The following is a 115,343-nucleotide window of genomic DNA, read 5'->3' as shown; positions in this document are numbered from 1 at the left end:
AAGCAAAGAAGATAGAAAAGGGAAAACGAAAGGTACTGCATCTGAGTTTATCAGTCATGCAGTTCGCTCCATTCTTTATGCTGGTAAAGGCGTACTGCTGGATACAGATTCTGGTGATGTCACTCTCCGAGCTGCTCAGATTACAAGCAGCAGTGGGACTAAAGTTCGTGCGCACAATGGCGGCGTCCACATGCTAATGACAAAAGAACTGGAGGAATCCCATTTACAGACAGTACGCAAAGGCACTTGGACGATAAAAACGCGTACAGAAGATATAGTGCATGAAAATAATGTACAAAATGCGATTATCGGTGGGTTGGAGGTAGAGGCTCTAACAGGTATCAATATTGAGTACACGGGTAAACAAGGGGCAAGTTTAAAACAGCAATTGGAAGAATACGCCAAGATGCCAGAGATGTCCTGGATGGCGGATCTTTATAATAAATGTTGGATTGAAAAACCGAAAGGGCCTATATCCGGTGTTGTTCCTGGCAATGCTGTGGATGTTACTGGCTCCGTGGAACAATGTGATGGCGCAACAATCAACTGGGATGCGGTTGAAGAGATACATGAAGAAATACGCGAATCCAACTCCACCCTCAGTCCTGCTGCGATGGCGATTATTGCTATTTGCGTTGCTGTGGCTATGGGGCCTATGGGAGCAGGTTTGCTTGGGTCGGGAGGTGGAGCTATCGGGGTTTCTACAGCTGCTGGTGTAACATCGGTCACTGCGACAGGTGCAATTTTGCAGGCTGGTGCTCTTACACTCGCTACCCAAGCAACGCAGAGTTTAGCAGCGGGCAACAATTTGCGTGAAACGCTTAATGCAATGGATAGCGATGAAAGCCTTAAATCATTAGCGATTTCTATGGCAACAGCAGGAGCCCTTTCAGCGGTAGATGGCTTGAATTTATTTGACGTGCCATCAACAGCAAGTCCAGTTACACAATTTGCCAGCCAGGCGGGACAAGCTATTGTTAATTCAACCGTTTCTGCTGGTATCGCAGTAACTATCAATGGTGGCAACTCTGATGATTACCTTGATGCATTTAACAGTGCATTATTGGTAAATGCAGTGAACACAATTGGTAATAACATCAGCAACAAAATTGCAAATGCAGCTGATTTTAGTACAGCAACTAAATATATAGCCCATGCCGCTATGGGATGTTTGACTGGTTCATTGACTAATGAAATCCAGGATGCTGATGTTGAGAATGGTTGTGCGTCCGGAGCAGGTGGTGCAGTTATTGGTCAGGCAACAGCGGATTTGATTGAAGCCAGGATTCGTAATTGGGCCGAAAATACCAGGAACGGTGGCTTCGTTAGTTACCAAAGCGTGGAAACAGAAGCGAATTTTCTTTTGGCGCATGGAGTAGATCTGTCGAAACTTAGTGCAGCTTTCGCTGCATTTGCTTTGGGTGGCGATGTAAATACTGCAGCCGGTTCAGCGGAAGCGGTTGCTGCGGCCAATATTTATAAAGCGACTTACCTTTTGGATTTGTACCGAGAGCTCAATGGAGAGGACGTCTTGCCGTTTAATGCCACTCGGGCTGAAAGATTTAAAAGTAAATATAAGTCTGATATCAGGGAGGTGTTGACGCAGAAAGGTATAGCTTCGGATGTCATCGACACTCTAATTGCAAAGCTTGAGCAAAACGACGTTCTAGATTCACTCAGTGCTTACGATGAAAATCTGTTATCGGACGGTAGCCAATATGACGTGGCGGCAAAATACAGATCAAATGCGACTTTTTACGAGGAGGGCACGCTGCCCACAGTGCATGTGACAGGTACACGTCCCGGTGAGAGTTACGCATTGGAGTTTTTGGCGGCAACAAATAAAGCTGTTAGTTCATTCAGTCCCCTAGAACTACAGGCTGCGGAGATCGCGTATACGGTGATCACGGGTGGACCAATAAAAGCTGCCATTACAGTGGGTATAAACTACGGCTACGATAAGCTTATGCCGGCAGAATTACTGGAGCTGAAGGATCAACTAACACACAACGTCAGTCTTTCCGGTGTTGCATTTTTGGGCCACAGCTCATTCGGTGAAACTAAAGACGCCTACAGTAGTGGAGAATGGGCAGTTGACGAAACAGATGGGTTGGCATGGATAGTTGAAAATGTTACGGGTATTTCTCCGGGTAAGAGAGGTACTAACACGCCCACTTACATCTCCGCTGATCAACATGACAGCAATAGCAGCGCCGGTGTTACAGGCGGTAAAGTTGTTTATTTAGATGACTTTCAGCGTCGTTCAAATTTTGATGAACATATGGTGAAGGTAGATAAAGTTAATGGGAAATATGTTATCGAAGATGGCAGTCTCTCTGGTGGTCATAAAGATCAAGAGTTTATGACTGCATTGGAGAATCCTAGGAGCTACACAGATGAACAGTTGGATAACCCTAAATTTGTTCGTACCCCTGGCGATGAAATGGGTGAGATAGTTGGCGATCCTATACCTATTAAGGATGTTAATGGGAATGTTGTGGGAACCAAATATGCGTACAAGATTCCTGCAATTAATAGTGATGGTACAATTAAATATGATGAACTTGGCAATGTAATGTATAAGAAGGAAAGCTCTCCGCATACAAAGAGCGTGTATGATTCCAGCAAAATCAGTGATGCAGACTACCTGGCCGCAACCAAAAGAGCTGCACAACATGCATGGGATAATGATTTGTCGGCGTATAGAAATGACCTGGTTGGTAAAAGGAAAGTGGCTTACTTGGACGTGCAATCAGGCCTAAAGTTTGAAATGTTTTTTAATACAGACCTCAATACGAAGCAGCCATATATTGGAACAGTCTATCTTATTTCTCCTTGATATGGAGTTGTTGAAAATGCTAATTACATTGACAAAAGAAATCCTCGAGGATCAGGTATATCTTAGTGAGGAGGCTCCTCATACGGTTGTTGTTTACTGTTTGCACGCTATGTGGGCTTCTTACATAAATGAAAAAAAAAGTGTTCAGGAGTTGATGGATCAATTAAACATATTTTTTAATATTAATTCTCATCAACCTAAAATTGATATTGATATTGGGTATAAATATAACATTGCAGCATACTGGGATGATGAAGAGGATGATGATGGTATACCTTTAAACGCGATAAAAAAATTTCTTATAAGGTCGCGCTGTGTTGCATATATAGATGCAGATGAAGGTGGCCACGGAAAGGATACAAGCCCTTATTTATTCCCTGCGGTTGCCTACTCAACAGAGGAAATTAAGGCATGGATGTATTGGTCGCTTTGTCGATGGCATCGGCGTTATCCTGATTATCCGCTGATACCAGAAATGTTCTTGAGTGCTTATTTTGATATAGACCTAGCTGCTGATCTTATAAGGAAAAAACTAAACTGTGAGATTCCTTGGGAATTTGGCCCAGCAAGAATAAACGAGCCCAATTTTGATCTCTGGCATGAGAAAACTCGAGATCAAAATGCAAATGCCTGGCTTGCGAAATGGCTGGATTAAATAAGTTTCTGAGACTGGCTTACCATGCGCGTTTTATCGTTAGTGGATGGCTGGTTTTGGCTCTCATGTTGGGGTGCAGTTCAATATATGGTCCATATAGGAAAAATAGTGGCTATGTCGTGTTGCCGATTGCTCCGCAGCATTACCGAATCGAATATTTTTCCAAGAGCAGAAAAGCTATTGATGATAATTGGCGATTAGTTGCTAAACAGTTATGTGACGGTCAATTTGAGGTTCTTTATTCATCACTTGATGTTGTTAATCATGATGTGGAAGTTCCGGTCATGGGGAATAACGTAAACCTTGCGCGGCAAGAGTTTATTCAACAAGGTGAAGTGATTTGTGAGTTTCAAGCGTCTGCTGTCGTAACGATTACACAGAGCAAGTGGGCTGAATATAATCGGGAAGCTAAGGCTGTGAGGCCAGTTAGTGATACCTTTTTAAGGCACAAATTGAAAATGCATGTTTCCCATCTTGCATCACTGCCGAGCAACAACGCCCAGCAAACATTAATTGGCTTATGGGGAAAGCCATCTATTCAGATGGACGATAATGCAACACGTATTTCGGTATGGGCTCGGGGGCAGGGTTGGTTCCCCAATCAAATACTGCTTGATGAACAAGGTGGATGCTTAACATCAATTACTATTTTTCCGGGTGTTAGTGCCTACCTTCTGGATAGCCTTAAACGATCCAGTACCTCTTTGTCGGAAATTAAATCAATGGTTGTAAGTGGAGCATTGCCAGCTTATTTTTATCAGCTGGATAATGGAAAGGGAGAATGTAGTATTAATCATCATATATAAATAACCTCGATTCCACCAATATGACGCCAAAGGAAAAATTATTTTTATGAAAAACCTACTGGTTATTTTTAGCTTACTTATTTTCCCCATATCAAGCATCGCAGGCACATTCACAAATGGTGTTCCTGTTGCGGTGCGAAAATCTGATTGGAGTAAGAATCTGATTTTCATAAGAATGGCTGAGCCGGTGAGCAATCCTGCTAATTGCGGGTCAGATGCGGGTTTAGTGGTATATGATAGTAACCCTTCGGCTCAGGCTGCGCTGTCTTTCGCATTAACGGCGCTAACGACAGGTATGAAATTTCAATGCTATATTGAAGATGAGTGCAGCAAAATTACTGGTAATGCTATGACCTATCCTGTTTGTAGTATGTATCCTGAAATTGTGAAATAAATTTACAGGAATTAAGTTCAGCGTATAAGCTGGCCAAGCGTTAGATATCTATAGCTGTTATTTAAAGGATGAAAAATGAAGGTTTTATTTTTGTTATTGGTTTTGGCTGTATCTCCTGCTTTCGCAGGAAAGCAAACTGGCAAGGTTGACATGGTTATCGTTCGCGCTAGTGATGGCTTGATATATTTTACCCTGTCCGGAGGAAGCAAAACCGATTCGCCTACGTGTGCTACGGCGGGATATTGGATGATAAGAGATGAGAATTCAAATGTAGGTAAGCAACAATATTCGATGATTTTAACGGCTCATGCATCAGGTAAAACAGTAACCGTGTCCGGCGCTAACACCTGCTCCCGTTGGAGGGATGGGGAAGATGTGGACTATATACAGTTGCGTCAATAGACAATAAAAAGAATGTTGACCAACAACAAATATCAGCTGCTTAGAAAAGTATGTCTATCAAAAGCTTCGCGAAATTTTAATGCGCGGGGAAAGTCGGTTGTGCGTTGCGAGCATTGTCAGTTGGCAAGTTTTGCATGCCTGTGCACTTGGCGTCCGTCCGTAGCGTCTCGCTGTGATTTTGTGCTATTGATGCATCGCGATGAAGTGTTTAAGCCCACCAATACCGGCCGTTTGATTGCAGATATTTTTCCAAATAATACCTACGCATTTGCCTGGAGTCGCACGGAGCCGGATGCCGAGTTACTGCAATTGCTTAATGATCCGGCGCGTCAGTGCTTTGTTATTTATCCCTCAGCTGAAAATGAGTCGCGGGAGATTTATTCGACGATTCCGGTGAGCGACAGATTGCCGACATTCATTTTATTGGATGGTACCTGGAAGCAGAGCAGCAGGATGTTTCATTTAAGCCGTTGGTTGGATAAGGTGCCGGTGCTGCGTTTGCCGGAGACCTTGTTGCGCAGTTACGCGGTGAGGAAATCCCATCAGGATCATTATCTGTCGACCTTTGAGGCTGCAGCTTTGTGCTTGCAAGTAGCTGATGAGCCGCAACAAAGTGAAATTATGCTGGATTATTTCGCGTTATTTAATCTGCACTATCTGGCGACGCGGGGCTGTTGTGCGCCGGTGATTGGAGAGTTGCATCAGCGGCTGGCGAATCTAAAACAGGCGGATAATATTGCCGGATAACATCCCTGTTCTCCGCAATGCATATTTTTTATCAATGCAATTTCAAGCGTGGTCTCAACCAGCGGTTGATCCGGCTGGCCAGCATCACCAGTCCGGTTTTTATCAACCCATGAATCGCGACCTGGTGCATCCGATACAGTGATACATAAACAAACCGCGCCAGATGCCCTTCAATAAACAAACTGCCACTGCTCAAATTGCCCATCAGATTGCCGACGGTAGAATAATTGGATAACGAAATCAGGGAGCCGTGATCTTTGTAAACGTAACCTTGCAAAGGTTTATTATTGAGTAAAGCCACCAGATTTTTATAGCAGGTACTGGCCATTTGATGTGCAGCTTGCGCGCGCGGTGGGACGCGTTTGCCGTCGGGTTGGATAAACTCTGCACAATCACCGATAGCAAAAATGTTTGGGTCCCGCGTGGTTTGCAGAAATTCGTTTACATGGAGTTGATTAATTCGGTTGGTTTCCAACCCGCCAATATCTTTCATAAAGTCAGGCACTTTGATGCCGGCTGCCCATACAAACAAATCTGCCTCGATGGATTCTCCTTCTTTGGTTTCCAGACTGTGGCCGGTGGCGGCGGTGATGGTGGTATTGAGCTTCACATCGACACCAATGGTGATAAGTTCCTTATGGGCGGCGGTAGAAATCCGTTCGGGCAGTGCGGGCAAAATTCTTGCCCCGGCTTCAACCAACGTGACTTTTAATTGTTCATTGGACACAGCGCTAAAACCGTAGTTGTGAAATTCCGCTACCGCGTGATGGAGCTCTGCCGATAATTCGACACCGGTAGCTCCGCCACCGACGATAGCGATGCGCACGTTATCGTGGTTTTCCGGTAAGCGCTGGATGCGTAAAAATGCATTGAGTAATTTATTGCGAAAACGGTGTGCCTGCGTCGGGCTATCGAGAAAAATGCAGTGCTCCTTGACGCCCGGCGTATTGAAGTCGTTGGATATCGAACCCAGCGCAACCACCAGATAATCGTAATTGATACGTGTGGAAGGCAAAAACTCGACACCATCTTCATCGCGCATGGGTGCAAGGATCACCTGGCGCGCTTCTCGATCAATGCCGGTCATGTTGCCAACGCGAAAGTGAAAATAATTGGCGATGGCATGACCGCGATAGCTGACCGCATCGACACCTTCATCCATGGTACCTACTGCCAGTTCATGCAGCAAAGGTTTCCATAAATGGGTGGTACTGCGATCGATTAATACGATTTCCGCCTGTTTCTTTTTGCCAAATTTTTTTCCAAGCTTTGTCGCGAGTTCCAGGCCGCCGGCGCCACCACCGACGACGACAATTTTGGGTATTCGGTTTTCCTGCGCCGAGTGTTGTGCTATCTCACCTTTTGAAGAATCGTTGCTTGCAGAGCCAATGTTATCCACGTCGCCTAACCTCTTGATGCCGATAATGAAAACGGTAAAACCCCAAGCAAACTATCTTCACGTTATTAATTATTTTTAAGCATAGCGCGCTGCCGGGCGCTTGAAAAAATGTTTGTTACCAGTCCAGAGTGACCCAGCTCTCTCTGGCTGCGCTGGCGAAGATGGCGTCAATGATTTTCATGTTTGCCAGTGCATCACTCAGGGGTGTTGGAACAGGTCGTTGATTGAAAACACTTTCAGCAAAAGCATCCGCCATGTTGCGATAGTGATCGCAGGGTGCTATTTCAAGTTCTTCGTGTTGTTGGTCGCGCTTGAGGATGACTTTTGTGGCGGTATCAGCAATCGGGCTAAACGGAACGGGAATAAACACGCTGCCCTCTTCGCCGCTGGCTTCCATAAATTGCAGCCCTTCAATTTTAGTCGATGCGGTAAAGGTTGCTGTGCCATCCGCAAACTCCATCATGCCGGAGACAAAACAATCCACCTCATAACCCGGGTAGGGCATGATGTGTCCGAATACCCGCAAAGGCTCGCTCTCAAACAGGTAGCGCGACAGGGAAATGCAATAGCACCCGATGTCCATTAACGCACCGCCGCCCATGGCCGCACTGTTGCGAATATTTTCCGGTTCACGGTTATTGTAGGAAAAGTGGGAATGGATGCTGCGGACCTGACCGATGCTGCCATTGGTCACCAGCTCATGGGCCTTGTCCCATTGGGGATGAAAGCGGTACATAAACGCTTCCATGACTTTTAAATGCGGATAGCGTTTTGCGGCATCCAGCAGGGGTTGTACATCGGCTGCATTCAGGCCCAGCGGCTTTTCACACAACACATGTTTGCCGGCCTCCAGCGCCTTGATTGACCAGGGCACATGCAAATGGTTGGGTAACGGGTTGTAGATGGCATCCACCTCGGGATCGGCCAGCAGCGCTTCGTAGCTACTGTGGGCGCGGGCGATGCCCAGTTCATCCGCAACCTGCTGTGCAACGGTCGCATCGCGAGAGCAGATGGCAACGACGTCACCGTGAAGGGAGGATTGGATGGCAGGAATGACTTTAGTGCGTCCGATTTTGGCCGTGCTCAGCACGCCCCAACGTAATTTTTGCATGTGATCTCACTGATAAAAGCGGGTGGGCCAAATAACAGCCAGTAAAAGCGGTTTCCGAATCAAATATATTGAATATGAATATACCGTTCGGTGAGACCTGCAAGGTAATTCAGCTGCTGCTGGATGTAAAGTGCGGCTATTAAGGGGTGAAGGCTTTAAGCATAGCCGGCGTGACGCCGGTCCAGCGCTTGAAGGCGCGCCTCAGGTTATTGGCATCGTGGAAGTGGAGGTAACTGGCTACTTGCTCGTTGCTCCAGCCTTGGCGGTTGATCAGGTACAGCGCAAGGCATTTACGCATAAGGTCATATTGTGCCTGGAAATGACTGTGATGTTTACTCAGTTTGCGCTTGAGCGTTGCGCTACTCATGGCAAAATCTGCCGCCACCTGGTCGAGGTGGGTGGGGCGTTGAATGTTGTGTAGCAGATGCTGATAAACACGCTCCAGGAATCCGCCGTCCAGACCGATATTGGCCAGCTGCATATCGGCTTCCCGCTGAGCGACGATGGCGGCACTGGGTGACGCATTGGCCCAAGGTATATGAAGGTATTCCCGGGCGATCACCATGGCATCCATATGGCTGTCGAACGTTATATCTTCACCCAGATGTACCTGGTACTGCTCAATGTGACGCGGCTGATGATGAGAAAAATAAAATCGCCAGGGGAGGCTGCGATCACTTAACCAACGGCTCAGGGAGGCGAGCGCCGTTGTCACCATCTCGCTTAAAAACGACCACTCACTGTCCGCGCCGCAGGTGTCTTGCCAATAGAGGTAGAGAAAATCTGCATCATAATGCAAGCGCGGTGCAATGAGTGGTGTAAGCAGTAAGCGGTAGCGAACCAACAATTCCAGCGCCTGTTGCAGATTTCTCGCGTTCAAAAGTGCTGCACTGGCAGCACCGCAATTTCCCGGAAAGAGGCGATGCCCCAGCAAAAAACTGATGTCATCGCCCGCAAGCAAACGGCGCGCGTTGGTGATTAGTTGATAGTATTGTGCGGGGGCAATATGAAGATTACCCGCCAGAATATCTTCATAAAAGAAGCCGGTGCCACGCAATAATTTATGGCTGTCGATGCCCCGACTAAGGGCCATATCGATCAGCGTCGCGGGTTGTTGATGCGCGAGGATGCAAGGCGTATCTCGTTCGTACCAGGGCTTCATATTGCAGTCCTCATGCGGCGAGAAAGATATCGCGTTCCTGTTTTTCCTTGGCATGTAGCAGTGCCTGATTCGCGCGCGCGAGTAAATGTTCTGCTGAGTCATCCAATGCCAGCGCGACGCCGATACTGACGGAGTGGAAAACACTCTCGCCTTGACGACTGGTCTTGAAGGCAAAATGACGTACCGCATTAGCCAGTTCCTGCGCGATCATCTGTGCCATGGTTTCCCCGGTATTGGGTAGCACAATCGCAAATCGATCACCGGCATAACGACATAACAAATCGCAGCGGCGCAGATTTAACAGGATCAACTCAGCCAGCTCCTGCAATAACCGATCACCTTCATCATTGCCGTAACGGCGGTTGATATGTGCAAAGTTATCGATATCCAAAAGCAGTAACGATAAAGGTTGCTGTCGTTGGTGATGATGGGCTAATTCCATGCGCAATTGCCGGCGCAAATATTCTGCGCTGCCCAAATGGGTTACCGGGTCCTGAATGCGGTGTTCGCGAAACAAACGCTCACGCTTGCGCAAGTGTTCATTAATCTGCAATTGCTCTTTATGCCAATGATAAATGCCGTAGGTCAACAGTAATAAGCCCACAGGCATCAAGCCGGATTCTACCCATTGATCAAAGTTGACACTGTCGGGAATCTGGATAACTTCATCCAGTGCATCCTGAAAGCTGGCGAGAAAGATACCCGCTAAACCCAGGACAAAAAAATTGGTTACCCGGCCTGCGGGGCGGCTGTGCAGAATCAGCAGTAACCACACCAATGATAATAGGGACACGCCGCCTTCACCGAGGATGTCGAGCCAATTGATCTCGCGCCACGCTTTAATGTCACCGGTACTTAAACAGGCAAGTAATAAGAGGTTGGCTGCAACAAGAATGAGCAGGATTTTCCATTTATGTAATGCAAGCATGATGCTGTTCCAAATAACAGGATGGCTTTGTATGTGTGGCATTGTTGCGCAGCTTTAACAGGGCGGTGTGACAAATTAATGACAATGGGTTGAAAAGAATATACAGGCCGAAAAAAGCATTAAATTGTCCTGGCAGGCATATAAGCTCAATACACTTTCTTAAATTCATCAACCATCGTTTGGTTTTAGCATAGAGCCGACAGGCTTTCCGGGCGAGCAGTACCCAATTGGCTGTTAACATCCTGCGACAAAACGCATTCAAAAAGCCGTAATCAAATTTTGCAAGAGGCATATCAGCTCAATATGTATCAATCTCGCTGTTCCTGGTGCGTTGTTTGCGGATCGGCGTAATCAAGCGTCATCCAAATGTCATATCTCCTCCCTAGCGTGGCGCCATCCGTTCCAAGGGCCTTTTTCAGACGCACACAATTTTTTAGAGATGGGGAGCAGGTTTATGCAAACACAGAAAAAATATTCATTCAGGCCAGCCGTGTTAGCGTTGGCTGTTGCAAGTATGGGAATGGTTGGCGTAGCACATGCTGATGGCCGCATTGAAGGGCGCTTAACGGCATCGGCGAAAGATGTTGCCTTGCAGGGCGGGCAGGTTCGTGTTGAAGAGTTAAATCTCGAAACATTAAGTCAGCGAGATGGACGCTTTATCTTTGCTGGCATACAACCGGGTACCTACACCCTGGTGGTAAATTATATCGGTGCCAAGAGTATTCGCCGCACGCTGGTGGTAGAAGACAACAAAACGACGATTGCAGATTTTGCTATCGCGCCGGCTAACCTGGATATTGAAAATATTATTGTCATCGGTCAGGCGGCCGGTATTAACAAGGCGCTCAACCGTCAACGCACGGCGGACAATATTATTACCGCTGTATCGGCGGATGCGATTGGACAATTTCCGGATACCAACGTCTCTGAGGCTTTGCAGCGGTTGCCGGGTTTATCGATTGAGCGCGATCAGGGTGAAGGCCGTTACGTGCGTGTAAGAGGGCTTGGGCCAGACTTTAACGCAGTGACCATCAACGGGGTCAATGTTCCTTCGCCGGACAGTGATCGCCGCGCTGTTGCGCTGGATGTCATTCCCTCCGATTTATTGGAAAACCTGATCGTTACCAAAACCCTGACGCCGGACATGGATGCCAATTCTCTGGGCGGTAGTATTGAAGTACAAAGTTTGTCGGCCTTTGATCGTGAGGGTTTGTTTTACCAAATTATCGCTGAAGGCAGCTACGACGATAACACCGAAGAAACCAGCCCGAAGTTGGCGTTGACGGCGAGTAATTTATTCAGCGTCGGTGACGGTATCGACAACCTCGGCATAGCGGCGGGCATCAGTTCGTTTAAGCGCGACTTCGGTTCTGACAATGTGGAGACTGGTGGCGAATGGGAATTTGAAGACGGCGAGGGGCTGTTAAAAGAGATGGCGCAGCGCGATTACCGCATCACCCGTGAGCGCTCCGGTGCAACATTAAATATCGATTTTCATCCGACTGAAAATACATCGTTATATTGGCGCAACCTTTACAGCGAATACACAGACTCAGAAGTTCGCTTGGCCAATGTGGTGGCGTTTACCGATGAGGACGGTGAAGATGCAGAGCTGGCGGAAGGTGAAACAGGTTTTGCGGCAGTAGAACGGGAATTAAAGGATCGCGAAGAAACCCAAAAGATTTTCTCCACCAATGTCGGCGGTTCAACCCGTCTTGATAGCTGGGTCATCGATTATCGCGTGGCATACAGCAAGTCCGGTGAGGATGAGCCGCGTCATGTCGGCGCAGCCTTGTTTACCGGCGATTTTGCGGATATCAGTTACATCGGTAAACGCAAGATGGATCTGTCAGCGCCGGAGGATTTCTTCCAGCCATCTAATTACGATCTGAGTGAAATCGAACTCGCCAGCAGCGAGACCAACGATACCAATCAATCCGCTAATCTCGATTTTACGCGGGAATTTTCTCTGGGAAGTAACCCGGCGCAAATAAAGTTTGGTACCAAATACAACAAGCGTGAAAAAGACAGTGACAGCGAAGTCTGGATATTGGAAGACTTTGATGTTTCCCTGGATGCATTTGCCGGTGAACCGGTGGATTATCAATTAGGCAATTTCGGTCCGTCGATCAATCCTGGTGCGGTAAAGAACTTCATTGCAGATATCAGCGTGGATGAAGAAGTTCGTGATATTGAAGAGTCGAGTATCGGTGATTTTGATATCACTGAGGAGACCAGTGCTGCTTATGTGATGGGCCGCGTTGATATCAATAACTGGCGCGTGTTGACGGGCGTGCGTTATGAGTCAATTGATTTTGACGCGATGGGCTTTCGTCTGGCCGATGATGAGTTGGGAGCAACCCAATTCAATAATTCACAAGACCATTGGTTGCCCGCCCTGCATATTCGCTATAGCCTCGGCGAGCAAACGCGCATTCGCGCGGCTTGGACCAACTCTGTGGTACGACCCAATTTTGGCCAGTTATCACCTGGTTTTTATCTTGATGGTGATGAGGCAGAATTTGGTAATCCTGAATTGGAGCCATTGGAATCGAGTAATATCGATATCGGTATTGAGCATTACACCGGTGTGGCGAGCTTGCTGTCCGCCTTTGTGTTCTATAAGGATATTGAGAACTTTGTTTATCAGACTGACCTGGCTGGCACAGCTGCTTATGCTGATTACGAAGAGGCGGTGACTTTCGTTAATGGCGACACCGCGGAAATTTACGGTATCGAACTTTCTGCATCCAAAAAATTTGATCAATTACCGTCCCCCTGGAATGGTTTATTGATCGGCGCAAACGCCACTTTTGCAGAATCCGAAGCAGATATCACCAATTATGATGGCGATGCTGAGGTGATGGTAAGCCGCACCTTACCGCTACCCAGCCAGTCGGATACTTCAGCAAACTTCATGGTAGGTTATGAATCCGAATCGCTCAGCATGCGCTTGTCAGCCAACTACAAATCAAGTTATTTACTCGAAGTGCTTGAGCCGTTGGAAGAAGACTATGATGTGTATGTCGATGCGCAGACCCAGCTGGATTTTTCGTTGCGCTATTATGTAACTGACTCGCTCAAATTGCATTTTGAAGCCTTGAACTTGACCGATGAGTCCTACTATACCTATGTCAACAACAGAGGATTCAACAGCCAATACGAAACCTATGGTCCGACATATAAAGTGGGTATTACCTTCACGCATTTCTGATAAGTCTCGGCGCCATAAGCTGTGGCGCTCCGTTCCAGAGCATATTCGCCGCTAATGGGCTGATATGCTTTGGCTCAAGAACACACTATTGATTGCGTGAATACAACAAGAGAAAGTGCTATGCAAAATTCATCTTATCTACCCAGTAAAATGAAATTTCTTATCGTAAAATTTATCTGCACCTTGTATTTGAGCCTATCCGGGATAACTGCCGTGGGTGCAATTGCCGCAACGCCGGAACCTCACGCGCTGTCTGTTCGCTATCCGGAAGCTTACGTGCGTTTTATTCCAGCCGCAGAAAAGCAAAAGCCTCATTGGCTGGTGGTCAGTCCAGAGCAGGGAATTTTATTGCTGGACGAAAACCTGCAGCCACGTACCACCCTGAATGTAAAAGCTGAATTGCTGGATTCGCGCGCGAACGCCGCTTCGTCTGATATGGTATTTGCCACAATCGTCGAGCCGGGTCATGTGCCCACATTATTTTCAGTCGATGTTGCCAGCGCGAAAATCAGTGAATTGATGCGCCTGCTCGTGCCGGGATTTCAGGTTGAAAACCTGTGTTTGCAACGCGACGTTTCCGACAATCTGTATGTGTATTTGTTGGATGAACGCGGTATAGCCGAACATTGGCTGATACTGGATCGCCACGGCAAAGCGCTGGCGCGTCATATGCGCAACCTTCCGATTCCACCTAACAGTAAAGCCTGTAGCGTGGACGATGCATCAGCTTCACTTTATATTGCAGAAGAAGGCATTGGTATTTGGCATTATGGTGCTTCCGCTGAGTCAGCTCCTGGCCGGCATATTATTGATTTGCGCGCGCCATTTGGCGGTTTGCCTGGTGGTACAGAATCGGTAGTCACCCTGCCGGGGGGATTGGCAACCGTATCGCTTGAGGATAAAACGCTGCGTTCTTATCTGTTTGACGGCAAAAAAATCACGCATGGAAAAACGATGGAGTTGTCAGCGCTTGAAGAACCTGAACGTATTTCCGGCTGGTACAATTCCGCAACCGCTAATGCAGAAATCTGGGTCTACGATGATGCGGATGGCAAACACTATTCACTGAGTTTGCCTTGGACTGCACAGCAGAAAAAATCACCTGCTTCATCTATCGTCACCGTGAAGGCTGAAGTCCAAACTGCGCCGATGTCACGCTTTGGCGATGCAGCGGATGATCCGGCAATCTGGATTCACAGTAAGAAACCGCAACGCAGTCTGGTGCTGGGAACCAATAAAAAGCAGGGCTTGATGGTTTACGATCTGGAAGGTCGCGAGGTGCAATCCATCCCCTCAGGCAATGTCAATAACGTTGATGTTCGCTATGGTTTGCGCCTGGGCAAAAAATTAGTTGATGTGGCGATTGCCAGTTTGCGTGACGATAACAGCTTGGCGATATACGCCATTGATCGCCGCAATGGCAAGGTTACTGAAGCGGGCAAGATTCCAACGACGATGGAAGACATTTACGGTTTTTGTATGTATCAGCAAGCCACGGATGATAAAAAATCCTTCGGCGATATCTATGCCATCGCCAATGATAAAAGCGGTGAGTTTCAACAATTCCTGATAACCGCTAGCGGCGAAGCTATCGAAGGTAAACTGGTCAGAACTTTTCACGTTGAATCCCAGCCGGAAGGTTGCGTTGCCAATGATCGCACACGGGAGTTATTTGTGGGCGAAGAAGATGTGGCCGTGTGGACAATCGGCGCGGACCCGGATGACGGCACACAATGGCGTGAAGTGATTCGTGCGGGTGATGTGGTAGTGGATGATATCGAAGGGGTAGCTATTTACCACGGTCAGCAGCAGGATTATCTGGTGATTTCAAGCCAGGGTAATGACTCCTACGTTGTGCTGGATGCGGTGGCACCTTATAAGGTGCGTGGCAATTTCCGCATTGACCTTAACGCCGAAAAAAATATTGATGGCGTGTCGGAAACGGATGGTCTGGAAGTCACACACCACAATCTGGGTAAACGGTTTAGCGAAGGCCTGTTGGTCGTGCAGGATGGCCACAAGGTGATGCCCGAAACACCGCAGAATTTTAAATATGTTTCCTGGAAACATATTCGCGAAGCGTTAAATCTTGAACCCTAAACACGCGACACGACTTGACCAATATGTAAGCTGATGAGATCTGACGATGAGTGAAAAACCTGAAGTGCCACCTGCGATAGATATTGATGATATCCCGGTAAATACGTCCGGCAATCTTTCACTTGAAAACGTCGTCGCATCCCGGCGACGTTTGTTGAAAGGCAGCTTGGGGTTGGCACTCGGTAGTTTTTTATCGCCGGCATTATCAGGATGCGCGGCGCCGCCGCGTCACACAGCGGAATTATCTCTGGCGGGCGCGATAGGTTTTACCTCCGTACCAGTGCAGCAGGCCGTCGATTTTGATCAGGTGATAGTGCCGCCGGGTTATACCGCGCGACCCTTTTTTTCCTGGGGTGATGCAGTGGAAAACGGTGCGTCACCCTGGCGAAAAGATGCCAGCAATAATTGGCAGGAGCAAATGCTGCAAGCGGGTCAGAATCACGATGGTATGGCCTATTTCCCCTTTGATGACGCCATCAACGATCACGGGTTGCTTGTGATCAATCATGAATACACCAACCCGACCTTACATCCGCAGGGACCGACAATGACGGTGGATGATGCGGGTGTTATTCGTCGACCGGTTGACGAAGTGAAAAAGGAACAGGCAGCGCACGGTATCAGTGTGATAGAAATCCGGCGCGATACCGAAGGACAGTGGCAGCGTGTAAAAAGCTCGCGTTTTAATCGCCGTCTTACCGCTAATTCGCCGATGCACTTAACCGGCCCGATGGCGGGTACTGATTACCTGAAAACCGCCGCCGACTCGACCGGCACCCGCGTGCTAGGCACCATTAATAATTGTTCCATGGGCGTTACACCTTGGGGAACCTATCTGACTTGCGAAGAAAACTGGAGCAATTATTTCGTCAATCGCGATGCGCAGGATCACGCACAGCGCGCGACGCATCATCGTTATGGCATCGCGCAGGGCAACAACAGTTATAAATATCAATGGTCTTCGGTAGATCCCCGCTTTGATGCGACACCGCAAGAAAATCTGGATCACGGAGGTTATGTGAATGAGCCGCACCGTTTTGGTTGGGTGGTGGAGATTGATCCTTTTGATCCGCAATCCACACCAAAAAAACGTACCGCCATGGGTCGCTTTGCGCGCGAATGTGCCACGCTGTCAGTGGCGGAAGATGGCCGCATGGCCATTTATTCCGGCGACGATACACGCGGTGAATATCTGTATAAATTTGTTCCCGACGCGCGTTTTGATCCGAAAAATCCTGACCGCGACTGTCTGGATAAAGGCACCTTGTATGTGGCGGTTTTTCACAGTGACGGTCGCGGTGAATGGCGCGCGCTGGTGCAAGGGCAGGGCGGCTTGACGCCGCGCAATGGCTTTTTTACCCAGGCCGATGTACTGGTCAATACACGCGGCGCGGCGGACATTCTCGGCGCAACGCCGATGGATCGACCGGAATGGGTGGCGGTTCATCCGCAGACGCGCGAAGCCTATGTCACGCTTACCAACAATGTTGAGCGCGGTGTAAAGTCGGATCAGCCTATTGATGCAGCCAACCCGCGCCGGGAAAATCACCACGGTCAGATTGTGCGCTGGCGCGAAACGGATAATGACCCGGGCGCGACCACTTTTTCCTGGGATATCTTTTTGCTGGCGGGGCGGCGTGCGGAATCTGGTGTACCAAAACATGAGCAAGGCAACATCAACGGCGATATTTTTTCATCGCCCGACGGGCTTTGGTTTGACCATCACGGTCGCTTATGGATAGAAACAGATTACGATGACGAGGAACAACCCTATCAGGATATGGGCACCAACCAACTGCTGTGTGCCGACCCGGTGACACGCGAAGTCAGGCGTTTTCTGGTGGGGCCGCGCGGCTGCGAAATTACCGGTCTCACCGCAACGCCGGACGGTAAAAGTCTGTGGCTCAACGTTCAGCATCCGGGCATCAGTTATCCTGCCAGTGATGGCAAAACCCGCCCGCGTTCGACGACGGTTTTGGTTACCAGGGACGATGGTGGAATTATTGGAAGTTAATACCGTTTATTTGGTGGCGAGTTCTTCAAGCTCATACTGCTCATTGATCGCCTGAATAGCCTGGCCGGCAACGGTTGTTAGTGGTGCGGCGATATCCAGGGGGATAACATCGGCTTCGGCTGAGGGATCTTCCAGCGTGGCCAATTGGCTGTCCAGCAAAGCCGGTGCCATAAAGTGGCCGGTGCGGCGGTTCAGTCGATCCTGAATCGTCGGCTTGTCTCCCCGCAGGAAGATAAAGATGGTCTTCAATCCGGCATCGCGCAATTGATTGCGATGAGCTTTTTTCAGCCCTGAAAAAGCCAGCAGGCAGTGTTGCTGTTTGCGAGCCCTTTCTTGCAGATGCTGGCAAATGGCAGCCACCCAGGGCGCGCGCATCTCGTCGGTCAGGGGTTGCCCGCTGGCCATGCGCGCCCGCGACGACTCGCTATGGAAGTCATCGCCATCCAGGTAGCAATAGCCATAGTAATCGGCGAGCGTGCGGGCCAGTGATGATTTACCACTGCCGGAAACGCCCATTACCACGATCAGGTAAGTAGTGGCATGAGTATTGGAAGGAGCTAAGCGTTGAATCATTGCGCTATTTTGGGGTGCAGACCTCTAGAATTCGCCAGAGTAGCACGCCCCCAAATGATAGCGCAATCATTTAGTCTGTGTTATCGTTCCGGCACTCGTGAATCGGGATGAGATGCGGCAATGAGATCGACTAAAAATACAACGCATAAGAAAGTAACTTTGGTGGATGTGGCGGCGGTAGCCGGTGTGAGCGCGATCACCGTATCCCGTGTTATCAATCAGCCGGACAAGGTATCCGACCTGCTGCGGCGCCAGGTTCAGGCCGCTATCGACAGCCTGGGTTATATTCCCAATCAATTCGCCAGTTCCCTGGCATCAGCCAAGTCCCGCGTGATCGGGGTGGCTATCCCTTCCTTATCCAACATCGTATTTAATGACGTTTTGCGCGGTATTTATGAGGTTGCTGGCAAAGCCGGTTATAAGGTGCTGTTGGTCGATACGCATTACTCCCCCCTCGAAGAAGAGAAGATGGTCCGCACCCTGCTGAGTCAGGCACCGGAGGCGATGATCATTACCGGCGGCGACCAGACGCGTGCCTGCCAGCAGCTTTTGCAAAAAGCAGGCATCCCCATCGTACAGATGATGGAGCTGCTCGATCAGCCGTTGGACATGAATGTGGGCTTTTCCCATTGGCAAGCCGGCTACGATGTGGTGTCCAAGTTACTGGAAGCGGGCCACACCCGCATCGGCTTTATGGGCGCGCGCATGGACCCACGGGTGCAACAGCGGATGCTGGGCTATAAAGCGGCGATGGATGCAGCCGGTATTGATTGGAAGAATTTTATTGTCACCACACCGGAGCCTTCATCGATTGCACTGGGTGGTGAGTTGTTCCGCAGCCTGATGGCATCAAGCCAGGGCGTGATTGATTCTATCTTCTGTTGTAACGATGACCTGGCGTTGGGCGCGCTCTTTGAAAGCCAGCGCATGAACATCCGCATTCCCGAACAATTATCCCTGTGCGGCTTTAACGACATTGAAGCTTCACAGTTTGTAAATCCTTCGCTGACCAGTGTGCACGTACCGCGTTATGAGATGGGGGTGAAGTCCACGGAGATGGTGATTCGTGCGCTCACCGGCAAGCCCATTGAAGAAAAACAGGTCAACATTGGTTACGAGGTGCGTTTGCGTAAGTCCACGCGCAATGCCAAATAATGACGGGTTTAAACCGTCTTCTTAAAAAAGATAAGAATTTACAACAATAATATTGCGCGAGGAGAAAGACCCGTGACTCATCACGATCGTATGGCCAAGTTAAGTCTCAAGGAAAAAGTTGGATACGCTGTCGGTGATTTTGGTTTTAATTTGTATTGGGCCAGTATCGCTTCATTTCTTGCCGTATTTTATACCGATGTGTTTGGTATTCCTGCCGCCGCTGCCGGCACGATGTTCCTGGTCACCAAAGTTGTCGATGCCATCACTGATCCGATTATGGGCGCCGTGGCAGATCGAACCAAAACCCGCTGGGGAAAATTTCGGCCTTATTTATTATTTGCCGGCGTCCCTATGGCTGGCGCGGCGGTGATCACCTTCAGCACGCCGGATCTCAATGAGAGCGGCAAGATAATTTATGCCTACATCACCTATTCCTTCATGATGGTGATGTACACCATCCTCAGCACGCCTTATTCATCGCTGTCCGGTGTCTTGACCGCGCGCAGCCAGGACCGCACTACATTGATCAGCTTTCGTTTTATTGCTGCCTTTGTCGGTACAGCTTTGGTCAATAAATTTACCCTGCCGTTGGTTGAGTGGCTGGGGCAAGGAAATGAAACCCTGGGCTGGCAATTGACCATGCTGTTGTACGGCATTATCGCGGCCATTGTCTTTGCAATTACGTTTTTTTCTACCACTGAGCGCATTGCGCCACCCGCCGGGCAAAATACCAATCCACTCAACGACATCAAGGACCTGTTAAACAATCGCCCCTGGGTCATTCTGATTGTGCTGGCGATGATCATCATGATGACGATCACCCTGCGCGGTGGTTCAGGTTATTACTATTTTGCTTACTATGTTGAACGGCCGGATTTAATTTCTAATTATCTTTTTGTGCAGGGTATTGCCTTGGGTGTTGGCGCCGCGTTGACACCGCTGATGACGAAGTTTGTCGACAAAACCAAACTGCTGATGTTGCTGATGGGCATTGTTGGTGTGTTGTCGATTGGATTTTATTTTGTGCCCAGGGATGCTATCGGATTGATGTTTACACTGAATATACTGATCAGCCTCGCGTTGGGGCCAAAGTCACCCCTGGCGTGGTCCATGTATGCTGACAGTGCGGATTACACCGAATGGAAAACCGGTCGGCGTGCCACGGGAATGACATTCTCCGCTGCCACCTTCGCACAAAAACTCGGTGGTGCCTTGGGCTCTGCTTTTATGCTGTGGATGTTGGCTGCCATTGGCTACGTTGCACGGGAAGCGCAAACCGATGCATCTCAACAAGGCATTGCATTATTGCAAACCGTTATTCCCGGTGTGATTGCTTTTATTGCAGCGTTCGTTGTGAGTTTCTACCCGCTGACCACTGAAAAACTGGAGCAGATCCAGACAGACCTTAAAGCGCGTGAAGCGGAGCAGCCGACAGCGGCCAATTAATTTCTGCTCTGCTTTCTTTGATATTCATTAACGCCGCTGCTCATGCGGCGTTTTTTTATGTTCAGGATGAACGCTGATTCGCAGGATGTGCAGCGACATTATTATCGGAGTTTATTTATGTTGTCTCCCAGCGCCAACGGCGAACGCTATGAATTAACCAGCCCTACAGCCATGCCCCGCGCCGCCGGTTTTTTATGGAACCAGCGCATGATGATCCAGGTAACCTGTCGCGGTTATGCGGTTGCACAATTTATGCAACCGGAGCCGGCTAAATACGCCTATGCGCCCAACCTTGAAGCCAAGACATTTATGCAGCCGGAGCAGCCTTATTATGCGCACCATCCGGGCCGCTTTTTTTATATTAAAGACGAAGAGAGCGGCGAGATTTTTTCTGCACCCTACGAGCCGGTGCGCGCGGCGCCGGAGCAATTTACATTTTCCGTCGGCAAGAGTGACATTGCCTGGTGTATTGAATGCAACGGCATTCGCGTCGAGATGACATTGCATTTGCCGACGCAGGATGTGGTGGAGTTGTGGTATCTGCGTGTGACCAATATTTCCGGCCGCCCACGTCGATTAAGTGTGTATTCCTATTTTCCTGTGGGCTATATGTCCTGGATGAATCAGTCTGCCGAATACCGTGCTGACCTGGGCGGCATGGTGGCAACCTGTGTGACACCTTATCAAAAGGTGGCGGACTACTTTAAAAACAAAAACTTCAAAGACAAAACATTTTTCCTGCACGAGGTTGCACCTGTCGCCTGGGAGGCCAGGCAGGAAGCTTTTGAGGGCGAAGGTGGCTTACACAATCCCTCGGCCTTGCAGCAGGAAATTCTCAGTGGTGGTGACGCGCGTTATGAAACACCAGCGGCGGTGTTGCAGTATCGTTTGGCGTTAAACCCGAATGACTCACAAGCGTATCGTTTTATCTTTGGTCCTGCATTTGATGATGCAGAGATCGCCACTTTGCGAAAAAAATATCTCAGCGCAAAAGCCTTTACTGCAACGCAGCGTGAATATGCCGATTACCTGCAAGCGGGGCAGGGTTGCCTGCAGATTCAAACACCGGATGCGGAGCTGGATAATTTTGTAAACCACTGGTTGCCGCGCCAGGTGTTTTATCACGGCGATGTAAATCGTCTTACTACGGACCCACAAACACGCAATTATCTGCAAGACAATATGGGCATGAGTTTTATCAAGCCCGCTGTCACACGCGCAGCATTTTTGCACGCGCTCAGCCAACAGGAAGCCAATGGTGCCATGCCCGATGGCATTCTGCTGGTGGAGGGCGCGGAATTGAAATACATCAATCAAATTCCGCACACCGACCATTGCGTGTGGCTGCCGGTTTGCTTGCAGGCCTATCTCGACGAGACGAACGATTACGCCATCCTTGATGAATTGGTTAAAGATGCTGAAGGCGAAAAAACGCTGAGCGTTTTTGAGCGTATCAGCAATGCCATGCGCTGGTTGTTAAGCGCGCGGGATGAGCGTGGCTTAAGTTTTATCGCCCAGGGTGATTGGTGTGATCCCATGAACATGGTGGGTTACAAGGGCAAGGGTGTTTCCGGCTGGCTTTCTGTCGCAACGGCTTATGCGTTGAATTTGTGGGCCGACATTTGTGCGGCGCATCAACAGGCTGTGCTCGCGCAGGAATTTCGTGCGGCGGCGCAATCTGTGAATGCCTCAGTGAATCAATATTTGTGGGATGGCGAATGGTTTGGTCGCGGCATTACTGACGATGGCGTTGTCTTCGGGGTCAGTAAAGATCCGGAGGGCCGCATCTTCCTGAATCCGCAAAGCTGGGCCATCCTGGGGGGTGCCGCCAGCGCAGAGCAGCGGCCCAAAATGTTACGCGCGGTAGAGGAACAACTGGAGACACCTTACGGCGTGATGATGCTGGCCCCGGCTTATACGGCAATGCGCGATGATGTCGGCCGGGTTACGCAAAAGCATCCGGGCTCAGCCGAGAATGGCTCGGTCTACAATCATGCGGCGGTGTTCTATATCTACAGTCTCTACACCATCGCCGAGCAGGATCGCGCCTATCGTCTGTTGCGGCAGATGATTCCGGGGCCGGACGAACAGGACTATCTGCAACGCGGTCAATTACCGGTTTTCATTCCCAATTATTATCGCGGTGCTTACCACCAGTTCCCGCGCACGGCAGGCCGTTCCAGCCAACTGTTTAACACCGGTACGGTTTCCTGGGTTTATCGTTCCCTTGTTGAAGGTTTATTTGGACTGAAAGGTGATCGTGAAGGGCTGCGTGTTGTACCGCAGCTGCCGTCGCATTGGTCGCAAGCCAAGGTGGTGCGTGAGTTTCGCGGCGCGCGTTTTGATGTAGAGATGCGTAGACAGAAGGGGATTACCAACGTGCAGGTAACCCTGGATGGTCAACGGCTCAATCAGCCATGTATCACCAATATTGAGTCGGGCAAGGTATATCAGGTTTTGGTGGAAATTCCGGCGTAAATATACCCCACTGCTTGCCAGCGTCAGCCTGGCAAGCAGCGTGGATTAACATCTTGGTAATCAGGAAGATTTTTTTTCGGCGGTCTTGGCGGAGGCTTTGGTTTTGCCGGAGCGGCTGGCTTGTTGTGCTTTAACGAGGCTGAGGTATTTAACCCAGGCTTGTTCAACCGGTGTCTTGGGTGCTCCCTGATTGGCGATGACCTTTAACAGATGAAGGTCTTCCGCTGTCGGGTCTGACACATTGTCATCGACGAGAGCAGAGATCAACATCCCATGTTTGCGAATCAAGCGTGCCTGAATACCGGACAATCCACCCGCCTCAAAACCATCGGGGAAGTTGAGCGGGTCCTGAAAAGCTTGTTTCAGATAATGCTCGCGCGGCAGCATAAAGACATCTCCATCAATAAGTATGTGCACGTTTATACGCTGGATACCGACAGCAGAACTGGCTCCGGCCGAAAATTTATGGCGAAGATAATCTGTTTTTATTTCACTGTATAGATGTTCATGAAACCTGATGTGGGTTGCCTGAAGAAATCCTGCATGGGTAAACGTCAGGCACAAAAAAACCGGCAACTGCCGGTTTTTTTGTTTTGCTAATGTCGCGCTAGCGTCGTTAGCCTTTTGACTGGATCATCGCTGGTTCTGCTATTAAGCAGCGGCAGACATCGCTTTGATCTTGCTGTTCAAACGGCTCTTGTGACGAGCGGCTTTATTCTTGTGAATAAGGCCTTTGTCAGCGATGCGGTCAATGACCGGAATAGCTGCTTCATAAGCTGCCTTGGCTGCTTCCAGATTGCCTGAGGCAATGGCGTTCACCACTTTCTTCAGGTAGGTACGCCCCATAGAGCGCAGGCTGGCGTTATGCTTGCGAGCTTTTTCGTTTTGACGCGCGCGTTTTTTCGCTTGGGCTGTATTGGCCACCGTGGTGCTCCTATAAAATCTGATCTAAATCGGGTCTGGAATCAAGGACGCGACATTATGCCGTTTTAGAACGGCTTGTCAACACTTGATCAGGCAGATGTGGGGTTGTTCTTTCAATCGTTTGCGAGGAGGTTATGGGGGCTGGCGCCTCATTGGACAACTTTACACTTTCTGGCGTGGTGAGGGCTTTGTGCTGTTTCTATACTGGCTGAATGAGTCTTGACGGAACGGCCAGAAAGCAAGGCTTCACAGCTCTGAAAACACCCCTGACAGCGCATATTTCCTGCCTGTTGACGATAACAATAACCCGGATGGTGGTGCCTGCAATGCGTACACAATTAATCTCGATGATCAAAACGCAAACATCCCTGAGTACAAAAGCGCTGGGATGGGTATTGTTATGGCTGTTGTCCGCCTGCAGCGGATCAAGTTCCGGCCCCGACCTGGGTGGTCCCATTCTTGAGGGCAGTAGCGCCAGCTCATCCTCCCAGACCAGCAGTGCGTCCAGCAGTATGGAAGCTTCGCTGGTGCCTTTCGTACTTCCCTTTGATGACGACAGCGCTGGCATTACTAACCTCGCTGCCATGAACCACAAGCCGGCGGGCAAATTCGGTTCCCTGGGCGTCAGCGCAGCAGGGCACTTTGTGGTGAACGGGGAGCGTGTACGGTTTATCGGTGTGAATATTACCGCCGGCTCGGCATTTCCTTCCCATGCGGATGCTGAAAAGATCGCCCGGCGTCTGGCCAGGTTCGGTGTCAATCTGGTGCGCTTCCATCATATGGATAACAACTTCGGCGCAGAGAGCCTGATCAATTATGCGGCGGGCACCAGCCGTACGTTCAATACAACTAACCTGGACAAGCTGGATTATTTCATCGCCCAGCTCAAGGCCCAGGGTATCTATACCAACCTCAATCTGCTGAACTCCCGGGAATTCAAACCGGCAGATGGCCTGCCGGCAGCCTTGGGCGAGTTAACCTGGAAGCAATCCCATGTGCTTGGCTTTGTGGACGACACCTTCCGCCAGTTGGAAAAGGAATACGCACAATTATTACTGAGCCATCGCAACCCCTATACCGAATTGACCTACGCCGAAGATCCGGCCATCGCCTTTGTGGAGATCAACAACGAGAACGGTTTCTTTCAGCAGTATTTCGATGGCTCAGTCGACACCTGGCCGAGCGTATTTCGTGCTGCATTGGATGCCCGTTGGAATACCTGGCTGCAGACAAAGTACGCAACCACAGCAGCAGCCGAATCTGCCTGGGGTGCAATCGATGAACCCTTGGGTGAAGAAGCGCTGGCAAATCCTGACTTCGCCGGTGGTATCACCGCCTGGAGTCTGGAAGAGCACAGCGGTGCCGAAGCAGCGATCCAAAGCGGTACGTTTGATGGTCGGGCCGGCATCGCCATTCAGGTAACCAGCGCAGGTGCGGCCGCGTGGAATGTGCAATTAAATCAGGGGCAATTGACCCTGGAGGCAGGTCAGATTTACACCTTGGGCTTTTGGGCCAGATCGCCCGACGTCATAACGCTCAATATCGGTGTGCAGCAAAATTATGATCCCTGGGGGAGTGTGTTAAGCCGCAGCTATGCACTGAATGAAAGTTGGCAATACTTTGAAACCACCTTTGTTGCCAGCGCCGACGACACCAACGCGCGGATTAATTTCAATGGCTTCGGTAATCAGGTGGCACAGGTGCAACTGGCCAATGTCAGCTTCAAACCCGGTGGAGCACTCGGCCTGCTGGCCGATGATGAAAGCATCGAAGAGGGGACCGTAAAAAGTAATTATCGCGCGCAGGGCTACACCGCCGGGCGCGAGCGGGATTGGGCTGCGTTTTTGCGGGACCTGGAGACGAGCTATTGGAGTGACATGAATAACTATGTCAAACATACCCTCAACTATCAGGGATTGACGGCGGGAACGGCGATCATGAACAGTCCGCCCAGCGCACAGAAACAGTTTGATTTCGCCGATGCTCATGCCTATTGGCAGCACCCGATCTTCCCCGGTGCCGAATGGGATGCAAGCCATTGGACGGTTATTAATGAATCCATGGTCAACGCGCTTAATAACACCCTGAGCGGTTTGGCCAAGCAGCGTATCCACGGTATCCCTTTTACTATTTCTGAGTACCAGCATGCTTCACCCAACACCTACAGCAGCGAGGGGCCGTTACTGGCGGCAGCCTATGGGGCCTTACAGGACTGGGACGGCATTATGTTTTTCGCTTACGATGCCGGCCCTGGTGGTAACTGGGACGCGGGGTATTTCAGTGATTTCTTCAGTATGAACGCCCACCCCACCAAGATGGCCAATCTGCTGGTAGCCGCCAGCATCTTCCGGCGCGGCGATGTGGCTGCGGCTCACAACGCCCTGGTGATGAACTTTGATCCGCAGACTGAGCTGGATATTCTTGCCACCAAGGGCGGTGCCTGGAATATTGCCAGCGGTGCCCATCTGGGTGTTCCCAATGATGTGCCTTTGATGCACCGATTTGCATTGGATGTTTCCCCAACACCTGCGGGCACCGCCGTTCCGCCCCTCGCCACGAGTGGTCCGGTGTATGTGTCCGACACTGAGGAGCTGCGTTGGGACATGAGTGCAGCAAACAAGGGTGTGGTGACTATCGACACCGCGCGTACCAAAGCAGTGGTGGGATTTATCAATGGCCGCGACTTTACGCTGGGCAATGTTGGCATCCGTGTCGGCCACACCCTGCAGGATTGGGCTACGGTGTCACTGGCCTTACAAGACGGGAGCTTTGACCAGCCGGAAGTCGGTGCGGCTCTGTTGGTGGTCACGACGGGTCTCGTGGAAAACACCAATATGCAATGGACCGACGACAGCCGAAACTCTCTGGCGACACATTGGGGCACATCGCCCACACTTATTGAAGTGATTCCGGCGGTCATCGACTTGCCTTTTGCGACCACCGCTACGCGTGCCTGGATATTGGATGAAACCGGGCAACGCCGCAGCGAACTACCGGTTGAGGACAACGCCGGTAATGCGCGTATGGTGTTGCAGCAATCGGCAGCCAGCTTGTGGTATGAAGTGGCGGTTGATCCGCTTGATGAGTGATAAAACTTAAGGATGCCCTGTGGTCAAAAATCTCAAATCCAATTGGATTATGGTGTTATTCGCGTTGCCGTTTGCCGGCGTCAGCCTGGGATTTCTTTTCCTGAGTATCTTGCCTTCGTTGAGCGAATGGCAATCGATGAAATCCTGGCCACAAACGGACGCGTATTTACTCCACGCTTCACTGGATGAACACCGTGGTGACGACTCCACCACCTACGAAGCCCAGGCGCGCTATCGCTATGAATTTAACGGTAACGCTTATGAAGGTGAACGCGTAGCGATCATGGGCGGAGCCGATAATATCGGTGATTTCCAGCAAAACCTCAGCCGTGAATTAATCCGTGCCCAGCGTGCGCAACGGCCGGTAACGGCCTGGGTCAACCCCGACGACCCTGCCGATGCCGTACTGAATCGCGAGATGCGCTGGGAGTTGTTTGGCTTCAAGATGATCTTCGTCGTGGTTTTCGGGATCGTCGGTATAGGGTTGCTGTGTTGGACGTTGCTGTCCAAATCGAGTGTTATGGATCATCCGGAGAGCGCCACCAAACCCTGGCTGGCCCGGCGTGAGTGGGCGCAGGCGCGCATTGCTTGTAGCGCGCGTGGCGGTTTGTGGTTCGCCTGGATTTTTGCTGTCTTGTGGAATGCCATCTCGTCATTTCTCTGGTTCGTGATTCCTGCGGAAGTAGCCAAAGGCAACTACATGATTCTGATTGCCGCCCTGTTCCCCTTGGTGGGGCTTGGGCTGCTTTGGTGGGCGGTTTCCGCCACCCTGGAGTGGCGTCGCTTTGGCCAGCTTTACCTTGACCTCGATCCTTATCCCGGTGCCATCGGCGGCCAGCTAGGCGGCACGCTGGAGTTGTCATTGCCTTACGACAGAACCCACGCATTCCCACTTTCCCTGAGTTGTATTCACAGCTACATGTCCGGCAGCGGCAAGGACCGTTCGCGCAAGGAATCTATTAAATGGCAGGCTCAAGGCTATGCCTATGCCGAATCCTCAGCCAAGGGTACCCGATTGAATTTCTGTTTTGATGTACCGGAAGGGTTGCCATCCAGTGAGGTACCAGCGGACAGCTACTATTTATGGCGCCTGGTCGTAAAAGCCGACTTGCCCGGCGTAGATTTACATCGCCAGTTCGAACTGCCGGTTTTCCCCACGGCGGAGCAATCCCGCTACCAACGACAGGATTCAACCGCCCATCCCCAGGCACTGGAACACCGCGATGCGCTTATCGAGTCCGTGCTTGATTTACGGCAAGTCAATGGGGGCGTGGAGTTGTACTATCCCATGTGGCGCAATGCGGGTATGAAATTGGGATGGATGGTGTTTGGTTTGATCTTCGGCGGTGCGGGTATCGGTATGTGGTATGCCGATGCGCCGCGTTTTATGGCGATAATATTTGCGGGCATCGGCTTTTTAGCCTGCGTGTTTTGTCTATACGGCTTGTTAAACAGCCTGCGTATCCGGCTTGACCAACAGGGCTTGTGGACCCAGCGCCGCCTGATGGGGGTGATTATTCATAAGCAGCATTATCCGCGCGCACAAATAAAGCACCTGCAATTACACAAAAGCTACAGCGCACAATCCGGCAGTGAATACACCGAAGTGTTTTCTCTCAAGGCACTGACAGCAGACGGGAAAAAAATTACCGTAGGCGAAAGCCTCAAAGGCCGCGCAACAGCCGTTCAGGCGCTGGAAGCAGTCAGCATGTTAAGTGGTTATGCAGCGGTTACCGATGAAATGAAATCCATGTAAGAGGTTGGTGTGCAGTTATCGGCAAAACATTATTTAACGGGTGTCGTTATTGTTCTGATGGCAGCGATAGTGCTGCTATATCTCAACCCCCGGCTTCAGATTATCGCCACCGACCAGACACAGGTTCAGCAATTGCTTATGCCTGATGGCGCGATCTATAACGGCGAGCTGAACGCGGGTTTGCTGCATGGCCAGGGCGAGCTCATCTGGTCCAGTGGGGCGCGCTACAGCGGTGAATTTGCGCGCGGTGTTTATCAGGGCCAGGGTCTATTGCGCGAAGCCAACGGCGACGAATATCGCGGTGAGTTTATCGCCGGCGAGCTTACTGGCCCCGGTGAATATACAGGGGCGGACGGTTCGCGTTACACGGGCGAATTCCAGCGCGGGGTTTTTCACGGTAAGGGTGAATTTACGAGTGCGGAAGGCGACCGTTACCTGGGGACTTTTGAACAGGGTGATTTACACGGCGAGGGCGAATTCTTCGGCAAGGAAGGCGATCACTACCAGGGCGAATTCAAGTATTGGATGTTCGATGGCGTCGGCACCCTGACAGAAAAAGACGGCGAATACAAAGGCCAGTTTAGCCAAGGTATCTTTCACGGTTATGGCTTATATCGCTACACTGAAACTGCCGATGAGCCGGAAAAATTATTGGCGGGACGGTGGCGCTGGGGTGAGTTTGAGTCTGCGGGCAAGGAATCTGATCAGGATGCCCTGCCGTTTATCATCGAAAAAGCACTCTTCCAACAAGCTGACTTACTAGCAGCTGCCGGTAAAAAATTACTGCCCAGTGATGCAGAGGCTATCAATTTGTATTTTGTCGGCGTGGCTGGCTTCAGTCGGCAGGATGTGTTTCGCAAGGAGCTGGATTTTATTCATGCGCAGTTTGATCAGACGTATGGTACAGCGGGCCGTTCGCTGGTGCTTATCAACCACAATGACACGCTGACGAATATACCCATGGCGACGCCTCACAGTATTGAGCAGGCGTTGCAGGCTGTGGCCAACAAGATGAATCCGGACAAGGATATTTTATTTCTTTATCTGACCAGCCACGGTTCAGCCAAACATGAATTCAGTATTGTGCAACAAGGAGTAAGCCTGCCGGACCTAACCGCCGAACGTTTGGGCGAAATTATTAACGCCTTGCCGATCAAGTGGAAAGTAGTCGTCGTATCGGCATGTTATTCCGGTGGCTTTATTCCTTTATTGGAAAGTCCCACGACGCTGGTGATGACCGCGTCGAGCAAGGATCGCAAATCCTTCGGGTGTACCGATACCTCCGAGATGACTTATTTCGGACGCGCATACTTCAAAGAAGCTCTACCGGAAGCCGACTCTTTTGAAGCCGCGTTCGCCAAAAGTGAAACCCTGATTACTCAATGGGAAAAAGAACTCGACGAAGAGGTTACTCATTCCCTGCCACAGATGGTGATGGGTGAAGAGATTAAAAATTACTTGCCACGCTGGTGGCAGACTATCGAACAGACGGCGACACCAACGCATGCGCAACCTTCACTATCAGAACGAGGCGATTAATCCATGTTGAATACCGGAGAATTAACCAGCAATGAGTTTTCGCCCGAAAAAGGCCAGGTCATTGTGGCAGAACATAATCATCGCTACACCCGCGCGATCTACACCGAGCAGCATCAATGGTTTGCAGATGAAGCCAAACAAATCGGCGGTGATGATTACGGCCCCAATCCTTATGAAATGTTGATGGCCGCGCTGGGTTCCTGTACCTCAATGACGGTGCGCATGTATGCCAATCGCAAAGAATGGCCACTGGAAAATATTCGTGTGACCTTAACCCATCATCGCGAGAATCGGGATGGCACCAGTGTGGATGTTTTTGAACGTGTGATTGATGTGACCGGCGATTTAACTGAAGACCAGCGACAACGGTTGCTGGATATTGCCAACAAATGTCCGGTGCATAAAACACTGACCGGAACCATCGATATTCAAACCCGGCTGGATTAACGCTGACGGCATTACATTATGGTGCTGTTCAGAATGAATTGATTATCTCCAATAACTCCGGCCACTTTTGTTGCCAGCAGCAGCGGTGATCAAAGCCTTCAACAATCCGGGGTGATTGGCCTTGCGTCTTCAGCCAATCCTGCGCAAGTGACGGCGGCACCACCTGATCTTTGCTGCCAAAAAAATGATACTGCAGCTTGGGTTGAGTGATCGTGAACTCTGCCGGGTTTAAGGACTTGGTCAAGGGGCTGTAATGATGGTGGCGCGTCCAGGCATCTACATCGAGATTGGCTGCGATGGTGACCAGTTGGGTCACTTCCGGCATCCGTTGTGCCATCAAGGTGGCGATAGTCCCGCCACCGCTATAGCCAATTAATGTCAATTGTTCGTAATGGCGTTCCGCCAATAATTGGCGCAAGGCATCCACCATGCTGGCGACAACGGTTTCGGAGTAGCGTGCGCTGGTCCATAAATCTGATTCGCAACCTGTGTCGGCCAAACCGTAGAACGGATCGTTGAAATAACAAGGGCGTCCGAGAAAGATGGCTGGTTGCGTGTCCTGTCGCATCAGGCTCAGCATCAATGGTGCACGCGGTGTTGGATCTTTGGCAATCAGATAGCGTTTGATCCAGGGCCGCCCGTCGCCCTCGATATAGATGTGGATTTTGTCTGATGATTTTGGCGACGATTGCTGCAATACCAGATGCTGGTGATAAGGCGTGGTAATCGGGGTTGCTTGCATCGCCTGGGATAAGCGCTCAAAATCAGCACGAGTATTTCCCTGACAGCCCCATAATGCCATTATCATCACACCCAAAATATACATAGTGGCGTATTGTCTGAGCCTCATGCTAATAAGGCCTCGATGCGGCGGCATCTCTGAAAACAGTATTTTTACGCGTGGATTTTTCATTGTTTTTTCTTTTCAATTACTCATTGCAATAGATCGAGTAAGACGGTTATTAGAAAGTTTAATAATGATTTTGTTGTCGGAAAAATTAACACGACAACCCACCAGAATTTTGTAAAAATTATTCAACCCCGGCGCACATTTCCTGCGCTTTTTTCGCTGTTGCGATGACTCAAAATGGATGGTTTGGTTTATGTGCAAACATCACGCTTCACGTTTCAAAAAACCTGTTGTTGCAATATCGCTCTTGTTCGCTGCGCTATTACTTTCAGCCTGCGGCAGTCAGGATGTCAAGCAACAAATGCCGGCCAGCGGTACGCCGGATATTGATGATCTGAATGTCGTGGATTGTCTGTTGCCGGGCCAGGTGCGAAGCCTGGGCTCGACCAAATACATGACGCCGCGTCGCCCGGTATTGACAACTGCTGCTGATTGTCGCATTCGCGGTGGTGAATATGTGGCATACGACCGCGCCGATTATAAAACCGCTCTCGCGGTGTGGATGCCGACAGCAGAGGCCGGGGATGCAGACGCCCAGGCCAACGTGGGCGAAATTTTTGAGCGTGGCCTGGGTGGTTCACCCAACTACGAAGCGGCGGCTATCTGGTATCGCAAAGCAGCCGAGCAAGGCAACCCCCGCGCCCAATTCAATTTAGGCACTTTGTATGAACAAGGGCTGGGTGTTGAAAAAGATAAACTGCAAGCCCTGAACTGGTATCGCAAAGCCTGGGGTCTGGAAGAAGACAGCGTGATGTATCAATCCGCCGCTCAGGAAGCGCAGGATGAATTGCGTGCGCAGTTGCAGAAGACCCTGTCAGAAAAAGATACGCAGATTAAATTGCTCAACAATCAAATTTCCGGCTTACAGAAAAAAATCGGCAGCTCTGCCGAAACAGCCGAATTACAACAGGAATTGAATCAGCTCAAGGTGTGGGTGAAAAATCTCGAAGCAGAGCGCATGGTCGCAAAAAATGAAATCGACCTGATTCCCCGCATGAGACAACCGCAAGAAGGTTTGACAACCCGTGTGTCAACCACCAGCGATGCGCAGGCGATCAAAGTGGATGATATGGAATTCGGTAAATATTATGCGCTGATCATCGCCAACCAAAATTACGACAATATTGAAGACTTGCTGACGCCTTATTCGGACGCGCAACGAGCCAAACAAATCCTCGAAGAAAACTACGGCTTTAGCGTCACTATGCTGCTGGATGCCGACAACACCACAGTGATGAAAGCAATCAACGAATTAAATGAGCTGGTAACAGAAGATGATAATTTGCTGATCTTTTACGCCGGCCACGGCACGCGTATTGGAGCCGGTGAACTGGAAACCGGTTATTGGCTACCGGTCAACGCCACACCGCCGCCGGACGATACTTTCTGGGTTTCCAATGAATTTGTGACCCGTCACCTGGCACGTATCAAAGCGAAACGTGTGATGGTAGTTGCCGACTCCTGTTACTCCGGTCTGCTGTCCTCCGCGCCCGGTTATTTGTTTATGGATGAGAAAGCGCAATACACGCAGGATTACATCCGTTACAAACTGCCCAAAAAATCCCGTTTGTTACTCGCCTCCGGTGGCGACCAGCCGGTGCTGGATAATATCGGCCAGGGGCACTCGGTTTTTGCCCGCGCGTTTCTCGACACGCTTGAAGGCGCCGGTACCATCATCAGCGGCCCTGAGCTGTATCTGAAGATCAAAGACAATGTGGCCAGTCGTGCAAAATCGGTAGGCTTTGATCAAATGCCGGAGTTTAAGGCGATCAAAGGGGCTGGGCATGAAGTGGGTGATTTCTTCTTTGTGCGTAAGGCTAGTTGATATTCGCACCATTTGAGTTTGGCGTTAGGTGGTGGTAGTAACTCCCGGAAAATTAACGAGCGGAAAGCTATATGGAAAGTTCCATAGCAAAAAAATACTTTGTACTAATTAAATTTGGCGGAGAAATGCCGATTCGTCAAAGAATAATGGAGTCCGCAGCCCCAGTAAAAGCTGCTATTGAAAAACTCTCAAGGCAAGACTGCCAACTTGTTTTTACTTCCGATAGCGGAGATTGTTTTGGTTACTTCCTAAAAACATCTTTGCCTGCTGGAGTAATTAGAGCAGAACTTGAGGGACGTACTCAGTCATCTTCGACATCTCCATTGATTCGCGGAGATAGTGTTTTGGTTCTCGAAGTGGAAGGGGATTTTGATGGTAACGGCTTCAGTAAAGGCTGGAACTGGCTTCAGCATAGGTAGTGTATAACAAAGCAACCAAACGGTTTGTATATAGCTCTTTAACCATTCACTGCGCTCATTTGATGATTAATGCGTCACATGCAAACTACCACTGAGCTTAGCGTTAATAAGGCAAAACTAAAGAAAGGAGATTTTATGAAGGCATCACATCTTAGTGCAATTAACAAATACGAGCACTACCGAATTGAAGCTAGAGCTATCGCCAAGGAAAATCTACCTTCATCATTGAAGCGCTTGACGCTTGAAAAAATTGATCATAAAGCATTAACCGCGTTCCGTACTTGGCAGGAGCTACCTGAGCGAAAAGTAAATTGGGATTGGACGTTTGCCTCAAGGTATTGCGTAAGGCATCCCAAAGCTTTTGACCTGTCAGTCTGGAATGGAAATACCCTCTATCCTTAACGCTCGGAAGGCCGACCTATAAAGGGACAAGTATTAGAATGGACTTCATTGAAAGCTTGCCAAAGCACACAATTTACACAGGTGAGCTTTTTTCTGTTTCCCAGTTAGCGTATCAAACATATGGCCGCTTAATTGGTGCAGAATACATTCGCATAATTGAGCCAATGAATAAAAAGTTAATTACTTTTTATACATCCAGAGACATAGGGTTCAAACTCATGCCCGCAAAGCAAGGCAATCCACACTACTTGGTGAAAAAGCTATGAATGATCAAGCGAAGTTAAAAGCCATTAGAGAAAAGGCAAGAAAAGACGCCGAAAAATTATTTAAAGAAAAACCCAAAGAAATAAAAAAAGAGTTAGAAAAAACATTCTCCCTAGGTAATCCTGAAAATCTTGTGAAACCTGACAATAAGGATGAATGAATTGCACCTGGCGAATTGTAAGTAACGCTTGTGTGGTATTGCACGCGAAGTTTGCTGCAACGCACTACTTACAATCAGCAGGTAAACGCAACGTTAGACATATGCTTCGAAACCCTCAAGCCACGACAGCATGGATGCAGTAGTCCGGCATTCCAGAGATCGCGCAACGCAGGAGCAGTTGTCGAGGGGCGATTCAATCTGAGGGAACCACAGGGATGATTCATTCTCCACATCCCTGTGGCTCACCCTGCGGGCAGCTTCGCTGTGGAAATTGGCTCCTGCCAGATTGTCATGCGTTTTCGAAACATAAGCCCTAATGTCAAACGGACTACGAAGCACCTCAGCAAAAATAATCTACGATTTAATTATTGATCAAGCTCCGCAAACGCCGGATATTGCTGTAACTCCGCTAACTGACTTTCATAAAAATTTCTTGCTTCATCCGTTTCTGCGGCACGAATATTTCGTTCCATGATGGTCAACACTTCCTGGGTCATGTTTTTCACATCATCGTTGGTGGCGTGGATTTGGTAGGCGCGGTCGATGTTAAATACCGCGCCCTGTAAATCTCCAAACGACAAAGCCGTTTTTCCCTCTTTGATAAACGCGTGAAAATCTTCCTGCATCTCCGCGGACAGGTCGCTGAAGGGAATAGCTTCGACTTCTATGCTCTGGATGTAAAAATAATTGCCCACGGCTGCCAGGCAAATTATGCCTAGGGCGGTGGCGATGCTTTTGGGTGCACGGGTGGCAAAATTTAATTTTTTGAGAAAGGTGTCGGCGTCGGCGATACGTTCATGGCGTTGAAAGGCGATGGATTTTGCCAGGAGTTTACTCAGTAAAGGATTTTTAAGTTTGGGTAGCTTCGGGCTGAGGCGTTGCTCAAGGGCGTTTTGCGCATTTTTACGATTGAATGGATGTTCGCCGCCGAGCAGTTCACACGCGATGATCCCCAGTGCATAAATATCATCGCAGAAGTGTGGCCGTTCGTTGCGTACCATCTCGGGACTGGCGTAGGAGTAGGTGATTGCGCCCAGTTCTCCCGCATCGAAACTGTCCTGATAAAGTTGTTCGTTGGCGGCGCGGGCGATACCGAAGTCCAGCAGTTTTACCGTGCCGCTTTCGGTGATAAAAACATTGCCGGGTTTTAAATCTGAGTGCACGATGCCTTTACTGTGCGCATAGGAGAGCCCTTGGGCAATTTCGCGAATGATCTTGAGTTTTTGTTTGACGTCGAGGCTTGGCAGGTATTTATCCTGCTCCAGCATATCTTCCAACGAGCTGCCTTTCAGCTCCTCCATGGTGAGATAAACCAGGTCGCCGTCCCGGTCAAAGTCATAAACGGTGACGATATTCGGGTGGGCCAGGTCCTGGGTTTTTTTGGCTTCCCGTTGCAAGGTAATTAACGCCTGCGGGTGATTCTTGAAATTTTCGCCCAGGACTTTGATGGCGATATAAGGCCGATCATCATTGGCTTCCTGTTTGCGCAGGTCCAATGCGCGAAACACGGCACCCATACCGCCGGACCCCAGGAGTTTGTCCAGTACAAAGCGCTCTTTAATGGTGTCGCCTTCGCTGACAATGTGACTGGTTGTTGGTGCAGAAACGGGTTCCGGTTTTACCTGCGCGCGCGTGGGGTCAGCTACCGGGCGCTTTGGTTTTTGCAAGACGGTTTTATCGGATTGATCCGGTGCAATGCTATGGGGATTCAGCAAGGTTTCGTCAGCAGCGCGCGGTTTTACCTGCGTCTCTTCCGCTACCCGCGGTTTTATGATGGTTTTGTCTGCTGCTTTGGGCTGCATAATGGTTTTGTCGGTCGCGCTGGGCTTTAACCGGGTTTTATCGTCGTCCATTCTGTGTTCTCGTTGTTTTATTTATGGGTTAATCAGCAATAACGCCGTTGCAAATGTGTACGAAAATAGGTGGCGTTCAGCGGTTCGCCTGTGGCCGATACAATCAAGTCCCCGGTGCTCAGGATGCTGGCTTTTTGCCAGATGTTGTCGCGCAGCCAGGTAAACAATTCAGTCAATTCGCCACGGGTAATCTTTCCGCGCAAATCAGTAATCGCGCGATCCGCCGCCGCAAATTCCTGCGCGGCATAAATCGCACCCAAGGTGTAGGAAGGGAAATAACCGAAGGCGCCGCCGGTCCAGTGAATATCCTGCATGCAACCATCGCGATAATTATCCCGGGTGGATAAGCCGAGGTAGGTTTGCATCTTTTCATCCCACAACGCCGGGATATCATCCACGTCAATGTCACCTTCGATCAGGGCGCGTTCGATTTCATAACGCAGGATCACATGGGCCGGGTAGGTCACTTCATCGGCATTCACGCGAATATAACCGCGTTTCAGACGCGTATTGAACGCATAGATATTATCAACGCTGAAGGCCGGGTCTTGCTCGTGTTGCAGGATGCGCGCGGCCATGGGGGCGAGCAATTGGGTGAATTCGCGGCTGCGGGCCAATTGCATTTCGAAGAATAAACTTTGCGACTCATGGACGCCCATAGACCGCGCTTCGCCGATCGGTAAGCCGGCCCAGGCTAATGGCAGATTTTGTTCATAACGGGCGTGGCCGGTTTCGTGGATGACACCGAGCAGCGCGGTCATAAAGTCGTCTTCGTCGTAGCGGGTGGTAATCCGCACATCGGTGGGGACGCCGCCGCAAAAAGGGTGAGTGCTTACGTCAAGGCGGCCGTGATTAAAATCAAAACCGAGCAGCTTCATCGCTTCCTGCCCGAGCATTTTTTGTTGCCCGATAGGAAACGGTCCCTGCGGCGCCTGCCAGGATGCGTTCGCTTGTTTTTCTTCTACCTGTTGAATCATATCGGGCAGCCAGGTTTTGACATCGCCAAATAATGTATCCAGATGTGCAGTGGTAATTCCCGGTTCGTAGATATCCAGCAGGGCGTCATAGCGGCTGAGCCCGGCATGGTCAGCGCGAATACCGGCTTCTTCCCGTGCCAGGGCAACCACCTTTACCAGATTTGCCTTAAAGCCTTGCCAATCGTTGGCCGGACGCTGGCTGCGCCACGCGTGTTCGCAGGTGGAAGCGGCCAGTGAGATAGCCTGCACCAGATCACCGGGCAGCAGCGTTGCGTGTTGCCAGCGGCGTTGCATCGCCTTCAGGCTGGTTTGTTGTCCGGCATCCAGGGATTCCTGCTCGGCGGCGGCAAACCAGTCCTGTAAGTGGGGCGCCGTGGTTTGCTCGTGGATCAGCAGCGCCAGCTCAGCCATGGCTTCACCCCGTGCGCTATTTCCACCGGCTGGCATCATGGCGGCTTGGTCCCAGCCGCAAATAGCGCCCAAGTGGCCGAGCCGGGAAATTTTGAGAAAGTGTTGTTGTAGCTTGTCGTAATGGAGCATGGATTAGCCTTACTGACGATAATTGATGTTGTTACCATGGCTGATGTTGTCGTGAAGCTATTTCTACCCCAGTGGGCCTTATCCGTCCAGCCATCATCCAATGAACAGGAGTGTTTTATGAAAGCCGTCAGGATTCATCAATATGGCAATACCGAGGTTTTGCGTTATGAGGATGCACCGGTACCGGACATCGCAGCCGATGAGGTGCTGGTGCGAGTAGTGGCGGCATCGGTCAATCCGGTTGACTGGAAAGTCCGCGAAGGCTATCTGCAAGAGATGATTCCCTATCAGTTTCCCTTGACCCTGGGGTGGGATGTTTCCGGTGTGGTGGAAGCGGTGGGCGATGCGGTTACCGAATTCAAACCCGGCGATGCGGTTTATTCGCGCCCGGACATCAAACGCAATGGCACCTATGCCGAATATATTGCGATTCGTGCGGCGGAGGTGGCTCTCAAGCCGCTGACGATTTCCCATGTGGAAGCAGCCTCGCTGCCGTTAGCCGCCATTACCGCATGGGAGGTTTTGTTTTCCACCGCACAACTGCAAGCAGGGCAGCGCGTTCTCATTCACGCGGGTTCCGGCGGCGTGGGCAGTCTGGCGATTCAACTGGCAAAGGCCTGCGATGCTTATGTCATCACGACCACCTCGGAAAAGAATCGCGCGTTTGTTGAATCATTGGGCGCCGATGAAATTATCGATTACAAAACCGAAGCGTTTCATGAACAGGTGCACGATGTTGATCTGGTATTCGATACCTTGGGTGGTGATGTGCAGGAATTATCCTGGGGTGTGTTGAAGCCGGATGGCATGCTGGTGTCGATCATCGCGCCGCCGGCGCAGGAGCGCGCGGCATCGATGGGAGTACGTTGTGCCTTTGTGTTTATCGAGCCTAACGCGGTGATTCTTCAGCACCTGGCCGGTTTGATTGATGATGGTATTATTCGCCCGATTGTTGGTGCAGAGTTCGCATTGAAAGATATTGCCAAAGCCCATGCATTCAGCGAGTCGGGTCATGCTCGCGGTAAGATTGTTGTGTACGTTGGCCAACCTTAATAGTGAACAAGCGAGGCGTCAGCATCTTATGTTGAGCCTCGCTTGTTGCATTTTCTATCAGCTATTTCCCGCACTTTATCCTTCTTTTTAACCGCTCCGGTAATCGTATATTTATCTGCCGCACGTTTAACGACGTAAATTTATTATTCCTCCAGCGAATTTTGCCGCGCATCATAACTCAAAGAAAACAGGCATGAGGGCCTCTTCTGTTTGTGCAGATCAGGCCGATAATTTGCGAAACAAAGGAGGACATGATGCAGAACCCGGAAGAAAAACCTGATCACACCCCCGACCCCTTTAAACCGGAACATCCGGATTGGCCGCCGGAAAAATTACCGCCGGATGCGCCAACAGAAGAACCGCCCGGCGAACCGGCAGAAGTGCCCCCGATAGATCCACCGCAGGAATTGCCACCGGTGTCACCGCCGCCGGGTGTGCCGGGAGGGCAACCCAAAGAGATTCCTTAAGGCGTATCGTTTTTTAACACCGGGAAATGCACGCTGATGCACAAGCCCCGGTTATCCAGCCCTTCGGTTACTTCCAGTTCGGCGCCATGGGAATATGCGATGCGGCGCACCAGTGACAGGCCAATGCCGCTACCGCGCCGATGATCCTGATCGGCGCGGTAAAAGCGCTCAAAGATGCGCGCACGTTGTTCGGGATCAGGCACACCGGGACCATTATCTTTTACGCATAACGTGATGCCATCGGTAGAGGGCGCTATGCCGCACATCAGTTCGATGCGGCTGCCTTGACCGGAATAACGCAAGGCATTATCTAACAAGTTGCGCAATAAAATTCCCAACTCATCCACATCACCACAGACAGAGCAGGGCTGCGCGTTGATGGTTATTGTTTGTTGTCGCTGTTGCGCAACAATGTCAAATTCATCGGCCACCAGTTTGATGACGCGCACCAGGTCAACGCGTTCATGTTTAACGCCATAATTGGATTCCAGGCGAGCAGAATCCAACAATTGTTGCGTCAGTCGTGTGCCACGCTCTACCGCTGTAACCAAACGTGCGAGCGCTGCCCGTGTCTCTTCTGGTGTCGTGGAGCCGGCGGCTACTTGTGCATGGGTTTGTATTGCTGCCATGGGGGTGCGCAATTCATGGGCTGCATCAGCAATAAATTGCCGTTCATTGTTGATGGCGGTATCAATGCGCAATAACAGACGATTAAAGGATTCGATCAGCGGTTTTAATTCCAGCGGCAATTTTTTTGTTGGCAAGGGGGTGAGGTCATATTCCTGGCGCTCGGCAATGTCCTGTTGCAGGCAGGTGACGGGTTTCAGTGACCATCGCACAACGGTTTTCAGGGTCAATGCCAGTGTGATAAACACCAGTAATGCGGCGAGAAATGCACCTTTGATCCAATGTTTTAAATCCATCTTGAAGGCGTCCCAGGGGATGCCTGTTTGCACATGGACTTTTCCGCTGGCATCTTGCACGCTATAAACACGCCACTTGCGGCCATCGACCTCCTCAATGGAAAAACCGTCCTGGAAATTCGGGTGTAGCGGAACTGTTGGTGATTCCATGGAACGGAGCAAACTGGTTCCATCACTACCCCAAATCTGGAAGCTCAGATCATCATGGCCCGCTTTTTCATTAGCCGGCAATTGCAACCGGCGTGAATCTGCCGACAGTAAGTTAATGTTTTCCGGTAAGGAGGTAATGATTTGATGTGCAACATCGCGCAGGGATTTGTCCCACCAACCGGTATGCTCGCTGGTCATGGACGCGATATGCAGGCAAGACCAGAGCATCCACATTCCGACCAACACCAACATTGTGGCAAGCAATAAACGTCCGCGCAGAGATTTCATACTTTTTCTTCACCGATGCGATAACCAAAACCATGGATGGTGAGGATGATATCGTCACCGAGCTTGCGGCGCAGCTGGTGAATGTAAACCGCGACGGTATTGCTTTCGATTTCACCATCGCCGCCGTAAACCAACTGCTCCAATTGTTCACGCGGTACCGTGCGCCCGCGGCGCTCCATCAATACCAGCAGTGTGCGATATTCATTACGACTCAGGTGCACCTGTTCCTCGTCGCGGGTGACGACACGACTGCTGGGGTCCAGCGTAATATTGCGGTACTGCAATAACGGCGAAACCCGACCCTGAGTGCGGCGAATGACGGCACGCAAGCGTGCGCCCAACTCTTCCAGTTGAAAGGGCTTGACCAGATAGTCATCGGCACCGGCATCCAGACCGCGAATGCGGTCGCTGAGCTGGTCGCGGGCGGTAATAATAATCACCGGCGTCGTATCGTAGCGGTCGCGCATAAACTTGAGTACCTGCAAACCCGAGCCACCGGGTAATCCGAGGTCGAGCAAGACGGCGGAATAGGTGTGCTCAACCAACGCGAGCTGAGCGGCAACACCATCTTCAGCGCGATCTATTTCCCAGTGATCCTGGCGCAAACCGAAGCCGATGGCTTCTGCCAGCATGTTGTCATCTTCAACCAATAGGATTTGCATAGTGAACTCTCTTGCGACCGGGCAGGTGGCACTATTGTAGCGGGGATAGCGTATTATCCTTGACGGTTTTTAAGACTTCCTTAAGTCACCCCGGTTAATGCTTAGGTCTTTCTTAACCCTTTTTTAAAAACCTTCGCTTATGATGGCATTGTTCACTCAGATGAACTGCCTGTCGGGAGCCATTGCTTGATTAGCTGATGCACTCCCCGGTAATCCTACAGCGAATCAACCTGATTTACCCCCGTGGCCGACCAAGCCCGTCAAAGCCTGCCTGTTTTTTTGCACGATACTCGCTAACCTCAATGGGAGAATCCAATGGTGACGTCAATTCATCACAAGAACGCCATGCTGATCAAACATTTTTTACACGCCGGCTATCAGGATAAGCTGGATGTGTTGGATACCTGTGTAGCCGAGTCAGTGGTGTGTCATAACTTTCCGGAATTTAATCCGGCCAGTCGCGAAGAGTTTAAAGCTTTCTTTCGCTATATGGCCGATGCGATTAATCAACTGCATTTCAAGATTGAGCACCTCACCGCCGATGAGCAAACCGTGAAAGTACATTTTCATATCAATGGCGTGCATCACGAAGAATTTATGGGCTTTCCCGCGAGTGGTAAGCGCATCGATTTCCATGGCACCAGTGTGTATCGCCTGGAGCAGGAGATGGTCGTGGAAGCCTGGATGTATACCAGCGAAGTGGTGCTGTCGGATCTTTTCCCGGTAACGCGGCGCCAGGATATGACGCGCTTCGCGTTAACTGCGGGTGAGGCGGGTTTGCAACGTGCGGAGTTGGTATTGTGAAGGACACGGAGTTCTCGCAGTACAGAGGCGGTTGTCACCATCACAGTATGGTGACAACCGTTGTGGGTTAAAAACTCAGTTCTGCTTTGCGGATAATTGTTTGCTTTGTTCCTGATGTTTTGGCCAGATTTTCCTTTACGTTCCTGAAGATTAATCACATGGTATTAACCCGCCTGTGGGTGGCATCTTGTTCGGGCTAGTGATCATGACTATCGATATACCTTTTCTTCCTTGCGCTTTTTTTGCGTAGAGACTGAGCTTACTATGCCGACGCTTTTTTATTGGCGCCTGGCAACAAATTTTTCTCGAAAAACTCAGTCAATTTATCGAATGGAATCACATCTATCTGATCGTAAAGATCAACATGATTTGCGTCTTTGATGATCAACAATTCTTTCGGCTCGGCAGCCGCTTTATAGGCGGTTTCGCTGAAATAGCGCGAATGCGCTTTTTCACCGTGGATTAATAATATCGGGCGCGGTGAAATTTCATCAATGTAAGACAGCAGCGGCATATTCATAAACGATAAGGGATTGGTCATTGTCCAGGCGCTGTTAGAGTTTATGGCGCGTGGGTGAAAGCCGCGTTTGGTCGATTTGTAATAGGCCGCGTACTCCTGCACAAATTGCGGCTCTCCACCTTTGAGTTCAAGGGATACTGGCCCCAGCGCGGGCTTTCCAGCTTCTGCATCTTGCCAGCGTTGCTGGCTCAACTGTTCCAGCGCAGCGCTGCGTTGTTTTTTGGTTGTGCTGTCGTTATAGCCATTGGACATCACTCTCGACATATCGTACATGGTGCTGGTGGCTACGGCTTTAATGCGTTTATCAACGGCGGCAGCATTCAGCGCCATACCACCCCAACCACAAATTCCGATAATACCGATACGCTCGCGATCAACCTCAGGCAACAAACCGAGGAAGTCTACTGCCGCACTGAAGTCTTCCGTGTTGATATCGGGGGAAGCCACATTGCGCGGTTCGCCGCCGCTCTCACCGGTATAGGAAGGATCAAACGCAAGTGTGATGAAACCGCGTTCGGCCATGGTTTGTGCATACAAGCCGGACGACTGTTCTTTAACAGCACCAAAGGCACCACTGATGGCTAGCGCGGGCAACTTGCCGCTGGCGTTTTTGGGCTGGTACACATCAGCGGCGAGGGTGATGCCGTAGCGATTGGTAAAGGTCACTTTTTTGTGCTCAACTTTTTCGCTTCTGGGGAAGGTTTTATCCCAGCTATCACCCAAGTTTAACGTGGTTTCTGCGGCGGCGGGCGCTGCTATTGCCGATGCCATGCAAGCCGCTGCTATACCTGTACCTGTCAGCTTGAGCAGTTGGCGTCGCCCGGCACTTAGTAAGTCTTCGTTTGCTTGTAGTTGGTTTTCAGAATGATTGTTCATGAAAATACTCCTGTAGGCTTAATCGTTGGAAATCAATTTGATGGTTGCTTGTTTGGTGCCGGGAAATTTCAGGTGCTCCACGCCACTGGTGATGTGCCCCAAACGAATCAGCCCTTTTGAATAACCAAAATCCTTATAGAAAAGTGCGAGATTTCCCCAAGGCGCGTAATAGGCGATGTCTCCGATTGTGGGATTTACACCAGCAGGCGCGCCTTGGGACGTGAGCCTGGCCGGTGGGTAAGCGATTTTTTCGGTAGATCCGTAGTCCTCAAATTCAAGTGTCAACGGCAGTTGTTTTACAAAATCGCGTGTACTCGGGGTGTCGGCGAGGCTACCGGTAATAATATGTTCACCGAGGATAATTTGGATGCTGTACATAGATGTGCTCTCCTTCATCTGTGGAATTGATTGAGCCTGTGCGTTCAATGTGACGGCAAGAATCAGTGCGAAAATCAGTGCAAAAATTACCTTGATCGTTTTCATGTCAGATTTCCTTTTATGTATGAATCGCATTAGTGAGGCTTTGTGTGTGCCGTGACAAATACCAATGCGGCAGCGACTAGTAATAAGCTGGCACTGGCAACAAACGTGGTTTGGTATCCGTTCCAATCGAACAGTAGGCCACCCAGAGTAGAACCGAGGGCGATGGATAACTGGATGGTCGCCACTATCAATCCGCCACCGGCTTCAGCATCCTCGGGTAAGGTGCGCGCCAGCCATGCCCACCAGCCTACGGGCGCAGCGGTGCTGACTAGCCCCCAGCAACCCAATAATCCGATAACCACTACCGGCCAGTGGCCAAAACCAATCAGTGTGAAGGCGATTACTGCCATCAACAGGGGGATTGTGATTAGAGTTTGGTAGAGGCCCCGCTTGATTACCCGGCCAATGATGAGTGTGCCGATAAATCCAGCCAAGCCGATCACTAATAGCACCAGCGTTACCTGGGCTACGTCCAAGCGAGTGATGGTTTCAAGGAAGGGGCGCAGATAAGTAAAGAGTGCAAACTGGCCCATAAAAAACACACCTACACCCAACATGCCTAATGCCACTAGCCGCTGACGAAGCAAGCTGAATAGACCGCGTGAGATTTCGGTTTTTGATGCAATCGGCATGGAGGGTAGACTAATCCACTGCCAGATAAAGGCGATGAGTGCTATGGGTACGAGGCAGAAAAACGCACCGCGCCAGCCGATCATCGCACCCAGCCAGGCGCCTAATGGTGCTGCGATCACTGTTGCCAATGCATTGCCACCATTAAAGATTGCCAAAGCGCGCGGCACATCTGCATTAGCCACGAGGCGCATCGCGGTCGCAGCGGACATCGACCAAAAGCCTCCCACGACTACTCCGATCAGTGCGCGCCCCACCATGTAAATTGCATAATTTGGCGCGAGCGCTATCAGTACTCCCGACACACCCATGAGTGCAGTCAGTCCGAGCAACAGGGTTTTGCGATCCATATTTCCAGCCAGGCGAGAGATCAACAGGCTTGTGGCTACGGCAAAAGCACCCGAGATGGCAATACCTTGCCCGATCAATCCCTCGCTCACCTGTAAATCGGCGGCTAGCGGAGTGAGTAGGCTGACTGGCAAAAACTCTGAGGCAATCAGCGCAAACACGCAGAAGCCCATGGCAAATACACCACTCCAGTGCGCGGATTGAACGCCAATATTGGTTGGCATATCTTCAACGGCGGTTTGTATTGAGTTCATAAATTTCTGATTTCAGATATAGGTATTCATGCGACTGCTTACAGGTTTCCATAGTGCAGGATTCTTGATAACTTGATTAGCCGACATAATATTGATGTGCTTGTGAAAATTATTCACAAATGAGAACTGGAGTGAGGAGCTGGAGATGGAAGGTAAAGTGGATGACTTGCAAGCTTTTTTGGCGGTAGCGCGAGAGCAGAGCTTTACTAAAGCGGCGGCCAAGTTGCGGGTAACGCCCTCCGCGTTAAGCCATACGATTCGTGGATTGGAAGAGCGGCTGGGTATCCGCCTGCTGGCGCGAACAACGCGCAATGTATCTCCCACCGAAGCGGGTGAGCGGCTCATGCAAGCCATTGCCCCGTTGTTCGAGCAGATTCAGGAAGAGGTTGATGCCTTGGGTGAGCTGCGCGATAAACCCAAAGGCACCATCCGTATTACCTGTACCGACGATCAAATTGAACTCTGCCTACGTCCCAAGCTCAGCAAGTTTTTGCAGGAATATCCGGATATTACCCTTGAGCTGTATGTGGATTACGGATTTACCAATGTGGTCGAAGCGCGTTTTGATGCAGGCATCCGTTTAGGTGAAGCTATCAGTAAAGACATGATTGCAGTGCGTATTGGTCCCGACTGGCGGTTGATTGTGGTGGGTTCACCGGCGTATCTCGCGCAGCATTCCCAACCGGAAACGCCACACCAGTTGGCGGAGCATCGCTGTATCAACATTCGGCACCGCTCCGATGGCTCAATTTACGCGTGGGAGTTTGAGAAAGACGGTCGAGTATTCAGCATTAAATTGGACGGGCAGCTAGTGTTCAACAGCATCATGCATGTTTTGAATGCGGCAACCGATGGGATAGGGTTAGCTTATGTACCTGAAGAATTAGCCGCACCTTATTTGGCTGATGGGAGATTAGTATCCCTGTTAACAGATTGGAGCCCTTACTTTCAGGGCTACCATCTTTACTATCCCAATCGTCGCCAGACTTCACCTGCATTTGTCGCTTTTGTTGAAGCATTTAAATTTTGAATTGTTGTAACCGCCAGCTTTCGTTACTGGTTTTTATCTGACGTAATTGATAAGGCTGAACAGCCTAAATGGTGAATATCGAAAAGTTGCTGAATGGGGATTGGTTTTTAGATTTGCTTGATTGGCCAATCGATCATATTGAAGCATAAAGTGTCAGTTCGAGACATTTTATGAGTGAATCGTCACACTACAGCGGCGCGCGGCGGTCAGGCGTGGCCTATACCCAATAAAATCAATACGATGATTCCCAGTATTAAGGACACCGCCTGCCAAAACAGCACTGGGTTTTGGTCAATGAGGGGCGGGCGGGTTTTATTGAGAAATGCCTTGTTGGGATGGCGCAGGTCATAAATAAACTCGGCAGCTTCGTGGTAGCGTTTGTAGGGGTTGGGGTGGACAGCTTTTTTGATAGCGTCATCAACCCAGGCAGGAATCTGGCGGTCGTCTTTGGTAATGGTCGCGTAATGCAATTTATGTTGCGCGGCTTTGGTTCGGGTTTTAGCGATTTGTGTACCGTAGGGTAATTGGCCGGTAAGCATCTGGTAGGTGATCACGCCGAGGGAAAAAATATCGGCGCGGGCGCTGCCAATCTCACCCAAAAAATATTCCGGTGCGGCGTATTGTGCGGTGCCGAGAATGCTGTATTGCTCGCTCGTATTTTCTACGATGCCGGCAACGCGGGTTGCACCAAAATCAATAATTTTTACCGTGCCGGTGTTGTCGATCATGATGTTGTCCGGCCGCACATCCTGATGCACCATTTCAAGCCGGTGAATCGCCCGTAAACCCTTCGCAATTTGTTCGACAATAACGCGCACACTTTCAAGATCCGGCTTCGGGTGATCAATCATCCATTGGGTCAGTGTTTGGCCATCCACATATTCCATCACGGTGTATAAATAGTTGCGCTTCCGGATGGGGGTGTATGCTTTGAGTACATGAGCGTTATTGACCCGTTTGGCGATCCATTCTTCGGTTAACAATCGTTCCAGGTGCTGTTTATCCTGCTGTTGATCCACAGAAGGTGTTTTGAGAATAACCGGTGTTTCAGTCTCCGTGTCGAGCGCAAGATAAACATGACTGCGGTGACTGGCGTGGATTTCGCGCTGAATTTTAAAACCGTCGAACAACATTCGCGCATCCAGGAGCGGCGCAAATGGCAGTTCGGTTAATGGGTGGTAGAGCTCATCGGCGTCCTTCACCGGCAGTTGATCAACACGCACGAGTTGCAGTGTGAGATTGTCGGCGCTGCCGTTTTCATAGGCGCGATTCAAAATGGTTTGTGCGGCCTGATTAACATCATCCGGATGATGTTTCACCGCGTCGATAATGTCGTTAGCACTTACATGTTCATACACACCGTCAGTAGCCAAAACAAACAGGTCGCCTTGCTCAAGGCTCAGCGTTTGATAATCAATTTCGATCTGCGGATTAACACCCAGCGCGCGACTGAGATAACTGGTGTCTTCAGAGATACGCAAACGGTGGTCGTTGGTTAGTTGTTCAAGCGCGTTTTCATGCACACGATAAACACGCGCATCACCGATGTGAAAAATATGCGCCGTGGTGGATTTAACAATCATTGCACTGAAGGTGCACACGTAACCGCGATCCTGCTCATAGCGGTAGGGGCTTTGACGTGTTTGTGCATGCAGCCAGGAATTGGTGGCCATCAGCACACGCATTGCAGACTTTTTAACAGACCAGGTTTCCGGTGTACAAAAATAATCGGCCAGAAAACCGCTTACCGATGTTTCACTGGCAATGTGGCTAACGCTGCTGGTGCTGATGCCATCGGCCAGTGCGATGGCAATACCTTTGGTGGTGCGTGCGGGCTCATCGGGCATAAAGGCGCCGTGGAAATCCTGGTTGATTTCCTTGCGGCCTTTGTCGGTGGCTTGGCCGATGGTTAATAGAAGTTGGGTTGATGGGGGCATGGATTGAGGTGGATGGTTATTATTTAGTTTGGGGGAGATTGTCAGATTAGCCGCTTTGCGGCTAATCCGACCTACATTCAGCGTATTTATTAAAAACTGCGTTTGGGCGCGGTTCTGACGTGGGTGCTGTACAGGGTTAAGCCGGTAAGCGACAAACCGCCGACCAGGTTGCCGATGACCACGGGAATTTCATTCCAGATCAGGTAATCCATAATCGAAAAATTACCGCCCATGATCAAACCGGAAGGAAACAAAAACATATTCACCACCGAGTGCTCAAAGCCCATGGCGAAGAACAACATGATCGGCATCCACATCGCAATCACCTTACCGCTCACACTCGTCGACACCATCGCACCTACCACACCGAGCGACACCATCCAGTTACACAACACACCGCGAATAAAAATGGTCAGCATCCCACCCGCACCATACTCCTTATAACCCAGTGTGCGACCTTCACCGATATCACCGATAACCTTACCTACTTGACTGGGCTCAGTGGTAAAACCATAGGTAAACACAATCGCCATTAAAAACGCGACCGTCAGGGCACCCAGGAAATTACCGGTAAACACCACCCCCCAATGCTTGAGAATCGCACCCCAGGTAACACCGGGACGGTTATCAAACTTCGCCAGCGGCGTTAACACAAATACCCCCGTCAACAAATCAAAACCCATCAAATACAAAATACAAAACCCGACCGGAAACAACACCGCACCCAACAACGGCGAACCGGTTTGAACGGAAACCGTAACGGCAAACACCGCCGCAATCGCCAGGATAGCGCCCGCCATATAGGCTCGGATCAACGCATCGCGCGTGGCCATATAAATTTTGGACTCGCCAGCATCTACCATTTTGGTAACAAATTCTGAGGGGACAAGATAAGACATAGGGCACTCTCTCAAGAACGGATTTATCGATAAGCATTACGGAAAGCAATTTCTGCCTGACTGGCTTATCGCAATATCTATGCCCGATTCTTGAGGATGTGATGTATCTCTTTGTTTAGGCTGGATTTTTTATTTTGAGGTGGCAAAACCACAGAGAGGGTATTCATTTTGTGCATTAATTTAATGCACAAAATATTCATATAAAGTCATACTGAATTTAAATGGTGCAAATAATTGGCACAAAAACAGTGCTATATTTCCGCTCAAAGTTGCTTATTGGTCTAATTTGGTGCGATCTGATTTGATGTTTTGGCGCAATGCAAGTTTGTTATCAGGACAAGGTTTCGAAACCCTCAAGTCAAGGACGACTTGAGGGAGCTACAGGGAGGTATGCATGCGTTTTCGAAACCTTGTCCTGATAACAAACGGATTAAGAACCACCCGAGGTTAAACGCCTACTCATCATCTTCCCGCGTTACCAACTGCTCCAACCCCACCCCGGGATCTTCCTCCCCACACGCCGCCACATCCGCCGGACTCCCCGCCTCAGCCTCATGATGCGTCAACACCATATCCCGATGCTCCGTATCAGTCGGTCGGCGCTTCTTATCCACCGGCGGCCTTACCGGCGCTTCACTCTCGGATCGCTTACTCATACACCATCTCCTGCAAAAAATCAGATCAAATCAACATCAGCCTCATTCGCCTGAACAATAAGTGTCATCGTTGAGTGGTCCAAAAAAATAAACCGGGTCGAGAAAATCTCGGCCCGGTTGTGCGGCAATGCAGAAGCAATACGATTAATCGTCGTATTTATCCATCAACTTTTTACACTCTTTGTGTTTGTCTTTGTAACGGTCTTCTTTGGTCTCTTTCCACTTCTCCAGCTGATCCATCTCTGCATCGGTCAATACCGCATCCAGCTGTTCTTTTTTGCGATCTTTCAGTGCGTTTATTTCTTCGTGCGCACGATCTTTAATGTCTTCTTTCTGATCTTTGTAATTATCCATAATGGTTTTTACCTGATCAGCTTTTGCACCTTGCAGATTCAATGCTTTAATCGCATCGTCATCAGCAAAGGCAGCCAGTGGCATAGCCAAAGTTAAACCTGCGATTGCAATCATTTTTTTCATTTGCATGTTGTATCTCCTTACATGTGTTGGGCAATGTCAACGAAGCCATACGCAATTTTTTCTGCCGATGGTCTTCTGATGGCAGCAACCAAGTAACGATAAAGTAACGAAAACGATAAAGTAACGAAAAAGTTGCTACCTATTTCTTGACTGGGGAGTGTCGGGAAAGTTGTGTAGGTTGCCACACATAGACGCAGTTTTTTAAATTTACCGTGTAATTGCTGGTATTTTGACGCCGTAAAACGACTTGACCCGACACAAGGTCGGGTCAAGTCGCTGGCTTACTGCGAAGAGGAGTTCAGATTACTGCCAGGGCTTTCCGCGCGTGCGTTCCAGATAAGGTAATTTGATGTGCAGCGCTGCTTTGGCGACGATGTGTGCGCTCACCGGTGCGGTAATAAATAGAAATAATGTCACCAATAGTTCATGCAAGCTGATGCCGTCGCCGCGTGTACTGAAAAACACCATGGAACCGATCAGTACACCACCGACCCCAAGGGTGGTTGCTTTAGCAGGTCCGTGCAGACGCATATAAAAATCCGGCAACCGAATCAAGCCAATAGAACCGATCAAGGCAAAGCTGGCACCGATCAATAGAAAGAGCGAAATAAGCACTTCAATCCACGAAAAACTTTCCATTGCTTTACCTCCGTTACTCGATGATGTCGCCGCGCAATAAATATTTTGATAAGGCTACGGTGCCGACAAAACCCATCACCGCAATCAATAATGCCGCTTCAAAATAGAGTGCTGATTGTTGATAAATGCCGAACAGGATCAGCAACGCAATGGCGTTTACGTACATCGTATCCAGCGCGAGTATGCGATCCGGTAGTGACGGACCTATAGCCAAACGCCACAGGTTAAGTGCTATAGCCATGCTGATCATCAGCATGGCAACAGGAATGACGATCATGAGCATTCGAAGATCTCCTTCAGCGGTTTTTCATAACGCTGTTTTAATTCTGCGATGGACGCATCAATGTCGTCGACATGCAGAACGTGAATCAGCAAGGCACTGCGGTCGACACTTAAGTCCGCCGAAACGGTTCCCGGCGTAAGCGATATCGTGCTGGCCAAAACGGTGATGGTGAAATCTTCCTTGATGTCCAGCGGCAGGGTCATGAAAGCGGGTTGTAATTTTTTACTCGGGCCGAGGATGCGCACTGCCAACACGCCGTTGGCGATGACGATGTCCCACAGCACCATCAGCACGAAGCGTGTGGCAAGCAGCGGCTTATGAAGCCTGGTCGCTTCCGGCCAAAAGGCATGCGTCAAAAACGGAATCAGCCAGGCGAGTATCGCGCCCAGCACGATGTGGCCCGCGCTGAACTCATTCACCATCAACAGCCAGAGCACCCACATAAACAGGCTCAGAGCCGGGTGCGGCAACCAGCGGCGGTGCTGATTCGTAGCGTTATCAGCGGGTAAATGCTTGTCGGTGGATTGGCTCATGGTCAATCTCCTTGCTGCGGACGGTGGTTGAGCACCGCATCAATATAATGACCGGGATTCATCACCTGCTCGGCAATGCCACGGGTGTACTCAATGGCGTAATTGCCCCAGATCATCAAAGCAAAGCTGAACCCCATCAAACCGAAGATGGCGAGCAGCGACCAGATATCCGCCTTGGGCGCCTCTTCCACCCGGTTTTCTGTGCGCCAGAAGATGGTGCTGCCGCTGCGGCTGAGGGCCGTTAATACCGCGAGACTGGCGGTTAGTACCGTGGCCCAGAGCCAGACGGCCTGAGTACCGCTCGCGGCTTGCAGGATTAAAGCCTTGCCGATAAAGCCGCTGAGCGGCGGCATACCGATCACGCTGATGGCGCAGGCAAAGAACAGGCTGCCCAGCAGGATAGGCTGGCGCAGCCTGGGACCGGCGATGATCTGATCCGCTGTGACGCCGCGTTGCCGCACAATCAAATCCGCCAGCAGGAATAATGCACCGGAGATCCAGGTGGAGTGCAGCAGGTAAAAGAGGGTTGCCCCCAGCGCTACCTCACTGTTGATCGCCACCCCGGCGAGCAGGGTGCCAACGGAAATAATGACCAGATAAGCCACCTGCATCCGCAGTTCCTGGGCGGCCAGGGCGCCAATAAAACCGAGCACCAAGGTGGTCAGTGCCAGGGGCCATAGCCAGGGCAGGGCGAGGTTGGCCAGCAGGCCAGCTTCGTCGCCGAAGATAAGCGTGTAAACCCGGATGATGGTGTAAACACCCACCTTGGTCATGATGGCAAATAACGCGGCGATGGGCGCGCTGGCGGAGGCATAGGCGCGCGGCAGCCAGAAATACAGCGGCACCATCGCGGCTTTAAGCCCAAACACCAGCAATAGCAAGATAGCGGCGGCGGCCACCAGCGGCGCATCCGCCGGATTCACCTGCGCCACCCGTTGCGCCATATCGGCCATGTTGAGCGTGCCGGTCAAGCCGTAGAGGACTGCAACAGCAATCAGGAACAGCGCCGAACCCGCCAGGTTAAGCACGACATAATGCAGCCCCGCCTTCGCTCGCGCCGCGCCGTTGTCCTGCAAGAGCAGGGCATAGGAAGCCAGCAATAGGACTTCAAAGAACACGAACAGGTTAAAGATATCGCCGGTGAGGAAGGCACCATTGACTCCCAGTAACAGAAAATGCGCCAGGCTATGGAACGACTGTCCGCCCTGGGGTGCTTCCTCAGCGGTGGTGTAGAGCAGGCTGAAGAATGCCAGGGTGCTGGTGAGCACTAAAAGGATCGCACTCAGGCGATCCAGCACTAACACGATACCGAACGGCGGTGCCCAGTTGCCCAAGGCATAAACCACCAATTCGCCGGTGTTGGCGGTAAACAGTAGTTGCAGGGTGACCAGCGTCAGCAGGCCGGTGCTGATCAGACTCAGCACATGGCCGAGCATCCGGCGACTTTCCGGGACCAGCAAGAGCAGCAATCCCGTCAATAACGGCAACAGGATGGGCAGGATAATCAGGTGACTCATTGCGCCTCATCCTCCGCCGCCGGGCGGCCGTCGACATGATCATTGCCCAGCTCGGCGCGGGCGCGCAGGGCCAGTACCAGCAAAAATGCCGTCATGGCAAAACTGATGACAATCGCGGTGAGCACCAAAGCCTGGGGTAGCGGGTCGGTGTAGCGATCACCGGAACCGATCACCGCAGGCGCGCCGCTGTGCAGGCGTCCCATCACGAAGATAAACAGGTTGACGGCGTAGGACAGCAGCGTCAGCCCGATGATGACCGGGAAGGTGCGGCCGCGCAGCATCAGGTAAACACCGCAACCGGTCAGCACCGCAATAATGATCGCAATCAGGGCTTCCATGGGGATTCCTCCTGTGTGGTTTCGGTGGGCGTGTCGTAGCTGGTCTGGGCCAGCTTGCCCAGGTTGGACAGGATCACCAGGGTCGCGCCGACGACGGTAATGTACACACCGGTGTCAAACACCATCGCCGATGCCAATTCGAACTCACCCACAATGGGCCAGTGAACATGGGTAAAGGTGGAGGTGAGGAAGGGATAACCGAAGAGCCAGCTCGCCAGGCCGGTCGCGGTCGCCAGTAAGACACCGCTGGCGGCGACGCTGCGGTAGGACCAGTTGAGTCGCTGCTGCACCCAGTCGGTACCGCTGGCGACATATTGCAGGATCAGCGCCACACTGGTGATTAATCCGGCGATAAATCCGCCACCCGGCAGGTTATGACCGCGCAGGAAGATATAGAAAGACACCATCAACGCCAGGGGCAATAAGATGCGCGCCAGCACCATCAGGATGGGCGGATAAGGATCTTTGGACCAGACCCGACCGGTACCATCGGCATTGGGCACCGGCAGACGCAGTCTGCGCAGCATGGCGAAGATGCCCACCGCCGCGATGGCCAACACGGTAATTTCCCCCAGGGTATCAAAGCCGCGGAAGTCCACGAGAATCACATTTACCACGTTGGTGCCGCCCCCGCCGCTGACGCTGTTCGCCAGGTAATAATCGGCGATGGTTTCATAGGGACGCGTAAGCACCGCCCAGGTCAACAGCCCCATACCGATCCCCGCCGCACCGGCGAGCAGAATATCGCGGCTGATACGCCACCGGCTCGATTCACTGGGGCTGACCTGCGGCAGAAAGTAGAGGGCCAACATCATCAGGACGATGGTTACAACTTCCACCGACAACTGCGTAAGTGCCAGGTCCGGCGCAGAGAAACGGACAAAGATCAGCGCCACGATCAAGCCCACCACGCTCAACAGCAGCAGGGCGGCAAAGCGATTGTGGTGGACGATGACGGTACCCAATGCACCCACGATAAGCACCAGGGTTGCCAGCACACTTACACCATCCAGAGGCGTCATCGCCAGGGTGCCGCTGAAACTGTTCAGGGGCCATAACTCAATGCCGGCCGCCAATACCGCCATGCCCACAAACAACACCAGATAGCGTTGCAAGGAGCCATTCTCCAAACGTTTGGTGATGGACTGCGCCAGGCGCACGCTACGTTGAACCCGAGCTTCAAAGACAATTTTTTCATCGCGCCGGTATTGCCGCTCGTAAAAAGCGAAGAATCCCTTGCGTTGGTGATACAGGAGCAGCCCGCCCGCAAGGGCGATGAAGCTCATCATCAGCGGCAGATTAAAGCCATGCCAGATAGCGATCTGGTAGCTGGGCATCTCCGTACCGATCACCGCCAGACTGGCGGCATCAAGGAAGGGGGCAACCGTGAAGTTGGGTAGGGTGCCGACAAGCACGCACAAGATCATCAGAATCGCCATGGGCACGATCATGTAGGGCGGTGCCTCATGCGGCGGATACTTGGGCAGATCAATGGGTTCGCCATTGAAGAACACATCGTGGATAAACCGGTAGGAATAGGCCACCGCAAAAATACCGGCGAGGGTCGCCAGCAGCGGCACCAGCCAGGCGTAGTGTCCCAGTGCCTCCAGGTGCAGGGTTTCGGCAAAGAACATCTCCTTGCTTAAAAATCCATTCAATAAAGGCACGCCTGCCATGGCCGAGGCGGCCACCATGGCGACCGTAGCCGTTACCGGCATATAGCGCCACATCCCGTTGATGCGCCGCATATCCCGCGTGCCGGTTTCGTGGTCGATGATGCCCGCCGCCATGAAAAGCGAGGCTTTAAAGGTGGCGTGGTTGATAATGTGGAAGATCGCGGCAATCGCACCCAGTTGGCTGTTTAACCCGAACAACATGGTGATCAGTCCCAGATGGCTGATCGTTGAAAATGCCAATAACCCTTTCAGGTCGTGCTTGAACAGCGCGGTGTAGGCGGCAAACACCAGCGTGGTCAGGCCGGTAGCGGTGACGATGTAAAACCATAAATCGGTACCCGCCAGAGCCGGATACATCCGCGCCAGCAAAAACACCCCGGCTTTCACCATGGTGGCCGAATGCAGGTAGGCAGAGACGGGCGTCGGGGCCGACATGGCGTGAGGCAGCCAGAAGTGGAACGGAAACTGGGCCGACTTGGTAAAAGCGCCCAGTAACACCAGGATCAATACCACCGGATACAAACTGTGCGCGCGGATCTCGTCTCCGGAGGCCAGGATCACGCTCAAGCTGAAGCTGCCCACGATATCGCCCAACAACAAGGCGCCGGCCAGTAATGCCAGGCCACCGGCGCCGGTAATCATCAACGCCATGCGCGCACCCTTGCGCGCTTCGGATTTGATGGACCAGTAGCTGATCAACAGGAAAGAGCTGAGGCTGGTTAACTCCCAGAACACGATCATCAGCAGGATGTTGTCGGACATCACGATGCCGAGCATCGCCATCATGAAGATCTGCAAAAGTCCGTAGAGTTTGCCGAGGGAGTCTTTTTCGGCGAGGTAATAACGTGCATAAAGAATAACCAGCAAGCCGATGCCGGTAATTAACAGCCCGAACATCATGCTCAAGCCATCAAGCCGCAGGCTGAGGTTCATGCCCAGCAGCGGCAACCATTCCTGATGAAAAAACAGGACATCGCCAGCAAAGATAACCGGCAGGTGATAGATCAATAAACCAATGGAAATGAGTGGCGCAACGGCTGCTGAAAAAGCGCACACCGTGCGCCCATAGCGTTCACACCACAAGGGCAAGCACGCGCCCAATAACGGTAAAAAAATAACGAGCAGTAATGTCATGGAGACAACACTCCTGGTAACAAGACACAGCCAGTCAGCGTGAGCGCTGACAATAATTATTGCAATATGGCAGGGGTGCCAACCAGAGGCGGGTCAGTGAAGAAGGGACGGCGCTTCGCTCGGAAACAGCGCGCACGCATCGTAAAGATAATCTGCAGGAGTGACATTTCGCGTCCTGTTAGGGTTGTGAGTGGATAACAAATGCTACACCCAGTCAACAAAAGCCCGACAGTTATACCGCGAGACGTATGGCAACGCCAGTATTTCTTGCAAGCGGGGAGGCAAACGCGAACGATTTTTCTGCTTTGGCGTTAACAGGCAAAGGCTACAAACGTCGCGCCAAACAACTTTAAGCGCGGTGCATGCACCGCGTTAAATTTTGTAAGGAAAAGTGCGAACGATGAAACAGCTTTCATTGAAAAAGCTTGTTTGCATGTAATCGTTCGCAGCGTTTGTCAATGTTTGATGATGGCGATCTGGATACTGCCTACGCGGAAACCCCATTTACGCAGGATTGAATGATTGATAACGGTATTTTTATCAACCCGCCACATCCAGTCTTCCACATTGAGATTAATCTTTTTGTTGCGGTAATCAACTTCCAGCACATAGTCAACATGCATGGCGTTTCCGCTGATCTGCGCTTTGCCAATACCGATAACATCGCCAGCGGTGGCCTGGTAGTGATTCGGGCCGGCAGGGGAGAGCGTCCAGGTTCGGAGTTGTACTTCACCATCATCAAAAACAAAACGTTCGGCGAGCGTACCAACGTTGTTGTCCCAGGAGGCGTCGATAGTTGCGGTGAAATAACGGGTGACTTCGCCGCGTCGATTCTTCACGACGCCGTGCGCGGTTAATTGACCATTGAAAAATTCTTGTGGAGCAAAAGCGGGCGAGTTATTTGCGTACTGGCGCACGTCTGTTGCAGAACATGCGCCGAGGGTGGTAGCGATATATAAAATGAGAATTTTTTGCCAGTGTTTAAACGGAGCCAGGCTGATCATGCGTGCGTTACCTCATAGATGAATATGACGGTAACGGCTGTTTCCCTAGAACAGATCAGTAAAAATAAATCCCAGGGCGACGACTTGTGCATGGTCGTCGTAATCAATCAATGATTGGCCGTAACCGTTAAAGTATTTAACGTAACCGCGGATAGTTTGGGAGCGTTGTGATACAGGAAAGCTCCAGCCTAATTCCACGGCACCTTTATTCTCACTACGCAGGTTGTTGCGCAGCATGACATTAAAGATATTCTGTTTACGTTTATAGGCCCCGTTTAGTTCAAAGTTACCCATAAATTTTTCAATATCCGGGTTGTCGTCGCCGCGTGGGTCGCCGGGATAATCTTCTTCATCTTCGGGCAAGCGATACCAGGGGGTAAAGGCGAAGACAAAATTATCTTTTTCAAAGACGGTATTGAACATCAAGCGGTTCCAGCTGCGCGACAATTCGCCACTCTGACCGTTGGATTGATGATTGATAATGCCTTCGTTCAATACGTTGCGAAAACCGAAAATTTCCCAGTCGTTGGTAAAGCTCAGGATCAACTCCGGTTGGTGATTGGTGTCGCGAAAGGGAGCGGAAATATCGCGGTTGTACACTTGCCAGAAAGCCTGGCTGGTATAACCGAGGAATAAATGCCCGTTGTCATCAAAAATTCCTTCGCGTAACAGAATCTTGATGCTTAGCTGGAATTCAGCTTCCGTATGCCGCAGATCCTGTAGCTGGCTATCGACAGCAATGTAGGGTTCGGTATTGGGGTTGTCTTTGTAGCTCGCCAGCATGATGTAGTTGCGGCGATGGGGGGTAAGCGTGAATCGGTTGGCCCGGTTCAGGGCTTCAATGGTCATGCGCTCATTCAACGCTCGCCGTTCATTTTTGGGTTTTGCTGAAACTGTCTCGGTTTCCAGTTCGTCGGATTGTGACAGTACTTTTTTTTCCAGCAAAAGTCGGCATCCGGCTTTAAGTTCTTCTACCGACATATCGTCCGCCGCGCCGGTCACGCTGGAGCGCAAGCATGCATTGAGGTCCGAGGTCGGGATGGTAATGTCTGATGCAGATGTTTGGGCTTGGGCACATACGGCAGACATCAAGAGTCCGCTCGCCAACAACAACCGGTTTGCCATGAATACCACCTGAAGATTGAAGAGTTTGCGGGCTATTGTAGGTATTGTGCCTGTTAAGGCAAGCATTCATTTTGCCCGATGGGGTCGGGATCAACGGTAGGTTTGCGTTTTTTAGCTGCTGTCAGGTGAAGGGTAAAGCTGTGTTTGGCTGAATGGTGATTGATGAATTAACTGGACTGTAACCAGTTTTCAATATCTTCCTCGTGCCAGCGCGTAATCAACTGAATACCCTCTTCAATAACATGTAGATAGACATCAATGATGTCGGTGGCAACGCTGAATAAGCGATTGCTGTCGGTGGTAATCTTTCCGCCGTGCAGCACGTCGCTCTCTACCATATTGAGCAGGAACATCAATTTAATTTCGTAGCTTTTCAATTGCCCGAGCAAACCGATGTCGTCCTCCAGGATGCCTTCAAGGCGTTTGGCCTGGTGCCGCAATTTTTCATTGTTAACCCGCGTGCACTGGATGACGTAGCGCAGCTTTCCGTCGTGGTGACTGTCACAATGGCCGATAGCGGCGGCATAGGTAGACAGGGCGCGAATGCGACCTATCTGCTCAACGACCGAGGGCATCAAGCGCGTGGAAAAGTGCAACACTTCCAGATGTCGAAAGCGGTTTGGGTAACTGGTGCCGTCAACGTTCACCACCGCGACATCCGGATGGCTGTTCACCAGCGTGGATACCGGTTGCTCCAGTTGTTTGGCCAGCGTGGCCAGCATCCCCAGTAATTGTTCAATTAAATGACAATGTAACTCGTAATTGTCGATGACCGAGTCCTGTTGCCAGTCGCGGCTGATCGTCACCCAGGCACTGTGCAAATTTTCCTGGTCCCGCTCCGACAAGAGCTGGTTGGTGTGAGCGGCAAAGGTTTGCAGCGACATCAGCCGGCGCTCCAATTGCAGCTGCAAACGGTCAAACTCCTCGCGGAAAAGTGTGTTACCGCCCAATAAGGCCATACTCATACCGCGATGGCGTTGAACCGCCTTGATCATTTGTATAAGTTGTTTGATGAGGTTGAGTGCATCCTGACGTTGGCGGTACAACTCACAGAACTGCGCGAACATCTCAGTGTCCGTGCTAGCAGATGGTGCAGAAAACAAACCCTTATGTGCGATCATGGTGCTCTTGATTCACTTGTGCCGATGGTGAGTGAACAAACGGGCCGAGCGAGGGCTCAGCGGTGGTGCATTAGCGAAAATGTGAGCAACAGCTATGCCAGCTGATCAAATTTCGCCTTGTATTCGCACGCATTCTTGCCGGAATTATAACCATGTCCCGTTGCTGTTATCGATGCCGTCTATTTACTGACAAGCGACCGGCTTGTGACATTTTTATCTAACGAAGGAAATCCTGTTATGAAATTGATAGCCATCAGCGGAAGCTTGCGCAAAGGTTCCCTCAACACTGCTTTACTACAAGCCGCCATCCAAGAGCTGCCCGAAGGTGTATCGGTTAGTCTGGAGTCATTTGCCGATATACCGGTTTATAACGAAGATATCGATGGCGAAGACAAGCCCGACGCGGTAGTCCGGTTAAAAGAAGCCGTTGCTAGTGCAGACGGTTTGTTGATTGCAACCCCGGAATACAATTACGCGCTGCCCGGCGGCTTGAAGAATGCCCTGGATTGGTTATCCCGCCCGGCGTTTAAATCGGTATTGGCCCACAAGCCGGCGGCGATCATGAGCGCATCCAAGGGGCCAACCGGTGGTGCCCGCGCCCAGGGCCAATTGAAGTTGGTACTGGCTGCTGTGCTGGCGGAGGCCTACCCGGCGCCGGAATTTATTGTGCCCCAGGCACAACAAGTCTTCACTGAGGATGGCGTGTTGACCGATGACAATGTGAAAACCCGACTGCACCGGTTCGTGAATGAATATATCGCCTGGGTGGAGGCTCGCTTTAAATAAGTCCTCAGGATGTCCGCTTGCTTTGCGGACATCCGCCCGCTCTCCCGCATCATTTCCTCGTCGAAACTCTATGTGCTTTTACAGCGTTAAATAATGTTAGTTAGCTGTAAAATTTATAGCTTGTATACTAGAGTTCAAAAACAATAACGAGGACTCCATCTATGAATATTTCCCGTCGTAAGCTGCTGGCATCTACCGCTCTGCTGGGCACCTTCGCACAACTGAAACACACGGCATTTGCCAAAGCCCTTGCGGATACCGGATTGAAAGATCAATACCGTAATGACTTTCTGATCGGCACGGCAGTCAGCTCTGCTTCTTTAGCCGATAACGACAGCAAGATGCTTGGTTTAATCGCGCGCGAGTTTAATTCCATCACTGCTGAAAACGCCATGAAATGGGGCCCGATTCGCCCCACGCTGGATAACTGGCAATGGGATCTGGCCGACAAGTTTGTTGACTTCGGTACGCGCAACAAGATGCATATCGTCGGACACACGCTGGTATGGCACAGCCAGGTGCCGGACGCTGTATTTCTCGATGAAAAAGGCAAGCCCCTAAACAAACAAGCGCTGCTCAAGGTGATGGAAGAACACGTGACTACCTTGATGGAACGTTACAAAGGTCGAATTCCCGCCTGGGATGTGGTTAACGAAGCAATCGAGGACGATGGCCAGTGGCGCCAGAGCCCCTGGTATAAAGCGACGGGTACCGACTATATTGCTCGCGCCTTTCATCTTGCTCACGACATCGATCCCAAAGCGCACCTGATGTACAACGATTACAACATGGCCATGCCTGGCAAGCGCGATGGTGTTGTTGCCATGTTGAAAGACTTCAAGAAAAAAGGCGTGCCTATTCACGGTGTGGGATTGCAAGGCCATGTGGGTATGGGGCATCCCGAGCTGGCGGAGCTGGAAGCAAGCATCGTGGCCTACGCCGAGCAGGGCGTGCGAGTGCATATTACCGAGCTGGATGTTGATGTGCTGCCGAGCGTGTGGGGGATTACCGGTGCTGACGTTGCCACCCGTTTCCAATATCGTCCGGAGATTGATCCTTACATTGATGGTTTGACTGCTGAAGCGGAAGAGGCGCTGAGTGAACGTTATGTCGCGCTTTTTAAAATCTTCCTCAAGCATCGCGACAAAATCGACCGCGTAACTTTTTGGGGTGTGAGCGATAACCTCAGTTGGCTCAATGACTTTCCGGTACCGGGGCGGACTAACTATCCACTGTTATTTGATCGCAAGTTGGAACCCAAAGCAGCCTATTTCCGGTTGATGGATCTCAAGGGGTAAGTATCGCCGCAAATTCTGTCATCGCAGATCTTGCGGTGCAGTCTGTCTAATTCTAAAGCTGCGCAGGTAAAGCCTGCGCAGAAACGCAATTACTCGCCTCTCTCTGCCAACTTTTCTCAGCTATTAATTTAGCCCTTTTAATAAATTTTCCCTTTCCCTATCAGTATTCATCAATGGCGCGCAATCCATAGGTAATAAATATTGCACAGGTGAAAAATTTCGCATATGATTGCTCAAATAGTCATATATACCATAATAATGCGTATATTCTGAATTTTAGCTATGCCATAAAAATATATAAAAAGAGGTCATGTTATGTGGAGCAGGTTCCTGACCCTGGCCACACCGGCTAAATTCCGCAGTTGCTGGCTGCGTATCTCCTTCTTGATAATCTGGGTATTCGCAGGGGCGATTTCCGCCAATGCGGCCACAGCAGATCAAGGCTTGCGTATTTGGTTTGATCAACCAGCCAGTGATTGGGAACGCGAAGGTCTGCCTATCGGTAACGGCGCTATGGGTGCGGTTATTCTGGGCGGTATTGCGACAGACATTATTCAATTCAATGAAAAAACCCTCTGGACCGGCGGCCCCGGTTCTGTGCAAGGCTATGATTTTGGCTGGCCCAAGGAGCCGCGGCTGGAGGCCTTGGCCAAGGTGCGTAAAACCCTGGCAGCGCAAGGCGCTATGGCTCCTGAAGCCGTCGCGCAGCAATTGGGTAACAAAATCACCGGTTACGGCGACTATCAAACCTTTGGCGATCTGTTGCTGGAATTTCCTTCGCTTGGTGAAGTAAGCCATTATCGACGCGAACTGGATTTGCACGGTGCTCTGGCCCGCGTGAGCTTTTCCCACGACGGCGTGACATATTCGCGCGAATATTTTGCCAGTTACCCGGACGGTGTAATTGTGGTGCGCGTGACGGCGGATCAGCCGGGCAAGATTAATTTCAGTGCGCGCTTTAATACGCCGGACAACCGGGAGCAAAAATCCACAGCACGCAACGGACGTATAACGCTGACGGGGCATCTCAAAGACAATCGTCTGGCCTTTGATGCGCAGGTGCAAGTTGTTCACGAGGGCGGTCGGTTATCCAACGCAAAAGATGGTGTGGTAACGGTGACCAACGCTGATGCCGCTACCCTGGTGCTTTACGCCGGTACTAATTACGCCTTGTCGTATCCGCACTACCGTACTGACGACCCTCATGCGCGTGTCACCAAGCGCGTGACGCAAGCCAGTAAAAAACCTTATGAAAAATTACTGAGTGATCACCAAGCGGATTACCGCGCGTTGTTTGATCGCGTCTCTTTGGATATTGGTCAAACCAATCCTGATAAACCGACGCCCCAGTTGTTATCGAATTATCGCAAAGGCGATCACGCTGGTGATCGCGCGTTAGAAGCTTTGTACTTTCAATACGGTCGATATTTATTAATTGCATCATCCCGCGCTGGGTCTTTGCCCGCAAATTTGCAGGGTGTATGGAATCACTCCATCACACCGCCATGGAATGCGGACTACCACGTAAATATTAACCTGCAGATGAATTACTGGCCGGCAGAGGTGACCAACCTCAGCGAAACCTCCGGGCCATTATTTGATTTTGTTGATGCGCTGGTCGAGCCTGGTCGCGTCTCCGCCAAAAAACTGTTAGGTGCAGACGGTTGGACGTTATTTCTCAACACCAACATCTGGGGTTTTACCGGCGTTATTGAATGGCCAACGGCGTTCTGGCAGCCGGAGGCGGGCGCTTGGCTGGCGCAACATTATTACGAGCATTACCGCTTTACCGGCGATGAAAAATTCCTGCGTGATCGCGCTTACCCGGTGATGAAAGGTGCCGCGCAATTCTGGCTGGATGCGTTGGTAAAAGACCCTCGCGATGGTTTATGGGTTGTCTCCCCCAGCTATTCTCCTGAGCACGGTGATTTCACCGTGGCGGCAGCTATGTCCCAACAAATTGTGTTTGATCTACTAACCAATGTTTACGCCGCCGCAGAGCAACTCGGCGATAGTCAATTTCAACAGCAAGTCGGCAAAACATTGATGCAACTGGACAAGGGTATTCGCATCGGCTCATGGGGCCAATTGCAGGAATGGAAGTCAGATCTTGATGATCCCGAAAACGATCATCGCCATGTTTCCCATTTGTTTGCGTTGCATCCCGGTCATCAAATTAACAACAGCGATCAAAAATTTTTGGCAGCAGCACGTACTTCATTAAATGCGCGTGGCGATGGTGGAACCGGTTGGGCGCAAGCATGGAAAGTCAATTTGTGGGCGCGTTTGCTTGATGGTGATCGCGCGCACAAATTACTGGGTGACCAACTGACGGCAAGCACTTTACCTAATTTGTGGGACAACCATCCGCCGTTCCAGATTGACGGCAACTTTGGTGCAACCGCCGGCATGGCCGAGATGTTATTGCAAAGCCAAAATCGCGAAATCCATTTGTTACCCGCCTTGCCAAAAGCCTGGGCTAATGGTGCTGTGACGGGTTTGCGTGCGCGAGGTGATATCACCCTTGACATGAACTGGTCTGACAACGAATTAACGGATGTAATCATAAAAACCGGAAAAGCCGGAACGACTTATCTGCGCTCGTCCCTGTTCAACAAAAAATTCCAGTTAATCAAACTCCCGGATGGAGCTGTCATCGCTACACAAGGCGATGATGACGTAAGGCACTTTATTGCACAGGCGGGAGAGACCTATCGCTTGGCTGCAGTATTAGCGGACTAAAACAATAACAACCGGGCTGTTCCATAACAAAGTAATTCAAAAAACGGCAAGAGTTTTTGGAAAATACTAATAACGATAGAAAACATTGTATCGAACACACTGTTTCTCGGTGCAGTAAAGAGATAGCCATAACCATGGCAAAACAATAATAGATGTTCGGGGTGGTTTAACCTTCATTTGGAGAAAATTCATGATAATTAAAAATAAAGATCAATTTTTAAAGAAAAAGTTACCATTGCATATCAAGCTCGCATCCGGCCTATCGCTGCTGGGCGCAATGGGGGTGGCCGCGCCATCAATGGCTCAGGATATTGAAGAAATTGTTGTGTCGGGGCAGCGCGGGAGTGTCCAGTCTGCACAACTGATTAAGCAGAACTCTGAACAAATCGTTGATTCAATCGTGTCCGACGACATTGGTAAATTGCCGGATCGCAGTATTACCGAAGCTATTCAACGTATTCCTGGTGTAACCATTGAACGTTTTATTTCTATCGGCGATCCGGAGCACTTTTCTGCAGAGGGAAGTGGTGTTGCTATTCGTGGTATGAAGCATGTCCGCAGTGAATTGAATGGTAGAGATAGCTTCTCCGCAAGCGGCGGGCGCAGTTTGTCATTCGAAGATGTTCCCGCAGAATTGATGGCGGGTGTGGATGTTTATAAAAACCCCTCAGCCGATATGATCGAAGGTGGCTTGGGTGGTACGGTCAACCTGCGCACCAAAATGCCATTTGATAGTGATGGTCAGCATATCGCCGTATCAGCCAGTGCTAACTACGGGGATTTTGCGGAAGAAACCAGACCTTCCTTTTCCGCGTTATACAGCAATCGCTGGGATACGAACGCCGGTGAGTTTGGTTTACTTTTGGATGTAGCTTCTTCAGAAATTGCTACTCGCACAGACGGTATTTTCGTGCGTCCATTTTTTGCTCGCACAGACATAGTCGAGGGCGAGACAACATGGGTTCCCAAGGGCGCTGACTGGCGGACGATGAATTTCGAACGTGAACGCCTGGGGACTTATGGCGCCTTGCAATGGCGACCCAATGAAGAAACGGAAGTCTACTTTACGGTATTCCGCAGTGAATACGATATGAACTGGGATGAAGATGCCATCTTTGTTCAGAATGATCCCTGGGCGACCAACTTCTCTGACGATTCTGTCTATGATGAAAATGGTGTTTTTGTTAGTGGTCGCTTCACCAATGCAGCTCCACCAGATTGGGCACCGCAGGTTCCCGGCATTCCGTTCGGTGCCGACATTCGCGTATCAACCAGGACATCAATCACCACCGATTATTCCACAGGAATTAAATGGCTTCCCAGTGATAGTTGGGAATTCGGTACCGACTTCCAATATACCGATTCCTCTACGGAATCGCTTGATAGCACCGTCGCTACCGGCATCAACTTGAATTACATTGATGTTGATCTGTCCGGCGGTTTGCCTTCCATCAGTACTGACGCTGAATACCTGGCAGATCCAACCAATTATTACTGGGGCTTTGCAATGCCTCATATCGAAGACAGCAATGCAGATCAATTCGCGTGGCGAGCAGATGCGCAATATAACTTCGAAAGTTCGGTGGTTAAATCCGTAAAATTTGGTGTAAGGGTCACTGATCGTAAGGCTGAGAATATCAACACCAGCTATCACTGGCAGGGTATTTATCAAACCTGGATGACCACAGCCTGGGGTGGTGCCCTCAATGTAGATGAATTAGGTATGCCGTACATGCAAGACGGCTCCCAGATGCGTTTTAACACCTTCTCGAACTTCTTCCGCGGCGATGCGGATCTACAAGGTGTTGTCTGGGCGCCCAGTTTGGAAATTGCCAAAGGTTATCCAGAAAGTTTCGTACAGCTCTATGCGGATGCCGGTGCTTATGCGGATTCTTTAGGTCACGCTACAACAGATGGCACGCCGTTTTCTGAGTTTTACCCGTACACATTGCGTGATAAAAATGATCCCGAATGGCTGAATATTCAGGAAGAAAAAACCTACGCAGCTTATGCGTTATTGCGTTTTGGTTTCGATGACTGGTCGCTTCCGCTGGATGGTAATTTGGGATTGCGTGTCGTTCAAACGGATGCTGTTTCAGAAGGTAATCTTGTGTATCCCAATACCGTGCCACAGGCCCCTTTTGGAAACGGTCAATCGGAAACCATGCAGGTTGGCAATAAATATACTGATGTGCTGCCGAGTCTTAATCTGCGGTTAAAAATTACTGATGCGTTAATTGCACGTCTGGCGCTGTCACAAGCTATTGCCCGGCCTGATTTCAGCCAGATGCAAGCTTATCGCGTGTTAAGCGCGGATCAGGATGCAACGACAAATACTTGGAATTTATCTGCCAGCTCCTGGAGTAATCCAAATCTGCGTCCTTTGGAAGCGGACCAGGCTGACTTGTCATTTGAGTGGTATTTCAATGATGCCGGTGGTATGGCGCATATAAATTTCTTTTACAAAGAGATCGATGGAATTATCCGTAATCAATCTGTGGTTGAAGAGTATCCAGGTTTAGATGGCAACTTATATCCTTATCTGGTTACTCAGCCGGTAAACGCCGGTTCAGCGGATATCTCCGGTTTCGAAATCGGATACAGCCAGTTCTTTGATCAACTCCCGGAACCATTCGATGGTTTGGGTATGCAGCTTAACTACACCTACATTGACAGCTCCACAGACATTCCTGTGTCGGAAGATCCTGATAACCCTGGTCAATTTATCGCACCACGCGATACAGATGGCAGAGACTATCAGGGTGATTTGCCATATGAAGGTCTTTCTGAAAATGCCTACAACATTGTCGGTATGTACGAAAAGGGGCCTTTGTCTATTCGACTTGCCTGGAGCTGGCGTGATGAGTATTTAATGTCTATTGGACCGAATGGATTTAACGGTTCTGATGGCGGGGTTGGCAGCAATCAAAGCGTTAACTGGAAGCTGCCAGTATACAGCGATGACAGCGGTCAACTCGATGGTTCGATTTTCTACAAGCTCAATGACAACCTGCAGATCGGCCTGGAGATGAATAACCTGACCAATGAAGAAACTCGTACCATCATGAAACAAAACCCTGACGGTGCTGGCGATCATTACGCTTCTTATTTCGTCAACGACACCCGTTACGCACTGACACTGCGCGCTAATTTTTAATTAGTGTGTTTCAGTTACCTTGCACCGACGGCGGCGGTGCAAGGGCCTCGTTGAGCGTTGTATCAGAGTATCTGAATGCTCAGCCAGGTTCTGATTAATGCGTTTTGATTAATCAGAACCTATGAGGTTACGTTGTACCGCTAAACTATGCCGAGTTGGAGCTCTTGCGCGTCCACAGACTTTTTGCGAAGTGTGTGGGCGCATTTTTATTGAGCGATAATGGTTATTGAGTCGGAGAATACTATGTTCACCCGCCGTATGGCTGATGCAGGCTGTGGTCTGTTGTTGCGTTATTTTCTTTCCTGCGTATTGCTTGCTGCGCTAAGTTTTTCGCCGGTACAGGCAGCAGAAATTCCCTCGTTAGTTACCCAGAATGGTCGCCATGCATTGATGGTAGATGGTGAGCCTTATTTGATTCTCGGTGCGCAAACCAATAATTCAGCCAATTATCCAGCGGCATTAAAAGATGTCTGGCCGACCTTGGAAAAGATGCATGCCAATACATTAAGCATTCCCGTGGCGTGGGAACAGATTGAGCCCGAAGAAGGAAAATTTGATTTTTCTTTTGTAGATTATCTGGTTGAAGAATCCCGTAAGCGCGGGCTGCGGTTAAATTTATTGTGGTTTGCGACTTGGAAAAACAATGCACCACACTACGCGCCAGCATGGGTGAAGCTGGACAATAAGCGTTTTCCTCGGGTGGTTAAACAGGACGGTGATACCTTGAATTCCCTGTCGCCGCATTTCAGGAGCACCCTGGACGCCGACAAGAAAGCCTTTGTGGCGTTGATGACGCACTTGAAAAAAATCGATAAGAAACACACCGTCATTTTGGTGCAAGTAGAAAATGAAGTAGGCACCTACGGTTCTGTCAGGGATTTCTCACCGACGGCGCAGAAAATTTTCAATTCACCCGTGCCCGATGTGCTGGTGAAAAAACTCGGCGTGAAATCCGGCACCTGGCCGGAAGTCTTTGGCAAAGATGCCGACGAATTTTTCCATGCCTACCACATTGCCATTTATGTGGATGAGATAGCAGCGGCAGGTAAGGCAGTGAAGCCCTTGCCAATGAATGTAAATGTGGCCTTGCGCAATCCTTTTAATCCCGGCTTGCCCGGCCAATATTCCAGCGGTGGTCCTACGGATAACGTCATTGATATCTGGAAAGCGGCGGCTCCGCATATTGATATGCTCTCTCCGGATATTTATTTTCGCGATTACAAAGCGGTGGATAAAGTGTTGGAACTGTATTCGCGGCCCGACAATGCGCTGTTTGTTGCCGAGATCGGCAATGATCAACCCTTCGCCCGTTATTTCTTTTCTACCTTGGGTTACCGGGGAATCGGCTTTGCACCCTTCGGTATGGATGACACGGATTACGTGAATTATCCCCTGGGTACTAAAACGATGAATGATGAAGCCATCGAGTATTTCGCTCAGAACTATCGCCTGCTGGCGCCTATGGCGCGGGAATGGGCAAAAATGAGTTTTGACGGCAAGGTGTGGGGTGTGGCAGAACCGGTCGACACTAATGCCACTAATGAAAAAATCTGGAATGCCGAAGCCACACCGGAAGAACAAAAAGCTGAAGCGGTAAAAAATGCAGCGAATTACACGCAATTGCTGGACCTGGGCTTGTGGGATGCCGAGGTAACCTATGGCCGCCATATGTTTTGGATTGATCCACCAGTTGGCAACAATCCTTCTTCCGGCGGTGTACTGATTGCACAGCTCAGTGACAATGAATATCTTGTCACCGGCTATCGGGCCCGTGCCACCTTCAAGGGTTCAGCCGAGTTGCAGGGTAAAAAATATATGATCGACCGCGTAGAAGAAGGTCACTATAAAGATGGACAATGGGTGTTCGAGCGAGTGTGGAATGGTGATCAGACTGATTGGGGGCTGAATTTCACCTCGCGTATGCACATATTAAAAGTGCGTATGGCAACATATGAAACGCAGTAATCATTAATAACTAAAAATCGAGGAGAAAACGATGCTAACGACCAGGCATTTTATCAAGAGCTGCGTCATAGGGCTGGCGTCTCTAGCCTTACTGCAAGCGTGCTCAAAGAATGGCAATGAAACAAACCCGACAACATCGGCCGAGACCGAACAGGTGCAGTCATTGGCACAGGTGGAGCGCGTGGCGGATGGTGTCATCCTGACATTGGCCGATGGGCCCGCTAAAAAAGTGCGTTTGCAGGTGATGGCCGATAATATTATTCGTGTCACTGCAGTGCCTGGCGAAAGCTTTGCTGTGGTCCCGCCCAGTATCCAGGTCGTCGCGCAGCCTACCACCAACCTGCCATTTACCACGGATCAACAGGGCAATAACCTGATCCTGAAAACCGATGCAATGACAGCGGAAGTGTCGCTGAGCAATGGCGTAATTACCTTCCGTGATGCAGCGGGTAATCTGTTGCTACAGGAAGAAAATCGCGGCACCTTTTCACCGGTAATTGGCGATCCGGATGACGTGGATGCGGATTCCTTTGCGATTCGCCAGGAATTTAACCGCAACACCGATGAAGGTTTTTTTGGTTTGGGCCAACACCAGAACGGCCAGGTAAATTACGCGGGCGAGAATGTTGAGCTGACCACTTACAACCTGGTTATCTCCATTCCCTATGTGGTTTCTTCGCGCAACTACGGCGTGCTGTGGGACAATAATTCCATTACCCGTTTTGGCAATCCGCAAGAAGCCCAGCCATTAAATGCCTCGTTGACATTGTACGATGCCGACGGTAAGGAAGGCGGTCTGACGGTGCGTTACTTTGTCGGTGATGAATTAAAACTGACGCGCGTTGAGGCAGATTTTGACCATCAATTCCTGCGTCAGGGTTCTAACCTGGAAAATCCCTTCCCGGCTGAAGTGGCCGATGCTTACAAAAACAATACGCTGCGTGTTGAACTTGAAGGCAGCATAGAAGCCGCGACCTCCGGCAAACACCAATTCAAGATGTATTCCTCCGGCTATGCCACCCTCGCTTTCGATGGCGAAACGGTTCTTGAGCGCTGGCGCATGAACTGGAACCCCTGGTATCACGACCATTACATGGAGATGAATGCCGGCGAGAAAAAATCCATTCGCGTTGATTGGAAGCCCGACGGCGGTTACTTCCATTTGCGTCATCTGGATGCGCAATCGGACGAGCAACAAAATCAATTGTCGCTGGCTTCGGAGACGGGCAAGACCATTGATTACTATGTTGTAGTCGGTGGCAACAAAGATGAGGTTATCGCGGGTTATCGTCACCTGACCGGTAAATCGGTCATGCTGCCGAAATGGGCTTACGGATTCTGGCAGAGTCGTGAGCGTTACAAATCCTCAGATGAAATCATCACCAACCTGAAAGAATATCGCGATCGCAAAATCCCTATCGACAATATCGTGCTGGATTGGTCCTACTGGCCGGAAGACGCCTGGGGTAGTCACGACTTTGATAAGCAATTCTTCCCCGACCCGAAAAAACTCGTGGATCAAGTGCACGATATGAATGCCCAGATCATGATCTCGGTATGGCCCAAGTTTTATCCCACCACGGAAAACTACAAAGAGTTAAACGCAAAAGGTTTTATGTTTAACCGCAACATCGAAGAAGAAAATCTGGATTGGATCGGCAAGGGTTACCTGAATGCGTTTTACGATCCTTTTACGCCGGAAGCCACGGCCATTTTCTGGCGGCAAATTAAAGACAAGATTAATGTTCACGGTTTTGACGCCTGGTGGCTCGATGCGGTTGAGCCAGACATCCATTCCAATCTCAGCTTCACAAAACGCAAGGAATTGATGACCCCCAACGCATTGGGCAACGGAGCGGAAGTGTTTAACGCTTACGCGGTTCCCCACGCCGAAGGTGTTTATCACGGTGAACGAAATACCGATGGCGATAAGCGCTCTTTTATCCTGACGCGTTCCGGCTTCGGTGGTATCCAACGTACCGGCGCTGCCATCTGGAGCGGTGACATCGTATCGCGCTGGAGTGATATGAAAGATCAAATTGCGGCGGGTATCGGTGTGAACCTGGCCGGTGTAACCAACTGGACCTTTGATATCGGCGGCTTTACGCCAGAAAACCGTTTCCGTGGTTCGAAGAAAGGTTTTGTAGGCTCATGGAAAGATCTGGATAAAGAGCAGGTAGAAGAATGGCAGGAATTGAATGCACGTTGGTATCAATTCGGTGCTTTCGTTCCGTTGTATCGCTCCCACGGCCAAAATCCTTACCGCGAAATTTTTAACATTGCGGATCAAGGCTCTGAGACTTACGACAGCATGGTGTGGTACACCAAACTGCGCTACCGTTTGATGCCTTACATCTACACCCTCGCGGGCGATACCTTCCACAAAGATGGCACCATTATGCGTGGTTTGGTGATGGATTTCCCTGATGATAAAAAAGCCTGGGATATCAATACGCAGTACATGTTTGGTCCGGCGTTTTTAGTGAATCCGGTGGTGGAATTCAAAGCGCGCAGCCGCGAAGTGTATCTGCCGACTGGCACCAGCTGGTACGATTTCTATACCGGCGAGAAACACGAAGGCGGTCAGACCATTGATGCGGCGGCGCCTTATTCACGTATACCGTTATTCGTCAAAGCGGGTTCCATTGTGCCAACCGGCCCGGCTATTCAATACACGGATGAAGGCTTGAATGCTCCGCTGACGTTGAACGTATACACCGGTGCGGATGGCACGTTTGAAATTTATGAAGACGATGGTCGTTCATACGATTACGAGAAAGGCCAATGGTCGCGCATCCCGGTCAGTTACGATGAAGCCAAGGGTGAGCTAACCATCGGTGATCGTATCGGCGGCTTTGAAGAGATGGCTGAGAAACGCAGCATCAGCGTGCGCTGGATTTCCGGCCCTAACAAAGATGCCGCCAACTTTGATGCTAAACCGGCGGAGACTTTGGAGTACAGCGGTAAAGCTATCACTGTAAAACGCGCGCCGTAAATTATTTATGCGCAATAAAAAAACCGCCGTGTTGTTGCCGACACGGCGGTTTTTTTCTTTTAAATGTAGGTCGGATTAGCAAAGCGTAATCCGACACTTGGTTATTTTTGTCGGATTACGCCGGCGCTAATCCGACCTACACCAGCAAATAAAATCAATAACAACAGCAGGGGATTGCTTGCGCCACCACCACCTCCGCCAGAACTTGCCGGTGCAGAGGATGCTGCGGCGCTGGAGGAACTTGATGATGATTGACTGCTTGACGATGAGCTGGCGGCATTACAACTGGCCGGCGTAATAGTGCCGACTTCACCGGTTTGCACATACTCTCTCAGCCAGGTTAACGCCGGACGTTCTTCACCGTTACTGCGTACCAGATAAGCGCCCTGATCATTGCGCCACAAGCCGGGGCGCCAACCCCATAAAGTCACACCTGCTACGCCAGGATGTTCCCAAAACGCCGGGAAGATGCGTTGATAATTAGCCAGCTGTACCGCGTCATTATCCGGATTGTTTTCGCAGGCATCGATATCCATCTCGGTAACATAAATCGGCAGGCCGGTCGCGGCCAGTCGGTCGAGGTTGCTGATAGTCGTCGCGGCACTAACGGTGGTGGAAAACGCGTGCGCTTGCACGCCGATCACATCAATCAAATCGCGGTCTTGCAGTAACTCGATGACCTCCAGATAGGGATTAATGTTGCTGCCATTGGTGACGCTGTATTCGTTGATCATCAATTTGGTATCGGGGAAATGTGTACGGCCCAATTCAAACGCAGTGATGATCCAATCCCATCCGGTGTCACCGGTACCGCCGAGCGCCTCGATATAATTACCCCCGCCGGTGTCATCGGTGTCCGGTGCATCGTTGACCGGTTCATTCACGATTTCGATGATGTCAATATCGTTGTAACGGGCGGCGACTTCGGTAAACCATTCTTCAATTTCTTCCAGCTGTTCTTCAGCAGGCAGGGTTTTAATCCATTCCGGTTGTTGGTTGCCCCAGATCATGACGTGCATGCGGAAGGGCAGATTATTCTCTTGTGCCAACGCATAGGCCGCATCCAGTTGGGTCCAGTTCATCACATCGCGCGTGGCTTCAACGCTGCCCCACTTGCCGGCATTTTCCGGCGCGACCTGGTTCCAGTAGGCGGTAAAATTCTGCACTTGCGATGCACTGTAAATATTGCCCAGATATTTTTCCTGACCCTCGGCGATGGGCGTTTCTTCCGCCGGTGTTTCCGGCGCAATGCCATCATCCAGATTTTGTACGGTGTAATCTGTGCCCACACTGGCGAAGACAAATTTATCGATCCACAAGCCGTCTTCGCGTCCCGCGATCTGGAACGTTTGGATCAGTGCATCAGCGGTGACGGTGAAGGTAGTTGCTGTGTCTCCGCCGTCAAAGGCGGATAAATTCAACCACTTCCAGCGTTCATGTTTACTGCCCGGATCTTCCGAACCCGTAGCGCCGACAATTTCTTCCGGTAAAAAGTAACCGGCTGCGGCTATGCCATTAGCGGTAACCCAGGCGGTTTCATCGCTCACATCTTTTGCACCAAAACCGTTGCCGTAATAAAAGCTGTCGTCTTCAAAAGCGCCAACTTCAGGCCCATTGCGCAAACGCACGTACAGGTTGTACTCGCCAGCAGCGGGAAACTCCAATTCATAGGTGGTAACGCGATCCACCGACGTAGGAGCCTGGCCGGCTAAGGTGGAGTTGATGGCAATGTAATCGGTGACCGGTTCAGCGGTGGTGTCTGTTGCGCTATCGAATGAGGAACCCAGGTCTCCATTCTCTGCTTCAACAATCAGTATATCCGCCGTGGCGAGGTAAGGCAGGCAGGTACAAAGGCCGATGCCTACGAGTAATTTATTCAAGGTTTTCATCTATGACTCCGTTTATTGTTATGTAAAAACTGGTCTTGGCGCTGTTGGAGGTGTGTTGCGAATATCAGGTAAAAGTCTGCTTTGCCATGCTTGTATGTCAGCGGTGAGGCTGGTGCTGTAAATTTATTGTCTTTGTGACTACAAGCTAGCGTAGGAGGCATTGATCGTCAACGCGGGTTTGGTTCGGTGGGGGGAATGGCTTGTCCTAGTGAAGTCGATCAGCCTGCAATAAGGCTTTGGGTGACTGCGTTATCATTGCGCTTGTGTACTAGTGTTTATTAATGCGACAAACGAAAACGCATTTTCGTCCAGTGACGAAAAAGATCTACATTTAGGGTAGCGCGAGTTACAGAAGAGTTACTAAACGTGACAGGTTGCCAATCCGAAAAAGCGAAGGGATTTATTTGTAAAATTAATTTTGTAAGTAAACTTTCGCGGTCTGGTGTTGCACCAGGACTTCAGGCAGTTTTTCACACGACTAAAGATTTACTTCAACCATATCACGGGAAATATCTGCAACCTGAGTGCAGCCCGACAGCGCCATAGCGACACGCATTTCGTGAGCGAACATAGCCAATAATTCGCTGACGCCCGCTTGTTGCCGCGCCGCAAGTGCATAGACCCAGGGGCGGCCGATCATCACCGCACGCGCGCCAAGCGCAAGGGCGCGCACCATATCCAGGCCGCTGCGGATACCACTGTCCATCAACAAGGGAAGATCATCACCAACCACATCGGCGATACGCGGTAATGCGCGAATAGCAGAAATGGCGCCGTCCAACTGGCGCCCGCCGTGGTTGGATACCACGATGCCATCGGCGCCGATGGAGGCTGCGGTGCGCGCATCCTCCGGATCAAGAATACCCTTGATAACAAAGTTGCCGGGCCACTCGGCGCGGATACGATCAATATCTTCCCAGCGAACGCTTGGATCAAAATTCTTGCCCAGCCACGCCCAGAAATCATCAATACCGGCGCGCTCACCCAGCACAGGAACGATATTGCCAAGATTGTGCGGCCGTCCCCATAAACCTACGTCCCAGGCCCAGCGCGGTCTGGCGATAACCTGGGTCATGCGCGTTAACTTGCGCCGCAACAGACTGCCGCCCGAAAGCCCCGAACGAATGTCGCGATAGCGCGTGGCAGGTACTGGCATATCGACGGTGAACAATAACGTTTGTGTGCCTGCCGCATGAGCGCGGGCGAGCATCTCGCGCAAAAAGCCCCGGTCGCGGATCATATAAAGCTGAAACCAGATGGGGCTGTTAACTGACTTGCACACCTCATCCAGCGAACAGGCGGATACCGTGGATAAACAAAAAGGTACACCAGCCGCTTCTGCTGCCCGCGCTGCCTGCACTTCGCCGCGTCGCGCATTCAGGCCAGCAATACCGACCGGTGCCAAAACCAGTGGCATAGCCAGGGGCTGGCTGAATAATGTGGTTTGTGTAGACACATCGGACACATCACGCAATACGCGCTGACGCAATGAAAACTGTTGCAGATCGTGCTGGTTGTTACGCAGGGTCGTTTCGCTGAAGGCGCCGCCGTCGATGTATTCAAACAGAAAGTGGGGCAGGCGTTTACGTGCCAGGCGGCGGAAATCTTCGGTGTTGGCGAGAATCATACTAGCCTCAGTGCATACACGGTGTTATGGTTTTATAGACTTTATGTTATCATCTTTCACGTATAAACAATATTTCACTTATGAATTGTGCTTGTGTTATATGGTTTTATACGTGAGAGAGCCTGTTGATGAGCGGTTCGGACAAACAGGCACCGTAACAATAAATATAAAAGTGCGGTTGGAGGACCAATGGATAATAAAGAAAAGCTGCCGCTTGTTCTGCCCCTGCTGTTGATCATCAGCCTGTTTTTTTTATGGGGCATGGCAAATCACCTGAACGATATTTTAATTACGCAATTTAAAAAAGCATTTACGCTGTCGGATTTTGCCTCCAGCTTTGTGCAGATGGCGTTTTATTTCGGCTATTTTGTCTTCGCTATTCCCGCTGCATTATTCATGAAACATTACGGTTATAAATCCGGGGTTATCCTGGGTTTGTTGCTTTATGGTGCCGGTGCTTTTTTGTTTTACCCCGCCGCACAACTGCATGAGTACCAGGTTTTTTTACTCGCCTTGTTTGTCATTGCCAGTGGCCTGGCGTTTCTGGAAACTTCCGCCAATCCGTTGATTGTTGCCATGGGCGATCCGGAGACGGCAGAGCGCCGGCTTAACTTTGCCCAATCCTTTAATCCGCTCGGTGCCTTGACCGGCATCCTGATCGGACGCGAATTTATCCTGTCCGGTATTGAACACACACCGGAAGAACTGGCCGCGTTAGCGCCCACTGAATTGACGCAATTGTATGAGATGGAAATACAGGCGGTGCAGGGGCCGTATATCGCTGTAGGTTTCTTTGTAGTGTGTTGGGCGTTATTGGTTTTTATCACGCGGTTTCCTGCGGCTGCCGAGCAACCTGCCGTGGAAGAGGGCGCGGGGAGCTGGCGGGACTTCAAGCAGTTAATGCAACACAAGTTGTTTGTGTTCGGTGTGGTTGCGCAGTTTTTTTATGTGGGCGCACAGGTGTGTATCTTCAGTTTTATGATTCGTTACGGTAAGGAAGCCTTGCCGGGCACCGGCGAAAAAACGCTGGCAACTTACGTCTTTCTCTCGCTTATTGCCTTTATGGCGGGCCGGTTTATTGCTACGGCGTTGATGGGCAAGATCAAGGCATCGCGTTTGATGGCCGGCTTCGCACTGATCAATGTGGCTCTGTGCCTGGTTGCGATTATCTTGCCCAATGTAGTGGGCATGTTTGCGTTTGCCGGAACAACGTTTTTTATGTCGCTGATGTTCCCAACCATATTTGCCCTGAGCATCAAAGGGCTGGGTGCCTTAACCAAACCGGGCTCGTCCTTGTTAATCATGGCGATTATCGGCGGTGCGGTACTCACTGCATTAATGGGTGTTATTTCTGATTTGAGCGAGATTCATGTCGCGGTGGTAGTACCCATGGTGTGTTTCGTTGTAATTGCGGCCTTTGCGCGTGCGTGCTATCGGCGCGACACGGCGACGATATAAGGTGCGCGGCATGATCGATGCTCATCAGCATATCTGGCAAATCGGCCAACACGATTGCACTTGGCCCACGCCGGACGATAAACCGCTGTACCGCGATTTCACCCTGGATGATGTGCTGCCCCTGGCAACGACATGCGGTGTGCAAGGGTCGGTGTTAGTGCAATCGCAACCCAGTGACCGCGATACGGATTATTTGTTAACGCTCGCGCAGCAAAACGATTTTGTACTCGCGGTGGTCGGGTGGGCTGACCTCGCTGCCGCCAATGTAATGCAGCGTATTACGCAATTGGCACAACATAAAAAATTGCGCGGCCTGCGTCCGATGTTGCAGGGATTGGCTGATGATCGCTGGATTTTGCAACCGCATTTGGCACCGGCATTACGAACTATGCAGGAACAGGGGCTGTGTTTTGATGCGCTGATATTCCCGCGTCATTTGCCGCACATTTATCAATTTGCACAAGCTTGGCCTGACTTGCCGCTGGTGATTGATCACGCCGCCAAACCGCCGATAGCGCAGGATGATAAAAATTCTTTCGCGATCTGGTGTGATGGTATTGCCCGCATCGCGGAGTTGCCCTGGGTATATTGCAAGTTATCCGGACTGCTTACCGAAGCCGGCGCCTTACAGGGTACGGATGCATTGCGGCCCTACGTCGAACATATATTTCACTCTTTTGGTGCACAGCGCGTGATGTGGGGCAGCGATTGGCCGGTGGTTTGCGCATCGCCCAACCAGGCTTATGCGGATTACCGGGCCTGGTTTGATGTGGCACAAGCGTTGATTCCTGATCATAACGCGTCGGTCATCCGGCAGGTTTTCAGTGAAAGCGCGCGTGCGTTTTATCGTCTTTAAAAGAATTTTCGGGGTAGGTATGCAACAAACCTTGTTGCTGGCAGAGGCTTCTGTTAGCTTTTGGTCACGCACACTATTTGGGTTAGGCATTATAAAAAAATAAATCAATTCACCAACTTGAAAGCGCAAACTATGAAAAATCATAAAAAACAATTGGCCGAATCGGCCATGGAAGATGAACGTAAATACCGGGCACCCGCTTTGGAAAAAGGACTTGATATTCTGGAGTTGCTCGCCCGCAATGGCTCACCGATGACGACCTCGCAGATGGCGGCCACGCTGGGTCGCTCCGTCAGTGAGTTATTCCGCATGGTGTTGGCACTGGAGTATCGCGGCTACATTGTCGCTTCACCGGAAGGGCGCGAAGGCTACATGCTGACCAACAAGTTGTTCACTCTGGGTATCGCGCAGGGCTCGGCCCGCTCGCTGCTGGAGGCGGCATTGCCAGCGATGAAAGAGCTGTCGCGTGAGGTTGGGCAATCCTGTCACCTGGTGGTGGCATCCGGCGACCAGATTGTGGTGGTGGCGCGGATCGAGAGTGCTACAGATCTGGGCTTTTCAGTGCGCGTCGGCTATCGCCGTCGGCTTATCGATACCAACTCGGGTTTGTTGCTATATGGTCTGGCGACGCCGGAAGTGCAAGCCAACTGGTTGCCGCAGCTGAAAGACTCTGCCCGGGATGATCCAGAGCGTATTGACGCTTTTCTGACCAAGTCGGCGGCGGCGGCGGAGCGCGGTTATATCCAGTCTCCCAGTGAGTTCGTGGCCGGGGTGACCGATACCTGTATGCCGATCATGGGTATGCAAGGTGCGGTTGCCAGTTTGATCGTGCCGTTTATTGCGATCAAGCAGCAGAAAGTGACCGCCGAGCAGGTATTGGATGCCTTGCGAATCGCGGTGACCAAGATCGCCGAAGCCCTCAACGACGACGGTCGTTAAACTAACCCGGCTGACAATCGCACCAATACGATTGTCAGCCGTTCCCTCTGTCGCCGCGCTCTTTCTTTCCTATTTTCCGCTTGCTTTCGTTGCCAATATTGCCCAATCTCTACCCAAAAAGTCTAAGTAACTATATGTCTTTTTTTCGTTGTCTTGGGTAAAATGCTTTTTATTAGCAATTTGATTTTTAATTATAAAAAAGGAAGCTGCCCATGCTTTCCACCCACATGCGCCCATTGGGGCAGTCTGCCGTGAACCTGTCCGTCCTTGGATTTGGGGCTGCACCTATCGGTAACCTGTATCAAGCTGTTGCGGACGAGCAGGCCGTGGCAACGGTAGATGAGGCTTTGGCGCTGGGTATCCGTTATATCGATACAGCACCTCACTACGGTTTTGGTTTGAGCGAATCCCGCTTGGGCGCCGCCTTGCGTAAGCACAATGCTGAAAAAGTCTTTCTCTCCACCAAGGTTGGCCGTTTGCTGGTGCCCACGGATTCCACCGCAGACCTGCGCCACGGCTTTGCCCACACGCCCGCCCTGGAGCCGGTCTTTGACTACAGCTATGACGGCATCATGGGTTCCTTTGAGGCGAGCCTTAAGCGCCTGAATGTGGAGCGGATTGATCTCCTACTGGCCCACGACCTGGGTGAAGTCACCCACGGCGCCGGGCATCCCGCGCGGTTTCGCGAGTTTATGGATGGCGGCTATCGGGCCATGCGCGAGTTGCGCGAGAGTGGTGTGGTCGGCGCTATTGGCTTGGGTGCCAATGAATGGCAGGTGTGTGAGCAGGCGATGGGGCACGCTGACTTTGATGGTTTCTTATTGGCTGGACGTTATACGCTGCTGGAACAAGGCGCTTGCGAAACTTTCCTGCCACTGTGCGCACGACGCGGTGTGTCGGTGATTCTCGGCGGACCCTTTAACTCCGGTATTTTGGCCTCCGGCACCCGGAGCGACGCCCCTCTTTATTACAACTATGAACTGGCTCCCGCGGCCATCGTCAAGCGCGTGAGTGAACTGGAGCTGGTCTGTCAGGAATTTGATGTTCCCCTGGCCGCCGCCGCCTTGCAGTTTCCGGCGGCCCATCCGCAGATCTGTTCGGTGATCGCCGGCCTGGCCAGTCCACAACAAGTCAGGCAGGCGGTCACCTGGATGAATCAAACCATTCCCGACGACTTCTGGCCGGCACTGCGCGAGTTGGGCTTGCTCCATCATCAAGCGCCGGTACCGTCGGCCCTTTTTTCATCAGCCAAGGTTGAGCATCTGTATGAGTAACCTGAATACCCCTGCTGCTGCCACGTTCGCGCAAGCGATCCTGTTGCACCCGGACGACAATGTGCTGGTTTGCGTTGCACATATCCGGCCCGGCGATCACTTGATGATTGATGGCAAACCAGTTATTGCTGCCGAGGATATCGGCGTTGGTCACAAGCTGGCGCGCTTCACACTGAACACTGGCGACAAAATTTTCAAATACGGCGCGCCGGTTGGCTCAATGACGGCAGCTGCCGCACCCGGTGGTCACGTCCACATGCACAACATGCAAAGTGATTACATTCCCAGTCATACACGCACGCGCCAAAATAAAGATCGGAGTGAAAGTTGATGAGCACCGCCGTATCGTTTCAAGGTTATTTGCGGCAGGACGGCCGCAAAGGAATTCGCAATGTCATTGTGGTGGCTTACCTGGTTGAGTGTGCGCATCACGTCAGTCGCCGCATTGTTACGCTTGCCAATGATATGGATGTTCACTTGATCGGCTTCCCCGGTTGTTTTCCCAACGAATATGCGTTTCGCATGATGAATGCGGTGTGCACGCACCCGAATGTTGGTGGTGCGCTGTTGGTATCACTTGGCTGTGAAAGTATGAATCGCGAAAAATTATTAACGCTGATTCGTGCCAGCGGACGTCCGGCTGAATTGCTGGTGATTCAGGAAGCGGGCGGCACACGCGCCACCATCGATGCCGGTGTTGCTGCCGTGACGCAATTGCGTGAGCAGATCGCGCAGGTAAAACGTGTGCCCATGGCGCTGAACGAATTAATTGTCGGTACGATTTGTGGCGGTTCTGACGGTACCAGCGGTATTACTGCCAACCCGGCGGTGGGCCGTTGTTTTGATGCATTAGTCGCGGCGGATGCAACCTGCATCTTTGAAGAAACCGGTGAGCTGATTGGTTGTGAAACGGTGATGTCGGATCGTGCTACTACACCGGAATTGGGTGCGGCTATCGAAGCCTGTGTGGAAAAAGCTGAGCATTATTATCGCGTGATGGGCTTCGGCAGTTTTGCACCGGGCAATGCCGATGGTGGGCTGACAACCCTCGAAGAAAAATCCATGGGCGCCTATTCAAAATCCGGCTCCTCACCGATCAGCGGATTAATTAAACCGGGCGATGTTCCGCCCGCCGGCGGTTTATATTTACTCGACGTGGTGCCGGATGGCGAACCGCGTTTTGGCTTTCCCAATATTTCTGATAACGCCGAAATTGTTGAACTGATTGCCTGCGGCTCCCACGTGATTTTATTTACCACCGGGCGCGGCTCGGTGGTGGGCTCGGCTATTTCACCGGTGATTAAAGTCTGCGCCAATCCGGAAACCTTTCGCCGCATGGCGGGCGATATGGATGTGAACGCAGGGCGCATCCTCGAAGGCGAAGCGAGTCTCGATGACGTGGGTGAAGAAATTCTTGGCAAGGTTATCGCCGTCGCTTCCGGCGCGCGCAGTGTGTCAGAAGACTTGGGCCATCAGGAATTTATCCTGACCTATAAAGCCTTTGAACCGATTGGCCCGGCATGTTTGCCGGTTCGTCAAATCGCGTAACCAGTATTCATAAAAAACGGAAAAAATAATGAAACGCCTCGCAGGAAAAACTGCCTTGATCACCGCCGCTGCACAAGGCATCGGCCGCGCCGCCGCAGAATTATTTGCCAGTGAAGGCGCACGGGTAATTGCAACGGATATTAATCTTGATTTATTACAGACGCTGGAAAATTGTGAAACACGGCAATTGAATGTACTTGATCCCGACGCGATAAAAGCCCTCAGCGAAGAGGTGGGTCCGGTGCATATTCTGTTTAACTGCGCGGGCTATGTGCATAACGGCACGATCCTCGATTGCGCTGAACAAGACTGGCAATTTTCCCTCGACTTGAATGTCACCTCCATGTACCGCATGATCCGCGCTTTCCTGCCCGGCATGTTGACCACGGGTAAGGGCTCCATCATCAATATGTCGTCCGTAGCCAGTTCCATCAAAGGCGCACCCAATCGATTTGCCTACGGCATGACCAAGGCTGCCGTCATCGGTCTGACTAAATCAGTTGCTGCCGATTTTGTCACCCAGGGCATACGCTGCAACGCTATTTGCCCTGGTACCGTACAAACGCCGTCACTGGAAGAACGCATGCGTGCTACCGGTGATTATGAGACCGCGTACAAAAATTTCGTGGCGCGGCAACCCATGGGCCGCTTGGGCAGCGCGCGCGAAATGGCAGAGCTGGCGTTGTATCTGGCGAGCGATGCATCGGCGTTTACCACGGGAACTATCAATGTGATTGATGGTGGATGGAGTAACTAGAAGCCATCTCAAAAATCAATTGGCGGCCTGATACTGCGTTGAAAAACTGATTCCGGTGCTCATTTACTTAAGTAAACTCCGCTCCTCATCAGCCTTTCGCTTTGCCTGAGTCTCGCCAATTGATTTTTGAGACGGCTTCTAATTTTTTGTGGGATTTTGAGTGAATCCGCTTTTTTAGACAGTGAGACACGTTATGAAATTATTGCGCTACGGTACACCGGGGCAGGAGCGTCCGGGACTTCTGGATGCACAAGGTCAAGTGCGTGACCTTTCCGGAATCATCGACGATGTGAATGGCAAAACAATCTCTGCCGAGATTTTGGCGCAGCTGGCGGCGCTTGATATTGAAAGTTTGCCACTTGTTGATAAAAACCTGCGCCTCGGCCCCTGCGTAAACCAGGTCGGTAAATTTATCTGCATAGGTTTAAATTACGCTGACCACGCCGCCGAATCCGGCCTTGCCGTTCCGGCGGAGCCCGTCGTCTTCATGAAGGCCACCAGCGCCATCACCGGACCCAACGATCCTGTTATTAAACCGCGCAATTCGACTAAACTGGATTGGGAGGTCGAACTGGGCATCGTGATCGGCAAACACACCAGCTATGTTGAAGAAAGTGACGCGATGGATTACATCGCCGGTTATTGCGTGATTAACGATGTGTCCGAGCGCGAGTTTCAACTGGAACGTGGTGGGCAGTGGGATAAGGGGAAAGGTTGTGATAGCTTTGGCCCGCTTGGCCCTTACCTGGTGACAAAAGATGAAGTGCCTGATCCGTTAAATTTGAACTTGTGGTTAAAGGTGAACGGCAAAACCTTTCAAAACGGCTCAACCAACCAAATGGTCTTCGGCCCGGCATTTTTGGTTCACTACCTGAGTCAGTTTATGAGTTTGCAACCGGGCGATGTCATCTCCACCGGTACACCGCCGGGCGTAGGACTGGGGCAAAAGCCGCCGGTTTATTTGAATGTTGGTGATGTGATGGAATTGGGGATTGAGGGGATGGGGGTTCAAAAACAGGTGGTTGTTGATTTTGGATTGTAGTGAGTGATCGGTTGTTGCTTGTGAGACACGCCGTGAATACATCCCTGTAGGCACAACACCCGCATCCCTACGCGCTCCCGGCGCTTCGGGAAACTTCCCACATCCATGTGGGTCGTCCATGCGGGTGATGGTCTCACAAGCAACAACCGATCACTCTCCCCACCGCCTTGGTCCTAAATGAGACAAAAGTGTTTAGTTTTTTTAATTGAGCTTTTAGTTTTGTCTGGTACAAACGATACTTTTTAGTAAGCAGATTCTTAAATTTAATTCCGCGACGATTTTTCATTCCCGGTGAGTAAATAGAAAACCACCTTCCGAAAGAATCCTCAGTCGTGATGCAGGAGTTGGGTAGAGGGGGGCGAGACCATCAGCGGCAGGACGCCGCTGCTGAGCCTACAAGGAAGTATTTACGGCGCGTCTCGCCCCCCTCTACCCAACTCCCCACCCACTCGCACTAGTAAAAAATCTAAAAAAGAAGGTAAAAAAACATGAAAAAACCCTCACTAAAACTAACGTTGTTTAGCGCCTTGTTAATCACCCTGACAAGCTGCTCCAACCAGGACGTTACCCCACCCGTAACGCAAAAAGTCGGCATCGAAGGCTGGCCAAAACTCGAAAGCCCCGTCAGTGATGTCACCACCGAACAACACGTCGAGCAACTCCTCTCCCGCATGACCCTCGAAGAAAAAGTCGGCCAGATCATGCAAGGCGAAATCCAGGCCGTTACGCCCGACGACATCAAAAAATATCATCTGGGCTCAGTACTCAACGGCGGCGGCTCCATGCCCAACCGTATTGCCAATGCAAAACCGAAAGACTGGCTCGCACTTGCCGACACCCTCTACAACGCCTCCATGGACACCAGCGATGGCAAAGTCGCCATTCCGGTTATCTGGGGCACCGACGCCGTACACGGCCACAACAACGTCACCGGCGCGACGATTTTCCCGCACAACATTGGCCTCGGTGCCACCAACAATCCAGACCTGATTCGCCAGATTGGCGCAGTGACTGCGCGGGAAGTTCGTGCGACTGGTATTGAATGGGTTTTCGCGCCGACAATTGCTGTGGCACAAAACGATTTCTGGGGGCGCACCTACGAGAGTTATGCGGAAGATCCAAAGCTGGTGCAGGAGTATGCGCGCGCAATGGTGGAAGGTTTGCAGGGGCAAGTAAATTCCCCGGCATTTCTGCAAGAGCAACATGTCGTTGCCACCGCAAAACATTTCCTTGCCGATGGCGGCACCGTTGGTGGAGACGACCAGGGTGATGCGCGAATCAGTGAACAGGAGTTAATTGACATCCATAACCCCGGTTATCCCGCCGCGCTTTCTGCGGGCGTGCAAAGTGTGATGGCAAGTTTCTCTGCCTGGAATGGCGAGAAGATGCACGGCAATCAATATCTGCTGACCGATGTACTGAAAAATCGCATGGGTTTTGATGGCTTTGTTGTAGGTGATTGGAATGGTCACGGCCAGGTACCGGGTTGTACGAATGATTCCTGCGCACAAGCGATTAACGCCGGCGTTGATCTGGTAATGGTGCCTTACGATTGGAAACCGATGTATGAAAATACATTGGCGCAAGTGAAATCCGGTGAAATCAGCGCGGCGCGCCTGGACGATGCCGTGCGTCGTATCTTGCGCGTTAAAGTGCGCGCGGGTTTGTTTGATAAAAAACCTTCCGAGCGCGAACTGGCCGGCAGCGAAAATATTATCGGCCATCCGGAACATCGGGCTATCGCCCGGCAGGCGGTGCGCGAAAGTCTGGTGCTGTTAAAAAACCACAATCGCGTGTTGCCGATCAAGCCGCAGCAAACAGTACTGGTCGCCGGTGATGGTGCCGACAACATCGGTAAACAATCCGGCGGTTGGAGTGTGAGCTGGCAAGGAACCGGTAATACCAACGCCAGTTTTCCGGGTGCGACCTCCATTTATGCCGGAATCAAAACGGCAGTTGAAAATGCAGGCGGCAACGCGGTGTTATCAGCTGATGGCAGTTACACCACCAAGCCGGATGTAGCCATTGTTGTGTTCGGTGAAGATCCATATGCAGAAGGACAGGGTGATCTGGGAACGCTGGAATTTGAACCGGTGACCAAAACCAATCTCGCTTTGCTGAAATCATTAAAAGCTAAAAATGTTCCCGTGGTCTCGGTATTTATCTCCGGCCGCCCCCTGTGGGTGAATCCTGAATTGAATGCATCCGACGCGTTTGTAGCGGCCTGGTTGCCGGGCACCGAGGGCGCGGGTGTGGCTGATGTGTTGATCGCCAAGGCAGACGGTTCGGCCAACCACGACTTCAAAGGTACGCTGACATTTTCCTGGCCGAAATTACCGCTGCAGGCGCAATTGAATTCGCATCATCCGGATTATGATCCGCTGTTCGCCTACGGTTATGGTTTGACCTATGCCTCCGGAAAAACCGGGCCGAAAACCCTGCCGGAAAAAGTGGCGGATGTGGCAACCGGTAAAGCCGGTGATATTAAATTTTATGTAGGCCGTCCGCTGCAGCCCTGGAATGTTTTCTTCAACAACCATGAACGTAATCAAATCCTCAGCGGTGCATACGCAGCCTTGCCTGATGGCAGTGTGGTGATCAGAACCAGCGATAAAGATGTGCAGGAAGACGCGCTGACCTTAACCTGGAAAAACACCTGGAGCGCGGGCCTCACCCTCGAAGGCGGCAAACCGCTGGACTTGCGCGAGCATCTGAAAAACGGCGTTTTATCACTGGATATGAATGTGATTGAGCTGGCCAAGGGTGGTGTGAATTTCCGTTTGCAATGCGGCGAGCAATGCAAACGCAAAGTGCCGTTCACCGAGCAGGCATTTGCCATGGCTGGAAAAGGCTGGCAAAACATCCGTCTGCCTTTGTCCTGTTTTGCGCAGGAGGGTGACGACTTCAGCGCGGTGACTTTACCCTTCGCACTGGAAACCGGCGGCGCCGGCGAACTGGCCATCGCCAACGTCCAATTCCTGAAAAACGGCACGCCCAATGCCACCTGCCCGGATTACAAAACCGTTGCGGTAACGCCGTCCATGCTCAACGAATTCTGGGCGCGCGACTGGTGGGAGCCACGCCATAAAGAAAAATTGCAACGTATCCAGCAGGGCAATGTAGATTTGCTGATGATTGGCGACTCCATCACCCAAGGTTGGGAAAACGAAGGCAACACCGTTTGGCAGGAATATTACGCCGACCGCAACGCCGTGAACCTCGGCTACGGCGGTGACCGCACTGAAAATGTCTTATGGCGTTTACAACACGGCGAAGTAGACGGTATTAATCCCAAGGTGGCGGTGCTGATGATCGGCACCAACAACACCGGCCATCGTTTAGCGCAACCACAATACACGGCCACCGGTATCAAAACCGTTTTGCAAGAACTGCGCACGCGTTTGCCCGAAACCAGGATTTTGCTGCTAGGCATATTCCCGCGCGAAGAAAAACCCGATGCCGAAATGCGCCAGATCAACAACCGCATCAACGACATCATCAAAACCTATGCCGACAATCAACACATCTTTTACCTGAACATCAACGACCATTTCCTGACCGACGACGGCACCCTATCACGCTCAGTCATGCCAGATTTGTTACACCTGAATGAAAGCAGCTACGCCACCTGGGCCAAAGCCATGGAACCAACACTGCTGAAACTCTTGCAGGAATAAAGATGCTACAAATACAGGATAGATAGTAACAAGCGTGCTGTTACCGCAATGCGAGTTTGGCGTTAGGCCTGTTATTTCGAAACCTTCAAGTCAGGGACGACTTGAAGGAGCTACAGGGATGTATGTATGCGTTTTCGAAATAACAGGCCTAATGACAAACGGATTCTAGAGCTCCCCTTTTTCATCCCCACTTTACCCCACCAAAAAACTGTACTAGCATCAAAGCCGCTTTAAACCCTGCGTTATCTCCCCAACAACCCACACGGACGACACCATGAAAACATATAAAACCTGCATCGCATTATTACTTGGTTGTGCAATAAGCACACCAGCGCTCGCTGTAAAAATCGACATGACACCCGGCTTATGGGAACACAAATTCACCATGACCAACCCCAGCGGTGAAATGGAAGCAGCCATGAAAAAAATGCAAGAACAACTGGCCAATATGTCACCCGAAGAACGCAAGATGATGGAAAGCATGATGTCCTCCTACGGCATTGGCATCGGAGAAGACGGCACCTCCGTCAAGATGTGTGTTACACAGGCAGATATTGATCGCGGCGATCTCCCCCAACAGGATGAAGATTGCCAGCAAGAGATCCTTGAACAAACCAAACATACATTCAAGATCAAATTCAGTTGTGCCGGTAATCCGCCCTCAAGCGGTACGGGAGAAATTACGTTTAGTTCGCCAAAAGCCTACACCGGAAAATCGACCTTTGTTACAGAGGTCAATGGCAAAACTGAGCAAATGGCTATGACCCAAAGTGGTAAGTGGCTATCCACCGATTGCGGCAATATCAAACCCGTGAGTGGTCAATAACATCAATACAATACCGCCTATGTCGGGCTGAACGGTCCGACATATTTTTTACGTCAGCTCTCTCATATAATTCTTCCTGCCACCTTCCTATGTGCGGTGCATAACGAAGCACAACGCCAGTAACGGAATATTCTTTGTCATAATACATGCCATGCACGCTGAAATATTCTGGTGCATTAATTTTGTTGCTGCCCGATTTTTGCGCTATTTATGCAGCAATAACTTCTATTGGCACAACAAGCGAAGCCGTATTCAGGTGAAACCCGGTGCGACTCATGTAAAAGTGCTCCCGGATTTCCAGAATATATTTGCGCCATTAGTATTTTTCAGTGCCACAGGCCTATGTAATTCACGCCGTTTGTTGTTAACATCTATTAATATACTTATTCTTTGTTTCCGGGCGTCTACAATTTTCCTGAAACCTCATATGGACCCTTCAAAACCTGGCAATTTCAGCCTTCAACAAGAATGCCGAGGTTTTGCAGATCCACTTTTGAAAAAAACATCAAAAAACACGATAGGGATTTGTATCGCTGAATTCAGTTGCTCATGCCAATTATGAAAAATACGCGCTGCATTTAATCTGGCATCAATTAAATTCAATGTACTGACGAAAAGTTAAGCAGTGCGAGTCCGCGAATGTGCAACTGAGAATACTCATGACGTATACGGAGCACCAAGGTAATGACTAATGCCGTGTCAAGTGCAGTTTCGTCTTCTGCTATGGGTTGGCTTGATACAAAATTGATCGATCTGATGCCCGCGGCGGTGTATGTCTGTGCGGCTCCCTCCGGTTTGATTGTGCGTTACAACCAGCGTGCCGTTGAACTCTGGGGACGGGCGCCGCAAACGGGAGAAACGGGTGAACGATTTTGTGGCGCCCATCGTTTGTTCTGGATGGACGGAACGCCGTTGCCTCGCTCCGATGCGCCGATGGCGCAAGTGTTAGCTAGCGGCGAACCGGTATGCGATCAGGAAGTTATAGTCGAGCGGCCCGACGGCAGTCGTATTGTGGCCTTGGTCAACATTGATGTGATTCGCGATGAGCACCACAATATTATTGGTGCAGTGAATGTATTAAAAGATATTACCGAACGAAAAAGGATGGAGGAAGAATCCCGGCGCCTGATCGATAAACTGCGACAGGAGCGGGAGCGCCTCCGGGAAGCCTTTGAACGGTCACCGGCATTTATGGCGGTACTGCGAGGGCCTGATCATGTTTTTGAAAGTGTGAATCAACGCTATTGTGAACTCTTGGGGGACCGTGCATTTGTCGGTAAAACCGTGCGCGAAGCGGTGCCCGAAATAGAAGATCAAGGCTACCTGAATATACTTGATCATGTCTTCCAGACCGGGGAACCCTTCGTGGGTTCTGACATGCGGGTTATGTTACGAAAAGCGCCGCAGCAAGAACTGGAAGAAAGATATATTGAGTTGATTTACGAACCCTTGCGGTCTCCCTCAGGGAAGGTTACCGGTATTCTTGTTCACGGCGTTGATCTCAGCGAGCGTAAAAAAGCACAAACCCAACTGGCGCATATCCGCCAGGAATCTGAGCGCCAACGTCGCCTCTACGAAACAGTCCTCGCCACCATTCCTGATTTTGTTTATGTCTTCGATCTTGATTTTCGCTTTACCTATGCCAACGATGCCTTGTTAAAAATGTGGGGCAAGACCTGGGCGGAGTCTGCCGGTAAAAACTGCCTGGAATTGGGGTATCCCGCATGGCATGCCGCCAAACATGATCGTGAATTAACAGAAGTACTGACCACTGGGCGTCCGGTGCAGGATGAAGTCCCCTTTATCGGCACGCACGGTTTGCGCATTTACGATTATATTTTTGTGCCGGTCTTTGGGGCTAATGGCGAAATTGAAGCAATTGCCGGTACGACGCGCGACGTGACAGAGCGCAAACAAATGGAACAGGAATTACAGCGTCGTGCGGAAGAACTTGCCGAAGCGGATCGCAAGAAAGATGAATTTATTGCGTTGCTCGCTCACGAATTGCGCAACCCTCTCGCACCGGTACGCAATGGCTTGCGTATTCTCGAACTGGCGGAAAACGACCCACAAACCATGGCCCAGGTTCGCTCGATGATGGAGCGACAATTGACGCATATGGTGCGCTTGATTGATGACCTGCTGGACGTGTCGCGGATGAACCGCAATAAATTGCATCTGCAAAAAGGTCGCGTGTCGCTGGAAGAAGTGATCAACAATGCCGTTGAGGCAACTCGCCCGGCTATTGAGGCAGCGGGGCATTCGCTGACTTTGTCATTGCCGGAAAAGCCAATCTTTCTTGATGCAGATCTTACCCGTCTGGCTCAGGTCTTTAGCAACCTGCTCTCGAACAGCGCAAAATATACCAAGCCGGGTGGGAAAATCTGGTTGATCGCCGAACGCCATGAAAATCAATTGACGGTTGAAGTCCGCGATAATGGTATCGGTATTCCCGCTGCGTCACTGCCGAATATTTTTGATATGTTTTCGCAAGTACCAAGTGACAGCGAACATTGTATGGATGGGTTGGGTATTGGATTAGCACTGGTTAAAGTGTTGGTCGACATGCATCAAGGCAGTGTCAGTGCAAGCAGCGATGGGCCCGATAAAGGCAGCACGTTTTGTGTAACCTTGCCGATATTAAATACCGTTGCGGATCTGCAACCAGAGCCCCGAGTAAAGGATATACACGCATCTGATCAGCCCAAGCGGCGCATTCTGATTGTGGACGACAACCGCGACGCCTGTGATTCCATGGCGATGCTGTTAAATTTATTGGGCCACGATGTACGCATTGCCCACGATGGCTTCGAAGCGCTTGCCAGCGTGGAAGCCTTTGCACCGCATATTGTGTTGATGGATGTGGGTATGCCTAACCTGAATGGTTACGATGCAACACGACTGATTCGTGAACAGGCTAATGGCAAAGCGATTACTATTGTGGCAGTAACCGGTTGGGGGCAGGAGGGGGATCGCACCCAATCGCGGGCGGCGGGATGTGATGGCCATTTGGTAAAACCGGTGAACCTGAAAGATATTGAAGACTTGCTGTGCGATTTGAAACTGCGTGAAGAGAAAATTCAGGTATTCGGTGAAACCACTCTATAACGGCTTAAGCAACTTTTCGCCAGATTTTCTGGTCGCGTTCCACCTGTTGGAATTTATGGGCCACAGCGGAAAATTTTAACGTCTCCTTGGTACCCAGAGCCAAAAAGCCAAGGCTTTCCAGGCTGTCATCAAACAACTGCAATACCTTTTCCTGCAACGGCTTGTCAAAATAAATCAGCACATTCCGACACAGAATCAACTGGAATTCGTTAAAGGAACGATCCGATACCAGATTGTGGGTGGACAGTACAAAGCGTTCCGCCAGCGCACTGTCAAGTTTGGCTCGGTCATAATTTGCCGTGTAATAACTGGAAAAATCCCGCACACCCCCCGCGAGAATATAGTTTTCTGACCAGCCTTTCATCTGCGTCAAGGGGTAAATACCTTCGCGGGTGGTGTTGAGCACAGCGGGATTGAGATCGGTGGCATAAAGCAATGATTTATGTAAAAGATTTGCTTCCTGCAACAGGATCGCCATGGAATAAACTTCTTCGCCGGTTGAGCAGCCTGCGTGCCATATTCGGATGAGTGGCTTGGTTGCAAGCAAAGGTAAAATATCCCGGCGCAGTGTTTGGTAAAACGTCGGGTCACGAAACATCTCGGTGACGTTTACGGTGATTTCTTCCACAAAGCGATTCAGAAAGCCGGCGTCATATTTCAAGCGAAACCGAAACTCGGAAAAGCTGGCGTACTTGTCCAGCGACATCAGCCGGTAGATCCGGCGGGTGAGTGATGAACGGGAGTAGCCCCTGAAATCGTAGCCGTGATGTTCAATGAGGTCGTTGAGGATGATAGTGATATGCTCATCATCCAGAACGACCGGGGGATTATCAAAGCCTTCAATTTTTTTCATAAAGCCAAACGCGCAGCAATGACAACAATTGGTCAATATCGACGGGCTTGGTGATGTAGTCCGATGCCCCGGCCTGGATACATTTATCCCGATCACCAACCATTGCCTTGGCTGTTACAGCGATAATCGGCAATTCACTGTACGCGGGATTTGTGCGAATGGCTTTGGTGGTCTCATAGCCATCCATTTCCGGCATCATCATATCCATCAAGACAATATCCACCTGCGGATTTTCTGTCAGCTGCTTTAATGCATCCTTGCCATCAATGGCGGTGACCACATTCATCTTGATGCTTTCCATCACTTTGGTCAGTGAGAAAATATTGCGTACATCGTCGTCAACCAGGAGTACGGTTTTATTTTCCAGAATGTCATCCAATGTCAGAGTGTGTTGTTTGGATTTCCGGGGGCTGTTGTCGGATTCCTTCTTCTCCATGAGGTGCAGGAAGAGTGATACTTCATCGAGGATACGTCGAAACGAATGCGCGGTTTTGACCACAATAGAATCAGCGTAACGTTTGAGCTTGACCTCTTCAGTTGAAGACAGGCTTTTGCCGGTAAAGACAATGATCGGTAAATTTTCCAGGCCCGGCGTCCTTTTTACTTCCTCCAGTGTTTCATAGGAGCGTTCATGGGGAACACACATGTCTAGCACGACGCAATCTACATCCTGCTGCCTGAGTGACGTGACGGCATCATCAACACCACTTTTGACTTCAAGGCGCACGTCAAATTTCTGCAAGAAGTAGGCGAGGGCATTGGCGTGCTTGGTATTCTCTTCAACAATCAGGACTTTTTTCGGGTGATGCGTCAGGACATATTCAATCTTTTGAAAGACGCTGTGCATTTTTTCAAAGGCAATCGGTTTATCAATGAAGTCGACGGCACCTTTTAACAGGCTCTCATTTTTAAATTGGTGTACCGACATAATATGCACGGGAATATGGCGAGTGCTGGGGTTCGCCTTGAGTTCTTCCATCACTTCCCAGCCATCCTTCACTGGTAACTGAATATCCAACAGGATACCCAGGGGCAGGAACTCTTTGGCGAGTTCCAGGCCTTCGTCGCCGCGCACGGCAACGATTCCTTTGTAGCCTTTTTCGCGCGTATATTCCAACAGCGCTTTGGCGAAGTTAACGTCGTCCTCAACAATCAGGATGACTTTATCAGTGCGACCGACATGTTCCCGATCATCCGGAATGCTGCGAGGCACATCGGTACTGATAAATTTCTTGCGGGATTCTTCGATGGGGTTGATCTCGGGTGTTGCAACCGGTGCTGGTTGGGGGGCCGGAATATTATGTTTACGCAGCGGTACACGCACGGTAAATTCGCTGCCCGCATTGACCTCACTGGTCAGGCGAATTTCACCACCTAATAACTTGACCAACTCCCGGCTGATGGAGAGCCCCAAACCGGTTCCGCCATATTTACGTTGGGTCGAACCATCGGCTTGCTGAAAGGCTTCAAATACCAATTCCTGTTTGTCCGTGGGAATACCGATGCCGGTATCTTTTACGACGATGTCTATCAGTCGGTTATCCTGAGCCACGGGCACCGCTGTCAGGCTGACATAACCCTTGGCGGTAAATTTGAGTGCATTGGACACCAGATTGCGAAGAATTTGTTCCAGCCGCAGCTTGTCCGTTTCGATAGATTCCGGCAGGTCCGGTGATATCTGTACCTTGAATTCCAGGTTTTTAGCGAGCGCCACCGGCTTGAACAGGGATTTAATATCATCGGCAATTTCAGCGATGGGTACTAATTGATATTCCAGCTCCATCTTGCCCGATTCAATCTTCGACAGGTCGAGGATTTCATCAATCAGCGTCAGCAAACCCTGCCCGGAGGTTTCAATAACGCGGGCGTATTCAATCTGGTCGTTGGTGAGGTTGTGATTGTTATTTTCCGACATCAAGCGCGACAGCAGCAGAATTGAGTTCAGCGGTGTGCGCAGCTCGTGGGACATATTGGCCAGGAATTCAGATTTGTAACGCATGCTTTGCGCCAGCGCATCAGCTTTTTCCTGAATCTCAATATTTCTGGCGGAGATAACCTGATTTCTTTCTTCGAGTAACAGGCTGCGTTCCTCAAGTGCCTGATTGGCGAAATGGAGTTCGTCCTGCTGTGCGCGCAACTCTTCTTCTGAGGCTTGCAGTTTTTCCGCCTGAACCTCTAGTTCGCTGTTGATGTTTTCCAGTTCGGTATGTTGTGCCTGAAGCTCTTCAGCTTGCGATTGGGTTTCGTCCAGCAATTCTTGCAAGCGGCGGCGATTTTGTGCGGCGGAGATGGCGATGCCGATGTTATGGACAGCATTTTTCAGAAAATCTATCTCGCGTTCACTAAAGTTGCCCAGCGAGGCCAATTCAATCGCGCCTTTGATGGTGTGACCATCCATAATGGGTATAGCAAGGAGATGGTTGGGTGTGGCCTCACCCAGGGTAAACTTGATATAGATACTTTCCGGCGGGATATCCTTCAATTCCATCAGGCGATTGGTCGCTACAGCCTGGCCGATAACACCTTCGCCCAGTTTAAAACTGGCTCTGGCCGGATCTGCCGCGTATGCAAAACCGGCAAAGAAACGCAGCTCCTCATGATCGAGAATATAAACCGCACCGGCGTGCGCACCGATAAAGCTGGCAATAAACTCAATAATACCGTCGCAGAGCTTTTCCACGTTATGTTCGCCGATCATCACATCGTTTAATGAAGCCATACCGCTTTGTGCCCATTCCTTGTCGGATAGTATCTGAAATGATTGCTCCAGTGAGGCAGCCATTTTGTTCAGCGAAACGGCGACATTGCCAAGTGAATCGGACTGTTGATGATCGATACGAATGGTGTAGTTGCCCAAGGCAATACGATCAGCAACACTTTTGATGATGTCAATGCGCTCGCTGATATCCCGGTCTTTTCGCTCCAGTTCCTTTTGCAGCAACGCGCGCTGGGCAAAATCATTCTTGATGCGAACATAAAATAACGTAGTGATAAGCAAAGCAATCAATGCGGCAATGACAATCAACGCTGTGGTATAGCGGGCTGAGTTATTCATGGTGGTAACGCGGTTGGCCAATAGCTCTGTCTCGCGCTGCTTAATAACAGACAGGGTTTGTTCAACCTTGTCCATCAACTCTTTACCTTTGTTTAGCCCCTCGGTATCGATAATGCCGGTGGTGTCTTTGTGGGTAATCAATTGATTAAGCAATACCAGGCGGTTTTCTATATGTGCCCGTAACTCCTGGGCAGATTCCTGTTGTACCGGGTTATCAATCGTCAAGGCATCAATTAGGTCCAGTGCTTCGCGCGCGCTGCTTTGGGAATAATTAAAAAATTCGAGATACTCCGGGTCACCCGTCATCAGGTAGCCTCGTTGCCCCGCTTCAGCCTCGCGCAAGGCTGCCAGTATTTCTTCTGCGTCGATGATGATTTCATTGGAATGATTAACCCAATGCACACTGGTCAGCAGGTTGTTGATGCTGATAAATGATGCGGTAGAGCTGATAAACAACACTAACAGTGATATGCCAAAACCAATAAGCAGATTGCTGGTGTATTTTTTCATAGTTTTTCTTCGGCACGCGTGGCGGATTGTTTGACGGGGATGACCATAATAAATCTGGCGCCCTGGTTTTCGTTACTTTCTACGGTAATGATACCGTTATGGGTATCGATGACTTTTTTGACAATGGCTAAGCCGATACCGGTGCCCTGGGTGCCCTCACGCTGGTTCAGGCGCTGAAATATTTCAAATATCTTATCGGAAAATTTCTGGTCAAAACCGATACCGTTATCCTGGAAACAGATGCGGCAGAATTGCCCGCTGTCACTCTGTGAAGCGGTAAAGGACTTTGCTTCCACTGTTTCCACCTTGATGGAAATTTCCGGGTGCTGTGTGTCCTGGGAGAATTTCAGGGAGTTGGTGAGCAGGTTCTGGAAGACTTGGCGTATCTGGCCGGGAATGGCTTCCATCTCCGGAAATCGGTCTATGTGAATCCTGGCATTACGCGACTTAATCTCCCACTCAAAATCCTGCAACAACTCATTAACCACCAGGTTAAGGTCAACGGTTTCATAAAAATTCTTATCGGGCAGGCGAGAGTATTCCAGAACATTTCTGATCAGGGTGCTCATCTTGGCGGCGGATTCGGTAATCTTCTGCAAGAGTTTGGTGCTGTTGAAGGAGTCGTTTATGTAACGCTTGACAATCATATCGCTGAAGATCTGGATCTTGCGCAACGGCTCCTGCAAATCGTGAGAAGCGATGAAGGCAAATTTTTGCAGTTCGGTATTGCTGGCTTCGAGTTTTTTATTGATTTCAATTAGCTCGTGGGTACGCTCATCGACTTTTTTCTCAAGTGTCTGTGACATGAGCTTCTGTTCATGAATGTCGGTGAAGATACCGACCCAACGCACGATCTTTTCGTCTTTGATTACGGGCGTGAAGTACAGAACGTGAAACCGGTAATCCATATCCACAGGTATCTTCAGGCGAATTTCCTGCACGCTTTGTTTGCCTGAGGCAATCGTGGTTTTGATGTGAGCTGCAATGGCAAAGTTATCTGCCTCGGGAAACTGGTCGGCCTGCTGGCTGTAGTTAAACCAAAGGTGGTTGACGAATTCAATCCTGCCGTCCTGGCAGGTGGTAAATGCCATATGTGGCAGCGACTCCAGCGTGGACTTGAGCTCTTCCACTTTCTGTTCAAGCGCATTTTCTGCCTGACGACGAAACTCAATCTCTTCGCGTAAGAAATTATCCTTTTCGATCAGCTGCCGTTTCTGCTCCGATAACTTGTAAAAGGTTTTGATCTTTAATAGCAGGATATCCGCATCAACCGGTTTGGTGATGTAATCCACTCCGCCGGATGCGTAGCCTTTCGCAATATATTTTTTATGGGTATTCACGGCCGACAGAAAGATGATGGGAATATCTTTGGTCTTGCTGTAGCTCAATATGGTTTCAGCGACTTCAAACCCATCCATCTCGGGCATTTGCACGTCGAGAATAATCAGTGCGTAACTGGTGTTATTTTTAAGTATGAGTTTCAGCGCCTCTTCGCCGGACGAGGCCGAGTGCACGCGAAAGTTATTTAACTCAAGCAGTGCCTGTAAGGAAAAAACGTTTTCCTGGTTATCATCTACAATCAGAATCATAAGAATAATGTAGGCATTCAGTTTTAACGATAGATAGAGTATTCGAGTGACGTAAGTCGCGCGATAGTAGCATGAGAATCCACTTGGTTCCCAAAAAAATGGGCTAAATCAGATGGGAAAATAATAATGAACAGGCTGGTTTTTGAGCAGCGCTTGGAGGGGAGAATTAAGCGGGAAAATTTTAGCAGACGCTTTTCGTTGGCTATGTACGCTTGGCCACATAACCTGGAGGAAACAGTAGGTCGGATTAGCCAACGGCGTAATCCGACGTATTCTCCGGACATCGCTGTCGGATTACGGCGCGTACGCGCCCAATCCGACCTACGGGGTTTTAAGGTGACACACTGAAAAAAATCTCCGACAGTCTTCCTCGACAAACTCCGTAAACATCACCGAGCCTGTCGAAAAAGCTCTGTCGAAGAAAAAATCGTCGGGCCGGATCACACAAAGCTAACCGAACCATCGACGAGGCCAAGCCATGAATTAATAGACCTCAAACTCCCACAACGAATAACCATAACCGGTCCCCCGTTGTGTCCCCAGCATCCGCACATACCGACCACTCGCCGACACCGGAATATCATCAATCCCGCCATCGCCATTTACTTCGGTATGCACCGTCGTCCACTGACTTGCATCATCAGACACCTGAATCTCATAACCTCGACCAAACGCGCCTTCCCAATTCAGCACAACACCCATGATCGACCGGCTTGAACCCAGGTCCACATAAATCCACTGGTTATCGCTAAACTCACTCGACCAGCGCGTACCCGCGTTGCCATCCACAACATAACTCGCCGCCCAAACGCCACCCTCCGTCGAAGACGCCACAACCGGCTTGCTCAACGCCAGATTGCCGCCGCTCACTACCGAGCTGGACTGGCTGCTGGAGCTGGAGGCCACACTGCTCGAAATGCTTGACGCTACCGAGGAACTGGCTGAACTCACCACACTGGAGCTGCTGGAAGAACTGCTCGCTACACTCGACGCGACGGAAGAACTTGAACCGCTCGTACCGGTCGTGCCGTAAACCTCCAGCTCCCACAAGGAATACCCGTAACCCGTGCCGCGCACATTACCGAGCATGCGCAGGTAACGACCGGAGCCGGCAATATCCTGGGAATCCATACCGCCGGTGCCGCCGGTGACGGTTTTCACCGTGGTCCACTGCGACGCATCATCAGACACCTGCAATTGATAATCACGACCGTAAGCCGCTTCCCAATTCAGTACCACACGCGTCAGGTTGTAGCTCGCACCCAGGTCGACATAGACCCACTCGGCGTCACTCCAGCCACTTGCCCAACGGGTGTTGGTATTGCCATCCACCGCTTGCGCACCGGACATGGCACCGTCTTCGCTGGATGAGGTAAACACCGGACGGTCCAGGGCGAGGTTACCGGTGGGTGTTCTCTCTTCATCATCGTCGTCATCGTTGCCGGTGGCGAAATCCATCCAGTTCAACTGAATTGCGCTATTAAATACCAGGCGCAGTTTGTGTGAGCCGGCAGCTAGGTTCAGCGTTGCATTGACGGTCTCCCAGGTTTGCAGATCAGCGGTAGCTGCCACATCGATAGTGGCAACCTGCTGGCCATCGACGAGCACATCAATCGTGCCGCCCACGTCACTGGTTACGCGCGCGGCCACTTCATAAGCGCTGGCGCTGCTGACAATGTTGTACTCAATCCAATCGCCCGCTTCGACCTCGGTGACACTCAGGAAACCATTGGCATCGGTGGTTTGCTCCAGGCGAATACCGCTCATGGTTGCATAGTTTTCTGCTTCAACGCGGGACGGCAAGTTATGCACACTCTCGTCACCGTGGACCGGCATGTTCACATAAATACTACCCAACTCATTGAGAACACCGGACTGGCGATAGTCGAACAAGCCGTTGTAAGGGTGGCCGTTACGGCGACCGGTAAACCAGGCGTAGCGCTCAACGTCGTCATCGTTTTCGAAGTAATCCACCGTCTGAATCAGGAAGCGCTTTTGATCTTCCAGCGTGGTGGTGTCATTCCAAGCTGAGAATTCCGTCATCCAGATGGGGCGGTTGTATTTCTTGAACAAATTCACGTACCACTCCACACCGCCGACATCTTCCATGTAAGCGTGAATCGAAATCGCATCCACGCGGCAGTCCGGACACACCGCAAAGAAATCGTCGAAGTAATCAATCGGATCGTAATAGGTGGTGCCGTTTTCAGTAACGCAATTGCCGCAGAAATTCATCGCCACGCTGACAATCTTCAAATCAAATTCATCGGCAATGGCTTCCAGGCGATACCACTCAGCGGCGGCTTGCGAGGGCGTCATATTGGCTTGATCGATAAAGTTTGGCTCGTTGAACGCGAGGATATATTTCACGTTCGGGTTGCTGGCAATGTAATCGCGCATGGCCTGATCATTGAACGCACCGTTCCACGCCATGGGCGCAAACTCCACGCCGTAGTTATCGAGTACATCTTCAATCATCACATCCGGGCGATGGCTCCAGTTGTACCACCAACTGATGCCTTTGGAGATCACCTCAAAATCTTCGACCGAATGGTGACCATAACCTAAACCGCGTTTGTCACTTTTGGTTTGACCATAATCGGCATCCACGAAGATGAATGTTTTGGCGCTCGCACTCAGCTCGCCGTCACTGACGGTCAGTGTCACGGTGTAGGTGCCTTCATCCGCATAGGTGTGTGATGCATTGACGCCGCTACCGGTGGTGCCGTCACCAAAGTCCCAGCTGTAGGTCAGGGTATCGCCATTCACGTCATTGGATTTACTGCCATCAAAGTCGACGGTGAGTCCGGCAGGGCCACCCATAACGGACGGTTTTACGGCTGCAGTGGGTGCGCGATTAACCACCGGGCCATTGTGGCCGGGATCTTTGGCCGCCTGACCGCCGGAGAGGTAAACATCATCGATAGCGATGCTGGTAATTTCGCCGGTACCCAGGACTTGCAGTAATTGACGCACATCGAACAGGTCAAGGTCTTTGGCCAACTCGGTAACCGGAATCACAATCTCATGCCACTGGCCGTCGCGCGCAAAACCGTAGGGATCATTACCGGCTTTAAAATAAATCCACTTCTGGCCAATCACATTCACGTTGCCGCTTTTGATTCCGATCTGGAAGTCGCCCTGGTCAGTGGTTTTCAAAGAGAAATGCAATTTGCCGTCGGGATTATCGAAGGCGGTCAGGTTAAAGCCTTCGCGCGCGGTCAGGCCCATGCCGTACCAGCCCTTACCGGTGGACTTCAAATTCAACGAGGCGTTGCCTTCCAATACATTGCCGGGTTCCAGCGTGAGGGTGTCGTCCCACAGGAACAAATCACCGTTTACGCCGAAACCGAAATCGCCCGCGTCACGATGCGCCGGGTTTTCGGTGTAGATACCGAAGTTGCCGAATTCCGGTGCGGGTAACTCAATACTTTCAGACAAATAAATGTTGTCGACGGCGATTTCCATCACCGCACTCGGTGCAGGGCCGGAGATGCTGAAAAAGGTTTTCACCGTTTCAAAATCCACGCCGCCGAATTTGCTCAACGGAATCGCTACGTGATGCCATTCGCCATCGCGTACCAGACCGTATTGCTCACCGCCTTCGGCGAATTCAATACTGGCGTCGCCACCGGAGGTGCTGGCCATGCCGATGCTGAAGTTGCTGGTTGATGCGGTTTTGATATCGAGATGCAAATAGCCATGCACATAGTTGCGCATGTTGTAATCCCGATGCAGCAGGCCCATGCCCCACCAGTCGCCCGGCTGGATCTGGTAAGCCAACGCTGAGCTGCCTTCCGATGGCGTAGTGGCCACGGTGGTCATGTTGTTCCAGATATACAGGTTGGTGCGGTCGCCCCAGTTAAGTTCGCTCAACACCGGTGTGGTTTCGGTGGAAACGCCAAAGTTGCCGCTGGGCAAGTTGTCTTCCGCCAGATGCAACTCGGTGTATTCGTTCTCGTACAGGCGAACGTATTCCACCATCATCTTCGCGGGGAAGGGCGCGGTGATTTGCGCGGGATCAGTGATCTCGACGAAGTTAAATCCACCGACCGCGAGGTTCAAAATAATATGGGCCGGGTCAGTGCGGAATTCCGACATGTTGGGGTCGGTAATATCCATGGTGAAGTAGGTCGTGTCGTCGACCGACATGGTGACTTCGGTGGGCGTCCAGGACAGGCGATAGTTGTGGTACTCGTCGTAAAGATTAAACGGCAATACGACATCTGCCGCCGCGTCGGCTTGCAACCAATCGCTCCAGGTACCTGTTTCATGCCACCAGTGCATAGCGCCGGACACAGCGTTATTGACAGTGCCATCATCAATGGCGGATTTGTAGCCGGCTTCGAGAATGTCCCACTCCCCGGACTTGGGCCAGCCATCGATCCCGAAGTTGTTGCCCAGCATCCAGAATGCTGGCCACAGGCCGTTGTCCAGACGCGGCAATTTAATGCGCGCTTCGATGGTGCCGTATTTAAACGCCATACGCCCATTGGTGTGCAAACGGGCGGAGGTAAATTCTTTACCTTCCATCGTTTCGCGGCGTGCTTCGATTACCAGCTTGCCATCGTCGAGATAAGCGTTTTCGCTGGCGGCGGTATAAAACTGTAATTCGCCGTTGCCGTTACCGCTACCGCCGGTAGTGAAGGTCCAGGTGGAACGGTCGATGCGGTCGCCGTCGAATTCATCCGACCAGATCAGGGTGGATTGGGCCGTGGAGGTTGCTGACCAGCTCAGGCACAGGCCCGCCAGCAGCGTCGGTAAGAAAGGCCGATTAGGAATTTTCATGGTTTTCTTCCTGCATGGGTAAATTTTTCGTTATAGGAAATACAGCGTCAGGATAAGAATTGGAACCTGCCAGCTCTCTGATTATCGTTATTGGAATCGTCTTCCGTGGGGTGTGGACGCAGTTGGAATCGGAGTATGAGTAACCGTGCCCGCAAAGCCGTTTATTATGTTGTTCTCGGGTAAGGAATGTTTACCGCAGCCTATAGCATCCCAAGCGCGGTGAGCGAGGACAACCGGCATCAGACAAGGCGGTCTCAGCACACGACAAGCCGGATGGACAAGCAGGAAATTGTGAAGTAGGTCGGATTAGCCAAAGGCGTAATCCGACGCGATCTGTATCAAAAGGAATAAGGAATTCTTTAACTCGATGTCATTTATGTAAAAACGCTCGAACCGCCTCGTTATAGTTACGACTCACCTTCAACCGCTCGCCGCAGGTCAATAACACCACATAGTCCCCTTTGCTGAGCGATTGAATCGTTTGAATGCGATCAATGTTCACAATCGTTGAGCGGTGGATGCGCTTGAACACCTGGCCATCGAGCATATTCACCAACTCTTTCACCGTGCTGCGCATGATGTGCGTCGTGTCCTTGGCGTGAATGCACATGTAATCGCCAGCAGCATCAATCCAGTCGATATCCGATTCAGGAATCACCACCGCAGAACCGGCATCGCGCACAATAATTTTTCGTGCAACACCATCCAGCGTGGGTGGTGTTAATTCGGCATGCGCATCAGCCTCGCCGGATAATTTTTTTACCACTGCATCAATCGCACCGATCAACGGTTGTTTGTTGTGTCCGCTGACCTGGGTGCCCTGATAACGATCCAGTGCGCGTTGCACGGCACGCGCCAGACGCTCTTCATCCAGCGGCTTGGGAATATAGTCCACCGCATGAAGGTCGAATGCATCCAGCGCATATTGTTGATAGGTGGTGATAAACACAATCATCGGCATCACATCATTTTGCAATGCCTTGATTACTTCAAAACCGTTTTTACCGGGCATTTGAATATCGAGGAACATTAAATCCGGGGAGAGTTCCAGGGTTTTGTCGATGGCTTCCCGGCCGTTGCGACACTCTGCAATGATCTCAATTTCCGGAAAATCTTCCAGGCAGGTTTTTAGCACGCTGAGTGCCAGTGGCTCATCGTCCACAATAATCGTTCTGAGTTTCATCATGGCCTAATTTACCCAGTAAAGTTGTAGGTTTTTTTATTGGTATTATCCGGTACATCAGACACCACGCTCTCGTAGGGAATGCGAATGCTGATATGAACACCGCTTGGTTTTGCTTCCTCCACCTGAAATAAATGCTGATCACCATACAGGGTTTGCAAGCGCTCGCGCGTGTTGCGCAAACCGACGCCGGTAGTCTGGCCCGGTGTCGGTTTGACGCCTGCCAGGCCCGGGCCGTTATCAATGACTTCCAGCAGCAGTTCGTCGCGCTCAACGTCGGCCTTGATCTGAATCTGCCCGCCGTCTTCACTGGTAGCGACAGCATATTTGATTGAGTTCTCAATCAGCGGCTGCAATAAAAGACTGGGAATTTTTGCTGTTTTAGCGGGCTCGCTGATATCAAATTCGACGCTGAGACGATCCGAAAAGCGAACCCTCTCGATATTTAAATAGAGCGTTAAGGTATTGATTTCATCTTCCAGATTGACCTGTAATTGCGGATCGTACTCCAGGGAATAACGTAGGAATTTTCCCAGCTTGGCAATCATTCCCAAAGCCCGGCTGTCGTCGTTCAGTTTTATGAGTGCATAAATAGCGTGGAGTGTATTAAATAAAAAATGGGGATTGATCTGGTAGCGCAACATCTTTAATTGCGCTTCGCGCGCGATAGACTCCGCTTTTAAACGTTTGATCTGTTCTTCTTTGGTATGAGCTACTTCTTTCAAACGTTCGGTGTGTTCGATTTCCAGCAGACGATAATAAATCATGCCGTGATATAACGCCGACCAACACAGGAAAATATAAAACGCACCGAAATACCAACCGCCAAAATCATTCCAGGTATTTACTTCACCAGTCAGCCAGATGTAGGTCACCACGCGCAAGGCCGTCCAGAGCGCTGCCACGGCGCCAGCCATGGACAACACCAGACACATACGCAGGATAGGACCAAACTTCCAGATGATGGAATAAAACCATCCCAGGGGAAAGGACAGCAACAGGCCCAACGCAGCCTGCAAAAACATATGCTCAACGTAAACCAGTTTGGTGGTGTTATACCAGAAGACAATACCGAGAAAAGGAACAACGGACAGACCAAACCAGAAGATAAACTGACCCACCCAGTATTGACCGGTGTGATCCTGCATAACTGTTCTAAGCAGGTTGGGTGATTGCATAATTATTATTCTCAGCCGATGGCAATCGCGTTTAGTTTTATCGTGTTATTAACAGTAGTGTAGGTTACCCAAGCTCCTTGTGTATGATTTTCCCCCGCTACATAAACCTTACTGCCCAGCCCGAATATCTCTATTTAACTCGGGCTGGGCATTTGTCAATTAAACCAGTTCAGCAAAGGTTTCTTTAGCCGCTTGCAAGGTGGTGTGAATATCGTCTTCCGTATGGGCTGCTGACATAAAACCGGCTTCGTAAGATGCCGGCGCCAGGTAAATGCCGCGTTTCAACATGCCGTGAAAAAATTGGTTGAAGCGCGGGATATTACAGGCCATAACCTGCTTGAAATTGGTTACCTTTTTTTCTTCGGTGAAGAAAAAACCAAACATGCTGCCGACATGATTGGTAGTGAAAGGAATACCCGCTTCATCGGCCAATCGCTGCAAACCCGTCACCAATTGTTCGGTTCGTGCATTGAGTTGCGGATAGATCGCAGGATTCTCCAGGAGTTCGAGTGTCTTCAGGCCGGCGGCCATAGCAACCGGATTTCCTGAGAGCGTGCCCGCCTGATAAACCGGGCCAGAGGGCGCAATCATCTGCATCACATCGCGCCGGCCACCGAAAGCGCCCACCGGCATACCGCCGCCGATTACCTTACCCAAAGTCGTGATATCCGCTTTGATCTGGTAATGACCTTGGGCGCCAGTGTGGCTCACACGAAAACCGGTCATCACTTCATCAAGAATTAACAGACTGCCATATTGATCGCAGACATCGCGCAAGGTTTCCAGAAAACCGGGAACCGGCGGCACACAGTTCATGTTGCCAACTACCGGCTCGACAATGATACAAGCGATTTTGTCACCCAGCGAAGCAAAACATTCGCGCACTTGTTGGGCGTCGTTGTAATCCAGGGTGATGGTATGATCAGCCAGCACGGCTGGTACGCCAGGTGAACTGGGTACACCCAGTGTCAACGCACCAGAGCCCGCTTTGATTAGCAGGGAGTCGGAGTGGCCGTGATAACAACCTTCAAATTTAATGATCTTGTCGCGTTCGGTAAACGCGCGCGCCAGGCGAATGGCACTCATGGTCGCTTCGGTGCCGGAGCTGACGAAACGCACCATGTCCATGCCGGGCATTAGTCGGCACAATTTTTCGGCCAACGTGGTTTCGCGTTCTGTCGGCGCGCCGAAACTTAAGCCAAATTTTGCGGTTTCAATAACAGCATTAATGACATCGGGGTGCGCATGACCAAGCACCATGGGGCCCCAGGACTGGACGTAATCAATATAGCGTTTGTTGTCGGCATCCCAGACATAAGCCCCCAGGGCTTTTTCAAAAAAAATCGGCGTCCCGCCCACCGCTTTGAATGCCCTGACCGGTGAGTTTACGCCGCCGGGAATATGTTGTTGCGCCTGTAAAAATAAACTTTCTGAGCGGCTCATAGAAAATCCTTAAATCAATAATAATTTTATGAAAAGGTTGACGGTTATCTTGTGCAAGCATCTCAACCGATGTGTCATCTCTGATTCACTTTTTCCTGTAGCTGAATAAACGCCCGTGCTTGTCGTTTAATATCCGCAGCAGCAAATAAACTGTGGCTGACCGCCAGAATATTTGCTCCCGCTGCCAATACCTTCGCACCATTCTCCAAAGTAATTCCACCGATGGCGACGATGGGCGTCGGTTTACATAGATCACGAGCCTCTGTCAGTAGCGACAGAGGCGCGGGCGGTGCGTCAGGTTTGGTATTGGACGGAAAGAAACGGCCGAAGGCCACATAACTCGCCCCTTGTTTTATCGCACGCTGTGCAAGGGGCAGTGACGCGTGGCAAGTCACACCAATGACGGCATTCGCACCCAGATAGTCGCGTGCCGTAGTCGGGCTGCCGTCATCCTGTCCGAGATGCACACCATGGGCACCGACAGCTTTGGCTAATTGCATATCATCGTTAATGATCAACTGCGCATCGTACCCTTGGCAGATGTTCAGCAATTTTTCGGCATCGGCGAGTCGTTGAGCGTTATTGCCGGATTTGTCGCGGTACTGAATCAAACGGCAACCGCCCTCCAGGGCAGCGGTTACCCCGGCAAAAAGTGCTTCGCCGGGTATCAGCAGGCTATCGGTAATCGCATACAGCGGTGTAGCTATTAAATGATTCACAAGGATTGATGTTCACAGTGAGTTTAAAACGGTTTAACAACGACCAGGATCACAATGCCAAGCAACAGTAAAACGGGAAATTCATTAAACCAACGAAAAAAGACATGGCTGCGTTGGCAGCGGTCGTCACGTAATTGTTTAAGATAAATCAGGCAAGCATGGTGATAACCCACGAGTACAATGACCATCGCCAGTTTGCTCCAGTACCAGATGGACTGTGAGTAGTAAGCCCAGTTCAAATGACTTAACCAGGCGCCGAAGATAATGGTTGCTATCATCGAGGGCGTTGCAATGCCACGATAGAGTTTGCGCTCCATTATTTTGAAGCGTTCGCGGCTGACATGGTCCTCACTCATCGTGTGATAGACGAATAATCGGGGCAGATAAAACAGTGCCGCAAACCAGGTGATAACAGAAATAATATGAAAGGCTTTGATCCAGAGCATGAAAGCAATCTCACCATCAGATTCGATAATAATTTTCCAGTTTGTCCCGCGTGACGATACCTTTGATCTTATCGACTCTTTTAACCTCGTCACTATGAATATCGGCGGAGGTAATATAAATCGCATCCGCCTGTGCCGCATTCATGGTTTGCAAGGCTTCGTAAAGGTTGGCCTCGATACTCACAGCGGCTAACTGCAAGCGGCGTGCAGGCAGCTCCAGTAGATCCAATAGGCTGGATTCTTCGCTATGCTCATCCAAAGGATGTTGCTCCAGGTAGTGAACCAGGTCCGCCGGGTGCAGCAGTATGATTTCGTCCTCTATCAGAATCCAGTGCGGATGATGCTGCAGCAATGTTTGGGCATGCCGCTGATCCAGTTGTCGCGCTGAACGCACAAAATGCCGATCCATCATACCGCGTACGCCGGAGCGGCTGAGCATCTGATGAATCATGCCGAATTCGGGGTTGAGGGGCTCGCGATATTTACCCTGAATGCGCAATAGTGTCTGGAATAAGCCATCGCAACGAAATACCCAGCGAGTTGTGAGGCATGCAGCCACAACCACCAGCATACTCGGGAAGATGATGTGTGGATTGTAAGTCAACTCCATGATCGCCATCATGGCTGCCAGGGGCGCATTTAATACCGCACCCATCATCGCGCCCATGCCGAGGATGACATAGAAACCGACGTCACTGGCGGAGCCGGGCATCAGAATATGCGCGATAACACCCACCGCGCCGCCCAGTGTGGCTCCCATCACCAGACAAGGGCCGACCACACCGCCGGGCATACCAACGCCGAGACTTACGCCGGTAGCAATCAATTTGGCGATGACGATGGCGATCAACAAACCGAGTCCCAAGTCACCGGCAATGGACGCCGAGATAGTGTCATAACCTACCCCCATTATTTGGGGAAACCAAAGTGCCAGCAGACCGGTAATGACACCGGCAAATAGAAAACGCAGCCAGATGGGGCGCTCCAATGATTGCTTGCAGCACAGTGCCTGAAGCCGGATAAAAGCGGCAGCAAATACCGCGACAACCAAGCCAGTAAAAGCCATAAACGGCAACTCAAAGATATTGCCCATCACAGTTTGCGGTGTAATAAAGGTAATGTCGGGCCCGAATACCAGATGGGTGATGGTAGTGCCGGCAACTGCGGCCAGGATGACTGGGATAAACCCGGCGATGCTGTATTCCATCATGACCACTTCCATGGCAAAGATCACGCCGGCCATGGGAGTATTAAAGGATGCAGCAATTGCTGCTGCTACTCCGCAACCGGCCAAGGGACGCAGACTGTTGTTCGGTAAGCGCAGCCACTGCCCCAACAAACTGCCGCAGCCAGCACCGAGATGCACTGCCGGGCCTTCACGGCCGACCGATTGCCCAGCCAGCAAACACAGGGCACCGCCACCAAACTGATTAATGAAATTTCCCAGGGGCATGCGCCCTTGATGGTTTTGAATCCGGTCAAGCACATGGCCAATCCCGGCCGGGTGATACAGCTTATTAACCTTTTGCAGAATCAGGCCTAACAATAGTCCGCCAATCACCGGTAACAGAAAGCGCGAGCTACTGGACAGCGCTTCAAAATTTTCTCCGTGATCAGGGAGCGAAAGGCCCAGGGGGATGTCGATGACCCAACGGAACAACACAATAATCAGACCCGCAAGGATACCGGTGATTAAGCCCAGCAAGGTTAACTGGGGCAGGGCATCGATATGAGCCAGTTGATCACGCAGGTTTTCTGCTTTCAGTGATAGGCGGGAACGCAGCACCTGGAGTCGGGCGTGGGTGATCTGCGAGGCTTTCGTGAAAAGGACCATGAGGACTCCCGACAGGGGGCGAGGGTTCAGCGTTTTGCGCGTATGTTAAGCCCTTGCATTCAATACTTTCGATTTATCGACAAGGCTTTTATCATAGGCCCTCGATCAATGCCGGGCACAATAGCCTAGATGACAAGAGTTAAGCAAATGAAGGGGTTACATGTGATTAAAGCAGGTATCGTTGGTGGCACAGGGTATACCGGTGTTGAATTATTGCGTTTGCTGGTCAAGCATCCGCAGGTAGAAGTTACGGTGATCACCTCCCGCGCCGAAGCCGGCATTAAAGTGGCGGATATGTACCCCAGCTTGCGCGGTCATACTGACCTGGCTTTCAGCGAGCCTGACGTGGATATTCTCGGTGAACTGGATGTGGTTTTTTTCGCTACGCCCCACGGTGTAGCGCAAAACCTTATGCCTTCATTGATGAAGACCAATGCCCGTATCATCGACCTCTCTGCCGATTTTCGGATTCGTGACACGGCGCTGTGGGAGCGTTGGTACAACCAGAAACACGGCTGTCCGGATCTGGTTGCTCACGCGGTTTATGGTTTGCCAGAAACCAACCGTGAGGCTATTCGCTCAGCCAAGCTGATCGCTTGTCCCGGTTGTTACCCGACAGCAACCCAATTGGGTTTTTTGCCGCTGATTGAGAACAACCTTGTTGATCCGACCAGATTGATTTCCAACGCTGCGAGCGGTGCCAGTGGTGCCGGTCGTCAGGCAAAAGTCGATAATTTGTTGACGGAGATTACTGACAGCTTTAAGGCTTACGGTGTGGCCGGGCATCGTCACTTACCTGAAATTGAACAAGGTTTACGTGATGTGCAACCGGCCGGCGTGGCCTCCGCGCAATTAACGTTTGTCCCTCATCTGCTGCCCATCATTCGTGGCATCCATGCAACCCTGTATGCCACTCTGCTGAAGGGGAACCAGACGCCAGATTTGCAGTCTCTCTACGAGCAGCGTTACGCCAACGAACCTTTTGTCGATGTTTTGCCGGCGGGTGAAATGCCGCAAACCCGAACGGTAAAAGGTTCAAATCTGTGCCGCATTTCGGTTTTCCGACCACAGGATCGCGATACAGTGGTTGTATTGTCGGTTATTGATAACCTGACGAAAGGCGCATCCGGTCAAGCGGTTCAAAATATGAACATCATGTTTGGCTTCGATGAAAGAGCAGGTTTGGATGTGGTAGCTTTGCTGCCGTAATCAAAGTCGCAGTGCGTTTTTGGTAGTGCGTGCGCTAGCCATGTTAATACGCGTATTCACTATAAAAGGCTGAACAGACGATGGCGGTAGTAAAAGGTAGTGCTCAATATCGCATGCGGGTGATGCCCTATCGCCCCATGCGCCTGATATTTAATTATGTCCTTGGTTTTTTCATTCTCGCGGGTGTGGCGGTTTCCTGCTACCTGATTGGCTATGATCACGGTGCACAACAATTATCGTTACCGGGTGGCGCACGCGATCAACAGCAGCAAAAGATTCAAACCCTGACCAAAGAAGCTGAAGAGTTGCGCCAGCAGGTTGCCAACTTGAAGCTGAATGCTGATATTGACCAGCAAGCGAATAAAGATATTCATCGCCAATTGATGCAACAAACTGTCCAGATTGCGGCGTTAGAGCGTGATATAACGGTTTACCGTAGCATGATGTCCTCAGGCCGTAACGCGAACCCTCAAGGTATCAGTATTGGTGTCTTTCATGTCACCCAGGCCGACCAGACGGGTGCTTACCACTACAAACTGGTTCTCCAGAAGTTGGCTGCGATGGATGATCCCTTTCAGGGGAATTTGAATATTAAGGTGTCAGGTGTGCAGACGCTAGAGGGTGAGGATAAGCCCCGTAGTATCTCGCTACACGAGCTGTCCGATCAGTTTACAGCGGAGCAAATTGCGCTCAGTTTCAAATATTTCCAGAATATAGAAGGTGACCTGGTGCTTCCGGGTGGATTCAAGCCGGAAAAGATCCAGCTTTTGGTGAAATCTACGAACAAAAAGCATCCGGCCACCGTCGAAAACGAGCTGGAGTGGCAGGTTTCCGAGCTCTGAGATACGAATATTTGCTGGCTGTTCCGCGATTCTTTATCCCAAATGGGCTACGCTTACGCGCTTCAATCTTTTTATTATTCTTGAGAAACAAGTTATGTGGGGCGGAAAGAAGACTATGGCTTTTTCTAATAATCACACCCTGATTTCGCGAGCTGCGAAGATCGTTGGCGATTTACATTTCAGCGGTGATTTGCAGATTGAAGGCAAAATTTGCGGCAACGTGATCGCTGAAGGCGATAAAGACGCCAAACTGGTGGTTGCGGAATCAGGTCTGGTTGAAGGCGATATTCGCGCTCCGGTCGCTGTTATTAACGGCAAGGTTGTAGGGGATATCCATTCTTCCAAGCATATTGAGCTGGCGGCTAAAGCAATTGTCGAGGGTTCAATTCATTATCAGTTGATCGAGATGGTCAAAGGATCGCAAGTTAACGGTAATTTGATCTTTAACGGTACCGCTGAGACATCTGCGCCAACAAAACCCTCCAGCTCTGGTGCCATCAGTTCCACACCAGACTCCCCCACCAATTTTCTCAAGACATCCGGTCAATAAAGTGTAAATAGTTGACTGTTTTAGTTGGGTAAAGGGATAATATTTTTCCCTCCGCCCGGAGGTACTGAATAGTTCATCGGAGTTATCATGTCTGGCGCTGAAATTTTTACCCCTCAAGCCGTGTTGGTTAGTGATAGCGCGGTAGCCAAAGTCAAAAGCTTGATTGAGGAAGAGGGCAACAATGACCTTAAATTACGTGTTTACGTAACGGGTGGTGGTTGCTCCGGTTTTCAGTATGGTTTTACCTTTGATGAACTGGTTGCTGAAGATGACTCTGTTGTAGAGCACGACGGCATACAAGTTCTGGTTGATGCGCTGAGTTATCCTTATCTCGCCGGTGCCAAAGTGGATTATGAAGAAGGTCTGCAAGGCTCCAAGTTCGTCATTCAAAACCCTAATGCATCCAGCACCTGTGGTTGTGGTTCATCCTTTTCTATCTAATGCCATCACGCGTAGTAAACACCCCCGAGAATCACCGGTGCGTTGGCCCCGGTGACTGCACATAAATTACCGGTCTGCCTATTCAGGGTTTGTTTGGCTAGCCAAGCAAATGCTGTAGCCTCTATCCATTCGGGTGCGATACCCAATTGTGCAGTTGTTGTGACCGGGCAGGCAGGTAACAACGCTTGAATTGCCTGGCGCAACGTGTCGTTATAGGCTCCGCCCCCACAAAGGTACACTTCTGTGTTGGTTTCCTTGGACAGCCTTTTAATCTGGTCTGTGATTGTTTTTGCGGTAAAAGCCAGCAGTGTGGCCTGGATATCTTCTGGGGCGAGATCCCTGTATTTTTGCAGGCATATATCAAGCCAGGTGGGGTTGAAATCTTCCCTTCCGGTACTTTTGGGGGGAAGTAGAGCGAGGAAGGGATGCTGTAGAAGATCTTCCAGAAGCGCTTTGTTCGCGGAGCCAGAAGCAGCCCAAACACCGGCCTCGTCATAGGTTTTACCAAGGTGACGCGATACCCACGCGTCCATTAGGACATTTCCGGGGCCGGTATCGAATCCCGAAGATTCATTGGCTATTGGTAGCCACGTGATATTTGCGATGCCCCCGATGTTGACGACGACACGATTGGCCTCGGCCGACTGAAACGCTGCCTTGTGAAATGCAGGGACTAGTGGTGCACCTTGTCCTCCAGCGGCCATGTCGCGCCGGCGGAAATCTGCCACGGTCGTTATGCCAGTTCGGTCGGCAATAATATTGGGATCACCAATTTGTAGCGTAAAAGGGTGGGTTAGCGAACCTGGCGGGCGGTGGCGCAACGTTTGGCCATGACTACCAATGGCGGCTATGGTCTGTATGCTTAAGCCATTTTTTCTGATGAGTTCGATAATGGTAGCGGCAAAAAGCTCCCCCATTTGCACGTCAAGTTGACCAAGGAGATCTATCTCATTGTCACTGGGCATGGCGAGCTTGTGTATCGTTGTTCTGATTTCGGCTGGAAGTGTTCTGCTGTGAGAGCCCAACACACGGGGTTTTGGGCTGGAAAAATCTACGGCAACTGCATCGATGCCATCCGCGCTGGTGCCGGACATCAAACCGAGGTAAATATCGGCCGGCATGGCGAGTTAGTCGTCGTCACTCGCCAGGGCGAGGCGGGATGAGCCTTTGAAGGCTTCCAGTTGGGCGACCACAGGCTGAGTTTGAGCCAGAAAATTGGCCTTTTCCGCTGAGGCGATGGAGCGTGCTTTGGGTAGCTCTACCGTCATGGGATTACGCACCACGCCATTTACATAAAATTCATAATGAAGGTGAGGGCCAGTAGATAAACCGGTGGTGCCTACATAACCAATGATTTGCCCCTGGCGAACCCGTGTGCCCACCCTAACGCCTTTGCCAAAATTGTGCATATGCGCATAAAGAGTTTGATATGCCTGGCCATGCTGCAAAATGACGGTATTGCCGTATCCGCCCTTGCGCCCGGCAAATATCACCTTGCCATCACCGGAAGCCTTGATTGGAGTGCCCCGTGCCGCAGCATAATCTGTACCCTTGTGGGCTCGTATCGTATGCAGGATAGGATGTTTGCGATTCAGGTTAAAGTGTGAACTGATGCGAGCAAAATCGACGGGCATGCGCAAAAACTCTTTGCGCATGCTCTCTCCGTTGGGAGTGTAATAGTGTGATGCACCCTCTGCATTGGTGTAGCGAACGGATTGAAATGTTTTGCCCTGGTTGGTGAACTCAGCAGCCAGAATTGCACCGGTGCCAATTTTTTTGCCGTCGAGATATCGCTCTTCATACATGACTCGGAATTGATCGCCGCGATGAATATCCAGAGCAAAATCGATATCCCAGGCAAAGATATTGGCGAGTTCCATGATTAAATTGCTGGCCATTCCAGCGTCTTTGCCTGCCATAAATAAAGAGCTATTGATGGTCGCTTGGCGAAAAGCAATCTGGATGTCAGGTTGTCTTTCGATCTTTTTGGAAATAAAGCCGTCATCGCTGCGTGTAAAGTTAAGGCTGTTAAGCCTATCTTTTACGTATTGCAGCTGTTGCAGCTTCCCACTGTCGTTTAATTGGAATGCAATGGTTTGTCCGGGAACAATACGGCGCAGCTCTTTTGCTTCTGCACTCTGGTTAAACAATTCATAGATATCGCGGTCATTCAGCCCTGCACGCTGGAAAATAATTGACAGGCTATCGCCGCTCTTAACAGTAAACTCTTGCCAATCAGGCTCTTCTTTAGTCGTTGATGTTTCTGCAGCAGATGCAGCAAGCACCAGGGGTATTGGATTAAGTGTTGAGTTCACCAGGTCCCTTAGTCTCAGGGATACACCCAGTGTGGATGTGAAGCCGGAATGGGATTGATTCAACGGAGTATTACGGACGAATTTCGGTG

87 protein-coding genes (2 of these 87 running past the window's edge) are annotated in these 115,343 nt (G+C 50.7%); 45 read left to right on the top strand and 42 right to left on the bottom strand.

Translation table 11 applies throughout. The features are described from left to right. From CBR65_RS08915 to CBR65_RS08890, 6 genes are all read left to right on the top strand, one after another. A protein-coding gene (locus tag CBR65_RS08915) for a DUF637 domain-containing protein (protein WP_087466534.1) crosses the window boundary here: on the top strand, window positions 1-2,839 show its 3' portion. The gene continues 1,391 nt to the left of window position 1, outside the view; the window shows 2,839 of its 4,230 coding nt (coding positions 1,392-4,230); the start codon falls outside the window, past its left edge; it ends in the stop codon at window positions 2,837-2,839. A gap of 16 nt (window positions 2,840-2,855) precedes the next feature. Beyond that, window positions 2,856-3,494, top strand: a complete 639-nt coding sequence (locus tag CBR65_RS08910) for a hypothetical protein (RefSeq protein WP_087466533.1) — start codon at window positions 2,856-2,858, stop codon at window positions 3,492-3,494. Beyond that, the gene (locus CBR65_RS08905; protein ID WP_087466532.1) at window positions 3,482-4,300 is read left to right on the top strand and encodes a hypothetical protein; all 819 of its coding nucleotides are present in this window, start codon (window positions 3,482-3,484) and stop codon (window positions 4,298-4,300) included. Before CBR65_RS08910 ends, CBR65_RS08905 begins: the two co-directional genes overlap by 13 nt. Window positions 4,301-4,346: 46 nt before the next feature. Next, a complete protein-coding gene (locus CBR65_RS08900) occupies window positions 4,347-4,694 on the top strand; it encodes a hypothetical protein (RefSeq protein WP_087466531.1) in 348 nt (115 codons plus the stop codon). A gap of 75 nt (window positions 4,695-4,769) precedes the next feature. Further along, window positions 4,770-5,096 carry a hypothetical protein gene (locus tag CBR65_RS08895; RefSeq protein ID WP_087466530.1) on the top strand — a complete coding sequence of 109 codons (327 nt, stop codon included), beginning with the start codon at window positions 4,770-4,772 and terminating at the stop codon, window positions 5,094-5,096. A 12-nt stretch (window positions 5,097-5,108) separates the two neighbouring features. After that, on the top strand, window positions 5,109-5,843 hold the full coding sequence (locus CBR65_RS08890; RefSeq protein ID WP_087466529.1) for a tRNA-uridine aminocarboxypropyltransferase: 735 nt from the start codon (window positions 5,109-5,111) through the stop codon (window positions 5,841-5,843). A 31-nt stretch (window positions 5,844-5,874) separates the two neighbouring features. Here the strand turns inward: CBR65_RS08890 and CBR65_RS08885 are convergent, their stop codons facing one another. From CBR65_RS08885 to CBR65_RS08870, 4 genes are all read right to left on the bottom strand, one after another. Then, window positions 5,875-7,242, bottom strand: a complete 1,368-nt coding sequence (locus CBR65_RS08885; protein ID WP_369825653.1) for an NAD(P)/FAD-dependent oxidoreductase — start codon at window positions 7,240-7,242, stop codon at window positions 5,875-5,877. A 115-nt stretch (window positions 7,243-7,357) separates the two neighbouring features. Next, the gene (locus CBR65_RS08880) at window positions 7,358-8,353 is read right to left on the bottom strand and encodes a Gfo/Idh/MocA family protein (RefSeq protein ID WP_087466528.1); all 996 of its coding nucleotides are present in this window, start codon (window positions 8,351-8,353) and stop codon (window positions 7,358-7,360) included. A gap of 139 nt (window positions 8,354-8,492) precedes the next feature. Then, window positions 8,493-9,515: an AraC family transcriptional regulator gene (locus tag CBR65_RS08875; protein ID WP_087466527.1), complete on the bottom strand. Its 1,023-nt coding sequence runs from the start codon at window positions 9,513-9,515 to the stop codon at window positions 8,493-8,495. Between the two features lie 10 nt (window positions 9,516-9,525). Continuing rightward, a complete protein-coding gene (locus CBR65_RS08870) occupies window positions 9,526-10,443 on the bottom strand; it encodes a GGDEF domain-containing protein (RefSeq protein WP_087466526.1) in 918 nt (305 codons plus the stop codon). Window positions 10,444-10,897: 454 nt separating this feature from the next. Between CBR65_RS08870 and CBR65_RS08865 the strand changes: the two genes are divergently transcribed. The 3 genes from CBR65_RS08865 to CBR65_RS08855 all read left to right on the top strand — a co-directional run bounded on the left by CBR65_RS08865 (window position 10,898) and on the right by CBR65_RS08855 (window position 17,771). Continuing rightward, the gene (locus CBR65_RS08865) at window positions 10,898-13,657 is read left to right on the top strand and encodes a TonB-dependent receptor (protein ID WP_087466525.1); all 2,760 of its coding nucleotides are present in this window, start codon (window positions 10,898-10,900) and stop codon (window positions 13,655-13,657) included. Between the two features lie 120 nt (window positions 13,658-13,777). Continuing rightward, on the top strand, window positions 13,778-15,757 hold the full coding sequence (locus CBR65_RS08860; RefSeq protein ID WP_087466524.1) for a phytase: 1,980 nt from the start codon (window positions 13,778-13,780) through the stop codon (window positions 15,755-15,757). Between the two features lie 46 nt (window positions 15,758-15,803). Then, on the top strand, window positions 15,804-17,771 hold the full coding sequence (locus CBR65_RS08855) for a PhoX family phosphatase (RefSeq protein ID WP_087466523.1): 1,968 nt from the start codon (window positions 15,804-15,806) through the stop codon (window positions 17,769-17,771). Window positions 17,772-17,777: 6 nt separating this feature from the next. Here the strand turns inward: CBR65_RS08855 and CBR65_RS08850 are convergent, their stop codons facing one another. Next, complete coding sequence (locus CBR65_RS08850; protein WP_198300916.1) at window positions 17,778-18,344, bottom strand: gluconokinase; 567 nt, start codon at window positions 18,342-18,344, stop codon at window positions 17,778-17,780. A gap of 120 nt (window positions 18,345-18,464) precedes the next feature. Here CBR65_RS08850 and CBR65_RS08845 point away from each other — a divergent pair, with 120 nt between their 5' ends. The 3 genes from CBR65_RS08845 to CBR65_RS08835 all read left to right on the top strand — a co-directional run bounded on the left by CBR65_RS08845 (window position 18,465) and on the right by CBR65_RS08835 (window position 23,423). Further along, the gene (locus CBR65_RS08845; RefSeq protein ID WP_087466522.1) at window positions 18,465-19,499 is read left to right on the top strand and encodes a LacI family DNA-binding transcriptional regulator; all 1,035 of its coding nucleotides are present in this window, start codon (window positions 18,465-18,467) and stop codon (window positions 19,497-19,499) included. 36 nt (window positions 19,500-19,535) lie between these two features. After that, the gene (locus CBR65_RS08840; RefSeq protein WP_369825661.1) at window positions 19,536-20,945 is read left to right on the top strand and encodes an MFS transporter; all 1,410 of its coding nucleotides are present in this window, start codon (window positions 19,536-19,538) and stop codon (window positions 20,943-20,945) included. 117 nt (window positions 20,946-21,062) lie between these two features. Next, entirely contained in the window at window positions 21,063-23,423 is a 2,361-nt protein-coding gene (locus CBR65_RS08835) for a GH36-type glycosyl hydrolase domain-containing protein (RefSeq protein ID WP_087468989.1), read from the top strand. A gap of 60 nt (window positions 23,424-23,483) precedes the next feature. On the opposite strand, the gene maoP is transcribed toward CBR65_RS08835, so the two are convergent. Continuing rightward, a complete protein-coding gene (gene maoP / locus CBR65_RS08830) occupies window positions 23,484-23,810 on the bottom strand; it encodes a DUF413 domain-containing protein (RefSeq protein ID WP_087466520.1) in 327 nt (108 codons plus the stop codon). 264 nt (window positions 23,811-24,074) lie between these two features. After that, window positions 24,075-24,347 carry a 30S ribosomal protein S20 gene (gene rpsT, locus CBR65_RS08825; protein ID WP_087466519.1) on the bottom strand — a complete coding sequence of 91 codons (273 nt, stop codon included), beginning with the start codon at window positions 24,345-24,347 and terminating at the stop codon, window positions 24,075-24,077. A gap of 326 nt (window positions 24,348-24,673) precedes the next feature. Between rpsT and CBR65_RS08820 the strand changes: the two genes are divergently transcribed. The 4 genes from CBR65_RS08820 to CBR65_RS08805 are packed head-to-tail and all read left to right on the top strand — an operon-like array spanning window position 24,674 to window position 31,178. Continuing rightward, on the top strand, window positions 24,674-27,436 hold the full coding sequence (locus CBR65_RS08820; RefSeq protein WP_157672019.1) for a carbohydrate binding domain-containing protein: 2,763 nt from the start codon (window positions 24,674-24,676) through the stop codon (window positions 27,434-27,436). 19 nt (window positions 27,437-27,455) lie between these two features. Next, window positions 27,456-29,192, top strand: coding sequence for a DUF3592 domain-containing protein (locus CBR65_RS08815; RefSeq protein ID WP_087466517.1), 1,737 nt, complete (start codon window positions 27,456-27,458; stop codon window positions 29,190-29,192). A 9-nt stretch (window positions 29,193-29,201) separates the two neighbouring features. Beyond that, window positions 29,202-30,731 carry a C13 family peptidase gene (locus CBR65_RS08810; RefSeq protein WP_087466516.1) on the top strand — a complete coding sequence of 510 codons (1,530 nt, stop codon included), beginning with the start codon at window positions 29,202-29,204 and terminating at the stop codon, window positions 30,729-30,731. Window positions 30,732-30,734: 3 nt separating this feature from the next. After that, window positions 30,735-31,178 (top strand): OsmC family protein, encoded by a 444-nt coding sequence (locus CBR65_RS08805; protein WP_087466515.1) that lies wholly within the window; start codon window positions 30,735-30,737, stop codon window positions 31,176-31,178. 28 nt (window positions 31,179-31,206) lie between these two features. Here CBR65_RS08805 and CBR65_RS08800 read toward each other — a convergent pair whose 3' ends face one another. After that, window positions 31,207-31,980, bottom strand: a complete 774-nt coding sequence (locus CBR65_RS08800) for an alpha/beta fold hydrolase (RefSeq protein WP_157672018.1) — start codon at window positions 31,978-31,980, stop codon at window positions 31,207-31,209. 301 nt (window positions 31,981-32,281) lie between these two features. Here CBR65_RS08800 and CBR65_RS08795 point away from each other — a divergent pair, with 301 nt between their 5' ends. The 4 genes from CBR65_RS08795 to CBR65_RS22050 all read left to right on the top strand — a co-directional run bounded on the left by CBR65_RS08795 (window position 32,282) and on the right by CBR65_RS22050 (window position 35,158). Beyond that, window positions 32,282-33,913 (top strand): caspase family protein, encoded by a 1,632-nt coding sequence (locus CBR65_RS08795; RefSeq protein ID WP_232461403.1) that lies wholly within the window; start codon window positions 32,282-32,284, stop codon window positions 33,911-33,913. A 71-nt stretch (window positions 33,914-33,984) separates the two neighbouring features. Next, a complete protein-coding gene (locus CBR65_RS08790) occupies window positions 33,985-34,332 on the top strand; it encodes a hypothetical protein (protein WP_087466513.1) in 348 nt (115 codons plus the stop codon). A 135-nt stretch (window positions 34,333-34,467) separates the two neighbouring features. Beyond that, complete coding sequence (locus tag CBR65_RS08785) at window positions 34,468-34,734, top strand: hypothetical protein (RefSeq protein ID WP_157672017.1); 267 nt, start codon at window positions 34,468-34,470, stop codon at window positions 34,732-34,734. A gap of 262 nt (window positions 34,735-34,996) precedes the next feature. Next, entirely contained in the window at window positions 34,997-35,158 is a 162-nt protein-coding gene (locus CBR65_RS22050; protein WP_157672016.1) for a hypothetical protein, read from the top strand. 365 nt (window positions 35,159-35,523) lie between these two features. On the opposite strand, the gene CBR65_RS08775 is transcribed toward CBR65_RS22050, so the two are convergent. Together CBR65_RS08775 and CBR65_RS08770 are read right to left on the bottom strand one after the other, a co-directional pair. Then, window positions 35,524-37,011, bottom strand: a complete 1,488-nt coding sequence (locus CBR65_RS08775) for a serine/threonine-protein kinase (protein WP_087466510.1) — start codon at window positions 37,009-37,011, stop codon at window positions 35,524-35,526. 32 nt (window positions 37,012-37,043) lie between these two features. Further along, window positions 37,044-38,528 carry a carboxypeptidase M32 gene (locus tag CBR65_RS08770; protein WP_087466509.1) on the bottom strand — a complete coding sequence of 495 codons (1,485 nt, stop codon included), beginning with the start codon at window positions 38,526-38,528 and terminating at the stop codon, window positions 37,044-37,046. Between the two features lie 117 nt (window positions 38,529-38,645). Here CBR65_RS08770 and CBR65_RS08765 point away from each other — a divergent pair, with 117 nt between their 5' ends. Then, window positions 38,646-39,581: an NADP-dependent oxidoreductase gene (locus CBR65_RS08765; RefSeq protein ID WP_087466508.1), complete on the top strand. Its 936-nt coding sequence runs from the start codon at window positions 38,646-38,648 to the stop codon at window positions 39,579-39,581. 251 nt (window positions 39,582-39,832) lie between these two features. Continuing rightward, entirely contained in the window at window positions 39,833-40,048 is a 216-nt protein-coding gene (locus CBR65_RS08760) for a hypothetical protein (RefSeq protein WP_157672015.1), read from the top strand. On the opposite strand, the gene CBR65_RS08755 is transcribed toward CBR65_RS08760, so the two are convergent. Together CBR65_RS08755 and CBR65_RS08750 are read right to left on the bottom strand one after the other, a co-directional pair. Next, on the bottom strand, window positions 40,045-41,409 hold the full coding sequence (locus CBR65_RS08755; RefSeq protein WP_087466506.1) for an ATP-binding protein: 1,365 nt from the start codon (window positions 41,407-41,409) through the stop codon (window positions 40,045-40,047). The two genes, CBR65_RS08760 and CBR65_RS08755, sit on opposite strands and share 4 nt — an antisense overlap. Continuing rightward, complete coding sequence (locus CBR65_RS08750) at window positions 41,406-42,071, bottom strand: response regulator transcription factor (protein WP_087466505.1); 666 nt, start codon at window positions 42,069-42,071, stop codon at window positions 41,406-41,408. Before CBR65_RS08750 ends, CBR65_RS08755 begins: the two co-directional genes overlap by 4 nt. A 315-nt stretch (window positions 42,072-42,386) precedes the next feature. Between CBR65_RS08750 and CBR65_RS08745 the strand changes: the two genes are divergently transcribed. Continuing rightward, window positions 42,387-42,875 (top strand): ester cyclase, encoded by a 489-nt coding sequence (locus tag CBR65_RS08745; RefSeq protein ID WP_087466504.1) that lies wholly within the window; start codon window positions 42,387-42,389, stop codon window positions 42,873-42,875. A 262-nt stretch (window positions 42,876-43,137) separates the two neighbouring features. On the opposite strand, the gene CBR65_RS08740 is transcribed toward CBR65_RS08745, so the two are convergent. From CBR65_RS08740 to CBR65_RS08730, 3 genes are read right to left on the bottom strand one after another with little or no spacing between them, the layout of a single operon-like run. Next, the gene (locus tag CBR65_RS08740; protein WP_087466503.1) at window positions 43,138-44,271 is read right to left on the bottom strand and encodes an alpha/beta hydrolase; all 1,134 of its coding nucleotides are present in this window, start codon (window positions 44,269-44,271) and stop codon (window positions 43,138-43,140) included. Window positions 44,272-44,289: 18 nt separating this feature from the next. Then, complete coding sequence (locus CBR65_RS08735) at window positions 44,290-44,754, bottom strand: cyclophilin-like fold protein (protein ID WP_198300915.1); 465 nt, start codon at window positions 44,752-44,754, stop codon at window positions 44,290-44,292. Window positions 44,755-44,783: 29 nt separating this feature from the next. Further along, window positions 44,784-45,986, bottom strand: a complete 1,203-nt coding sequence (locus CBR65_RS08730) for an MFS transporter (protein ID WP_198300914.1) — start codon at window positions 45,984-45,986, stop codon at window positions 44,784-44,786. A 145-nt stretch (window positions 45,987-46,131) separates the two neighbouring features. On the opposite strand from CBR65_RS08730, the gene CBR65_RS08725 reads away from it, so the two are divergent. Then, complete coding sequence (locus CBR65_RS08725; RefSeq protein WP_087466502.1) at window positions 46,132-47,016, top strand: LysR family transcriptional regulator; 885 nt, start codon at window positions 46,132-46,134, stop codon at window positions 47,014-47,016. A 206-nt stretch (window positions 47,017-47,222) separates the two neighbouring features. Here the strand turns inward: CBR65_RS08725 and CBR65_RS08720 are convergent, their stop codons facing one another. The 13 genes from CBR65_RS08720 to CBR65_RS08660 form a co-directional block, all read right to left on the bottom strand. After that, a complete protein-coding gene (locus CBR65_RS08720; protein WP_087466501.1) occupies window positions 47,223-48,953 on the bottom strand; it encodes a bifunctional protein-serine/threonine kinase/phosphatase in 1,731 nt (576 codons plus the stop codon). Window positions 48,954-49,042: 89 nt separating this feature from the next. After that, window positions 49,043-49,852 carry a formate/nitrite transporter family protein gene (locus tag CBR65_RS08715; RefSeq protein WP_087466500.1) on the bottom strand — a complete coding sequence of 270 codons (810 nt, stop codon included), beginning with the start codon at window positions 49,850-49,852 and terminating at the stop codon, window positions 49,043-49,045. A 455-nt stretch (window positions 49,853-50,307) separates the two neighbouring features. Further along, window positions 50,308-50,508, bottom strand: a complete 201-nt coding sequence (locus CBR65_RS08710) for a hypothetical protein (RefSeq protein ID WP_087466499.1) — start codon at window positions 50,506-50,508, stop codon at window positions 50,308-50,310. A gap of 144 nt (window positions 50,509-50,652) precedes the next feature. After that, entirely contained in the window at window positions 50,653-50,991 is a 339-nt protein-coding gene (locus tag CBR65_RS08705) for a hypothetical protein (RefSeq protein WP_087466498.1), read from the bottom strand. Window positions 50,992-51,288: 297 nt separating this feature from the next. Beyond that, a complete protein-coding gene (locus CBR65_RS08700; RefSeq protein ID WP_087466497.1) occupies window positions 51,289-51,624 on the bottom strand; it encodes a Na+/H+ antiporter subunit G in 336 nt (111 codons plus the stop codon). 13 nt (window positions 51,625-51,637) lie between these two features. Further along, complete coding sequence (locus CBR65_RS08695; protein ID WP_087466496.1) at window positions 51,638-51,907, bottom strand: K+/H+ antiporter subunit F; 270 nt, start codon at window positions 51,905-51,907, stop codon at window positions 51,638-51,640. Then, window positions 51,898-52,440, bottom strand: coding sequence for a Na+/H+ antiporter subunit E (locus tag CBR65_RS08690; RefSeq protein WP_087466495.1), 543 nt, complete (start codon window positions 52,438-52,440; stop codon window positions 51,898-51,900). Before CBR65_RS08690 ends, CBR65_RS08695 begins: the two co-directional genes overlap by 10 nt. Window positions 52,441-52,442: 2 nt before the next feature. After that, window positions 52,443-53,957, bottom strand: a complete 1,515-nt coding sequence (locus CBR65_RS08685; RefSeq protein ID WP_087466494.1) for a monovalent cation/H+ antiporter subunit D — start codon at window positions 53,955-53,957, stop codon at window positions 52,443-52,445. After that, on the bottom strand, window positions 53,954-54,295 hold the full coding sequence (locus CBR65_RS08680) for a Na+/H+ antiporter subunit C (protein ID WP_087466493.1): 342 nt from the start codon (window positions 54,293-54,295) through the stop codon (window positions 53,954-53,956). The genes CBR65_RS08685 and CBR65_RS08680 overlap by 4 nt, the downstream gene beginning before the upstream one ends. Beyond that, a complete protein-coding gene (locus tag CBR65_RS08675; protein WP_087466492.1) occupies window positions 54,283-57,105 on the bottom strand; it encodes a monovalent cation/H+ antiporter subunit A in 2,823 nt (940 codons plus the stop codon). The genes CBR65_RS08680 and CBR65_RS08675 overlap by 13 nt, the downstream gene beginning before the upstream one ends. A 455-nt stretch (window positions 57,106-57,560) precedes the next feature. Continuing rightward, window positions 57,561-58,109 (bottom strand): DUF3833 domain-containing protein, encoded by a 549-nt coding sequence (locus CBR65_RS08670; RefSeq protein ID WP_087466491.1) that lies wholly within the window; start codon window positions 58,107-58,109, stop codon window positions 57,561-57,563. Window positions 58,110-58,154: 45 nt separating this feature from the next. Beyond that, window positions 58,155-59,234 carry a phospholipase A gene (locus CBR65_RS08665; protein ID WP_087466490.1) on the bottom strand — a complete coding sequence of 360 codons (1,080 nt, stop codon included), beginning with the start codon at window positions 59,232-59,234 and terminating at the stop codon, window positions 58,155-58,157. A gap of 167 nt (window positions 59,235-59,401) precedes the next feature. Beyond that, a complete protein-coding gene (locus CBR65_RS08660) occupies window positions 59,402-60,355 on the bottom strand; it encodes a hypothetical protein (protein ID WP_087466489.1) in 954 nt (317 codons plus the stop codon). Window positions 60,356-60,592: 237 nt separating this feature from the next. On the opposite strand from CBR65_RS08660, the gene CBR65_RS08655 reads away from it, so the two are divergent. The 6 genes from CBR65_RS08655 to CBR65_RS08630 all read left to right on the top strand — a co-directional run bounded on the left by CBR65_RS08655 (window position 60,593) and on the right by CBR65_RS08630 (window position 73,298). Beyond that, entirely contained in the window at window positions 60,593-61,141 is a 549-nt protein-coding gene (locus CBR65_RS08655; RefSeq protein ID WP_087466488.1) for an NADPH-dependent FMN reductase, read from the top strand. A 161-nt stretch (window positions 61,142-61,302) separates the two neighbouring features. Beyond that, window positions 61,303-62,439: an endo-1,4-beta-xylanase gene (locus CBR65_RS08650; RefSeq protein ID WP_087466487.1), complete on the top strand. Its 1,137-nt coding sequence runs from the start codon at window positions 61,303-61,305 to the stop codon at window positions 62,437-62,439. A 315-nt stretch (window positions 62,440-62,754) separates the two neighbouring features. Continuing rightward, complete coding sequence (locus CBR65_RS08645; RefSeq protein WP_087466486.1) at window positions 62,755-65,181, top strand: glycoside hydrolase N-terminal domain-containing protein; 2,427 nt, start codon at window positions 62,755-62,757, stop codon at window positions 65,179-65,181. Between the two features lie 190 nt (window positions 65,182-65,371). Then, on the top strand, window positions 65,372-68,338 hold the full coding sequence (locus tag CBR65_RS08640; RefSeq protein ID WP_087466485.1) for a TonB-dependent receptor: 2,967 nt from the start codon (window positions 65,372-65,374) through the stop codon (window positions 68,336-68,338). Window positions 68,339-68,581: 243 nt separating this feature from the next. Further along, window positions 68,582-70,303: a DUF5597 domain-containing protein gene (locus CBR65_RS08635; RefSeq protein ID WP_232461402.1), complete on the top strand. Its 1,722-nt coding sequence runs from the start codon at window positions 68,582-68,584 to the stop codon at window positions 70,301-70,303. Between the two features lie 31 nt (window positions 70,304-70,334). Further along, complete coding sequence (locus tag CBR65_RS08630) at window positions 70,335-73,298, top strand: TIM-barrel domain-containing protein (protein ID WP_087466484.1); 2,964 nt, start codon at window positions 70,335-70,337, stop codon at window positions 73,296-73,298. Between the two features lie 101 nt (window positions 73,299-73,399). Here the strand turns inward: CBR65_RS08630 and CBR65_RS08625 are convergent, their stop codons facing one another. After that, complete coding sequence (locus CBR65_RS08625) at window positions 73,400-75,187, bottom strand: endo-1,4-beta-xylanase (protein WP_087466483.1); 1,788 nt, start codon at window positions 75,185-75,187, stop codon at window positions 73,400-73,402. Window positions 75,188-75,665: 478 nt separating this feature from the next. Further along, window positions 75,666-76,814 (bottom strand): L-lactate dehydrogenase, encoded by a 1,149-nt coding sequence (locus CBR65_RS08620; RefSeq protein WP_087466482.1) that lies wholly within the window; start codon window positions 76,812-76,814, stop codon window positions 75,666-75,668. Window positions 76,815-77,003: 189 nt separating this feature from the next. Here CBR65_RS08620 and fucP point away from each other — a divergent pair, with 189 nt between their 5' ends. From fucP to CBR65_RS08565, 11 genes are all read left to right on the top strand, one after another. After that, entirely contained in the window at window positions 77,004-78,272 is a 1,269-nt protein-coding gene (gene fucP, locus CBR65_RS08615; RefSeq protein ID WP_087466481.1) for an L-fucose:H+ symporter permease, read from the top strand. A gap of 10 nt (window positions 78,273-78,282) precedes the next feature. Beyond that, window positions 78,283-79,128 (top strand): amidohydrolase, encoded by an 846-nt coding sequence (locus CBR65_RS08610; protein ID WP_087466480.1) that lies wholly within the window; start codon window positions 78,283-78,285, stop codon window positions 79,126-79,128. Window positions 79,129-79,260: 132 nt separating this feature from the next. Beyond that, entirely contained in the window at window positions 79,261-80,067 is an 807-nt protein-coding gene (locus tag CBR65_RS08605) for an IclR family transcriptional regulator (protein ID WP_087466479.1), read from the top strand. 212 nt (window positions 80,068-80,279) lie between these two features. Then, window positions 80,280-81,341, top strand: a complete 1,062-nt coding sequence (locus CBR65_RS08600; protein ID WP_087466478.1) for an aldo/keto reductase — start codon at window positions 80,280-80,282, stop codon at window positions 81,339-81,341. After that, entirely contained in the window at window positions 81,334-81,672 is a 339-nt protein-coding gene (locus CBR65_RS08595; protein WP_087466477.1) for a UxaA family hydrolase, read from the top strand. Before CBR65_RS08600 ends, CBR65_RS08595 begins: the two co-directional genes overlap by 8 nt. Then, window positions 81,672-82,889 (top strand): UxaA family hydrolase, encoded by a 1,218-nt coding sequence (locus CBR65_RS08590; RefSeq protein WP_087466476.1) that lies wholly within the window; start codon window positions 81,672-81,674, stop codon window positions 82,887-82,889. Before CBR65_RS08595 ends, CBR65_RS08590 begins: the two co-directional genes overlap by 1 nt. A gap of 28 nt (window positions 82,890-82,917) precedes the next feature. Continuing rightward, window positions 82,918-83,646 carry an SDR family oxidoreductase gene (locus CBR65_RS08585; RefSeq protein WP_198300913.1) on the top strand — a complete coding sequence of 243 codons (729 nt, stop codon included), beginning with the start codon at window positions 82,918-82,920 and terminating at the stop codon, window positions 83,644-83,646. Between the two features lie 193 nt (window positions 83,647-83,839). Next, window positions 83,840-84,688: a fumarylacetoacetate hydrolase family protein gene (locus CBR65_RS08580; protein WP_087466474.1), complete on the top strand. Its 849-nt coding sequence runs from the start codon at window positions 83,840-83,842 to the stop codon at window positions 84,686-84,688. Window positions 84,689-85,176: 488 nt separating this feature from the next. Beyond that, window positions 85,177-88,365: a glycoside hydrolase family 3 N-terminal domain-containing protein gene (locus tag CBR65_RS08575; RefSeq protein ID WP_087466473.1), complete on the top strand. Its 3,189-nt coding sequence runs from the start codon at window positions 85,177-85,179 to the stop codon at window positions 88,363-88,365. A 274-nt stretch (window positions 88,366-88,639) separates the two neighbouring features. Beyond that, complete coding sequence (locus tag CBR65_RS08570; RefSeq protein ID WP_087466472.1) at window positions 88,640-89,191, top strand: DUF3617 domain-containing protein; 552 nt, start codon at window positions 88,640-88,642, stop codon at window positions 89,189-89,191. Between the two features lie 684 nt (window positions 89,192-89,875). Next, a complete protein-coding gene (locus tag CBR65_RS08565) occupies window positions 89,876-92,299 on the top strand; it encodes a PAS domain-containing sensor histidine kinase (protein ID WP_087466471.1) in 2,424 nt (807 codons plus the stop codon). A gap of 4 nt (window positions 92,300-92,303) precedes the next feature. Here the strand turns inward: CBR65_RS08565 and CBR65_RS08560 are convergent, their stop codons facing one another. The 10 genes from CBR65_RS08560 to CBR65_RS08515 form a co-directional block, all read right to left on the bottom strand. Next, window positions 92,304-93,152 carry a protein-glutamate O-methyltransferase CheR gene (locus CBR65_RS08560; RefSeq protein WP_087466470.1) on the bottom strand — a complete coding sequence of 283 codons (849 nt, stop codon included), beginning with the start codon at window positions 93,150-93,152 and terminating at the stop codon, window positions 92,304-92,306. Further along, window positions 93,139-96,717: a response regulator gene (locus CBR65_RS08555; RefSeq protein WP_087466469.1), complete on the bottom strand. Its 3,579-nt coding sequence runs from the start codon at window positions 96,715-96,717 to the stop codon at window positions 93,139-93,141. Before CBR65_RS08555 ends, CBR65_RS08560 begins: the two co-directional genes overlap by 14 nt. Further along, a complete protein-coding gene (locus CBR65_RS08550; protein WP_087466468.1) occupies window positions 96,714-98,306 on the bottom strand; it encodes a response regulator in 1,593 nt (530 codons plus the stop codon). The genes CBR65_RS08555 and CBR65_RS08550 overlap by 4 nt, the downstream gene beginning before the upstream one ends. 483 nt (window positions 98,307-98,789) lie before the next feature. Continuing rightward, a complete protein-coding gene (locus tag CBR65_RS08545) occupies window positions 98,790-103,094 on the bottom strand; it encodes a glycosyl hydrolase (RefSeq protein WP_087466467.1) in 4,305 nt (1,434 codons plus the stop codon). A 370-nt stretch (window positions 103,095-103,464) separates the two neighbouring features. Continuing rightward, window positions 103,465-104,280 carry a LytTR family DNA-binding domain-containing protein gene (locus CBR65_RS08540; protein ID WP_087466466.1) on the bottom strand — a complete coding sequence of 272 codons (816 nt, stop codon included), beginning with the start codon at window positions 104,278-104,280 and terminating at the stop codon, window positions 103,465-103,467. Between the two features lie 8 nt (window positions 104,281-104,288). Further along, window positions 104,289-105,455, bottom strand: a complete 1,167-nt coding sequence (locus CBR65_RS08535) for a sensor histidine kinase (RefSeq protein ID WP_087466465.1) — start codon at window positions 105,453-105,455, stop codon at window positions 104,289-104,291. 159 nt (window positions 105,456-105,614) lie between these two features. Then, window positions 105,615-106,898 (bottom strand): glutamate-1-semialdehyde 2,1-aminomutase, encoded by a 1,284-nt coding sequence (hemL, locus tag CBR65_RS08530; RefSeq protein ID WP_087466464.1) that lies wholly within the window; start codon window positions 106,896-106,898, stop codon window positions 105,615-105,617. A 74-nt stretch (window positions 106,899-106,972) separates the two neighbouring features. Next, window positions 106,973-107,617: a thiamine phosphate synthase gene (gene thiE, locus CBR65_RS08525; RefSeq protein WP_232461401.1), complete on the bottom strand. Its 645-nt coding sequence runs from the start codon at window positions 107,615-107,617 to the stop codon at window positions 106,973-106,975. Window positions 107,618-107,640: 23 nt separating this feature from the next. Continuing rightward, on the bottom strand, window positions 107,641-108,063 hold the full coding sequence (locus tag CBR65_RS08520) for a CopD family protein (protein ID WP_087466463.1): 423 nt from the start codon (window positions 108,061-108,063) through the stop codon (window positions 107,641-107,643). Window positions 108,064-108,079: 16 nt separating this feature from the next. Beyond that, a complete protein-coding gene (locus tag CBR65_RS08515) occupies window positions 108,080-109,897 on the bottom strand; it encodes a chloride channel protein (RefSeq protein WP_087466462.1) in 1,818 nt (605 codons plus the stop codon). A 162-nt stretch (window positions 109,898-110,059) separates the two neighbouring features. Between CBR65_RS08515 and argC the strand changes: the two genes are divergently transcribed. The 4 genes from argC to erpA all read left to right on the top strand — a co-directional run bounded on the left by argC (window position 110,060) and on the right by erpA (window position 112,939). After that, window positions 110,060-111,106 carry an N-acetyl-gamma-glutamyl-phosphate reductase gene (gene argC / locus CBR65_RS08510; protein WP_087468983.1) on the top strand — a complete coding sequence of 349 codons (1,047 nt, stop codon included), beginning with the start codon at window positions 110,060-110,062 and terminating at the stop codon, window positions 111,104-111,106. An 80-nt stretch (window positions 111,107-111,186) separates the two neighbouring features. After that, window positions 111,187-111,948 (top strand): DUF6776 family protein, encoded by a 762-nt coding sequence (locus CBR65_RS08505; RefSeq protein WP_087466461.1) that lies wholly within the window; start codon window positions 111,187-111,189, stop codon window positions 111,946-111,948. A 115-nt stretch (window positions 111,949-112,063) separates the two neighbouring features. After that, entirely contained in the window at window positions 112,064-112,498 is a 435-nt protein-coding gene (locus tag CBR65_RS08500; protein WP_087466460.1) for a polymer-forming cytoskeletal protein, read from the top strand. Window positions 112,499-112,585: 87 nt separating this feature from the next. Continuing rightward, window positions 112,586-112,939 carry an iron-sulfur cluster insertion protein ErpA gene (gene erpA / locus CBR65_RS08495; protein WP_087466459.1) on the top strand — a complete coding sequence of 118 codons (354 nt, stop codon included), beginning with the start codon at window positions 112,586-112,588 and terminating at the stop codon, window positions 112,937-112,939. Window positions 112,940-112,944: 5 nt separating this feature from the next. On the opposite strand, the gene CBR65_RS08490 is transcribed toward erpA, so the two are convergent. Both CBR65_RS08490 and CBR65_RS08485 read right to left on the bottom strand, forming a co-directional pair. Next, complete coding sequence (locus CBR65_RS08490) at window positions 112,945-114,060, bottom strand: anhydro-N-acetylmuramic acid kinase (RefSeq protein ID WP_087466458.1); 1,116 nt, start codon at window positions 114,058-114,060, stop codon at window positions 112,945-112,947. 6 nt (window positions 114,061-114,066) lie between these two features. Continuing rightward, window positions 114,067-115,343, bottom strand: the 3' portion of a protein-coding gene (locus tag CBR65_RS08485) for an OapA family protein (protein WP_087466457.1). 196 nt of this gene lie beyond the right edge of the window; the window shows 1,277 of its 1,473 coding nt (coding positions 197-1,473); its start codon lies off the right edge, out of view — the gene reads right to left on this strand; the stop codon is at window positions 114,067-114,069.

Origin of the sequence: Cellvibrio sp. PSBB006, from assembly GCF_002162135.1 — a bacterium.
GTDB lineage: Bacteria > Pseudomonadota > Gammaproteobacteria > Pseudomonadales > Cellvibrionaceae > Cellvibrio.
Note: the sequence above shows the minus strand (reverse complement) of the source record. Positions and strands in the feature narration are given on the sequence as shown.

Bases quoted from the DNA above. Each gene is read 5' to 3' on its own strand.
- CBR65_RS08910 (WP_087466533.1), top strand. From the start codon at position 2,856: ATGCTAATTACATTGACAAAAGAAATCCTCGAGGATCAGGTATATCTT.
- CBR65_RS08905 (WP_087466532.1), top strand. From the start codon at position 3,482: ATGGCTGGATTAAATAAGTTTCTGAGACTGGCTTACCATGCGCGTTTT.
- CBR65_RS08900 (WP_087466531.1), top strand. From the start codon at position 4,347: ATGAAAAACCTACTGGTTATTTTTAGCTTACTTATTTTCCCCATATCA.
- CBR65_RS08895 (WP_087466530.1), top strand. From the start codon at position 4,770: ATGAAGGTTTTATTTTTGTTATTGGTTTTGGCTGTATCTCCTGCTTTC.
- CBR65_RS08890 (WP_087466529.1), top strand. From the start codon at position 5,109: ATGTTGACCAACAACAAATATCAGCTGCTTAGAAAAGTATGTCTATCA.
- CBR65_RS08880 (WP_087466528.1), bottom strand. From the start codon at position 8,353: ATGCAAAAATTACGTTGGGGCGTGCTGAGCACGGCCAAAATCGGACGC.
- CBR65_RS08875 (WP_087466527.1), bottom strand. From the start codon at position 9,515: ATGAAGCCCTGGTACGAACGAGATACGCCTTGCATCCTCGCGCATCAA.
- CBR65_RS08870 (WP_087466526.1), bottom strand. From the start codon at position 10,443: ATGCTTGCATTACATAAATGGAAAATCCTGCTCATTCTTGTTGCAGCC.
- CBR65_RS08865 (WP_087466525.1), top strand. From the start codon at position 10,898: ATGCAAACACAGAAAAAATATTCATTCAGGCCAGCCGTGTTAGCGTTG.
- CBR65_RS08860 (WP_087466524.1), top strand. From the start codon at position 13,778: ATGCAAAATTCATCTTATCTACCCAGTAAAATGAAATTTCTTATCGTA.
- CBR65_RS08855 (WP_087466523.1), top strand. From the start codon at position 15,804: ATGAGTGAAAAACCTGAAGTGCCACCTGCGATAGATATTGATGATATC.
- CBR65_RS08850 (WP_198300916.1), bottom strand. From the start codon at position 18,344: ATGATTCAACGCTTAGCTCCTTCCAATACTCATGCCACTACTTACCTG.
- CBR65_RS08845 (WP_087466522.1), top strand. From the start codon at position 18,465: ATGAGATCGACTAAAAATACAACGCATAAGAAAGTAACTTTGGTGGAT.
- CBR65_RS08835 (WP_087468989.1), top strand. From the start codon at position 21,063: ATGTTGTCTCCCAGCGCCAACGGCGAACGCTATGAATTAACCAGCCCT.
- maoP (WP_087466520.1), bottom strand. From the start codon at position 23,810: ATGCTGCCGCGCGAGCATTATCTGAAACAAGCTTTTCAGGACCCGCTC.
- CBR65_RS08820 (WP_157672019.1), top strand. From the start codon at position 24,674: ATGCGTACACAATTAATCTCGATGATCAAAACGCAAACATCCCTGAGT.
- CBR65_RS08805 (WP_087466515.1), top strand. From the start codon at position 30,735: ATGTTGAATACCGGAGAATTAACCAGCAATGAGTTTTCGCCCGAAAAA.
- CBR65_RS08800 (WP_157672018.1), bottom strand. From the start codon at position 31,980: ATGGCATTATGGGGCTGTCAGGGAAATACTCGTGCTGATTTTGAGCGC.
- CBR65_RS08795 (WP_232461403.1), top strand. From the start codon at position 32,282: ATGTGCAAACATCACGCTTCACGTTTCAAAAAACCTGTTGTTGCAATA.
- CBR65_RS08790 (WP_087466513.1), top strand. From the start codon at position 33,985: ATGGAAAGTTCCATAGCAAAAAAATACTTTGTACTAATTAAATTTGGC.
- CBR65_RS08785 (WP_157672017.1), top strand. From the start codon at position 34,468: ATGAAGGCATCACATCTTAGTGCAATTAACAAATACGAGCACTACCGA.
- CBR65_RS22050 (WP_157672016.1), top strand. From the start codon at position 34,997: ATGAATGATCAAGCGAAGTTAAAAGCCATTAGAGAAAAGGCAAGAAAA.
- CBR65_RS08775 (WP_087466510.1), bottom strand. From the start codon at position 37,011: ATGGACGACGATAAAACCCGGTTAAAGCCCAGCGCGACCGACAAAACC.
- CBR65_RS08770 (WP_087466509.1), bottom strand. From the start codon at position 38,528: ATGCTCCATTACGACAAGCTACAACAACACTTTCTCAAAATTTCCCGG.
- CBR65_RS08765 (WP_087466508.1), top strand. From the start codon at position 38,646: ATGAAAGCCGTCAGGATTCATCAATATGGCAATACCGAGGTTTTGCGT.
- CBR65_RS08760 (WP_157672015.1), top strand. From the start codon at position 39,833: ATGATGCAGAACCCGGAAGAAAAACCTGATCACACCCCCGACCCCTTT.
- CBR65_RS08755 (WP_087466506.1), bottom strand. From the start codon at position 41,409: ATGAAATCTCTGCGCGGACGTTTATTGCTTGCCACAATGTTGGTGTTG.
- CBR65_RS08750 (WP_087466505.1), bottom strand. From the start codon at position 42,071: ATGCAAATCCTATTGGTTGAAGATGACAACATGCTGGCAGAAGCCATC.
- CBR65_RS08745 (WP_087466504.1), top strand. From the start codon at position 42,387: ATGGTGACGTCAATTCATCACAAGAACGCCATGCTGATCAAACATTTT.
- CBR65_RS08740 (WP_087466503.1), bottom strand. From the start codon at position 44,271: ATGAACAATCATTCTGAAAACCAACTACAAGCAAACGAAGACTTACTA.
- CBR65_RS08735 (WP_198300915.1), bottom strand. From the start codon at position 44,754: ATGAAAACGATCAAGGTAATTTTTGCACTGATTTTCGCACTGATTCTT.
- CBR65_RS08730 (WP_198300914.1), bottom strand. From the start codon at position 45,986: ATGAACTCAATACAAACCGCCGTTGAAGATATGCCAACCAATATTGGC.
- CBR65_RS08725 (WP_087466502.1), top strand. From the start codon at position 46,132: ATGGAAGGTAAAGTGGATGACTTGCAAGCTTTTTTGGCGGTAGCGCGA.
- CBR65_RS08720 (WP_087466501.1), bottom strand. From the start codon at position 48,953: ATGCCCCCATCAACCCAACTTCTATTAACCATCGGCCAAGCCACCGAC.
- CBR65_RS08715 (WP_087466500.1), bottom strand. From the start codon at position 49,852: ATGTCTTATCTTGTCCCCTCAGAATTTGTTACCAAAATGGTAGATGCT.
- CBR65_RS08710 (WP_087466499.1), bottom strand. From the start codon at position 50,508: ATGAGTAAGCGATCCGAGAGTGAAGCGCCGGTAAGGCCGCCGGTGGAT.
- CBR65_RS08705 (WP_087466498.1), bottom strand. From the start codon at position 50,991: ATGCAAATGAAAAAAATGATTGCAATCGCAGGTTTAACTTTGGCTATG.
- CBR65_RS08700 (WP_087466497.1), bottom strand. From the start codon at position 51,624: ATGGAAAGTTTTTCGTGGATTGAAGTGCTTATTTCGCTCTTTCTATTG.
- CBR65_RS08695 (WP_087466496.1), bottom strand. From the start codon at position 51,907: ATGCTCATGATCGTCATTCCTGTTGCCATGCTGATGATCAGCATGGCT.
- CBR65_RS08690 (WP_087466495.1), bottom strand. From the start codon at position 52,440: ATGAGCCAATCCACCGACAAGCATTTACCCGCTGATAACGCTACGAAT.
- CBR65_RS08685 (WP_087466494.1), bottom strand. From the start codon at position 53,957: ATGAGTCACCTGATTATCCTGCCCATCCTGTTGCCGTTATTGACGGGA.
- CBR65_RS08680 (WP_087466493.1), bottom strand. From the start codon at position 54,295: ATGGAAGCCCTGATTGCGATCATTATTGCGGTGCTGACCGGTTGCGGT.
- CBR65_RS08675 (WP_087466492.1), bottom strand. From the start codon at position 57,105: ATGACATTACTGCTCGTTATTTTTTTACCGTTATTGGGCGCGTGCTTG.
- CBR65_RS08670 (WP_087466491.1), bottom strand. From the start codon at position 58,109: ATGATCAGCCTGGCTCCGTTTAAACACTGGCAAAAAATTCTCATTTTA.
- CBR65_RS08665 (WP_087466490.1), bottom strand. From the start codon at position 59,234: ATGGCAAACCGGTTGTTGTTGGCGAGCGGACTCTTGATGTCTGCCGTA.
- CBR65_RS08660 (WP_087466489.1), bottom strand. From the start codon at position 60,355: ATGATCGCACATAAGGGTTTGTTTTCTGCACCATCTGCTAGCACGGAC.
- CBR65_RS08655 (WP_087466488.1), top strand. From the start codon at position 60,593: ATGAAATTGATAGCCATCAGCGGAAGCTTGCGCAAAGGTTCCCTCAAC.
- CBR65_RS08650 (WP_087466487.1), top strand. From the start codon at position 61,303: ATGAATATTTCCCGTCGTAAGCTGCTGGCATCTACCGCTCTGCTGGGC.
- CBR65_RS08645 (WP_087466486.1), top strand. From the start codon at position 62,755: ATGTGGAGCAGGTTCCTGACCCTGGCCACACCGGCTAAATTCCGCAGT.
- CBR65_RS08640 (WP_087466485.1), top strand. From the start codon at position 65,372: ATGATAATTAAAAATAAAGATCAATTTTTAAAGAAAAAGTTACCATTG.
- CBR65_RS08635 (WP_232461402.1), top strand. From the start codon at position 68,582: ATGTTCACCCGCCGTATGGCTGATGCAGGCTGTGGTCTGTTGTTGCGT.
- CBR65_RS08630 (WP_087466484.1), top strand. From the start codon at position 70,335: ATGCTAACGACCAGGCATTTTATCAAGAGCTGCGTCATAGGGCTGGCG.
- CBR65_RS08625 (WP_087466483.1), bottom strand. From the start codon at position 75,187: ATGAAAACCTTGAATAAATTACTCGTAGGCATCGGCCTTTGTACCTGC.
- CBR65_RS08620 (WP_087466482.1), bottom strand. From the start codon at position 76,814: ATGATTCTCGCCAACACCGAAGATTTCCGCCGCCTGGCACGTAAACGC.
- fucP (WP_087466481.1), top strand. From the start codon at position 77,004: ATGGATAATAAAGAAAAGCTGCCGCTTGTTCTGCCCCTGCTGTTGATC.
- CBR65_RS08610 (WP_087466480.1), top strand. From the start codon at position 78,283: ATGATCGATGCTCATCAGCATATCTGGCAAATCGGCCAACACGATTGC.
- CBR65_RS08605 (WP_087466479.1), top strand. From the start codon at position 79,261: ATGAAAAATCATAAAAAACAATTGGCCGAATCGGCCATGGAAGATGAA.
- CBR65_RS08600 (WP_087466478.1), top strand. From the start codon at position 80,280: ATGCTTTCCACCCACATGCGCCCATTGGGGCAGTCTGCCGTGAACCTG.
- CBR65_RS08595 (WP_087466477.1), top strand. From the start codon at position 81,334: ATGAGTAACCTGAATACCCCTGCTGCTGCCACGTTCGCGCAAGCGATC.
- CBR65_RS08590 (WP_087466476.1), top strand. From the start codon at position 81,672: ATGAGCACCGCCGTATCGTTTCAAGGTTATTTGCGGCAGGACGGCCGC.
- CBR65_RS08585 (WP_198300913.1), top strand. From the start codon at position 82,918: ATGAAACGCCTCGCAGGAAAAACTGCCTTGATCACCGCCGCTGCACAA.
- CBR65_RS08580 (WP_087466474.1), top strand. From the start codon at position 83,840: ATGAAATTATTGCGCTACGGTACACCGGGGCAGGAGCGTCCGGGACTT.
- CBR65_RS08575 (WP_087466473.1), top strand. From the start codon at position 85,177: ATGAAAAAACCCTCACTAAAACTAACGTTGTTTAGCGCCTTGTTAATC.
- CBR65_RS08570 (WP_087466472.1), top strand. From the start codon at position 88,640: ATGAAAACATATAAAACCTGCATCGCATTATTACTTGGTTGTGCAATA.
- CBR65_RS08565 (WP_087466471.1), top strand. From the start codon at position 89,876: ATGACTAATGCCGTGTCAAGTGCAGTTTCGTCTTCTGCTATGGGTTGG.
- CBR65_RS08560 (WP_087466470.1), bottom strand. From the start codon at position 93,152: ATGAAAAAAATTGAAGGCTTTGATAATCCCCCGGTCGTTCTGGATGAT.
- CBR65_RS08555 (WP_087466469.1), bottom strand. From the start codon at position 96,717: ATGAAAAAATACACCAGCAATCTGCTTATTGGTTTTGGCATATCACTG.
- CBR65_RS08550 (WP_087466468.1), bottom strand. From the start codon at position 98,306: ATGATTCTGATTGTAGATGATAACCAGGAAAACGTTTTTTCCTTACAG.
- CBR65_RS08545 (WP_087466467.1), bottom strand. From the start codon at position 103,094: ATGAAAATTCCTAATCGGCCTTTCTTACCGACGCTGCTGGCGGGCCTG.
- CBR65_RS08540 (WP_087466466.1), bottom strand. From the start codon at position 104,280: ATGATGAAACTCAGAACGATTATTGTGGACGATGAGCCACTGGCACTC.
- CBR65_RS08535 (WP_087466465.1), bottom strand. From the start codon at position 105,455: ATGCAATCACCCAACCTGCTTAGAACAGTTATGCAGGATCACACCGGT.
- hemL (WP_087466464.1), bottom strand. From the start codon at position 106,898: ATGAGCCGCTCAGAAAGTTTATTTTTACAGGCGCAACAACATATTCCC.
- CBR65_RS08520 (WP_087466463.1), bottom strand. From the start codon at position 108,063: ATGCTCTGGATCAAAGCCTTTCATATTATTTCTGTTATCACCTGGTTT.
- CBR65_RS08515 (WP_087466462.1), bottom strand. From the start codon at position 109,897: ATGGTCCTTTTCACGAAAGCCTCGCAGATCACCCACGCCCGACTCCAG.
- CBR65_RS08505 (WP_087466461.1), top strand. From the start codon at position 111,187: ATGGCGGTAGTAAAAGGTAGTGCTCAATATCGCATGCGGGTGATGCCC.
- CBR65_RS08500 (WP_087466460.1), top strand. From the start codon at position 112,064: ATGGCTTTTTCTAATAATCACACCCTGATTTCGCGAGCTGCGAAGATC.
- erpA (WP_087466459.1), top strand. From the start codon at position 112,586: ATGTCTGGCGCTGAAATTTTTACCCCTCAAGCCGTGTTGGTTAGTGAT.
- CBR65_RS08490 (WP_087466458.1), bottom strand. From the start codon at position 114,060: ATGCCGGCCGATATTTACCTCGGTTTGATGTCCGGCACCAGCGCGGAT.